The organism is Tsukamurella conjunctivitidis, from assembly GCF_007858475.1.
GTDB classification, from domain to species: Bacteria; Actinomycetota; Actinomycetes; order Mycobacteriales; family Mycobacteriaceae; genus Tsukamurella; species Tsukamurella conjunctivitidis.
In genome coordinates this window covers 1-115,343 of the sequence record NZ_VIGX01000009.1, presented here as the reverse complement: position 1 = coordinate 115,343, position 115,343 = coordinate 1, and the positions used below count along the sequence as shown (strand labels likewise).

Annotated in this window: 99 protein-coding genes, 1 tRNA gene and 2 pseudogenes (1 of these 102 running past the window's edge); 60 read left to right on the top strand and 42 right to left on the bottom strand. The window is 70.3% G+C overall.

The features are described from left to right. The 3 genes from FK530_RS16175 to FK530_RS16165 form a co-directional block, all read left to right on the top strand. Positions 1-232, top strand: the 3' portion of a protein-coding gene (locus FK530_RS16175) for an Rv2640c family ArsR-like transcriptional regulator (protein WP_068526167.1). The gene continues 122 nt to the left of window position 1, outside the view; the window shows 232 of its 354 coding nt (coding positions 123-354); the start codon falls outside the window, past its left edge; its stop codon occupies positions 230-232. A gap of 364 nt (positions 233-596) precedes the next feature. After that, entirely contained in the window at positions 597-908 is a 312-nt protein-coding gene (locus tag FK530_RS16170) for an AbrB/MazE/SpoVT family DNA-binding domain-containing protein (RefSeq protein ID WP_126195753.1), read from the top strand. Next, entirely contained in the window at positions 905-1,528 is a 624-nt protein-coding gene (locus FK530_RS16165; RefSeq protein ID WP_068526169.1) for a hypothetical protein, read from the top strand. Before FK530_RS16170 ends, FK530_RS16165 begins: the two co-directional genes overlap by 4 nt. On the opposite strand, the gene FK530_RS16160 is transcribed toward FK530_RS16165, so the two are convergent. From FK530_RS16160 to dnaB, 6 genes are all read right to left on the bottom strand, one after another. Further along, positions 1,503-2,756: a hypothetical protein gene (locus FK530_RS16160; protein ID WP_146488059.1), complete on the bottom strand. Its 1,254-nt coding sequence runs from the start codon at positions 2,754-2,756 to the stop codon at positions 1,503-1,505. The genes FK530_RS16165 and FK530_RS16160 overlap by 26 nt on opposite strands. 283 nt (positions 2,757-3,039) lie before the next feature. Further along, the gene (locus tag FK530_RS16155; protein WP_040765942.1) at positions 3,040-5,634 is read right to left on the bottom strand and encodes a TniQ family protein; all 2,595 of its coding nucleotides are present in this window, start codon (positions 5,632-5,634) and stop codon (positions 3,040-3,042) included. Next, complete coding sequence (locus tag FK530_RS16150; protein ID WP_019201592.1) at positions 5,631-6,734, bottom strand: AAA family ATPase; 1,104 nt, start codon at positions 6,732-6,734, stop codon at positions 5,631-5,633. The genes FK530_RS16155 and FK530_RS16150 overlap by 4 nt, the downstream gene beginning before the upstream one ends. Continuing rightward, positions 6,731-8,839, bottom strand: coding sequence for a TnsB C-terminal domain-containing protein (locus FK530_RS16145; protein ID WP_068526171.1), 2,109 nt, complete (start codon positions 8,837-8,839; stop codon positions 6,731-6,733). Before FK530_RS16145 ends, FK530_RS16150 begins: the two co-directional genes overlap by 4 nt. 35 nt (positions 8,840-8,874) lie before the next feature. After that, positions 8,875-9,609, bottom strand: coding sequence for a TnsA-like heteromeric transposase endonuclease subunit (locus FK530_RS16140; protein ID WP_225536084.1), 735 nt, complete (start codon positions 9,607-9,609; stop codon positions 8,875-8,877). Positions 9,610-9,744: 135 nt separating this feature from the next. Beyond that, on the bottom strand, positions 9,745-11,151 hold the full coding sequence (gene dnaB / locus FK530_RS16135; RefSeq protein WP_146488058.1) for a replicative DNA helicase: 1,407 nt from the start codon (positions 11,149-11,151) through the stop codon (positions 9,745-9,747). A 542-nt stretch (positions 11,152-11,693) separates the two neighbouring features. Between dnaB and FK530_RS16130 the strand changes: the two genes are divergently transcribed. After that, positions 11,694-12,188 carry a hypothetical protein gene (locus tag FK530_RS16130; protein WP_146488057.1) on the top strand — a complete coding sequence of 165 codons (495 nt, stop codon included), beginning with the start codon at positions 11,694-11,696 and terminating at the stop codon, positions 12,186-12,188. 66 nt (positions 12,189-12,254) lie between these two features. Here FK530_RS16130 and rplI read toward each other — a convergent pair whose 3' ends face one another. The 4 genes from rplI to rpsF form a co-directional block, all read right to left on the bottom strand. Further along, positions 12,255-12,707, bottom strand: a complete 453-nt coding sequence (gene rplI / locus FK530_RS16125) for a 50S ribosomal protein L9 (RefSeq protein WP_068526175.1) — start codon at positions 12,705-12,707, stop codon at positions 12,255-12,257. A gap of 14 nt (positions 12,708-12,721) precedes the next feature. Next, a complete protein-coding gene (gene rpsR, locus FK530_RS16120; RefSeq protein WP_068526176.1) occupies positions 12,722-12,979 on the bottom strand; it encodes a 30S ribosomal protein S18 in 258 nt (85 codons plus the stop codon). Positions 12,980-13,057: 78 nt separating this feature from the next. Further along, entirely contained in the window at positions 13,058-13,588 is a 531-nt protein-coding gene (locus FK530_RS16115) for a single-stranded DNA-binding protein (RefSeq protein ID WP_146488056.1), read from the bottom strand. Between the two features lie 28 nt (positions 13,589-13,616). Then, on the bottom strand, positions 13,617-13,901 hold the full coding sequence (rpsF, locus tag FK530_RS16110; RefSeq protein ID WP_068526178.1) for a 30S ribosomal protein S6: 285 nt from the start codon (positions 13,899-13,901) through the stop codon (positions 13,617-13,619). A 202-nt stretch (positions 13,902-14,103) separates the two neighbouring features. On the opposite strand from rpsF, the gene FK530_RS16105 reads away from it, so the two are divergent. From FK530_RS16105 to FK530_RS16050, 12 genes are read left to right on the top strand one after another with little or no spacing between them, the layout of a single operon-like run. Then, a complete protein-coding gene (locus tag FK530_RS16105) occupies positions 14,104-14,958 on the top strand; it encodes an MlaE family ABC transporter permease (protein WP_146488055.1) in 855 nt (284 codons plus the stop codon). Between the two features lie 5 nt (positions 14,959-14,963). Beyond that, positions 14,964-15,821, top strand: a complete 858-nt coding sequence (locus FK530_RS16100; protein ID WP_146488054.1) for an ABC transporter permease — start codon at positions 14,964-14,966, stop codon at positions 15,819-15,821. Positions 15,822-15,825: 4 nt separating this feature from the next. Continuing rightward, positions 15,826-16,992, top strand: coding sequence for an MlaD family protein (locus tag FK530_RS16095; protein ID WP_146488053.1), 1,167 nt, complete (start codon positions 15,826-15,828; stop codon positions 16,990-16,992). A gap of 1 nt (position 16,993) precedes the next feature. Next, on the top strand, positions 16,994-18,013 hold the full coding sequence (locus tag FK530_RS16090; protein WP_146488052.1) for an MlaD family protein: 1,020 nt from the start codon (positions 16,994-16,996) through the stop codon (positions 18,011-18,013). After that, entirely contained in the window at positions 18,001-19,065 is a 1,065-nt protein-coding gene (locus FK530_RS16085) for an MlaD family protein (protein ID WP_146488051.1), read from the top strand. The genes FK530_RS16090 and FK530_RS16085 overlap by 13 nt, the downstream gene beginning before the upstream one ends. Beyond that, entirely contained in the window at positions 19,065-20,177 is a 1,113-nt protein-coding gene (locus tag FK530_RS16080) for an MlaD family protein (protein ID WP_231706667.1), read from the top strand. The genes FK530_RS16085 and FK530_RS16080 overlap by 1 nt, the downstream gene beginning before the upstream one ends. Beyond that, on the top strand, positions 20,174-21,217 hold the full coding sequence (locus FK530_RS16075) for an MlaD family protein (protein ID WP_146488049.1): 1,044 nt from the start codon (positions 20,174-20,176) through the stop codon (positions 21,215-21,217). Before FK530_RS16080 ends, FK530_RS16075 begins: the two co-directional genes overlap by 4 nt. Beyond that, positions 21,214-22,173: an MlaD family protein gene (locus FK530_RS16070; RefSeq protein ID WP_146488048.1), complete on the top strand. Its 960-nt coding sequence runs from the start codon at positions 21,214-21,216 to the stop codon at positions 22,171-22,173. Before FK530_RS16075 ends, FK530_RS16070 begins: the two co-directional genes overlap by 4 nt. A 17-nt stretch (positions 22,174-22,190) precedes the next feature. Then, positions 22,191-22,952 carry a hypothetical protein gene (locus FK530_RS16065; protein WP_146488047.1) on the top strand — a complete coding sequence of 254 codons (762 nt, stop codon included), beginning with the start codon at positions 22,191-22,193 and terminating at the stop codon, positions 22,950-22,952. Between the two features lie 22 nt (positions 22,953-22,974). Next, positions 22,975-23,190 (top strand): hypothetical protein, encoded by a 216-nt coding sequence (locus FK530_RS16060; RefSeq protein WP_146488046.1) that lies wholly within the window; start codon positions 22,975-22,977, stop codon positions 23,188-23,190. Then, complete coding sequence (locus tag FK530_RS16055) at positions 23,190-23,384, top strand: hypothetical protein (RefSeq protein ID WP_223120331.1); 195 nt, start codon at positions 23,190-23,192, stop codon at positions 23,382-23,384. Before FK530_RS16060 ends, FK530_RS16055 begins: the two co-directional genes overlap by 1 nt. A gap of 8 nt (positions 23,385-23,392) precedes the next feature. Continuing rightward, positions 23,393-24,310, top strand: a complete 918-nt coding sequence (locus tag FK530_RS16050; protein WP_146488044.1) for an oxygenase MpaB family protein — start codon at positions 23,393-23,395, stop codon at positions 24,308-24,310. Between the two features lie 17 nt (positions 24,311-24,327). Here FK530_RS16050 and FK530_RS16045 read toward each other — a convergent pair whose 3' ends face one another. Then, positions 24,328-25,512 (bottom strand): TetR/AcrR family transcriptional regulator, encoded by a 1,185-nt coding sequence (locus FK530_RS16045; protein WP_146488043.1) that lies wholly within the window; start codon positions 25,510-25,512, stop codon positions 24,328-24,330. A gap of 131 nt (positions 25,513-25,643) precedes the next feature. Between FK530_RS16045 and FK530_RS16040 the strand changes: the two genes are divergently transcribed. Beyond that, a complete protein-coding gene (locus FK530_RS16040) occupies positions 25,644-26,588 on the top strand; it encodes an oxygenase MpaB family protein (protein WP_146488042.1) in 945 nt (314 codons plus the stop codon). Between the two features lie 160 nt (positions 26,589-26,748). Here FK530_RS16040 and FK530_RS16035 read toward each other — a convergent pair whose 3' ends face one another. Then, a complete protein-coding gene (locus FK530_RS16035) occupies positions 26,749-28,332 on the bottom strand; it encodes an AMP-binding protein (protein WP_146488041.1) in 1,584 nt (527 codons plus the stop codon). Positions 28,333-28,442: 110 nt separating this feature from the next. On the opposite strand from FK530_RS16035, the gene FK530_RS16030 reads away from it, so the two are divergent. Then, a complete protein-coding gene (locus FK530_RS16030) occupies positions 28,443-29,654 on the top strand; it encodes an acetyl-CoA C-acetyltransferase (RefSeq protein ID WP_146488040.1) in 1,212 nt (403 codons plus the stop codon). 33 nt (positions 29,655-29,687) lie between these two features. After that, positions 29,688-31,859 (top strand): 3-hydroxyacyl-CoA dehydrogenase NAD-binding domain-containing protein, encoded by a 2,172-nt coding sequence (locus FK530_RS16025; protein WP_146488039.1) that lies wholly within the window; start codon positions 29,688-29,690, stop codon positions 31,857-31,859. A 98-nt stretch (positions 31,860-31,957) separates the two neighbouring features. Here FK530_RS16025 and FK530_RS16020 read toward each other — a convergent pair whose 3' ends face one another. From FK530_RS16020 to FK530_RS16010, 3 genes are all read right to left on the bottom strand, one after another. After that, positions 31,958-32,434, bottom strand: a complete 477-nt coding sequence (locus tag FK530_RS16020) for a DUF805 domain-containing protein (protein WP_158645116.1) — start codon at positions 32,432-32,434, stop codon at positions 31,958-31,960. 246 nt (positions 32,435-32,680) lie between these two features. Beyond that, entirely contained in the window at positions 32,681-33,448 is a 768-nt protein-coding gene (locus tag FK530_RS16015; protein ID WP_231706666.1) for an enoyl-CoA hydratase-related protein, read from the bottom strand. Then, positions 33,445-34,455: an NAD(P)H-dependent flavin oxidoreductase gene (locus tag FK530_RS16010; RefSeq protein ID WP_146488037.1), complete on the bottom strand. Its 1,011-nt coding sequence runs from the start codon at positions 34,453-34,455 to the stop codon at positions 33,445-33,447. The genes FK530_RS16015 and FK530_RS16010 overlap by 4 nt, the downstream gene beginning before the upstream one ends. A 77-nt stretch (positions 34,456-34,532) precedes the next feature. Here FK530_RS16010 and FK530_RS16005 point away from each other — a divergent pair. Then, a pseudogene (locus tag FK530_RS16005) lies at positions 34,533-36,022 on the top strand (aldehyde dehydrogenase family protein). A 9-nt stretch (positions 36,023-36,031) separates the two neighbouring features. Here FK530_RS16005 and FK530_RS16000 read toward each other — a convergent pair. Further along, the gene (locus FK530_RS16000; RefSeq protein ID WP_146488036.1) at positions 36,032-36,598 is read right to left on the bottom strand and encodes a hypothetical protein; all 567 of its coding nucleotides are present in this window, start codon (positions 36,596-36,598) and stop codon (positions 36,032-36,034) included. A gap of 113 nt (positions 36,599-36,711) precedes the next feature. On the opposite strand from FK530_RS16000, the gene FK530_RS15995 reads away from it, so the two are divergent. Both FK530_RS15995 and FK530_RS26965 read left to right on the top strand, forming a co-directional pair. After that, positions 36,712-37,539, top strand: coding sequence for a CPBP family intramembrane glutamic endopeptidase (locus tag FK530_RS15995; protein ID WP_146488035.1), 828 nt, complete (start codon positions 36,712-36,714; stop codon positions 37,537-37,539). A gap of 47 nt (positions 37,540-37,586) precedes the next feature. Beyond that, positions 37,587-38,720, top strand: a pseudogene (locus FK530_RS26965) (glycosyltransferase family protein); the annotation flags it as partial. Positions 38,721-38,821: 101 nt separating this feature from the next. On the opposite strand, the gene FK530_RS15985 reads toward FK530_RS26965, so the two are convergent. From FK530_RS15985 to FK530_RS15970, 3 genes are all read right to left on the bottom strand, one after another. Next, positions 38,822-40,432, bottom strand: a complete 1,611-nt coding sequence (locus tag FK530_RS15985) for a glycosyltransferase family 87 protein (protein WP_166443302.1) — start codon at positions 40,430-40,432, stop codon at positions 38,822-38,824. 92 nt (positions 40,433-40,524) lie between these two features. Beyond that, the gene (locus FK530_RS15980; RefSeq protein ID WP_231706665.1) at positions 40,525-43,260 is read right to left on the bottom strand and encodes a transglycosylase domain-containing protein; all 2,736 of its coding nucleotides are present in this window, start codon (positions 43,258-43,260) and stop codon (positions 40,525-40,527) included. Between the two features lie 73 nt (positions 43,261-43,333). Then, a complete protein-coding gene (locus FK530_RS15970; protein WP_191834212.1) occupies positions 43,334-43,732 on the bottom strand; it encodes a DUF5318 family protein in 399 nt (132 codons plus the stop codon). 235 nt (positions 43,733-43,967) lie between these two features. Here FK530_RS15970 and FK530_RS15965 point away from each other — a divergent pair, with 235 nt between their 5' ends. From FK530_RS15965 to FK530_RS15950, 4 genes are all read left to right on the top strand, one after another. After that, positions 43,968-44,516, top strand: coding sequence for a PadR family transcriptional regulator (locus tag FK530_RS15965; RefSeq protein WP_146488030.1), 549 nt, complete (start codon positions 43,968-43,970; stop codon positions 44,514-44,516). A gap of 11 nt (positions 44,517-44,527) precedes the next feature. Then, positions 44,528-45,625: an inositol-3-phosphate synthase gene (locus tag FK530_RS15960; protein WP_146488029.1), complete on the top strand. Its 1,098-nt coding sequence runs from the start codon at positions 44,528-44,530 to the stop codon at positions 45,623-45,625. Between the two features lie 179 nt (positions 45,626-45,804). Then, positions 45,805-46,551: a DUF1542 domain-containing protein gene (locus FK530_RS15955; protein WP_146488028.1), complete on the top strand. Its 747-nt coding sequence runs from the start codon at positions 45,805-45,807 to the stop codon at positions 46,549-46,551. A 39-nt stretch (positions 46,552-46,590) separates the two neighbouring features. Then, positions 46,591-47,724, top strand: a complete 1,134-nt coding sequence (locus tag FK530_RS15950) for a DUF475 domain-containing protein (RefSeq protein WP_146488027.1) — start codon at positions 46,591-46,593, stop codon at positions 47,722-47,724. Between the two features lie 102 nt (positions 47,725-47,826). Here FK530_RS15950 and FK530_RS15945 read toward each other — a convergent pair whose 3' ends face one another. Beyond that, positions 47,827-49,836: an OPT family oligopeptide transporter gene (locus FK530_RS15945; RefSeq protein ID WP_146488026.1), complete on the bottom strand. Its 2,010-nt coding sequence runs from the start codon at positions 49,834-49,836 to the stop codon at positions 47,827-47,829. A gap of 127 nt (positions 49,837-49,963) precedes the next feature. On the opposite strand from FK530_RS15945, the gene FK530_RS15940 reads away from it, so the two are divergent. The 6 genes from FK530_RS15940 (at position 49,964) to FK530_RS15915 (ending at position 56,441) form a co-directional block, all read left to right on the top strand. After that, positions 49,964-50,845, top strand: coding sequence for an LLM class flavin-dependent oxidoreductase (locus FK530_RS15940; RefSeq protein ID WP_146488025.1), 882 nt, complete (start codon positions 49,964-49,966; stop codon positions 50,843-50,845). A 175-nt stretch (positions 50,846-51,020) separates the two neighbouring features. Further along, entirely contained in the window at positions 51,021-53,084 is a 2,064-nt protein-coding gene (locus tag FK530_RS15935; RefSeq protein ID WP_146488024.1) for a PhoX family protein, read from the top strand. Between the two features lie 80 nt (positions 53,085-53,164). Next, positions 53,165-53,650, top strand: coding sequence for a MarR family winged helix-turn-helix transcriptional regulator (locus FK530_RS15930; RefSeq protein ID WP_146488023.1), 486 nt, complete (start codon positions 53,165-53,167; stop codon positions 53,648-53,650). Positions 53,651-53,727: 77 nt separating this feature from the next. Further along, the gene (locus FK530_RS15925) at positions 53,728-54,999 is read left to right on the top strand and encodes an MFS transporter (RefSeq protein ID WP_146488022.1); all 1,272 of its coding nucleotides are present in this window, start codon (positions 53,728-53,730) and stop codon (positions 54,997-54,999) included. Positions 55,000-55,079: 80 nt separating this feature from the next. Then, positions 55,080-55,760 (top strand): SDR family oxidoreductase, encoded by a 681-nt coding sequence (locus FK530_RS15920; RefSeq protein ID WP_146488021.1) that lies wholly within the window; start codon positions 55,080-55,082, stop codon positions 55,758-55,760. Between the two features lie 42 nt (positions 55,761-55,802). Further along, positions 55,803-56,441, top strand: a complete 639-nt coding sequence (locus FK530_RS15915; RefSeq protein WP_146488020.1) for an O-methyltransferase — start codon at positions 55,803-55,805, stop codon at positions 56,439-56,441. Here the strand turns inward: FK530_RS15915 and FK530_RS15910 are convergent, their stop codons facing one another. After that, positions 56,442-57,623, bottom strand: coding sequence for a winged helix DNA-binding domain-containing protein (locus tag FK530_RS15910; protein WP_146488019.1), 1,182 nt, complete (start codon positions 57,621-57,623; stop codon positions 56,442-56,444). It lies immediately after the preceding gene. A 120-nt stretch (positions 57,624-57,743) separates the two neighbouring features. Here FK530_RS15910 and FK530_RS15905 point away from each other — a divergent pair, with 120 nt between their 5' ends. Next, complete coding sequence (locus tag FK530_RS15905) at positions 57,744-59,360, top strand: HNH endonuclease signature motif containing protein (RefSeq protein WP_146488018.1); 1,617 nt, start codon at positions 57,744-57,746, stop codon at positions 59,358-59,360. Between the two features lie 62 nt (positions 59,361-59,422). Here FK530_RS15905 and FK530_RS15900 read toward each other — a convergent pair whose 3' ends face one another. Further along, positions 59,423-60,058, bottom strand: coding sequence for a maleylpyruvate isomerase family mycothiol-dependent enzyme (locus FK530_RS15900; RefSeq protein WP_146488017.1), 636 nt, complete (start codon positions 60,056-60,058; stop codon positions 59,423-59,425). A 90-nt stretch (positions 60,059-60,148) separates the two neighbouring features. After that, on the bottom strand, positions 60,149-63,001 hold the full coding sequence (leuS, locus tag FK530_RS15895) for a leucine--tRNA ligase (protein ID WP_146488016.1): 2,853 nt from the start codon (positions 62,999-63,001) through the stop codon (positions 60,149-60,151). 61 nt (positions 63,002-63,062) lie between these two features. Between leuS and FK530_RS15890 the strand changes: the two genes are divergently transcribed. Together FK530_RS15890 and FK530_RS15885 are read left to right on the top strand one after the other, a co-directional pair. Beyond that, entirely contained in the window at positions 63,063-63,557 is a 495-nt protein-coding gene (locus tag FK530_RS15890) for an SdpI family protein (protein WP_158645115.1), read from the top strand. A 3-nt stretch (positions 63,558-63,560) separates the two neighbouring features. Then, positions 63,561-64,550: a bile acid:sodium symporter family protein gene (locus FK530_RS15885; RefSeq protein ID WP_146488014.1), complete on the top strand. Its 990-nt coding sequence runs from the start codon at positions 63,561-63,563 to the stop codon at positions 64,548-64,550. 47 nt (positions 64,551-64,597) lie between these two features. On the opposite strand, the gene FK530_RS15880 is transcribed toward FK530_RS15885, so the two are convergent. Together FK530_RS15880 and FK530_RS15875 are read right to left on the bottom strand one after the other, a co-directional pair. Beyond that, a complete protein-coding gene (locus FK530_RS15880; RefSeq protein WP_146488013.1) occupies positions 64,598-65,599 on the bottom strand; it encodes an ABC transporter substrate-binding protein in 1,002 nt (333 codons plus the stop codon). 34 nt (positions 65,600-65,633) lie between these two features. Continuing rightward, positions 65,634-66,020, bottom strand: coding sequence for a hypothetical protein (locus FK530_RS15875; RefSeq protein ID WP_146488012.1), 387 nt, complete (start codon positions 66,018-66,020; stop codon positions 65,634-65,636). A gap of 151 nt (positions 66,021-66,171) precedes the next feature. Between FK530_RS15875 and FK530_RS15870 the strand changes: the two genes are divergently transcribed. Then, the gene (locus tag FK530_RS15870; protein ID WP_146488011.1) at positions 66,172-66,654 is read left to right on the top strand and encodes a MarR family winged helix-turn-helix transcriptional regulator; all 483 of its coding nucleotides are present in this window, start codon (positions 66,172-66,174) and stop codon (positions 66,652-66,654) included. A 3-nt stretch (positions 66,655-66,657) separates the two neighbouring features. On the opposite strand, the gene FK530_RS15865 is transcribed toward FK530_RS15870, so the two are convergent. Continuing rightward, positions 66,658-67,287: a YqgE/AlgH family protein gene (locus FK530_RS15865; protein WP_146488010.1), complete on the bottom strand. Its 630-nt coding sequence runs from the start codon at positions 67,285-67,287 to the stop codon at positions 66,658-66,660. A gap of 74 nt (positions 67,288-67,361) precedes the next feature. Here FK530_RS15865 and FK530_RS15860 point away from each other — a divergent pair, with 74 nt between their 5' ends. The 3 genes from FK530_RS15860 to FK530_RS15850 are packed head-to-tail and all read left to right on the top strand — an operon-like array spanning position 67,362 to position 69,758. Then, complete coding sequence (locus FK530_RS15860) at positions 67,362-68,690, top strand: MFS transporter (RefSeq protein WP_146488009.1); 1,329 nt, start codon at positions 67,362-67,364, stop codon at positions 68,688-68,690. Position 68,691: 1 nt separating this feature from the next. After that, positions 68,692-69,225, top strand: coding sequence for a hypothetical protein (locus FK530_RS15855; protein WP_146488008.1), 534 nt, complete (start codon positions 68,692-68,694; stop codon positions 69,223-69,225). A 44-nt stretch (positions 69,226-69,269) separates the two neighbouring features. Next, a complete protein-coding gene (locus FK530_RS15850; RefSeq protein WP_146488007.1) occupies positions 69,270-69,758 on the top strand; it encodes a hypothetical protein in 489 nt (162 codons plus the stop codon). On the opposite strand, the gene FK530_RS15845 is transcribed toward FK530_RS15850, so the two are convergent. Continuing rightward, a complete protein-coding gene (locus FK530_RS15845; protein ID WP_146488006.1) occupies positions 69,759-71,228 on the bottom strand; it encodes a CCA tRNA nucleotidyltransferase in 1,470 nt (489 codons plus the stop codon). Between the two features lie 75 nt (positions 71,229-71,303). Between FK530_RS15845 and FK530_RS15840 the strand changes: the two genes are divergently transcribed. The 3 genes from FK530_RS15840 to murJ are packed head-to-tail and all read left to right on the top strand — an operon-like array spanning position 71,304 to position 78,384. Continuing rightward, a complete protein-coding gene (locus tag FK530_RS15840) occupies positions 71,304-72,236 on the top strand; it encodes an NUDIX hydrolase (protein ID WP_191834213.1) in 933 nt (310 codons plus the stop codon). Beyond that, a complete protein-coding gene (locus FK530_RS15835; RefSeq protein WP_146488005.1) occupies positions 72,233-74,704 on the top strand; it encodes a glycoprotein in 2,472 nt (823 codons plus the stop codon). Before FK530_RS15840 ends, FK530_RS15835 begins: the two co-directional genes overlap by 4 nt. Further along, positions 74,701-78,384, top strand: a complete 3,684-nt coding sequence (gene murJ / locus FK530_RS15830; RefSeq protein WP_146488004.1) for a murein biosynthesis integral membrane protein MurJ — start codon at positions 74,701-74,703, stop codon at positions 78,382-78,384. The genes FK530_RS15835 and murJ overlap by 4 nt, the downstream gene beginning before the upstream one ends. Here murJ and FK530_RS15825 read toward each other — a convergent pair. Beyond that, the gene (locus FK530_RS15825) at positions 78,356-79,240 is read right to left on the bottom strand and encodes a hypothetical protein (protein WP_146488003.1); all 885 of its coding nucleotides are present in this window, start codon (positions 79,238-79,240) and stop codon (positions 78,356-78,358) included. The two genes, murJ and FK530_RS15825, sit on opposite strands and share 29 nt — an antisense overlap. A 113-nt stretch (positions 79,241-79,353) precedes the next feature. Here FK530_RS15825 and FK530_RS15820 point away from each other — a divergent pair, with 113 nt between their 5' ends. Next, positions 79,354-79,965, top strand: coding sequence for a DNA-3-methyladenine glycosylase I (locus FK530_RS15820; RefSeq protein ID WP_146488002.1), 612 nt, complete (start codon positions 79,354-79,356; stop codon positions 79,963-79,965). A 66-nt stretch (positions 79,966-80,031) separates the two neighbouring features. Here FK530_RS15820 and FK530_RS15815 read toward each other — a convergent pair whose 3' ends face one another. Continuing rightward, positions 80,032-83,484, bottom strand: a complete 3,453-nt coding sequence (locus FK530_RS15815; RefSeq protein WP_146488001.1) for a bifunctional proline dehydrogenase/L-glutamate gamma-semialdehyde dehydrogenase — start codon at positions 83,482-83,484, stop codon at positions 80,032-80,034. 204 nt (positions 83,485-83,688) lie between these two features. Here FK530_RS15815 and sigM point away from each other — a divergent pair, with 204 nt between their 5' ends. The 5 genes from sigM (at position 83,689) to FK530_RS15790 (ending at position 87,764) form a co-directional block, all read left to right on the top strand. After that, complete coding sequence (sigM, locus tag FK530_RS15810; protein ID WP_146488000.1) at positions 83,689-84,327, top strand: RNA polymerase sigma factor SigM; 639 nt, start codon at positions 83,689-83,691, stop codon at positions 84,325-84,327. A 110-nt stretch (positions 84,328-84,437) separates the two neighbouring features. Continuing rightward, positions 84,438-85,052: an RsmA family anti-sigma factor gene (locus FK530_RS15805; protein WP_146487999.1), complete on the top strand. Its 615-nt coding sequence runs from the start codon at positions 84,438-84,440 to the stop codon at positions 85,050-85,052. A 100-nt stretch (positions 85,053-85,152) separates the two neighbouring features. Beyond that, positions 85,153-86,109, top strand: coding sequence for a thioredoxin-disulfide reductase (trxB, locus tag FK530_RS15800; protein WP_146487998.1), 957 nt, complete (start codon positions 85,153-85,155; stop codon positions 86,107-86,109). A 37-nt stretch (positions 86,110-86,146) separates the two neighbouring features. Next, positions 86,147-86,470, top strand: a complete 324-nt coding sequence (gene trxA / locus FK530_RS15795; protein WP_146487997.1) for a thioredoxin — start codon at positions 86,147-86,149, stop codon at positions 86,468-86,470. 100 nt (positions 86,471-86,570) lie between these two features. Continuing rightward, on the top strand, positions 86,571-87,764 hold the full coding sequence (locus FK530_RS15790; RefSeq protein WP_146487996.1) for an N-acetylmuramoyl-L-alanine amidase: 1,194 nt from the start codon (positions 86,571-86,573) through the stop codon (positions 87,762-87,764). Positions 87,765-87,946: 182 nt separating this feature from the next. Here FK530_RS15790 and FK530_RS15785 read toward each other — a convergent pair whose 3' ends face one another. From FK530_RS15785 to rpmH, 9 genes are all read right to left on the bottom strand, one after another. After that, positions 87,947-88,669 (bottom strand): acetyltransferase, encoded by a 723-nt coding sequence (locus FK530_RS15785; protein WP_231706664.1) that lies wholly within the window; start codon positions 88,667-88,669, stop codon positions 87,947-87,949. 6 nt (positions 88,670-88,675) lie between these two features. Further along, a complete protein-coding gene (locus FK530_RS15780; protein ID WP_146487995.1) occupies positions 88,676-89,713 on the bottom strand; it encodes a ParB/RepB/Spo0J family partition protein in 1,038 nt (345 codons plus the stop codon). 2 nt (positions 89,714-89,715) lie between these two features. Next, positions 89,716-90,630 carry a ParA family protein gene (locus FK530_RS15775; protein WP_146487994.1) on the bottom strand — a complete coding sequence of 305 codons (915 nt, stop codon included), beginning with the start codon at positions 90,628-90,630 and terminating at the stop codon, positions 89,716-89,718. A 2,820-nt stretch (positions 90,631-93,450) separates the two neighbouring features. Next, positions 93,451-94,113, bottom strand: coding sequence for a 16S rRNA (guanine(527)-N(7))-methyltransferase RsmG (gene rsmG, locus FK530_RS15770; RefSeq protein ID WP_146488063.1), 663 nt, complete (start codon positions 94,111-94,113; stop codon positions 93,451-93,453). Between the two features lie 165 nt (positions 94,114-94,278). Further along, entirely contained in the window at positions 94,279-94,827 is a 549-nt protein-coding gene (locus FK530_RS15765; protein ID WP_146487993.1) for a Jag family protein, read from the bottom strand. 47 nt (positions 94,828-94,874) lie between these two features. Further along, positions 94,875-96,014 (bottom strand): membrane protein insertase YidC, encoded by a 1,140-nt coding sequence (gene yidC / locus FK530_RS15760; protein ID WP_146487992.1) that lies wholly within the window; start codon positions 96,012-96,014, stop codon positions 94,875-94,877. A gap of 107 nt (positions 96,015-96,121) precedes the next feature. Further along, a complete protein-coding gene (gene yidD, locus FK530_RS15755; protein ID WP_146487991.1) occupies positions 96,122-96,382 on the bottom strand; it encodes a membrane protein insertion efficiency factor YidD in 261 nt (86 codons plus the stop codon). Next, positions 96,379-96,759 carry a ribonuclease P protein component gene (rnpA, locus tag FK530_RS15750; protein WP_223120671.1) on the bottom strand — a complete coding sequence of 127 codons (381 nt, stop codon included), beginning with the start codon at positions 96,757-96,759 and terminating at the stop codon, positions 96,379-96,381. Before rnpA ends, yidD begins: the two co-directional genes overlap by 4 nt. Positions 96,760-96,869: 110 nt before the next feature. Then, positions 96,870-97,013, bottom strand: coding sequence for a 50S ribosomal protein L34 (gene rpmH, locus FK530_RS15745; RefSeq protein WP_068526256.1), 144 nt, complete (start codon positions 97,011-97,013; stop codon positions 96,870-96,872). Between the two features lie 637 nt (positions 97,014-97,650). Here rpmH and dnaA point away from each other — a divergent pair. Beyond that, the gene (gene dnaA / locus FK530_RS15740; protein WP_146487989.1) at positions 97,651-99,144 is read left to right on the top strand and encodes a chromosomal replication initiator protein DnaA; all 1,494 of its coding nucleotides are present in this window, start codon (positions 97,651-97,653) and stop codon (positions 99,142-99,144) included. Between the two features lie 18 nt (positions 99,145-99,162). On the opposite strand, the gene FK530_RS15735 is transcribed toward dnaA, so the two are convergent. Further along, positions 99,163-100,032: a hypothetical protein gene (locus FK530_RS15735; protein ID WP_146487988.1), complete on the bottom strand. Its 870-nt coding sequence runs from the start codon at positions 100,030-100,032 to the stop codon at positions 99,163-99,165. A 456-nt stretch (positions 100,033-100,488) separates the two neighbouring features. Here FK530_RS15735 and dnaN point away from each other — a divergent pair, with 456 nt between their 5' ends. The 5 genes from dnaN (at position 100,489) to FK530_RS15710 (ending at position 106,830) form a co-directional block, all read left to right on the top strand. Further along, positions 100,489-101,652 (top strand): DNA polymerase III subunit beta, encoded by a 1,164-nt coding sequence (gene dnaN, locus FK530_RS15730; RefSeq protein ID WP_146487987.1) that lies wholly within the window; start codon positions 100,489-100,491, stop codon positions 101,650-101,652. Beyond that, complete coding sequence (gene gnd / locus FK530_RS15725; RefSeq protein ID WP_262407018.1) at positions 101,564-102,574, top strand: phosphogluconate dehydrogenase (NAD(+)-dependent, decarboxylating); 1,011 nt, start codon at positions 101,564-101,566, stop codon at positions 102,572-102,574. The genes dnaN and gnd overlap by 89 nt, the downstream gene beginning before the upstream one ends. An 18-nt stretch (positions 102,575-102,592) precedes the next feature. Next, positions 102,593-103,795, top strand: a complete 1,203-nt coding sequence (gene recF / locus FK530_RS15720) for a DNA replication/repair protein RecF (protein WP_146487985.1) — start codon at positions 102,593-102,595, stop codon at positions 103,793-103,795. Between the two features lie 85 nt (positions 103,796-103,880). After that, on the top strand, positions 103,881-105,200 hold the full coding sequence (locus FK530_RS15715) for a nucleotide disphospho-sugar-binding domain-containing protein (protein WP_146487984.1): 1,320 nt from the start codon (positions 103,881-103,883) through the stop codon (positions 105,198-105,200). Between the two features lies 1 nt (position 105,201). Continuing rightward, positions 105,202-106,830: an MFS transporter gene (locus FK530_RS15710; RefSeq protein ID WP_146487983.1), complete on the top strand. Its 1,629-nt coding sequence runs from the start codon at positions 105,202-105,204 to the stop codon at positions 106,828-106,830. Between the two features lie 118 nt (positions 106,831-106,948). Here FK530_RS15710 and FK530_RS15705 read toward each other — a convergent pair whose 3' ends face one another. Next, positions 106,949-107,425 carry a hypothetical protein gene (locus tag FK530_RS15705; RefSeq protein ID WP_146487982.1) on the bottom strand — a complete coding sequence of 159 codons (477 nt, stop codon included), beginning with the start codon at positions 107,423-107,425 and terminating at the stop codon, positions 106,949-106,951. Positions 107,426-107,482: 57 nt separating this feature from the next. On the opposite strand from FK530_RS15705, the gene FK530_RS15700 reads away from it, so the two are divergent. Then, on the top strand, positions 107,483-108,328 hold the full coding sequence (locus tag FK530_RS15700; protein ID WP_146487981.1) for a hypothetical protein: 846 nt from the start codon (positions 107,483-107,485) through the stop codon (positions 108,326-108,328). 36 nt (positions 108,329-108,364) lie between these two features. Further along, complete coding sequence (locus tag FK530_RS15695) at positions 108,365-108,907, top strand: DUF721 family protein (RefSeq protein WP_146487980.1); 543 nt, start codon at positions 108,365-108,367, stop codon at positions 108,905-108,907. Here the strand turns inward: FK530_RS15695 and FK530_RS15690 are convergent. Further along, positions 108,898-109,359, bottom strand: coding sequence for a DUF6841 family protein (locus tag FK530_RS15690; RefSeq protein ID WP_146487979.1), 462 nt, complete (start codon positions 109,357-109,359; stop codon positions 108,898-108,900). The two genes, FK530_RS15695 and FK530_RS15690, sit on opposite strands and share 10 nt — an antisense overlap. Before the next feature lie 277 nt (positions 109,360-109,636). On the opposite strand from FK530_RS15690, the gene gyrB reads away from it, so the two are divergent. From gyrB to FK530_RS15665, 4 genes are all read left to right on the top strand, one after another. After that, a complete protein-coding gene (gyrB, locus tag FK530_RS15685; RefSeq protein WP_146487978.1) occupies positions 109,637-111,700 on the top strand; it encodes a DNA topoisomerase (ATP-hydrolyzing) subunit B in 2,064 nt (687 codons plus the stop codon). Positions 111,701-111,765: 65 nt separating this feature from the next. Further along, complete coding sequence (gene gyrA / locus FK530_RS15680) at positions 111,766-114,267, top strand: DNA gyrase subunit A (RefSeq protein WP_146487977.1); 2,502 nt, start codon at positions 111,766-111,768, stop codon at positions 114,265-114,267. Between the two features lie 27 nt (positions 114,268-114,294). Further along, on the top strand, positions 114,295-115,014 hold the full coding sequence (locus FK530_RS26690) for a DUF3566 domain-containing protein (RefSeq protein WP_231706663.1): 720 nt from the start codon (positions 114,295-114,297) through the stop codon (positions 115,012-115,014). A gap of 53 nt (positions 115,015-115,067) precedes the next feature. Continuing rightward, positions 115,068-115,144 (top strand) — tRNA-Ile (locus tag FK530_RS15665). Between the two features lie 17 nt (positions 115,145-115,161). On the opposite strand, the gene FK530_RS26420 is transcribed toward FK530_RS15665, so the two are convergent. After that, positions 115,162-115,343 (bottom strand): hypothetical protein (locus FK530_RS26420; protein WP_205124213.1); only part of this gene is annotated, 182 nt, incomplete at its 5' end.

Below are 115,343 nucleotides of genomic sequence, written 5' to 3'. Positions count from 1 at the left end.
CCCGGCCCGGATCCAGCTGATCTCGATCCTCATGGCCGCACGTCCAGGCGAAATCAGCACCGGCGACCTCGCCGACACGGTGGGCCTGTCGTCGGCGACCGTCAGTCACCACCTGAGCCAGCTCAAGAAGGCCGGCCTCGTCAGCTCCGAGCGGCGCGGGATCAACGTCTTCTACCGGGCCGAACCTGACTCCCTTGAAGCGCTCCGGGCCGTCCTGGCCACGTGCTGCTAGCGCGAACGCGCCTCTCGCGCGCAGGTAGTGGCTGCACGACACCGTCGCGAGGCTCCCCGGCACAGCACCAGCACGATCGCCTGCGGCAGGATCGACACGCGTGGACCACATCGAGCAGCAGCTAGAGCAACAGCTCCGCGAACGCGGCATCCCCCTCACTGCGGCTGAGTTCCTCCGCGCCGTCCTCGAAGCCCTCGACGACGGCGCTTCCGTGCCTTAGCGGGACAGCGGTCGGCACGAGGAACATGCGCTGTAATCCGCAGTACCAGTGACTGTTCGGTCCTTGACTGCTAAAATCAGCAGTATGCTTCCCACGGGTCCCCGGACGATCGACAGCTTCCGCCGGATCACCATCCCAGCGAAGGTGGCGAAGGCATCCGGAGTGCGGCAGCCTTCGTGGGTCCGGATCGGTGTCGTCGCCGACCAGAGGATCGTCGAGATCATTCCCACTCGCGGCCCGCGCGGGACGAAGCCGTCCGTACGAGGTAACCCGGATCGTCCGCGGCGGCTGCGGACGTCGCGACAGATCGCGCTGCCGGCGGCGGTCCTCGACTCGGTCGGTCTGGACATTGGGAGCGTCGTGGCGTTCCTGGCCCTGGAGGACCGCATTCATCTGTTCGCCGCGTCGCGGGTCATCGCGCCGGAGCCCGCGCCCGTGGGAGAGGAAGACCAGTGACGGCGCGGCGACGTACCCGGTCAATCCACGCAGAGGCGGGTCAGCTCCCCCTGTTCGACGTCCCTGCCGTCGCGCCGGCGGATCTGGTCGACGCGGCCGTGGTCGCGGCTGCGGAGCTCGTCCTCGATAGCTCGGTGTCGGTGTTGCCGCGGACCGAACTGTCGGGGCTTCGCGGGTATCCGGTGGTCCGATGGTCGTCGACCGTCGCCGAACGGATGTCGTCCGGGGCGGGACCGATGCTCGACGCGCAGGTCCTCGAGCTGTGGGAGATGTGCCCGGCGGAGGGCGCGGGGGCGCCGCCGGCGGCGCCGTTGAGCATCGTCGGGTTCGTCGCCACCGGGCAGTGGAAGAGGGCCCTGTATGTCGCCAGTGAGCTTCGCGGGTTCGGCGAGACCGTGGTGCTGACCGAGCGGCGGCCCACGGCGCTGAGCTTGACGGCGGCGGACCTCGCCGACGTGAGCGTGGTGCATACCTCTCACGCCGGCGAGGAACTACTGGTGCGGGGATCGAAGGTTGCCGATCCTCCGCGGATCGTCGCGGTGCGGTACTGGGAGGAGCGGCTATTCGCTCACGCCCTCGCGACAGGGGTGCCGATCACGCCGCAGCCGGCTCCGGCGTAGCGCCGATCCAGGCGGACAGGGCGCGTTTGCGCTTCCAGTCCCCGCCGGTGAGCTTCTCGATCTCGATGTTGCTCTCGTGGGCGGCCTCGCACATCGCCGTCCACGCCTGCGGGCCGTTGTGGGCGGCGATAGCGGTGGCCAAACCGCGACCGAGCATCGCGACCGCGGAGACCGAATGCGAGAACGCTGCTGCCTTCGGGATGTCAGCCGTGCGGATCCAGGTCAGGTCCCGTCCACCGCAGAGTGCGCAGTCGCAGCACCACGCGGCGTGGGACTTGTCCTTGAGGTAATGCCGCTCGAACGCGGTCAGCGACGTGTACGCGAGAAGCTCCGGGAGGATGAACGACACCGACCCGCTGGTGCCGCCCCCGCCGATGTCGGGGTAGATGTGCCGGTAGGTGGTCGATGACCCCATCGCCGCGCCTGCGGCGCCGTACGCCAGCGCCCCCAACCCCGCCGTGTCACTGCGCAGGAGCAGCACCGGGACATCTGCGGTGAGGACGTGCACCAGCCCGGTCACGACGTTGGTCCGGTCGAACGGGTCGTCGGTGTCTTCGACCATCAACGCCACGGGGATGCCGTGCGCGTTGATCTCAGACCGGAGCGAATCGGCGGCGTGCGAAAGCCACCAGCTCGCGATCGGCAGCGCCGCAATCACCTGTCCACCGAAGCGGGCCGCCGTCTTCAGGGTGGTCCGCAGCCCAGCGGTGTCGCCCTTGGCCACATAGCCGGAATCGGTCAATGCCCACGTCAGGCCCGCGCTACGTTGCACGGTGATCCAGTCGCGGGTCGGCTCCGCCGTCGCCACCTTCCGCTGCCGGCCGCTGTAGAGGTTCGCGTCGAGCAGCAACGCTGCTTCGGGGCACTTCTTGCGGGTCTGATCCGCCGCGGTCCTCGCCACCGCGGAGCGGTGGGTCCGGGACTGCCACGGCACGGAGTAGACCGCGCCGACACCTTCCGACGCGATCAGCGCGCGAGTCGGGTCGATCAAGGTCGTCGGGACCTGAACGAACAGGTCCGTCGACATGCCCTCGAGCCGGTGCTGCCCGACCTGGATGGGCCGGGCACCTCCAGCCCGTTCAGTGCTGGTGGTATCGGTTGTGCGATCAGAGTCGCGACTGTCGTTGGTCAACGGTGCCTCCTCAAGGCAGTGTGGATGAGCCACCACGCCAAGGTCCGCATCGCTCGCCCACACCAGCGTTCCGGTGTTTGGCGAACCCGCGCACACCGTCTACCATCGGAGGCGTCATCCAAAGACATTCGCAACGGTCACGGTATCGAGGGGCGAACCCTCGGAGTGGTGATTCGGTTGTTCAGCTGAGCCCGGTTCGTCGGCAAACGAGCCGGGCTTAGCTGTCTCTATTCTAGAGCCTCACCATGACAGGTTCCGGGACGTGGAATCGCGGTTCGCTCCTGACCCTACCGACGCGACGACGTGCGTGGAGGCTAGGGCATTCCGAACCACGTCTTCACCACCTGAGAGGCCAGGTTCAGGAACTTGGTGCACCGTTTTACCCACCGGGAGACTCGCTAGCAGTTCCGTCCAGCTTTCGAATGGCGTCGATCACCCTCCGTCCGTGGGCGGTCAGGGTCATAGGGCGATTGCGCTCGGCACGGTCGAACAGAGCTCCGCCGGTCTCGCGTTCGAGCCGGAGAAACTGGTTCGTGAGGGTTGCCTGGCTGGTTCCTAACGCGTGTGCAGCCTCGGTCAGCGTGGGGAATCGCGATGCTGCTTTCGCCCGTTCCAGTCGGTCGCGCCCGCCCTGGGCCGCAACAGCTGTGCGCAAGATCGGCGGCACCGTTTTCGCGGCGGCCGCGGCGTCGAGGGCCGCGGTGTGACTGGGTCCGCCGCGGGGTCTCATCGGAATCTCGTGTTTGTTCGCCCACCGAGCCAGGTTCGCCGTGCTCATGCCCAGTTCTCGGGCTATGTCAGGGAGGGCCCTGCTGTTGGTGACATATTGCTGGTAGAGCCAGTCGCGGTCGATGATGATCTTCGCGCGCTCGGTAGCGGGGATCGTCGGGATCTCGTATTCGGTGAGGAGTCGACGGATCACCTGACGACTGACTCCAATACGGTTAGCGATCTGTCGCAAGGTGAGGCGATCGTGATGATAGAGCTGGGTCAAAGCCTCCGGGGGGAGCTGCGTTCGAGCGCTGGCGTACTTCCGGCGGCCGGTATCGACTGGGAGGGGATTGACGATCAGCTCAAGGCGAACCGCCTCGCCAGTGGTGCCGAGGTCGCGGGCGGCGGCGCCGATGGGAAGGTCGCGTTCTCGGATGAGCTTTCGAAGGCGATCACGGTCGATCAGTCCTGGTCGCGGGCCAGGGAGGTCGAGACCAGCGAGGAGCTCAATTGGCGGCTCCCAGGCAATTGGTTCCTCATCGATGCCCGCGGCGTCCAAGAACACCCGTGCGTGGTTGATCAGCTCGTCCCGAAGGCCGGGTGTCAGATCGCGGGGAAACGCGGCGATCTTAGCGAGCAAGTCTGCGGACCCGTCAACCGTGGGGACGCCTGTGAGCTCCTCGCGAAGAAACGCCCGAACAACAGCCGCCCGGGCGGAGCCGCCCTGTGACGGCGTTCCGGTGCGGTGGCAGATCTGCCTCCACTCATCGTCCGGAAGCAAACCGGTGCAATCGAGTGCCCGTCGGCGCTGATAGTCGATCGGTACGCCGCGCTCGACAACGTAATCGGCAACGCGTGTCAGACCCGCGCACACATCGCTCCAGTGTTGATCGGACTCCAGAATCTGTAGGAATCGGGATAGGGCATGGCCAGCCAGGTGACCTCCGACCTGCTGACCAGCGGCCGTCAGATTCAACCGAGTGCCCACCAACTGTAAGGCCGCAGACAATGCCAGGCGCATCATTGTGCGCCTCGCCGCCGGGACCGTGAAGGGCAAACTGATTCCGGCCCAAAATTGCGTCGGCGTGTGACGCGCTAGTAGCTCTGCGCGCCCACTGGTCACCAAGGTGGGAAGGTCGGAGTGAGTGCGGTAGCGAAGTTGGTCGGACGGGTCGAGCATCGGGGATAGCGCGGCGAGCTGGACACCGGTCAGGATTGGTGAGATTCGCGTCCCCCAGCCGATGTTCGTCGGTTGAACACTGAGGCCTGTCTCCCGGGCCGAGGTCACTAACCATCGCAGGCGATCAGCTGCGGCTGCGAGGTCCGAGCAGTGCAGAACGTCGATCGCGGCACTGACGCCAATCGCAGCTGTGACGGCTCTCGCTGGCGCTTCGAGGGCCGGCTTCGTGCGGCTCTGTCGGACTTGTCCGGATCGTGCACCACCTTGTTCATCGACTGCCCGGTACTCAACCGCCAGTTCGGGTCCCACTCGCGCTAAGAGCTCTTCGTCGGTGGCGTAGGACAGTACTCGGCCGCCGATGGCGCGAATGTCGGCAAGCACAGAAGCCGCAGGCTGTGGAAGGCGCGCGTAGACCCCGAACCGCACGACTCCGTCGTCGATGATTCGATCGATGAGGGCCTGTGCCCGAAGAGCGGGGTGCGCACCAGGAAGGTCGAGGACCTCGGCAGCCGTGAGATCGGCGCCGCACCGTCGGGCCTCCCGTCCAATGCCTCCTTCCTGCGCCGGCGATGCACATCGGCCGGGGATCGGGGTGCAGTGGCCCGGGAGCGGGCGGCGGCGTGGAATTCTATGGCAGCGAGGGCATTCGTCGGACAGCAAACAACGATGGTCGGTGCAGGCAAACGCCCAGCCGAGTCGCCATTCGAGCTTCCATCGGCCGCCGTTGCTTCGGAGGCAGTGCGGGCAGAAGCGGGATCCGGTGCGGCGGGTCCATGCCACTTCGCGGCGCAAACTCCGCGACTGCGAGTCGATGCGCACCGCGGTCCCGTCGAACCGGGTGAGGGTCATCATCGAAAATTCGACGTCGCTGCCCGTGGCGGCACACAGGCTGGCTACTTCGGCCTCGCTGAGTGCGATCGTCCAGGGCGGGTACCCAAGACCTGCAGGCGCAGGTATGTCGACTGCGTCGAGAAGGTCTCCCCACGCTGAGTCGGCGCGGAAGGCGATCGCTTCGAGCCAGGAATCGATCGCTTCGCCCGGCACCGGGTCCACCCTGAAGGGAAGCGAACGTGGCACTGTCATCCGGCCCTGCCGATGCGAGTTCTCAGGCAGCCGTTGTCGAATGCCAGGCGCAGTTCTTCGCGAGCCTTCTCCGATGCCTCGTCGATCTTGACCCGATCGAGCAGTTCCTCGTCGAGGCGCTCATACCCAGTCCGGACCGCGCGCTGACATCCCCGGTTGATCAGGGTCATCAGTGAGCCGATCTGGCCGGTACACCGGGCATACAGGTAGTCAGAGAGATCGTCGGCGATCATGCCCGGATACTTTTCGGCCAGAACCACCCGCTGCTCGATCGCCTTGAGCGTCTGACGCCATGCCCGGCGCCCAGCATCATTGGTGACACCGAAAGGATCCATTGTCAGCCGCGTTGTACGCCGGCCGGTCTGCGCGAGAAGAGCATCTCGGTCACTACTGCCCTCGGAGAACAGTCCCCGCGCCTCCAAACCGACGCCAGCGAAGATCACCGTCAACGGGAACTCGTTGGCGATGTACTTGAAGTGGTTGCTGACCTCGACACCGGAGGTGGACTGCAGCCGCAGGAAGTGCAGATCATCGACGATGAGGATCTTCGTTTCGCATGCCAGCACGCAGTCCAGGGCTCGGTGGGCGAAGTCGGCGGCGTTGCCGCGGCGGCCGCCTGGGTGGGCGTAGAACGCGAGCATCGCCCGGTTGAACTCGCGTAGGCCAGTGTTGCCGGTCAGTCCCACCCGGCACACCGGCCACCGTTCATGACCTTCCTCGGTCGTAGTGCCGTTCTCGGCTACTTCGCGGCGGTGGAACGCGCGGGCGAAGCTCAATACCGCGGTGGTCTTCCCTAGTCCGGGTACTGCGTCGATCGCAACGGCGCCTTTCGGTTTGTCTCCGTCCTGGGCGTTGGAGTCGATGACATCCCAGAGGTTTTCGTGCACCTCGACCAGCTGTCTGGTCTTGAGGGGCCCGAGGTTCGCGTGCCACTCGCGGCGCTCACGGTCGTAGTCGGTGCGCTCCTTGTCGGTCAGTCTGTCGAGTTCATCGCGGTTCAACGCCTCCGGTGGAACACGTGCGGGGGTGTTGACGAACTTCTGCCACCCTTCCTTTCGGGCGAGGGTCAGATTGTCGAGTGTCGCGGCGGTTTCGGTCATACGTCCTCCAGCGCGTCGGAGTAGAAGTCATCGATGTTTTCCTGGTCGAATCGATCGTCGTCACCTTCCTCGCCGGCGTAGTCGAGACCGCGATCAATCGCGGTGTCCTCTGCTTGCACATCGCTTTCGTCCTGGTCGGGAGCGAGCACGCGGGCGACCGACGGCAGTCGATCCACACGCGCTTCGCCCTGCGGTCGCTGCGACAGTTCGGTCTCGCGTGACATTCTCAATGCAATGCGCCGTTCCACTCGGGTCGAGCCCAGGCCGATGTTCCACCGCTCCAACAAGTCAGCTACCGCAAGGCGGTCGTTGGGGAATCGGTACTTCGATGCTGCTAGCTTCCTTGCGTAGAGCAGTGCATCCTCGCTGAACGGCATATCGATCGACGGTGCGTGCTCCCACACCAATGTGTGCCAGGTCCGCTCATCTGGGCGCCGGAAGTACACCTTGGTGATGTCGTCGGGATCGCAGTGGATCGGCCATCGTCCCTTGGCCTCGCCGGTGAACCGGCTCGCGAGGTTACGGTAGCCGTTGAGCCCGTCTCCGTTGTAGCGGCGGCCTCCGATCTCGACACCGTAGTGAAGAATTTTCCGCCATACCGGCTTGAGGAACTCGAATGCCAGGTCCGGATCGCGAGGCGCCTCAATGTATCCGGCGCGAGAAACACCGTGCTCGAACATCGCGGCGGGCGACATACGTAAGCCCGGAACTCGCGGGTCGAGCAGGCTCGAATGCTGGCGGTGGTGGTAGACCTGCGCAACCCACTCGCGGATGATGCTTTCGAGCTCGTCGATGTAGAAGAACGCTCCGCCCTCAGGATCCTCGCCGCGCGAGTGGACATCAGGTCCCTTGTACCCCGGCAAGGCCTGGAGGAGATCTTCACGAATAGTACGAAAGAACCGCTCAACTGGCCCTTTGTCGCGGCCGGTTCGGAGCCGAGCTGGCTGCACCGAAATCCCGAAGCGCTGGCACACACTCATCACGTGGTTCGAGAGGTAGACCTTGCCATGGTCCACGACCAGTGTCTCAGGGACAATAGCTGGTCCAGCGGCCGCATCCGCTGGCCGCTCCGCGGTGACATCTACAAGTACCGACCGCGGTACTCCGTGAGCTGGCCACACCGCGTATTCCGGCCAGTCCGCGCCGGCCGGACGTGGGCTGAAAACCTCGTACATCACGGTCGCTACATCAACCGATTTCGTGGAAACCGGGGTCAATCGCAACCCGGTGATGCAGCGGGTGTACCAGTCCATCGCGACGGTCAGTTCGACCTGCACCCATCGCAGCGTCAGAGGATCGAGCCCGAAGACATCGAGCCTGGTTGTGTCCATCAGCATGTACTCGCCAGGCCGAGTTGGACGGAGCTTGCCGTACACGCCTTCTGGCCGCTCAGCGATGTCGCGATTTCGCTTGGCAGACAGTCGAAATGTGGGATAGCGCTGTTCCAGATACTCGAGAACGCGGAAAGCATTTGTCCGAGACGGGATGGCGACGACCCCTTCTCCGAATCGCGCCAAGACCCGTGCCTCCGCGCGTGCCATCACCATCGTGCGGGACGGTTTCGACTCGGTGGCGTGCTCAACCATGACTTCGACAGCTGTGTCTAACCACCGCCGATCGACAGACGGGAAGGGCTCCGCCTCTCTCGTACGTCGCGCGTCTACCAGGCCTGCGGGCCCTTCAGTGCGGAACTTGGACACCCACCGCTCCACAGATCGCAAGCCGACGCCCAGTTCGCGCGCCTTCGCTGCGTAGCGGTCAGTGAGCGGGCGGTCGCCGGAAAACTCCGGCCTGGGCTCCCCCTTGCTCGCAGTCTCCGCGCTGCCAGATCTGTACCCGGTAAGAATCTCGCGTACGTGCCCCGCGCGTTCCGTCACCTTCTGAAGCTCTGCCGCGGACAACTCACCGAAGATGACGCCTGCAGGCTCGGTTGCATCAGTGCTCGAAACGCCAGGGCCGGTCGGGAGGACCCGACCCCGGACCGAAGACAGCAACTCCGCGAGGCCAACTCGCATGTACTGCCCTGCAGCGCTTTTCCCCAGCACATCGACGACGCCCTTAGCCGTGGCGAGCTCCACGATCTCGAACGCCTCGCCGTCGTACATGTACCGTCCGCCAACCTCAACCCGCTCAACGCCACTCACAAGACCCTCGAAATCTGAGTGCGACTAGTGATTGCGGCGTCAATGTCGACGTGCAGCCGACGCCGCCATATCAAGTGCAGCACCGCCGCTCGCACGCTCGCGTCAGGACGATCTGGCATCCGATCGATGAGAGCACCAATCGTCAATCCCACCTGAGCGACCGCCTGAACCGCCTCGCAATGGTCAGGCACGATTGCACTCTCGCGCCGATAGCCAGCGAGGAATCTGACATTCGCGGCCCTCCGCGGCGGCGGCTCGGTGGCGACCTCGTATCGCCACCCCTTGGCCTCGACGACATCCCGAGTCAAGTTCAAAACCCTTGCAACATCATCATTATCAAGCCTTCGAGCAGGCTTTACGTCAACGACGACCGGGCCGGAATCAGTATCGAGTAGGAAGTCCGGAACGTGCCTCCGCAGGACACCATCGACCTCAGTCGCGAGAAGGAAAGGCTGGGCCACGATGCCCCGAACCCGATCGTCGAAGTCTGCGAGCATCAGGTTAGCGAGCTCCAGGCGGGACTCATAGATCACCAGATCGCGGGTAGTGCTCGACCAGTACCACCCCGAGTAGTGTTTCTGCCCTCGATACCAGCGAAATGTGCGCCACGGCGCTGCCTCGCGAAGGTCCTCCATTGCGGCCGACTTCCACTCCACGGTCCGCTCACAGAGGTCCTCACCGCGGCGGAACGATACTTCCACCGCGGTCCCCGCGGAGCTGCCGGGCGACATGGTCTTGACGGTGCCACTTCCGCCCTCAGATGCGGGGACGTGCCCCGGCGTGTCCCAAACAGTTGGCGGATCCGCCAACTGTCCGCCACGTAGCTTGGGATTCCGCCACGGAATCTGGGACCCTACAAGCGGGGTTCAGCCCTTGGCCATGTCCACGAAGCGGGAGTAGTGCAGCTGGTGGGCGACTGTGACGGTGGCGGTGGGGCCGGCGCGGTGCTTGCCGAGGATGAAGTCGGCCTCGCCGGCGCGCGGATCGTCGCGCTCGTAGGCGTCGGGACGGTGCACCAGCACGACCATGTCGGCGTCCTGCTCGAGCGAGCCGGACTCGCGGAGATCGGCGACCTGGGGCTTCTTATCGGTCCGCTGCTCGGGACCACGGTTGAGCTGTGCGACGGCGATGAGCGGGACCTCGAGCTCCTTCGCGAGCAGCTTGAGCTGCCGCGAGAACTCCGAGACCTCCTGCTGGCGCGATTCGACCTTCTTGCCGGAGGTCATCAGCTGCAGGTAGTCGATGACGATGAGCTTGAGGTCGTGCCGCTGCTTGAGGCGGCGGGCCTTCGCACGGATCTCCATCATCGTGAGGTTCGGCGAATCGTCGACGAACAGCGGCGCCTCGGAGATCTCCGACATGCGGCGGGCCAGGCGGGTCCAGTCGTCGTCGGACATCTTGCCCGAACGCATATCGGCCAGCTTGATCCGCGCCTCCGCGGAGAGCAGGCGCATCACGACCTCGGTCTTGCTCATCTCGAGGCTGAACAGGACCCCCGGCATCTGGTGCTCGATGGCACAGGATCGCAGCACGTCGAGCGCCATCGTCGACTTACCGGCGCCGGGACGGCCGGCGACGATGATCATCTGGCCGGCGTGCAGGCCGTTGGTGAGGGCGTCGAAGTCCGTGAAGCCGGTGGGGACACCCATACTGACGCCACCGCGCGAGGCGATCGCGTCGATCTCGTCCATCGTGGGCTGCAGCAGCTCCTCGAGGATCACGTAGTCCTCGGAGGCCTTGCGCTCGGTCACGTCGTAGACCGCGGCCTGCGCGCGGTCCACGACCTCGGCGACATCGGCACCGTCGGAGCCCGAGTAGCCGTACTGGACGATCCGCGTCCCCGCCTCGACGAGCCGCCGCAGGATCGCCTTCTCCGCGACGATCTCCGCGTAGTAGCCGGCGTTGGCCGCGGTGGGCACGGTGGAGATCAGGGTGTGGAGGTACGGCGCGCCGCCGACGCGCTTCAGCTCGCCCTTGCGGTCGAGCGTCGCCGACACCGTCACGGCGTCCGCGGGCTCGCCGGCGCCGTAGAGGTCGAGGATCGCGTCGTACACGGACTGGTGCGCGGGCCGGTAGAAGTCGCCGGGGGTGATCACCTCGAGGACGTCCGCGATGGCGTCCTTGGAGAGCATCATGGCGCCCAGCACGGACTGCTCGGCCGCGATGTCCTGTGGGGGCTGGCGGCCGAAGTCCTCGGCGGGCGGGGCACCGGGGGCGGGCTCCGGACGTCCGACAGGGCCCGGAGTGAACTCCTGCTCGTCCGTGACCGACACCGCGCACCCACCTCTCACGCCCCGGGCCGCCGTGCGGCGGCGAGGCTCACCAGTTCTTCTCTCGGTCTACCGCGACACCCTGACAAGTTCGTTGCTCACGAAGCTCGCTCCCGGGCGCGCGCTGGACGCACGTGAACGCTAGGCGCTCGGGTCGGGACCGCAAAGCGGAGCTGTGGATGGATCTGTGAGCGGATTGTGGAGGGCCCGCGGTCAGGGTGGGGAGGACTGTGTGGACCGATGGGGAAAACTTGTGGATACGCACCGGGCTTCCCCGCATCGCTGCAGGTCCTACCGGGTACTTCGCCTGTGTATCGTTGTGGATCGAGATTCCCCCGCGTGTCGCACCGACCTGACATTCGGGCGTGTCGTGAGTGAATCCGCCACCGTCGCGCAGAGAAAACCACCCCCAGTTGTTACCCGTCGGTCACCTGCTGGGGCTCCTACCAGCGCGAACGCGTCACCGGACGACGGTGCAGCTTCTTCCGGCCCCTGTCGCCGCGTATTCTGATCGGTGCATCACCCACTGCGGAAGGACCCACCCGATGAACACCTCCACGATCGCGGCGCGCACAGCCGGAGTCGCGGTCTCGCTCGCGGCCGTCGCCACGTGCGCCATCGGGCCCGCGGGTGCGGCCCCGACCCCCGCACCGAAGCCGAAGCCGGCTCCGGTGTCCGCCACCTGCACGAGCGCCAACCCGATGTTCGTGGTCGGCGGCCAGATGCTGACGTGGAAGGTGACCGCCACCGTCGGCGGCAACGGCCAGATCCTCGTCGGCGCGACCGGCAACGCCGGCGCCCGCGACCTCGTGCTGAGCCAGTTCGCCTCGACCGCGACCCTGTCGTGGAACAACACGACCACCGGCAAGTTCGGCAGCGCGAAACTGAGCGGCGTCGGCCCCCTGCCCGTCCTCAACAAGACGCCCGTCACCACCGGCAAGGGCGCCGTGACCTTCAACCTGGTCATCAAGGCGGGCGCGGGCAGCGAGTGGATCGGCACCCAGACCAGCACCCCCTGCGTGGGCACGATCACCGTCTGATCGTTCCCCGGAGACGACGGAACCCCCACCGCCCGAGGGCGATGGGGGTTCTTGCGTCCGTGCCTGTTACTGCGCGGCGACGGTGAGCGCGAACTTCGCGCGCACGTCGGGGTGCAGCACCACGACCACGGGGAACGAGCCCGTGGACTTGATGTGCCCCTGCGGCAGCTCGATGCTGCGCTTGTCGACGGCGGGGCCGCCGGCGGTCTTGAGCGCGGCGGCGACATCGGCAGCGGTGACCGAGCCGAAGAGCTTGCCCGACTCGGCGGTCTTCACGGTCAGCGAGACGGACTCGAGGCCCTCGATGGCCTGCTTCAGCTCGTTGGCGTGATCGAGGCCGCGCACGCGCTTGGCCTCCTGGCTGCGGCGGATGCCCTCGACCTGCTTCTCGGCACCACGAGTGGCGACGATGGCCAGGCCGCGGGGCAGCAGGTAGTTGCGGCCGTAGCCGTCCTTGACCTCGACGGTGTCGCCGGGGGCGCCCAGGTTGTCGACGTCGGCGGTGAGGATGAGCTTCATTTCTTCACCCCTCCTTAGCGGGTCGTCGACGTGAACGGCAGCAGGGCCACCTCACGCGCGTTCTTGACGGCGATCGCGATGTCGCGCTGGTGCTGGACGCAGTTGCCCGTCACACGACGGCTGCGGATCTTGCCCCGCTCCGACAGGAACCGACGCAGCAGCGTGGTGTCCTTGTAGTCGATCTTGGTGTTCTTCTCCTTGCAGAACGTGCACGCCTTGGCCTTGACGGCCTTCTCGACGCGCACCTTCCGGCCATTGCCCTTACCGGCCATGGTGTTGGTACTCCTTGATGAGGTCTACTGGGCCTCCGGCGAACCGGACGGGCCCTTCACAGTGTTCGATCCCGGGGATCAGAACGGCGGATCGTCGTTGCTTCCGCCGAAGCTGCTCCCGGCCGCGGGGGCGCTGCCCCACGGATCGTCTGCGGGCTGGTTCTGGCGCGGAGCCTGCTGGGCGGGCTGGCTGTAACCGCCACCGCCGCCCTGGCCGCCACCGAAACCGCCGCCGCCACCGCCGCGCTGCGTGCGCGTCGGCTTCGCCGTCGCGTATCGAAGGGAGGGGCCGATCTCGTCGACCTCGAGTTCCACCACTGTGCGCCGCTGGCCCTCGCGATCGTCGTACGACCGCTGCTTGAGCCGGCCGGAGACGATGACGCGCGTGCCCTTCGTGAGCGATTCGGCGACGTTCTCCGCCGCCTCACGCCAGATGTTGCAGCGCAGGAACAGCGCCTCGCCGTCCTTCCACTCGTTGGTGTTCCGGTCGAAGGTCCGGGGCGTGGAGGCGACGGTGAAGTTGGCCACCGCCGCACCCGACGGGGTGAAGCGCAGCTCCGGATCCGCCGTCAGATTGCCGATGACCGTGATGATCGTGTCGCCTGCCATGGTGTCTCTCCCTGTCGTTAGTGCGCGACTAGTTCTGCCGCAGCACCTTAGTGCGCAGCACCGACTCGTTCAGCTTGAGCTGACGATCCAGCTCGTTGACCGTGGCCGGCTCGGCGGTCAGATCGATCACCGCGTAGATGCCCTCGGCGTTCTTGGAGATCTCGTAAGCAAGACGGCGCTTGCCCCAGATGTCGACGTTCCCGACCGATCCGCCGTCCTTGCGGACCACGTTCAGGAAGGTCTCCAGCGAGGGCGCGACGGTGCGCTCATCCAGGCTCGGATCCAGGATCACCATCAGTTCGTAATTACGCATGGGCTTTTCGCCTCCTCCTATGGACTATGCGGCCGTGGACTCTCCACGGCAGGAGCGTTGCCCGAAAGGCAACCGGACCAGGGTACCCCAACCCCTCGCCACCAGCGAAATCAGCCGACTGACGCCCGGGCCCGGAAATTCGCCGGAAAACCCCGCCGAGATAGAGAACATTCCCTAACATGTGGCAGGAAGGAGGTGAGCTATGCCATCGCAATCGTCTCAGGAAGCCCCCGCCGCCCGGCCCGGGCCCGTCGACGCGCTCCGCAGGAACCTCGACGAGAACGCACTCGGTCCCGTCCGCACCCTCGGGCGCACGGTCGAGCTGGTGCTCCACTCGTCGGTATCGATGGTGACGGACCTCCTGCGCGGTCGGATCCAGTTCCGCGAGATCGTCGTCCAGGCCTGGTTCCTGGTCAGCGTCACCGCGGTCCCCGCCTTCCTCATGGCCATCCCCTTCGGCGTGATCGTGACGATCCAGATCGGCAGCATCGTCAACCAGATCGGCGCCGGCTCCCTCATGGGCGCCGCGAGCGGCCTGACCGTCATCCAGCAGGCCGCGCCGATGGCCGCAGGCCTGCTCCTCGGAGGCGCCGGCGCCTCCGCCATCGCCGCCGACCTCGGCTCGCGCACCATCCGCGAGGAGGTCGACGCCATGCGGGTCATGGGCATCGACCCCGTGCGCCGGCTCGTCGTCCCGCGGATCCTCGCGGCCGCCTTCGTCGCGCCGCTGCTCTGCATCTTCATCACCGTCGTCGGCATCGGCGCCGCCTACTACCTGGCCGTCGCCGGGCAGAGCGTGACACCGGGCTCCTACTGGCTCAGCTTCGGCGCCTACGCCACCACGCGGGACTTCGGCTTCTCCCTGATCAAGGCCGCGATCTTCGGCATCATGATCGCCGTCCTCGGCTGCCAGCACGGCCTCGAGGCGAAGGGCGGCGCGCGCGGCGTCGCCGACGCGGTGAACACCACCGTGGTGGTCTCCACCGTGGGCATCATCGTGCTCAACTTCGCACTCACCCAGATCTACACGACCTATTTCCCGATGAGGGTGGGCTGATCCGCATGACCATCGCCCCGTACCGCCCGAGAGGGTTCCGCTTCCTCGGCCGCCTGTCGGACGGCGTCCGCAGTACGCTCGCCCGGCTCGGCCAGATGGTGTCCTTCGTCGTCGCCTCGGTCGCCCTCATCCCGCACGCCCTGCGCAACTACCCGAAGCAGACGATCCGCACCATCACCGACCTCACCTGGGGGCGGGGCGCGGTGATCGTCGGCGGCGGCACCTCGCTGATGATGGTCGTGCTCGGGCTCGCGGTGGGCGGCACCGTCGCCATCCAGGCCTTCGCCTCCCTCGACCTGCTCGGTATGGGCCCGCTCACGGGCGTCATCGCCGCGCTCGCCAACACCCGCGAATTCGCGCCGATCCTCGCCGCCGCGGGCTTCGCGGTGCAGGCCGGATGCCGCATGACGGCCGAGATCGGCGCCATGCGCATCACCGAGGAGATCGACGCACTCGAGGCCCTCGGCCTGCGGTCCATCTCCTTCGTGGTGAGCACCCGCATGATCGCCGGCGTCGTCGCGATCGTCCCGATCTTCCTCATCGCGATCATCGTCAGCTTCTTCGCCTCCAGCACCATCGTGACGCTGGCGCAGGGTGACGCGGCGGGCACCTACGAGCACTACTTCGAGCAGTTCCTCTCCCCCGCCGACCTCGTCGCCTCCATCGCCAAGGTGGTCGTCTTCATCTGCGCCGTCATCCTCATCCACTGCTACCAGGGCTTCTTCGCCGCAGGCGGCCCCGAGGGCGTGGGCGTGGCGTCGGGCCGTGCGGTCCGCGCCTCGATGGTGGCGATCGTGGTGCTCGACATGCTGATGACGATCGGCATCTGGGGCACCAACAGCGAACTGGTCTTCCGGGGGTGAGCGCATGACGACGACATGGCCCTCCCCCGTCACGGGCATGATGACGCCCGGCCCCGTCCTGCTGCGCCGCGGTGTCGCCGTGATCCTCGCGGCGGTGCTCACGGCCCTCGCGTTCTGGGCCGTCCGCGCGATCGTCACGACGCCGCCGAAGGCGCTCACCCTCGTCGTGCGCGACGTCGCGCCCGGCGTCGCGCCGGGCACCGCCGTGGAGATGGACGGCCTGCGCATCGGCGAGGTCACCGACGTCGTCGACCGGGGCGCGGGAAAGCTCGGCGTGGCGATGCGCCTGAACGGCGCCGCCGACGATCTCGTGACCGACGCGGTGAAGGTCTCCTACGCCGCCGGCAACACCTTCGGCATCACCGTCGTCGCGCTGACTCCGGGCCGCGGCGGACGGGCCCTCGCCGCGGGCGCGTCCTGGGAGCCGCTCTCCGCACCCGACGACAGCACAATGGCCTCCCTCCTGCGGTCGCTCAGCACGATGGAGCGGGAGAGCTTCCGCCCGCACATGGCGCAGCTGATCGGGCAGATGGACACCACCACCCGGCAGTTCCTCCCGTTCCTCGGCGCCATCGGGGCCATCGCCGAGGCGAACGCCGACACGCAGCGGATCCCCACCGCGCAGACGCTGCCGACGATCGCCTCGACGCTCAAGGCGCTCGACGCCTCGACCCGGCGGATGCTGCCCGGCCTCCGGGAGCTGTGGTCCTGGAGCGGACCGGACACACCGGGCTACCCGGCGCGGCAGAAGGCCACGATCGACATGCTCGCCCACGACTTCTCCCCGACGCTCGCCGCGCTGTTCAGCAAGCCCAACGTCGCCGCTCTCGCCGAGGTGCTGGTGCCCGTCCGCGAGCTGTCGACCCGCTCGGTCGCCAGCTTCCCCGACGCCGCCCGCAACGGCCGCCAACTCGAGGAGCTCATCGAACGGATCCGTCGGTCCATGCCGGACAACGGTTCCGGGCCGGTGCTCAACCTCGACGTCACGTTCCAGCAGTTCCCCGCCATCGCGTCACTGCTGCCGCCCGTCCCCGAGTTCTCGGTGACACCGCCCGGCAAGCCGGCCCCGCCGAAGCCCGCGACGAAGCCCTCCGGCGCCGCGGCCGCACCGTCCGCAGGCACCTCCGCCACACCGACCACCGCCGCGCCGACCACGACGAGGGGCCGCTGACGTGCGCACCGCCCGCAATCCCGGAACACTGCTCCTGATCTTCGTCGTCCTCATCGCGGTGGGGGCCGCGTTCACCGTGCGCGCCCTCACCCGGCCCGCACAGGCGGCGCAGTCGTCGTACAGCGCGATGTTCACCAACGCCTCCGGGCTCCGGTCGGGCGACGACGTGCGGCTCCTCGGGGTGCAGGTGGGCAAGGTCCGCGACGTCACGCTCGACCAGGGCGACGCCGCGCGCGGCTCACTCGCCCGGGTCGACTTCACGGTCGATCGCGCCCAGCGCCTCACCTCGGCGACCACCTTGTCCATCCGGTTCCAGAACCTCACGGGCCTCCGCTACCTGGACCTCTCGCCGAGCGAGGCGCAGGCGTCCGAGATCGCACCGAAGTCCACCATCGGCACGGACCGGACGGTGCCGTCCTTCGACGTCACGACGATCTTCAACGGCCTCCAGCCCGTGCTCGCGGCGATGCAGCCGGAGCAGATCAACCACCTCGCCCAGTCGATCGCCGCCGTCGTCGAGGGCGACGGTTCCGGACTCGGCCCTCTGCTCGACGCGCTGCAGACGCTGAGCCGCTTCACCAACGACCGGTCGGCGCTGCTGCAGACCCTGGTGCGCAACCTCAAGACGATCAACGAGAGCCTCGGCGGCAAGTCCACGGCCCTGCCCACCGTCATCGGCTACCTCCAGGGCATCGGGGAGGTCATGCGGAACGCGGCACCGTCGACGAAGGTCCTGTCGGACCAGGGCGCCGAGCTGATGACCGCGGCCGACGCCCTCCTGCGCGGTGCGGGCCTCCAGCCCGCCGGCTCCTCCCTGCTCGAGCTGGCCCGCCCCGAGCTGCCCCGCCTGCAGAGCCTCGTCGACCTGGCCGCGCTCCTGCCCGGCCTGTTCGCGAACCTGACCCAGCAGCCCGTCCCCTCCGCCGGTGGCGAGACGGGGTGCAGCCGCGGCGAGGCGCAGCTGCCCGCCGGCCTGCTGGTCTTCCTCCGAGGATCGAAGGTGACGCTGTGCAAGCGCTGACCCTCCCTACGACTCTGCTCCGCGACGGCTACCGGCTCGCGCTGAAGCTCGCCTCCGGCGCCGAGGAGGCCTGGGCCCGTCCGAGTTCGAAACAACGGCAGCTGATCTTCGGCGTCCTCGGCGTGGCCGTCGCAGTGATCGTGATGATCGCGAGCTCCGTGCTCGCCGTCCGCCCCCTCGGCACCACCACCTACACCGTGCACTTCCCCGAGGCCGGGATGGTCCGCGCCGGGGACGACGTGCGCGTCGCGGGGGTGTCCGTCGGCTCCGTGCAGCGCGTCGCGCTCGAGGGCGACCACGTGAACGTGGGGCTGCGCATCAAGAAGAAGGTGCACATCGGCGATCAGTCGCGCGTCGCGGTCAAGATGCTCACCGCGGTCGGCGGCTACTTCGTGGACATCGACTCCCTCGGCACCGCCCCGCTCGGCGCGACCGCGATCCCGCCGTCGCGCGTGCGGATCCCGTACAGCCTGGTCGAGACGTTCCAGCAGGCCGATCCGAAGATCCGCGCGATCGACCCGACGCCCCTGCGCGAGTCGCTCGCCCAGATCCAGCGGGCCACGAGCGGCAAGCCCGGGCAGATGAAGGAACTGCTGTCCACGTTGCAGGGCGTGGTGCAGAGCATCTCGACGCAGAAGGACGAGGTCGGCGGCTTCGTCCAGACACTGTCGGACTACTCGGCCGCCATCGACCGCAACGGCGACGTGCTCACCCAGGTGATGCGCGACATGAACATCTACTTCTCCACCGCGCGACTCAACGTGGCGGGGTACAAGCGATTCATGAGCGCCTTCGACATGGTCCTCAAGCGGATCATCCCGGCGGCGAACTTCTACCAGGAGAACCTCGCCTCGATGGAGGCGCAGTTCAACCTCATGTCCGGCCAGATCGGCACGCTGCTCACCAAGTACCAGAAGATGATCGACGACGCGATGGCCCTGCTCCGGCGGATCCAGTCCTCGGTGAAGCCCGACGGCACCGTCGTCTTCGACGGCTCGGTGCCGACCCTCTCGTCCCAGTACTGCATTCCGCTGGAAGGGGCTCCGTGCTGATGTTGTCCAAGGCCCTCAGCTCGAAATGGCTCGTCACCGCCGTCGCGGTCACGGTGGTCGGATCCATCATCGCCGCGGCGCTGTACATCTCGCGCACGCCCGACAAGGCGCAGGCCCGCTTCTGCGCCCTCATGCCCGACGCGATCGGGCTGTACGTGGGGAACCCGGTCACACGGCTCGGGGTGCCGATCGGGAAGGTCACGGAGATCCGGCCCGAGAACACGGCCGCCCGGGTCGAGTTCTCCGTCGACGCCGACCAACCGGTGACCGCGGGGACCGGCGCCGTCACGGTCGCGGCCTCGCTCATCGCCTCGCGGCAGCTCGCGCTCGTCGACGACGCCCGCAAGGGCGGCCCCGCACTGCGCGCCGGGTCGTGCCTGACGAGCACCAAGACCCCGCAGTCCCTGAGCCGCAGCCTCAGCTCCATCGGTGATGCGGCCGCCAAGCTCACCACGGGTGGCGGCCCCGAACAGGCCAAGCAGGTGCAGGATTCGATCACCTCGCTCGCCGCGGCGGTGGACGGCACCGGACCGGACGTCAACGGCGTCATCGGGAGCCTCGCCGCGCTGCTCGACGATCCCGGCCCCGGCATCGGCGACGTGGGCCGCACCCTCGACTCGTTCTCCTCCCTGACCGGCGGCATGACCTCGAACTGGGCGCCGCTCAAGCAGCTCCTGGTGACCGCGCCCGACGGCCTCGCGGACATCATCGTGCCGACCGCCAGGACCACCGAGACCCTCGGCGAGGCCCTGATCCCGCTCGGCAAGCTGCTGCGCGACCTCATCTCCCACTACGGACACAACCTGTGGCCGATCCTCGACACCGTGATCCCGGCGTCGCGCCTGGTCAGCGCCGGTGTCCGCAACTGGGGCGACCTGCTGGGCTTCCTCCCCCCGCTGATCGACGCCTTCAACGTCTCCTTCGACCAGCGCACCCTCGGTCTGAAGATCGTCTTCACGCCGCCGCCGACGAAGATGGTGGCCCGCAACCCGGAACTGACGTGCGCGAACGTCAACCGGATCGCGCCGGGCCAGTGCAAGGTCGTCGACCCCGGCCACATCGACGTCGACCTGATCTCCGCCATCCTCCGTGGGACGGGAGCCGCCCGATGAGACGTACTCCGCTGCGCAGCAGGATCATCCGCGGCTTCCTGCTGCTCGTCGTGCTCGCTCTCGGTGTCGTCGGGGTGCTCCGGGCGGGCCCGTCGACGCTGCCGAACCCGACCGGCTGGGCCTCGTCGGGATGGCCCTTGCGGGTGGAGTTCTCGAACGCCCTGAACCTGCCCGACCAGGCCCAGGTCCGGTTCAACGGCCGCGCCGTCGGCACGATGGACTCCGTGCGGCTCGACGGCGATCGCGCCGTCGCCACCCTGACCATCACCGAGCCCGCGAGCATCCCCTCCGACACCACCGCGGAGCTGCGCCAGGACACCATTCTCGGCGACGTCTACATCGCCCTGGTCTCGGCGCCGACGTCCACCGCGCAGCCGATCCGCGCAGGCGGGGTCATCCCCTTGGCGCAGAGCCGACCACCGGACCACGTCGAGGACTTGATGACCAGCCTGTCCGGCTTCCTCGGCAGCGGCGGCGTGGCCCAGCTCGGGAACACGGTCCAGCGGATCGACGGGGCCTTCCCCGACGACCCCGCGCGGACCCGCACGATCACCGACAACCTCGCCTCGACGGTGATGGCATGGGCCAACGACACCAAGTCCCTCGACGACGCGCTCCGCTCCGTCGTCGGGGTCACCGGTGCGATCGCCGGCGAGCACCGCATGCTCAGTGAGTACCTCACTCCCGACGGGCTGCGGCGCTGGGGCGTCATCGCCGAGACCGCCCGCGTGACGGAGGTCTTCGCCTCGCTCGCACCGGGATTGGCGAATCTCGCTCCCCTCACCCCCGGCGTCCGTGATCTCGCCGCACTGTTCACCCAGGTGGTCAGCCCGATCCTGCTCCTGGACCGGCCGGTGGGCGCGATCCGCCCGGACAATCTCATCAACCTGCGGAACCTGTTCCGGGACACGATCATCCCGTGGGTGGAGCACGGCCCGAAGGTGAACGTGGTGAAGGTCTCGGACGGCCCCGCCGTGCCGACCGCGGAGAAGGCGGAGCAGGCGCTGCGCGCGCTGCGCATGATCGGGGCGGTCCGATGAAGAAGGAGTTCATCGCGAACGCGATCACGTTCACCGTGGTCCTCGTCGTCGGCCTGTTCATCCTCTTGTACGGCTACATGGGGATGCGGCCCGGAGTCCAGTACACGACGCTCTCCCTCAAGCTCGCGCACACCGGCCAGCTGTCCCCCGGCTCCCCGATCCTCCTGCGCGGAGTCCGCATCGGCGACGTCACGGGTGTCGAACCGTCGACGGAGGGCGTGCGGATCGCCCTGCGCTACCCGTCCGAGTACCGGATCCCCGTCGACTCGGATCTGTCGGTCGAACAGCTCAGCGCCCTCAGCGAGCCCTACGTCGAGTTCGCCCCCCGCTCCTCCGGCGGCGCCGTGTTCGCCTCCGGCGCCGTGATCCCCGCGACCGCGGTCACGCAGTCCCGTTCCGTCACTGATGTCTTCCAGGCGCTCTCGGCGCTCAACCGCACCGCCGACACCGGCGCCCTCGGCGGCATCGTCAAGACCGCGTGGCAGGCCACCTCCGGGCGCGACGACGACCTGGCCACCCTCAGCCGCGCCGGCCAGCTGCTGAGCGCGACGGTGCTCAGCCGGATGCCCGCGATCCGCTCCATGTTCGCCAACACCCAGATCTACTCCGCGGATCTCGGGTGGACCGCGGACGCCGTCCGCCGCCTCGGCGCCGAGTTCGAGAACACCGCCACGGTGGTCCTCAGCGCGGTGAAAGTCGTGCAGCGAATGGTGCTCACCCTCAACGCGCCGGACCCGTTCGTCGACACCATCAACCCGTTCCTCAAGCGACTCAAGCCCTACCTCGACGAGTTGCTCCCCGCGCTCGCCACCACCGGCGGCCCGTTCATCTCCATCTTCTCGGCGCTCAACCGCACCGTGCCGCAGATCGACCTCAGCACCCTGTTGTCGAACGCGCTGCAGGTCGCCGGGACCGACGGTGCCGCCCGCGTCACCCTGACCCTTCCCCGCCCCTGACCCACAGAGAGGAACCCATGGCGCAGGAGCACGACGACCCCGACGAAGTCGCCGCCGAGCAACCCGATCCCACGGAGGAGACGGCCGACCCGCCCACCCCGGCCGCCCGTCGGAAGCCCCGCACGCCGGCCCCCGAGGCGGAGCCGGCGCGGCGGACACCGTCGGGCACGATGCGCACGGTCCTCGCGACGGTGGTGGTGGTCGCGCTGGTCGCCGTGTCGGTGCTGCTGTACCTGCAGACCCGCACGCTCGACACCGAGCGGCAGGAAGCCGCCGACCGCGCCCGCGCCGAGCAGATCGCCTCCGACTACGCGGTCAAGGCCGCCACCATGGACTACCGCGATCTCACGCCGTGGATCAACGGGGTGAAAGCCGGGACCACCCCCGAACTGGCGAAGAAGTACGACTCCATCCTCGACCTCATGCGCGAGGTGGTCACGCCGCTGCGGCTGACCTCCACGGGCCGGGCCTCCTTCGCCAAGACCACCTCCGAGGTGAACGGCATCTACCAGGTGAAGGTGGCCGTCGACGTCTCGACGCAGAACGTCCAGGCTCCGCAGGGCACCGTCAGCACGAGCACCTACTCGGTGAGCCTCGACAAGAACCGCTCCTGGGTCATCACCGAGGCCGGCGACCCCGCGAATCCGAACGCGGTGCTCAGCGGAATCGGTGGCGCGGGAACCACGCCGTCGGCGACCCCCTCCGCCCCGGCGAACCCGCAGCAGGGCACGACCCCGACCATGCCGGAGATCCCCGTACCGTCCGGCACCCCCAACTGACCGCACCGCAGAAGGACGAACGATGCTGCAGCGCTTCCTCGACTACGAGATGAAGGTCTCGGAGTTCATCGGATTCCTCATCCTGATCGGCATCCCGTACGGGGTCATCGGCCTCGTCTGGTCGTTGACCCACATGGACCACCTCGGGGACCTCAGCGGGATCGACCGGATCGTCTCCTTCCTCGGCGCCATCGTCTGCTGGCCGGTGCTGCTCTTCGCGAACGTGACGATGCAGTGATGGCCCTGGTGTGGATCATCGACGTGGTGGTCCAGTACGTGAAGATCCTCGGCGGCCGCCAGCGAGTGCCGGTGGTGGTGCGGCTCGCGGCCTGGCTCCTGCTGCTCGCGGCCGTCGTCGCGGGTGCCGCCCTCGTCGCCTTCGGGCTCGTCCGCCTCAACGACTACCTCGCCTCCCTCCCACCGACCCGCTAGGAGCACCCATGTCGTCCTCGCAGCATCCGTCCGGGAGCGTCGGCCCGTCCGACGGTGCGCCGCTCACCCTCGAGCGCACGCGCATCCCGATCCCGGGGGTCCATCGCCGCTACACCTCGCGCGACCTCGCCGTCACCGACGCGCTCGACTTCTGGGGCTTCGCCGGCGCCGCCGCCAACGTCGCGATGCAGATGATGAATCCCGGTGTGGGACACGGCGTCGTCGAGTCGACCGTGGAGAGCGGAGCGCTGATGAAGCGGCCGTGGAAGCGCGCCCGCACCACCACGCAGTACCTCGCGGTCGCGATTCTCGGCACCGAGAAGGAGAAGGAGGCCTACCGCGACGCGGTCAACGTGGCGCACCGGCAGGTGAAGTCGAAGCCGGGAGCCGCGGTGAAGTACAACGCCTTCGACCGGGACCTGCAGCTCTGGGTCGCCGCGTGCCTCTTCGTCGGCTTCGAGGACGCCTATCAGCTGCTCAACGGGAAGCTACCGGCGAACCAGGCGGAGAGCTTCTACCAGTCCTGTGCGACGCTCGGCACGACCCTGCAGGTGCCGCGCGACATGTGGCCGGCGACGCGCGCCGATTTCGACGACTACTGGGTCCGCGCCTGCGGTGAGATCGCGCTCGACGAGCCCGTCGCGGCGTATCTCGACGACCTGCTGAACCTGCGGATGATCAACTGGCCCCTGCGCTTCGCCTTCGGTGGACTCCTGAAGTTCCTCACCGCCGGCTCCCTCGCGCCGTACTTCCGCGAACAGATGGGCGTGCGCTGGAGCGCCGCGGATCAGCGACGGTTCGACAACCTCTTCGTCTTCGTGGGCTTCGTCAACCGCTTCATCCCGCGGTTCCTGCGGTTCGGGCCGACCCGGTCGCTGATGGTCGACCTGCGGCTGCGGATCGGGGCGGGCAAGCCCCTCGTCTGAGCGGCGGGATCGCCGGGTCAGGCCGGGAACAGCACCGCACAGACGAGGGCGTAGACCTCGGCCTGGAACGACGGGTCCGGGTCGAACCGGCGCGTGCGGCCCACGTCGAAGACGACCGCGAACGCGGCGTGCACGAGGAAGACGGCCTCGGCGGCGCTGAGCTCCGGTCGCACCGCGACCACGGCATCGGCGAACGCGGCGATGTTGGCGCGCTGGATCCCGGCGAGGCGGCTGCGGTCCGCGTCCGGGACGTTGCCGATCTCCCGGAAGTACACCGTCATCAGCTTGGCCCGGAGGAAGGACAACTGCACGTAGGCCTGCGCGAGCGCCGCGAGCCGGGCCGCGGGGTCCGGCACCGTCGAATGGACCTCGTCGATCGCGTCGGCCACCCCCTTGGCCGCCTGGTCCAGGGCGCTGACCAGGATGCCCGCCTTGCTGGGGAAATAGCGGTACATGCCCGACGGGACGATCCCGGCCGCGCGTCCGATCTGGCCCATGCTCACGTTGTGGAAGCCGTGCCGGAAGATCTGCTCGATCGCCTCGACCAGTACCTGCTCCTGGCGTCCCGCGTCGGGGGTGGGCTCCGGCGGGGGCGCGACGGTGTACGGCACCGGCGGAGCGGGCAGCGCCAGTTCCTGCCGCGCCGCCGCGCCGAGCACGGCCTCCGCGCGCTTCTGGGCCAGGACGGTGCGGTGCGCGGTGACGCTGCCCGTCACGCTGATCAGCGCCACGCTGCGCAGCTCGATCTCGGCCCGGTCCACGCCCGGCAGCGCCGGCGCGGCGGCATCGGCGACGGTGCCGATCATCGCGGTGAGCTGCTCGCGGATCCGCGCCCGGTCGGCGCCCTCGAGGAGTCGCTGCTCCCAGCGGAACAGGCCGCCCGTGTTGCGGCGCTCGAACGAGACCCCCAGGGCCGCCTCGATGATCGCGTCGATCCGCGCGCCCGGCGCCCGCCCCGCGGTCGCCTCGGCGGCGGCGTCGACCGCGTTGCACAGCGCGTCGGAGGCGGAGGTGATGGCGTGCTCCAGCAGCGCGTACTTGTTCGGGAAGTGCCGGTAGACGGCGGGACCGCTGATGTCGAGCGACGCCGCGATCTCCTCGATCCCGACGCCGTGATAGCCGCGCCGGGAGAAGTCCTCAGCGGCGACCCGCGCGATCTGCTCGCGCCGGTCCTTGGGCCGCTTCCGCCGCGCCTGGGTCACGTCTACTCCTCTTCACACAAGTCCGCATCGAGAGTACTCACTGTCGGGAGCCCGTCCGCGGTGTACCGTCAACTCTATAAGTAAGTGAACGTTCACACACCGGATCGGTGGAACGACCGAGAGGAACCCGCATGACCACGAGCGCCGAGCCGAAAGCCACGAGCCCCGCGGCGGTCGGCACCGCACCGTCGTCGCCGCCGGAGCACGTCGTGGACCCGGTGGCCGGCGGCTACCGGATCGCGATCACCGCACCGCAACGCCCCGCGCACCTCCTCACCACGATGGCGGAGTCCATGGACATCGCCTCCCTCGCGGAGGGCGCCGCCAACGTGGTCATGCAACTCCTGAACCGGCCCGTGGCGTACGGCGTGATGGAGTCGCCCGTCGAATCCGGCGCGCTGTACAAGCATCCGGTCAAGCGCACCCGCACCACGATCTCCTACCTCGCGGTCGCGATCCTCGGCACGCCCACCGACAAGGAGCGGTACCGCGAGGCGGTGAACACCGCGCACCGCCAGGTCCGCAGCACCGCGGCGAGTCCGGTGAAGTACAACGCGATGGACCGGGGCCTGCAGTTGTGGGTCGCGATGTGCCTGTACGTGGGCTTCGAGGACACGCACCAGCTGCTGCGCGGGCGGATGGACCGCGCGCAGCGTGCCCTGTTCTATCGCGATTCCGCGCCGCTCGGCACGACGCTGCAGGTGCCCGCGGCGCTGTGGCCGGCCACACCCGACGAGTTCGACGCGACCTGGGTCGAGCTGTGCGAGCAGAAGATCACGCCCGACGAGACCACCCGGGCGTACCTGCGACAGCTGGTCGACTTCACTTTCGTCGGCAACCTGCCGATGCCGCTGAAGGCGTTCAACCGGTTCCTGACCGCCGGCTTCCTCGCCCCGCGCTTCCGGGAGGCGATGGAGATCGAGTGGACCGACCGCGACCAGCGCCGGTTCGACCGGTTCTGGCGCGCCGTCGCGTTCGCGAACGGATTCGTGCCGCTCGCGCTGCGCCGCCTGCCCTACCGGCTGCTGCTCGCCGACCTGCGCCTGCGCACGAGGCTCGGCCGCCCGCTCGTCTGACGGGCTTCATCGCCGGTCGACACGCGGGGGCCCGCGGGGAGGGCGCCCGCAGCGGCGCGCTCCCGGCGTGCTGCACGGGTGCCGCCCGCCGTGACCGGCGTGCGGTGGACCGTGCCCACTGAGCGGGAGCGATCCACCGCAGGGCGCAGGCCGCCCGGAATCACCCGAACTGCTGGCGCAGGACGGGCTTGGTGACCTTGCCGGTGGGGTTGCGCGGCAGCGCGTCGATCACGAACAGGTGGCGCGGATGCTTGTAGCGCGCGATGTGGTCGTTGAGGAACTCCGACAGCGATTCGACGGTGAGCTCGGCGCCCTCACGCAATTGCACCACCGCCACCACGGCCTCGCCGAACCGCTCATCGGGCTTGCCGATCACCGCGACCTCGGTGACGTCGGGATGCGCCGCGACAGCGTTCTCGACCTCCACCGAGTAGATGTTCTCGCCGCCGGAGATCACCATGTCCTTCGCGCGGTCGATGACGTAGACGAAGCCCTCCTCGTCCATGCGCACGAGGTCTCCGGAGTGGAACCAGCCGCCGTGGAAGGCCTCCTCGGTGGCCTCGAGGTTGTTCCAGTAGCCCGACATCATGTTGGGGCCGCGGTAGACGATCTCGCCCACCTCACCGCGCGGCACGTCGTTGCCCTCGGAGTCGATGACCCGCGCGGCGACGGTGCGGACGACCTTGCCGACGGAGCCGAACTTGCGGAGCGTGTCGGCGCCGGAGAGCGCGCAGGTGACCGGCGACATCTCGGTCTGGCCGAAGACCGCGCAGATCTCGGCGTCGGGGAAGGTCGCGGCGAGCTCGCGCAGGAGCGTCTCGCTCGCCGGTGCGGCTCCCCACCACACGAACTTGAGCTTGAGGTTGCGCGGGCGCGCCTTCTGCTCGTTCACCGCGAGCTGCCACTGCATGGGCACCATGAACATGCTGGTGATGCCCTCGCGCTCCAGGGCGTCGAGCGTCTGCGCCGGATCGAAGGCGCCGAGCGGGAAGATCACGGAGGTCAGGCCCTGCAGGAAGGCGGTGGCGAGCACCCCGAAGCCCGCGATGTGGAACAGCGGGACGGCGACGGCGCCCACGGCGTCGGGATCGACGACGCCGGGCGCGACCAGGTTGTTCCAGCCCTGCGCCGCCATGTTGACGTGGGTGAGCACCGCGCCCTTGGGGCGGCCCGTGGTGCCCGAGGTGTACATGATCAGCGCCGGGAAGTCCTCCGGCACGTCGGCGTGCGGGTCGGGCCGGCCCTCCGCGACCAGGTCCTCGAAGCCGAGGGCCCCGGCGGACTCGTCGGCACCGTCGAACCGGATGCGCAGGCCGAAATCGGCGCCCGTCGCGGCGACGCCCGCGACCAGCGGGTCGAAGGGCGCCTCGTAGATCACGGCGCTGCACAGGGTGTCCTGCACCAGGTAGGCGACCTCGGGCGGTGCCATGCGGAAGTTGACCGGGACCGCGATCGCGCCGAGCGCGGTGACGCCGAGCGCGGCCTCGACGTACTCGATGCGATTGAGCCCCAGGATGAGCACCCGGTCGCCGGCTCCGATGCCGCGCTCCGCGAGGGCGCCGGCGAAGGCCCCGACGCGCTCGGCCAGCCCCGCCCACGTGACCTCCTTGTCGAGGTACCGCAGGGCCACCTGGTCTCCGCGCATGACGGCGTGATTGCGGACGCTGTTGTTCCAGGTGTTGCGCTGCGAGCTGCGGGGTTCCTCGCCGCGGGGGAACCAGGCGATGTTCTCAAGTGACGTCATGTATGCGATTGTGTTCTAGAACATGTTCGACGGGAGCCGAATCGCGCAAAGTTAAAGAATAGTGATTCACTTGTGACATTCCCCGAGACAGCACCCATGGAAGGAACACCGTGCCCGAAGCATTCATCTACGAGGCGATCCGCACGCCGCGCGGCAAGCAGCGCGGTGGCGCCCTGCACGCCACCAAGCCCCTGGACCTGGTGGTCGGCCTGATCGACGAGCTCAAGAACCGCTACCCCACCATGGACCCGGCCGCGATCGACGACATCGTGCTCGGCGTCGTCTCGCCGGTCGGCGAGCAGGGCGGCGACATCGCCCGGACCGCCGCCACCGTCGCGGGCCTGCCCGAGACCGTCGCCGGCGTGCAGATCAACCGGTTCTGCGCGTCCGGTCTGGAGGCCACCAACATGGCCGCCCAGAAGGTCGCCGCCGGTCTCGGCGACGACCTCGTCCTCGCGGGCGGCGTCGAGTCGATGTCGCGCGTGCCGCTCGGCTCCGACGGCGGTGCCATGCACCAGGACGTCACCACCAATTACGACACCTACTTCGTGCCGCAGGGCATCGGCGCCGACCTCATCGCGTCGATCGACGGCTACACCCGCGAGGACGTCGACCAGTACGCCGTGCAGTCGCAGGCCAACGCCGCGGCCGCGTGGGAGAACGGCTGGTTCGCCAAGTCCGTCGTGCCCGTCAAGGACATCAACGGCCTGACCGTGCTCGACAACGACGAGCACCGCCGCCCCGGCACCACGCTCGAGGGCCTGGGCAAGCTCCGTCCGGCCTTCGACGGCATCGGCGAGATGGGCGGCTTCGACGCCGTCGCGCTGCAGAAGTACTACACCGTCCCGAAGATCAACCACGTCCACACGGGCGGCAACAGTTCGGGCATCGTCGACGGTGCCGCCCTGCTGCTGATCGGCAACGAGAAGGGCGGCCAGAAGGCCGGCCTGACCCCGCGCGGCCGCATCGTCGCCACCGCGGTCACGGGCTCGGAGCCCACCATCATGCTCACCGGCCCCACGCCGGCCACCGAGAAGGTCCTCGCCGCCGCCGGGCTGAGCAAGGAGCAGATCGACCACTGGGAGCTCAACGAGGCCTTCGCGTCCGTCGTGCTCCGCTGGATGAAGGACATGAAGCTCGAGCGCGAGCAGGTCAACCCCCTGGGCGGCGCCATCGCGCTCGGCCACCCACTCGGCGCGACCGGCGCGATGCTGGTCTCGACGGTGCTCGACAACCTCGAGCGCACCGGCGGCCGCTACGGCCTGATGACCCTGTGCGTCGGCGGCGGCATGGGCATCGCCACCATCATCGAGCGCCTCTGACCGGCCGGAAAGACTACGGAGACAACAACTGACATGGCTGAGAACATGATCCGCTGGGAGCAGGACGCCGACGGCATCGTCACCCTGACGATGGACGACCCCACCAGCTCCGCGAACACCATGAACGACCTGTACCGCGAGTCGATGGCCGCGACCATCGACCGCCTGGAGGCCGAGAAGGACTCCATCACGGGCGTCGTGCTCACCTCGGCGAAGAAGACCTTCTTCGCCGGCGGCAACCTGACCCTGATCCGCCAGGCCACCAAGGCGGACGCGCAGCAGGTCTTCGACAACGTCGAGTCGATGAAGGCGCAACTGCGTCGCCTCGAGACCCTCGGCAAGCCCGTGGTCGCCGCGATCAACGGCGCCGCCCTGGGCGGCGGCCTCGAGATCGCCCTCGCCACGCACCACCGCATCGCGGCGGACGCGCGCGGCTCGCAGATCGGTCTCCCCGAGGTCACCCTGGGCCTGCTCCCCGGCGGCGGCGGCGTGACCCGCACCGTGCGCCTGCTGGGCCTGCAGGGCGCACTCATGGGCGTCCTGCTGCAGGGCCCGCGCATGAAGCCCGCCAAGGCCAAGGACGTGGGCCTGATCCACGAGGTCGTGGGCACCGTCGAGGAGCTCGTGCCCGCCGCGAAGGCGTGGATCAAGGAGAACCCCGAGGGCGGCGTGCAGCCGTGGGACGTCAAGGGGTACAAGATCCCCGGCGGCTCGCCGAGCTCGCCGGCGATCGCCGCGAACCTGCCGGCGTTCCCCGCGAACCTGCGCAAGCAGCTCAAGGGCGCCCCGATGCCCGCGCCGCGCGCCATCATGGCCGCCGCGGTCGAGGGCGCGATGGTGGACTTCGACACCGCCAGCGTGATCGAGGGCCGCTACTTCGTCTCGCTGGCCACCGGCCAGGTGTCGAAGAACATGATCAAGGCGTTCTTCTTCGACCTGCAGACGATCAACGGCGGCGGCAGCCGACCCGACGGCTACGACAAGTACACCGCCAAGAAGGTCGGCGTCATCGGCGCAGGCATGATGGGCGCGGCCATCGCGTACGTCTCCGCGAAGGCCGGCATCGAGGTCGTCCTCAAGGACATCGACATCGACGCCGCCAAGCGCGGCAAGGCCTACTCCGAGAAGCTGGAGGAGAAGGCGCTCGCCAAGGGCCGCACCACCGCCGAGAAGTCGGCGGAACTGCTCGCGCGTATCACGCCCACCGTCGACGCCGCCGATTTCGCCGGCGTGGACCTGGTGATCGAGGCCGCCTTCGAGTCGGTCGAGGTCAAGCACAAGGTCTTCCAGGAGATCGAGGACATCGTCGAGCCCGACGCCATCCTCGGCTCCAACACCTCCACGCTGCCCATCACCATCCTCGCCGAGGGCGTCAAGCGCTCCGAGGACTTCATCGGCATCCACTTCTTCTCGCCCGTGGACAAGATGCCGCTGGTGGAGATCATCCGCGGCGCGAAGACCTCGGATGCGGTGCTGGCCAAGGTCATCGACTACACGCTGCAGATCAAGAAGACCCCGATCGTGGTCAACGACTCGCGCGGCTTCTTCACCTCCCGCGTGATCGGCACCTTCGTCAACGAGGCCATCGCGGCCGTCGGCGAGGGTGTCAACCCGGTGCTCATCGAGCAGGCGGGCCAGCAGGCCGGCTACCCGGCCGCGCCGCTGCAGCTGATGGACGAGCTGACCCTGACGCTGCCGCAGAAGATCCGCAAGGAGACCCGCGCCGCCGCCGAGGCCGCCGGCAACCCGCTGCCCGCGCACGGCAGTGACGCCGTGGTCGACGCGATGGTCGACGCCGGCCGCACCGGCCGCAAGGACGGCGCCGGCTTCTACGACTACGTGGACGGCAAGCGCACCGGTCTGTGGCCGGGCCTGACGGATCTGTTCCCCGGCGGCAACGACATCCCGCTGCAGGACATGATCGACCGGATGCTGTTCGCCGAGTCGCTGGAGACGATCCGCTGCTTCGACGAGGGCGTCATGGACTCCGTCGCCGACGCCAACATCGGCTCGATCTTCGGCATCGGCTTCCCCGCCTGGACCGGCGGCGTGCTGCAGTTCATCAACGGCTACACCGCGCCCGACGGCACCGTCGGCCCCAAGGCCTTCGTCGCCCGCGCGCAGGAGCTGACCAAGTACGGCGAGCAGTTCACCCCGCCCGCCTCGCTGGTCGCCAAGGCCGAGGCCGGCGAGACCTACGAGTAGGACCCGCCGCTAGCCCGTAGTACGCCGAAGGGCCCGGCACCGTCATCTCGACGGTGCCGGGCCCTTCGCGTGGGAGCGGTAGTGCCGCCAGCCGTCGGCTACGGCTGCGCGTCGAAGCGGGCGCCCGCGGGATCACTCTTCAGCACGCCGATCACGATGGCGCCGACGATGCTGAGGAGGCCGAGCACGGGGATCAGATTCACGATGAACAGTGCGAGGTACCACCACCCTGACTGGTTGGCATCGTGCAGGCGCCGAATCGTCAAACCGATCGTCCCGAAAGCGACGGCGAGCAGGCCGAGCATGAGGATGACCGCCAGCACCAGGAACACCCCCGCTCCGGCGCCGTCACCGAATGCCGAGCTCATCCCCGCGAGCGCACCCGCGGCGAGCGCGACCAGCATGACCAGGAGCAACGCCCACCAGTACTCGCTCTGCGACGCGCGACCTGCGGCGACGAAGTAGTTCTGGAAGAAGCGCTTCACCGCTTCGCCGAAGGTCGCACCGCGCAGCGGGACGGTCAGCTCCTGTGGGTCCCGGTCCACTGTCGGCGGTGCGGCGTAGTCGTACGTCATGAAGTCCCCCATGCATCCATCGGCCGCCGGCGCGGCCATTAACGGAGGGAATTCTATGATTCAATATGTCCAACTGCCAACGTGCTGTCCGTCACGGAGTCGGCCGGCACCGGGTGGCTGCGCTCACCGTGGTGGCTGCGGCCGAACATCTTTCGAAGCGTTCTGCGACGGATCGCCCTGTATTCGTGGCAGAAAGCTTCGAAAGATGTGCCCGGCCTTCGGACTGCGCCCGCGCCGCCCCGCGCCTCAGTCGGTGAAACGCGCGGGGCGCTTGTTCAGCATCGCGTCGACACCCTCGCGGTGGTCGTCGGTCTTGAGCAGGATGACCTGCGACTCCGTCTCGCGGCGCAGGGCGTCGTCGAGGCCGGCGAGCGTGGAGGCGTTGAGCGCACGCTTCGTGGCGGCGATCGCCTCCCGCGGACCGGCGGCGAGCTTCGCGGCGGCCGCGGCGACGGCACCGTCGAGCTCTTCGGCGGGGTGCACCGCGGTGACCATCCCGGCGGCGAGGGCCTGCGGCCCATACAGGCGCTCGCCGAGCAGCGCCATCCCCATCGCGCGGGTCCGGCCGATGGCGGCGGGGACGAGCGCGGTGGTGCCCGCGTCGGGCAACAGCCCGATGCCCACGAAGGGCAGCAGGAAGTAGGCCGACTCGGCGACGAAGGTCAGGTCGGCGGAGAGGGCGAGGCCGACGGCCATACCCGCGCAGGGGCCGTTCACCTTCGCGATCACGGGGATCGACGCCCCGACGATCGCGCGGATGTAGGCGTTCACGGCCTCGAGCGCCTCCTGCGGCTCGGCGGCCTCGCCGGCGAGATCGGCGCCGGTCGAGAACGCCCGGCCCTCGCCGGTGACCACCACGACGCGGACCGCCGGGTCGGCGTCCGCCTCCTCGATGATGCGCGCGAGCTCCCACGCTGCACGGATGCCGAAGGCGTTCATGCGCTGCGGGCGGTCGATCGTCACCGTCAGGACGCCGCCCGAGAGGTCGCGCCGGAAGTCCTCGCTCGTGCTCACGCCACGACCTCCGGCCCGCTCCCGGCGCCGACCGCGACCCGGGCCAGCGGCGCGAGTCGGCGCTCGATGATCGCGCCGCCCTCCGCGATCATGCGCTCGATGAGCGCGGCGCACGTGGGGACGTCGCGGATCAGGCCCTGGCACAGCCCGACGCTCCAGATCCCGGCCTCGACGTCGCCGTCCTCGAAGACCTTCCGGCCCCGGGCGCCGGCGACCAGGTGCCGGATGTCCTCGAACTCGCAGCCTGCGGCCTCGGTCTCGACGACCTCGACGGACACCGAGTTCTTCGCGACGCGGGCGGTGTTGCCCAACGTGCGGAAGATCAGCTTCGTGTCCAGCTCCGAGTTCGCGACGATCTGGGCCTTCACCTCGGGTGCGATCGGCGACTCGACGGTGCACAGGAAGCGGCTGCCCATGTTGATGCCGTCGGCGCCCAGGGCGATCGCGGCCACGAGCCCGCGCGCATCGGCGATGCCGCCCGAGGCGAGGATCGGGATGTCCAGCGCATCGGCAGCGGCGGGGATCAGCACGAGGCCGGGGATGTCGTCCTCACCGGGGTGACCGGCGCACTCGAAGCCGTCGATCGACACCGCGTCGACGCCGATGGCCTGCGCCTTGAGCGCGTGCCGGACGCTGGTGCACTTGTGAATCACCTTGACGCCGTTGTCCTTGAGGTAGGGCAGGAACTTGGCGGGGTTCGATCCGGCGGTCTCGATGATCTTCACACCCGACTCGACCGCGGCCCGCAGGTACTCGTCGTAGGGCGGCGGATCGATGGTCGGCAGCACCGTGAGGTTCACGCCGAAAGGGCTCGCCGTGAGCTCGCGGGTGCGCGCTATCTCCTCGCGCAGGTCCTGCGGCGAAGGCTGGGTGAGCGCCGTGAGGATGCCCAGCCCCCCGGCCTCGGAGACCGCTGCCGCGAGCCGGGCTCGGCCGACCCACATCATGCCGCCCTGGACGATCGGGTACCGGACGCCGAACTGCTCGGTGAAGCGCGTAGAGAACATGCTGCGAAAGCTAGCACAGATGAGAGAACAGTCTCTAACATATGGGCAGAAATCCATTCCGATCCTGGAGGACCGTCATGACCGCACCGTCGAACACCGCGACCGGTGACCTGATCTCGACCGATCCGCGCACCGGCGCGGAGGTCGCCCGCTTCCCCGTCGCCGACGCAGTCGCCGTCATCGAGGCCGTCGACACCGCCCGCGAGGCCGCCCGCTGGTGGGGAGAGCTGGCGCCGAAGACGCGCCGCAGCTGGCTCCTGCGCTTCCGCGCCGAGCTCTCCCGCCGCGCCGAGGACCTGGCCGCCGTGGTCTCCGCCGAGACCGGCAAGCCGCTCGACGACGCCGTGCTGGAGGTCATGCTGGCCGTGGTGCACGTCGACTGGGCCGCGAAGCACGCGGAGAAGGTCCTCGGCCGGCGCAAGGTCCCGTCCGGCCTGCTCGGCGCCAACCTCGCGGCCACCGTCGAGTACCGGCCCTTCGGCGTGGTCGGCGTCATCGGCCCGTGGAACTACCCCGTCTACACGCCGATGGGTTCGGTCACCTACGCACTGGCCGCGGGCAACGCCGTGGTCTTCAAGCCCAGCGAGCTCACACCGGCCGTCGGGCAGTTCCTCGCCGATACCTGGAACGCCGCCTGCCCGGGACAGCCCGTGCTCCAGGTGGTGCACGGCGCCGGGGAGACCGGCGCCGCCCTGTGCCGCTCCGGCGTCGACAAGCTGGCCTTCACCGGCTCCGCGCGGACCGCCCGCACCGTCATGGCCACGTGCGCCGAGAACCTCACGCCGGTCACCATCGAGGGCGGCGGCAAGGACGCCTTCATCGTGGACCGCGACGCCGACATCGACGCCGCCGTGGACGCGGCCGCCTTCGGGGCCTTCGGCAACGCGGGCCAGACCTGCGCGGGCGTCGAGCGGGTGTACGTGGTCGACGAGCGGTTCGACGAGTTCGTCGACAAGCTCGCCACCGCGTCCCGCGCGATCCGCGGCGGCGACGACGACGGCGCCGATTACGGCCCCGCGACCATGGCCAAGCAGCTGCCGATCATCGCGAGCCACATCGACGACGCGCTGGGCCGCGGCGGCCGCGCCGTGGTCGGCGGCCGGGAATCGGTCGGCGCGACCACCGTGCAGCCCGTCGTGCTCGTCGACGTCCCGAGGACTCCACCGCCGTCACCGACGAGACCTTCGGCCCCACGGTCGTGGTGAACCGGGTGGCGGACGTCCAGGAGGCCATCGATCGCGCGAACAACACCACGTACGGGCTGTCCGCGGCCATCATGACCCGCAACGTCTCCCGCGGCCGCGAACTCGCCCGGCGCCTGCGCACCGGCTCGGTGGCCGTGAACTCCTTCCTCTCCTTCGCCTCCGTGCCCGCGCTGCCCTTCGGCGGGCTCGGCGACTCGGGCTTCGGGCGGATCCACGGCGAGGACGGGCTCCGCGAGTTCAGCCGGCCGCAGGCCGTCGCTGCGCAGAAGTTCGCCGCCCCGATGAACCTGCTGTCCTTCGACCGCAAGGCGCGCGACATGAAGACCGTGCGGATGATGCTCAAGCACGTCTACGGGCGGTGACCGCCTCCGCTAGAAGGTCGTGGTGTTCGCGACGTCCACGCTCACGCCGCGGGTGCCGCGGGTGAAGACGGTCTTCCCCTCCGACGCCGCGATCGTCCACCCCGACGCGGTGTAGGTGTGCCCGTACCGCAGCGTCGTCGCCGGGGTGGCGACCGACATGTTGCCGTAGTGCCACTCCAGTCCGCTGACGGAGTACCGGAACCCGGTGGCGGGCTGCCCGTCCGGGGTCCTGTACGTGCGGCCGAAATCGGGCGACTGGCAGTCGAGGTACTCCGCGTAGACGTTGCAGGTGGTCTTTCCGGACTCGGTGATCACCCGCGTCACGCCGGCGCCCGCGACGGGCAGGGGCGTCGGCGCGGCGGCCGTCGCGGTCACCGTCGTCCCGCCCGACGGTGCGCCCGTTCCCGGCTCCCGCGCGCCGGGCGGCTGCGTGCCCGCCGCCTGCGCGCCCACGGTCGCGCTCGCCCCCGCGGTGACGGTCACCGTCGGGGCGACCGACGACGTCCGGTCCCCGCACCCGGCGAGCAGCGCCGCGGCGCAGAGCACGGTGCCCACGACACCGATCGATCGATTCATGACGGATCCTCCCCCGCCGTCCCCCGTGGTCCGGCTACACCCTGATCGACCGGCGGTCCGAGATCGTTAACAAAGGTGTGGACATTTCGGGCCGGCGCCCGCACAGTGGGGGCGTGAAGGCGTGGGCGGGTCCGACGGTGGCGGTGCTCGGCATCGGTGCGATCGGCGCGTCCTCGCTCGTCGCGGCCGTCTCCGGCCGCGGCCTGCGCTACACCGCGGACTCGATGGACACGGTGCCGTGGTGGCAGCCGTGGGCGCCGGTGGCCGCGGGGCTGCTCGTCGCGCTCGCCACCCCCTCCCACCGGGCGGAGCCCGGCGCACCGTCGAACCCGAGGCCGCAGGCGTGGGCGCTCCTGGCGTGCGGCGTCGCGTTCGCGGCCGCGCTCATCCTCCTCGGCCCCGTGGAGCCGAAGTACACCGTGCTCAAGCTGGGGCTGCTGCTCGCGGTGCCCGCGGCCGTCTTCGCGCTCGACCGGCGCTGGGGCCGGCGCTGGCCCGACCCGACGGCGCGCGCGGGCTGGGCGCCGGCGCCCGCCGTCATCGCCTACCTGGCCGTGTACCTGGCCCTGGGCGACCGGGGCGAGAACTTCCTCGCCGGGGTGCCACTGCTCGACGCGGTCCTGTTGCTGCTCGTCGGCTTCGCCATGAACGCGCTGCTCGAGGAGGTCTTCTACCGGCGCTGGCTGCTCACCCGCTGGCACGCGGTGCTCGGGCCGTGGGCCGCCGTCGCGCTCTCGGCGGTGGTGTGGGCGTCGTGGCACGTCGCGATCCAGGGCACCGGCGACCTGCCGCTGGACGCGATGAACGTACTCGCCAACCAGGGCGTGAGCGGGCTGTTCCTCGGCTTCCTGTGGCTGCGCTACCGCGTGATGTGGCCGCTGCTGGTGATCCACGGCGTGTGGAACGCCAACCCGCTGCAGCTGCTCGCCGCCGCATCGTGACGCACCGTCGACCGGCCCGCCCGACCGGGGCCGATAGGGTGGGGCGCATGTCCCGGCCCAGCTTCCGCCCAGATCGGGTGGCGTGGACCGTGCTCGGTCTCACCGTTCTCGCGCTCGTCATCGGCTACCAGATCAAGGCGCAGTGCACCGGCGCGCCCTTCGACGAGTTCGGCCGCTCCGAGGGCTTCGCGTCGACGCCCGGGCGGATCTGCTACTCCGACATCCAGTTCCTGTGGACCGGCCGCGAGGTCAACAACCACGTCTTCCCCTACCTGACCGGCTGGATCGACGGCGACGGGAAGCTGCAGGGCGGCGCCATCGAGTACCCCGTGCTCAGTGGCCTGTTGTTCTGGGTCGGCGCCATCGGCGCCCACAACGACGCCGAGTTCCTGCTGCACATGGCTCTGCTGCTCGCCCCCTTCGGGATGCTCACCGGCTGGGTGCTCGCGAAGATCTCGGGCCGCACCGCCGCGCTGTGGGCCGTCGCTCCGCCGCTCGCGCTGTACGCCTTCCACAACATGGAGCTCCCGGTCGTGGCCGCCGCGACCGTGGGCTTCGGCATCATGGCCTGGGCCGACCGGACGGGCGGCTCCATCCGGATACCGGCGATCGCGACGGCGGCGGTGTTCGCCGTCGGCTTCGACCTGAAGATCTATCCGGGCCTGTTCGTCGCGCCGCTGGTGCTCTACGTGCTCACCCACGGCAGGTCCGGGACCGTCGCCCTGCCCGACGGTCCCGGGCGGCGCGCCCGCGTCGACTGGCGCCTGCTCGACTGGACGGGCGCCGCGGCCACGGCGGCGACGGCCGTGGTGGTGGCCGTCGCGATCAACGTGCCCTTCATGATCTTCGGTTTCGAGGGTTGGCGTGCCTCGCTGAAGTTCCAGGAGCTGCGCACGGCAGACCTGTCGACCAACTCGATCTGGTACTGGGGCGTCCTCAAGGCCTTCGACGATCCGAAGGACTACGACGCCTTCGTCGCCTCGGTGTCACCCCTGCTCATCGTGGTCTCGATCGCGGCGCTGCTGGTGTACGGCTGGCTGCGCTACCGCCGCACGGGCGTCTACCCGTGGCTCGGCGTGAGCGGCGCGATCCTCGCGGCCTTCATGCTCTTCCACAAGGTGCACTCGCCCCAGTACGTCCTGTGGCTACTGCCCTTCTTCGTGCTGCTCAAGGTCGACTGGCGGCTCGTCGCGGCGTACCTGGTGTTCGACCTGAGCCTCGAGCTCACGGTGTGGAACTACTTCTCCGAGCACGCGGCGAACCTGCCGATCACGTGGTGGGTTCAGTGGGGCGTCTGGATCGGCGTCTGGGGCCGGGCCGCGCTGCTGGTGGTCTTCATCTGGTACCTGCCCCGCTGCGCGCTGCGGCTGCGCAGCGCGGAGGGCAGCGACGGGGAGTCCGGCGCACCGTCGAGCACACCGCCCGCGGGATCGTCGAGCGGCGGCGAGTACGGCCCCGGGAAGGTCGACCGCACCAGGTCCTCGTCGGGCCGGTAGATCTGCCGGATCACCAGCGCGCACAGGCCGATCACGGCCAGGTCGCGCAGGAGGACGGTGGCCGTGAAGGCCTGCTCCGGCAGCCCCTTGTTCTGCATGCCGAGGAAGTACATCATCCGCGGCACCCAGACCAGCGCGTCGATCGTCATCCACGCCAGCAGGATCCGGGTGTGCGGGATCGCGAGCACCGCCAGCGGCACCAGCCACAGCGAGTACTGCGGGCTCCACACCTTGTTCACCAGCAGGAAGCCCGCCACCAGGAGGAAGGCGAGCTGCGCGACCCGCGGCCGCCGGGGGGCCTTGAGCGCGAGGTAGCCGACCCCGGCGATCACGGCGAGGAAGAGCACCAGCGTGATGGCGTTCGCCAACGACGAGGCGCCGCCGCGCGGACCCTCGCCGCCGAACACCCAGCCCCCGGTGAAGGAGCTGATCACCGCGTAGATCGAATCCATGTCGACGGCGCGGATCGAGTTGCGGTGGAAGAACTCCCACCAGCCGCGCGGCGCGGCGACGAGGATCGGCAGGTTCACCGCGATCCAGGTCGCGAGAGCCACGGCGGATGCGAGGAACCAGGGGCGCAGGCGGCCCGAGCGCAGGCAGAGGAAGAACAACACGATCAGCAGGAACGCCGGGTAGAGCTTGGCCGCGGTGCCCAGCCCCAGAGCGACGCCGGCCCACGCGTGCTTCTCGCGCGACCAGAGCAGCATCCCCACGGCCATCGCCGCCACGGCGATCGCGTCGAAGTTGGTGAAGGCGTGCACGAGGACCAGCGGTGAGGCGGCCATGAGCATCGCGTCCCAGGGCCGCCGCGCGGCGGGTCGGGTCGAGGAGGCGGCGCCGCCCGCCAATCGCGTGGTGGCCCACACGGCGAGCAGCCAGAACAGCGCCAGCCCGACGGCCGCGACGGTGAAGAACAGCACCACCTCGATCGCCGCGGGCACGCCCCACTTCTCGTGCAGCGCGGTCCAGACCTTGGCCACCTTCATGGCGGCGTACTGGTACATCCCGGTGAGCACCGGGTACTCCATGTAGCGCTCCTGCCGGGCGCCCGTGGGGTCGGTGTCGAAGAACTGCGTTACGTAGGGCATCAGGCCCTCGTTGAGCCGCTCGGCGCCGTACAGCGGCACCGTGTCCGAGTAGCACAGCGCGGCGTACGGCCGGTTGCCCGACCAGTCGAGCACCAGCTGCCCGCCGTCGGACTTCTGCTGCAGGCAGCCGGCCTTCGTGGTCCAGCCCAGCGCGAGGAAGAGCACCGCGACGAGCAGGATCAGGCGCACCGGGGTGAAGAAGCGCTGGAAGCCCACCAGCGCGTGCGCGCCCACGGGGCCGCCGAGCACCGTCGAGAAGTCCCGCGCCACCGCGTCGGTGTGACTCGGCACGTCCCGGTCCGGCTCGATGACCGTCGCCGGATCGAATCGGCCGGGGCTGACGTGGAGACGGTCGTCGTCCCCGTCGCCCTCCGCCTCCGCAGCGGCGGCGCGGGGACCCGTCACGGCACCGGGTTCGTCGCCCGCGGCGGTGTCGTGCGGCCGCCGTTACCGGGGACCGTCCCGTTGCCGCCCGGCCGGGGCCGCGCGGTCGGGCCGCCCGGGTTGGTCGGATTGCCACCGGGCTGCGTGGTGGTCGGGTCCCACGGGAAGGTCGGCATCGGCACGCCGGGCAGTCCCGGCACCGTGCGGGTGGCCGAACCGCTCTCGCCCGCCGACGCCGATGCGGACGCCGAACCCGTCGACGAGGGCCGGGTCCGGGTCTCCACCGGGACGCCCGCCTGGCCGCCGATCATGCCGGGGGTCGGGAAGGACTCGTAGTCGCTGTCCGCGAGGGCTCCGTCCATCGTCTGCTTCCAGATGGTCGACGGGACGCCGGAGCCGTAGATGGGGCCGCCCCAGCCGTTGGTGATCGGGCCGCCCTTGTCGTTGCCGACCCACACCGCGGTGGAGATCGACGGGGTGTAGCCCACCATCCAGGCGTCCTTGTTCTGGCCGGTGTCCTGGTACTGCGCGGTGCCGGTCTTGGCGGCCGAGGCGCGCCCGCCCGCCAGCCCGTTGCCGTTGGAGTACGAGGCGATGGGCTGCAGCGCCGCGGAGACGTTGTTGGCGACGTCCTTGCTGAAACGACGCTCGCCCGGATCGTTCTGCCGGTCCAGCAGCGTGCGGCCGTCGGCCGTGGTGACCTTGCTGATCAGGTGCGGCGCGCGGTAGATGCCCTCGGCGGCGAAGGTGGCGTACGCAGAGGCCATGTCGATCGGGCGGCTCTGGTACTGGCCGAGGACGACGCCGCCCTCGACGCCGCTGCCGTCGGCCTGCTCCAGGGTCTTCTTGATGCCGCCGAAGCTCTCGGCGACGCCCGCCTTGTGCGCGGCGTCCGCGACCGCCTGGGCCTGCCCGTTGAGGTCCATCATGAGCCGGTAGTAGACCGTGTTCAGGGACATCTTCATGGCGGTCGCCAGGTTGCAGCTGCCGCAGGACTCCCCGTCGGAGTTGTTCACGGTCACGCCCTGCGCCTTGAACGGCGAGGAGGAGTAGACGCGGGAGAGTCCGATGCCCTGCTCGAGGCCCGCGACCAGCGCGAAGACCTTGAACGACGAGCCGGTCTGAAGGCCGGCCTGCACGCGGTCGTAGCCGTTGCCGTCGTCGCCGCCGTAGTACGCGAGCACGCCGCCCGTCTTGGGATCGACGGAGACGATGGCCGTGCGCAGGTCCTTCGGCTGGTTCTCGGCCATGTTCTTGGCGGCCTTCACCGCCGCGGACTGCGCCTGCTGGTCGATCGTCGTGGTGATCTTCAGGCCCTGCGTGCTCAGCGTGGACTCGTCGATGCCGGCGTCCTTGAGCTCGCGCAGCACCTGCGTCTTGATCAGGCCGTTGGGCCCGGCCGACAGGTCGTCGCCGCCCGTGCGGCCCGGTGCGATGGTCCGCGGGAACTGGAGCTTGGCACGCTGCGCGGGGTCGAGGGTCTTCATGTCGACCATGCCGTCGAGCACGTAGTTCCACCGGCCGGTGGCGTCGGGCAGGTGGGTCGTCGGCTCGTACAGCGACGGGCCGCGGACGAGGCCCGCGAGGAGCGCGGCCTGCTCGACCTTGAGGTCCTTGGCGTTGACGTTGAAGTAGGCCTTCGCCGCCGCCTGGATGCCGTACGCCCCGCGGCCGAAGTAGATGGTGTTCAGGTACGCCGCCATGATGTCGTCCTTGGACCAGGAGTTGGACATCTTGGTGGAGATGATGAGCTCTTTCCACTTACGCGTCAGCGAGGACTCGTCGCCGACCAGCGCGTTCTTCACGTACTGCTGCGTGATGGTCGAGCCGCCGCCCGCGTCCTCGCCGTCGCCGGCGATGCCCGGGATGCGCTTCCACACGGCGCGCGCGAAGCCCTTGACCGAGAAGCCGGGGTTGGTGGCGAACTCCCGGTCCTCCGCGGCCATGATCGCGTTCTTCATGACGTCGGGGATGTCCTGCGCGGGCAGGATCTCGCGGTTGCCCTCGGGCGGCACGACGCGCGCGATGGGCGTGGTGCCGTCCTTCATGACGATGGTCGCGACCTGGTTCGTCTGGATCTCGCCGGGCTGCGGCACATCGGTGCGCCAATAGCCCACGAGGAAGGCGAGCAGGGCGATCACCATGATCAGCGCGACCGCGGCCACGCCGCCGGTCACGACACGTCGAAACAGTGAACCGCTCACGAGCGCTCGCAGGCCCTTCTGGTCGGAGTCGTCATGGTCGCCGTCGTCCGGCTCGTCGGGGCCGTCACCGTCGCCGCCGCCGGGCCCGTCGCCGCCCGGTCCGTCGCCGCCGGGGCCGTCGCCACCGGGTCCCTTGCCGCCGGGTCCGTCGCCGCCACCACCGGGAGCGGCGGCGGGGGCCGCGGGCGCGGTCTTGCGGATCACGACCGGCTGCTCGGGCGCCTGCGGGCGCGACGGGGCGCCGCGATCGGCCTCGGCCGCCAGCTCGGAATCGTCGACGGGACGGCCCGAGAGCGGCTGGTAGGCGGTGCGCGGTTCGCCGGAGTCCGACGGTGCGCGGCCCGCGCCGGGAGCGGCCGGAGCCGCGGGCGGCGTACCCGGCGCGGGCGCCGAGGGCTCCGTGCCGCTCGGCGGGACCACCGGGAACTGCGTCGTGGGGGCGGCCTGCGGCGTCGCCGGTCGCGGCGGAACCGGCGGTGTGGGGCCTGAAGGCCGCGGCGGCCCTCCGGCCGCCCCGTTCCGCTCGTCCTTGCCACCCGGGTTCGTCACCGCTGGTTCTCCGCTCGTCTCTTCGTCGTCTCGTACGTTCCGTGCCGGTCCCGGCTCCCGCCGGCCGCGCCGCTCAGCCCGGGGCCGCGCGGCGCTTGCGCCGTGGTCGCGGGGGCAGCCCCGCGACGTAGGACTGCACCAGATGATTCCAGTTGCACGACCTGCAGACTTCCACGACATGCACGGAGAACTCCACCCGTGTGGATTCCAGGTCGCTGAGCTCGGCGTCCGTGCGGGCCGAGCCCGACGCCGGACCGAGGGAGTCGCCGAAGACCCAGGACACCAGGGTCAACTGCTCCTTCCGGCAGATCGGGCAGAGCACCTCGGACGGCCGGCCGTGGAACTTGGCCGCACGCAGTAGATACGGGTCGGCGTCGCACACCGCCTTCACGGCGGTGCGCCCGGCGTTGACCGACGCGAGCAGCGATCGCCGCTGCAGCGCGTAATCCACCGTTTGCCTCTGCGTCCGCACGGATCCAATGTACGTGGCCGGGCCCGGCAACGCCGCGACAAGGGCATACCGCCCGGGACGATCCTCCCCGGTCGCGCGGCCCGGAGGCCGGCGGGCGGCGCCTGTCGTTCATCGCGGGTTCACCCCTGGGGTATCGTCGTATATATCGGCTCGATACAACTGCCGATCGATTTATGAGATAGATCCACTCGCGTCGGCCGCCCGGCTCGGCGCCGTGTCACGAAGGGAGGCGGCAGTGCTCGAACTCGCGGTTCTGGGACTCCTGCACGACTCCCCCATGCACGGCTACGAGATCCGCAAGCGGCTGACGGAACTGCTGGGCCCGTTCCGCGCGTTCTCCTACGGATCGCTGTACCCCGCCCTGCGCCGCGCGCAGGACGCCGGTTACATCGCCGAAGAAGAGGCGCCCGGTCCCAGTGCAACCAATCGGAAGCGCCGCGCGCGCCGTGTCTACGGTCTGACCCCGGCCGGCAAGGAGCGGTTCTCCGCCCTGGTCGCCGACACCGGACCGCAGAACTACACGGACGACGGGTTCGGCGTGCATCTCGCCTTCTTCACCGCCACTCCCGCCCAGGCCCGGCTGCGCATCCTCGAGGGTCGCCGCCGGCAGGTCGAGGAGCGGCGCGAGGAACTCCGCAGGGCCCTCGCGGCCGGCGGGACCAGCGAGACGTACACGCGGCAGTTGCACGAGCTGGGACTGGAAACGACGGAGCGCGAGGTGCGGTGGCTCAACGAGCTGATCGCCGCCGAGTCCCGCTCCGACGCGAAGACCGACACCGACTGAAGGGAACAACGGTGACTGACAACTCCACCAAGGTGCGCGTCGCGATCGTCGGCGTGGGCAACTGCGCCTCGTCGCTCGTGCAGGGCGTGCACTACTACAAGGACGTGGCCGACGACGCCACCGTGCCGGGCCTCATGCACGTGAAGTTCGGCCCGTACCACGTGCGCGACGTCGAGTTCGTCGCCGCGTTCGACGTGGACGGCAAGAAGGTCGGCTTCGACCTCTCCGACGCGATCAACGCCTCCGAGAACAACACCATCAAGATCGCCGACGTGCCGCCCACCGGCGTCACCGTGCAGCGCGGCCACACCCTCGACGGCCTGGGCAAGTACTACCGCCTGACCATCGAGGAGGCGCCGGGCGAGGGTGTCGACGTCGTGCAGGCGCTCAAGGACAACGAGGTCGACGTCCTCGTGTCCTACCTGCCCGTGGGCTCCGAGGAGGCCGACAAGTTCTACGCGCAGTGCGCCATCGACGCGGGCGTGGCCTTCGTCAACGCGCTGCCCGTCTTCATCGCCTCCGATCCCGAGTGGGCCGCGAAGTTCCGCGACGCGGGCGTCCCGATCGTCGGCGACGACATCAAGAGCCAGGTCGGCGCGACCATCACCCACCGCGTGATGGCGAAGCTGTTCGAGGACCGCGGCGTCACGCTGGACCGCACCTACCAGCTCAACGTCGGCGGCAACATGGACTTCAAGAACATGCTCGAGCGCGACCGCCTCGAGTCGAAGAAGGTCTCCAAGACGCAGGCCGTCACGTCGAACCTCAACGGCCCGCTGTCGGGCAAGGTGCACGACAAGAACGTGCACATCGGCCCGTCGGACTACGTCGAGTGGCTCGACGACCGCAAGTGGGCGTACGTCCGCCTCGAGGGCCGGGCCTTCGGTGACGTGCCGCTGAACCTGGAGTACAAGCTCGAGGTCTGGGACTCCCCCAACTCGGCCGGCATCATCATCGACGCCGTGCGCGCCGCGAAGATCGCCAAGGACCGCGGCATCGGCGGCCCCGTGATCCCCGCCTCGGCGTACCTGATGAAGTCCCCGCCCGAGCAGATCGCCGACGACGTCGCGCGCGCTCAGCTCGAGGAGTTCATCATCGGCGCGGACTAGTCCCCGCCCGGCCGGACATCCGGCCGCATCGCAGAGCCGGCTCGCCGGCACGTCGTAGGGCCCGTCACCGTGGGGTGGCGGGCCCTCGGCGTTCCCGGACCGCTTCGCCCTGGGCGAAAAGTCCGGATCACTCAGGTTCTCGTCAGCCGCGCGCGGCGCTCCGTGGGTACCGTCGGGTCATGGACCCCGTGCTGCTCCTCGTCGCCGTCGTCGTCATCGCGCTCGTCGTGCTGCTCGTGGTCCGGGGCAACCGGAACCGGTCGACCGCACTGGCCGACGCGCAGGCGGATGCGCGCGCCGCCATCGACCGTCTCGCCGGCCAGGTGAACAACCTCGTCGGCTCGAACGACGCCGCCCGGCAGGCCCTCGCCGACGCGGGCGAGCGGTACACCGCCGCGGGCGCGCAGGTCGGCGGGGCGAACACGCCCGCGCAGGCCCGGCTCGCCAAGCAGACCGCGCTCGAGGGGCTCTACTACGCGCGCGCCGCCCGGGTTGCGATGGATCTCGATCCCGGCCCGCCCATCCCGGAGCTCGACGGCCAGCGCACTGCGGGCTCGGTCACCGAGGACCGCACCGTCGACGTCGACGGCCGCGCGCTCACGGCCTCGCCGGCACCGTCGGACCGCACCCCGAACTACTACCCCGGCGGCGTCGTGGCGGGCCGCCCGGTGCCCGCGGGTTGGTACAGCGAGCCCTGGTGGAAGCCGGCGCTCGTCGCCGGCGCCTGGGGCGTGGGCAGCTACCTGCTGTTCAGCACCATGTTCGCCGGGATGGCCGGGGTCGGCCCGGCGGTCCTCGCGGATCCGGGGGTCGACGGTGCCGTCGACACCGGCGGGGACTGGGGCTCGGGCTCCGACGCGGGCGGCTCCGACGGCGGCGGCTTCGGTGACTTCGGCGGCGGGGACTTCGGCGGCTTCGACTTCTAACACCGGGCCCGGGCGGACTCGCCGGTATAGTCGGCCCACGTGTTCCGCATCTTCGGGCTGTCCTTCGCGATCACGGTCGCCGCTCTCGTGGCGGCGTTCCTCTACGGCGGTCCGGAGGCGCTGCTCCTGACGCTGATCCTCGGCGTCCTCGAGATCAGCCTGTCGTTCGACAACGCCGTCATCAACGCGACCGTGCTACAGCGCATGAGCCAGTTCTGGGTGCGCATGTTCCTCACGGTGGGGATCCTGATCGCGGTCGTGGGGATGCGGCTCGTCTTCCCGCTCGCGATCGTGTGGATCACCGCAGGCCTGAATCCGGTGCAGGCGATGGACCTCGCCCTCAACCCACCGGCCGACGGGGCCGCCTACTTCCCGGACGGCAGCCCCAGCTACGAGACGCTGATCACCGCGGCGCACCCGCAGATCGCCGCGTTCGGCGGCATGTTCCTGCTCATGCTCTTCCTCGACTTCGTCCTCGACCCGGAGCGCGAGGTCACGTGGCTCAGCTGGATCGAGAAGCCGCTGCAGCGCATCGGCCAGCTCGACCGCTTCCCGATCATCGTCGCGCTGGCCGCCCTGCTCGCCACGGGCGTCTGGGCCGCGCACACCGTCGACGAGTCGAGGACGGTGTTCATCGCGGGCCTGCTCGGCACCGTCACCTACATGGTGGTCAACGGCCTCGGAGAGTTCTTCCACGTCGAGGAGCTCGAGGAGGAGGCGGAACTCTCGCGCTCGGGCCCGTCGGAGTTGGCGAAGGCGACGGGGAAGGCCGGATTCTTCCTCTTCGTCTACCTTGAGGTGCTCGACGCCTCGTTCTCCTTCGACGGCGTGATCGGCGCCTTCGCGATCACCGCGGATCCCGTGATCATCGCGCTGGGTCTCGGCTTCATCGGCGCGATGTTCGTTCGCTCGCTGACGGTGTACCTGGTCGAGAAGGGCACGCTGTCCGAGTTCGTGTACCTCGAACACGGCGCCCACTGGGCGATCGGCGCGCTCGCGGGCATCCTGCTGTTCTCCATCTACACGCCGGTGCCCGAGCTGGTCACGGGCTTGATCGGCGTCGTGTTGATCCTCGCGGCGCTGGCGTCCAGCATCATCCGGAACCGGCGTGCGGCGGGCCCGTCGGCCGGATCGGGCGAGCAGCCGCCGGCCCGGGCGACGACCCACGGCTGACGGGGCCGCGCCGCACGGCGCCCTCGTCCCCCGGACCGCGCCGGACGGCTGGTGGACGGTGCCCGGTGAGCGGGCACCGTCCACCACCGCGTCACCCCGCGATCAGGCGGCCGCGGCGATCTTCTTGGTGCGCAGGTACAGCGCCGCGCAGGTCGCGGCGAAGACGACCACGCCCAGTGCCTCGCCCCAGTGCAGCCAGCCCTCACCGATGAAGGGCAGGGCCAGCGGCTCCTCCTTGCCGCCGATGCCCGGCAGGCCGGGCGCGCGGTCGGCGAGCACCACGATGCCCGCGTAGATCACGCCGAACAGCGACTCACCCACGATGAGACCGGTCGCGAGCAGCGTTCCGAGCCGCTTACGGCCCTCCGCGACCTCTCCCGAGGCGGAACGGTCGGCCCACTTGTTGTAGACGAGGCCCAGTACCGCGCCGACGGGGATCATCAGCGTCACGCTCATCGGCAGGTACATGCCCATGCCGACAGCCAGCGGCGGAAGCCGGAACTTCGAGGTCCGCGAGAGCACCTCGTCGATCGCGATGACGACCGCGCCGATGAGCGCGCCGAGCCCGATGAGGCCCCAGTCGAGGTCGCCGCCGAAGACGCCCTTCGACAGGCTCGACAGCAGCGAGGCCTGCGGCGCCGCGAGCGCGTTGTCGCCCGCGCCCGGCGCGCCGACGAAACCGAAGCCGCTCTGCAGCAGGTCGAGGACGGGCGGGATGATCGCGGACCCGAAGGCCACGCCGATCACGAGCGCCACCTGCTGCTTCCACGGCGTCGCGCCGACCAACTGACCGGTCTTGAGGTCCTGCAGGTTGTCGTTGGAGATGGTCGCGATGGAGAAGATGATCGCCGCGGTGAACAGCGTGTACGCCACCAGCGCGGTGGCGATATCGCCCTCCGAGGGACCCCAGACCGCGCGGATGAGCAGCGCGGCGGACAGCACGACGAGGATGCCGACACCGGAGACGGGGCTGTTGGACGCACCGATCAGGCCCGCCATGTAGCCGCAGACCGAGGCCACGACGAGGCCGAGCACCAGGATGTAGACGATGCTGAGGGTGATGATGCCGCCGGCCTGGCCGTCGAGCGCGGTACCGCTCGTGAACATCCACAGCAGCACGCCGATCGGCACCAGCGAGGCGATCACGATGGTGGCCACGTACGGGAAGGGCATGTCGCGCTCGGTGATGTCCACGAGCTCTCCGCCGCGGCGCTTGCGCGACGAGGCGATCGAGTCGGCGATGCCGCGCAGCACCGGGCCGAGGATCTTGATGAGCGTCCAGACGGCGGCGATGGCGATCGCGCCGGCGCCGATCAGGCGGACCTCAGTGCTGAACGCGGTCGAGATGACCTTGGTGATGCTGCCGGTCGCGGGCAGATCGCCGGAGGTCCACATCGGCAGCAGCACGAAGTAGGAGATGACGAGGCCCACGATCATCGCGAAGCCCACGGTGACGCCCACGAGGTGGCCGACGCCGATGAGCGCGAAGGACAGGCCCGGTACGAACAGCGTGCCGCCGTTGCCGATCCGCAGCGTGGTGGACAGGCCCTCGGCGACGATCTTCATCTTGGCCAGCAGGGCGTAGCCGGCGGACGCGAGCGAGCCCAGGACGATGAGACGCAGGCCGCGCTTGTTCTCCTGCGCGCCTTCGACGGTGTCGCCGACCTTGAGCACCTCGGCGGCGGCGACGCCCTCGGGGAACGGGAGGTCGGATCCGGTGACCAGCGCCCGTCGCAGCGGGATGGAGTACATGACGCCGAGCACGCCGCCCACGAGGCACACCAGCATGGTGGTCCAGTAGGGGAAGTCCGCCCACCAGCCGACCATGACGAGTCCGGGGAGGATGAAGACGATGGCCGAGAGGGTGCCCGCCGCCGACGCGATCGTCTGGACGATGTTGTTCTCAATGATGGAGTGGTTCGCGAAGTAGCGCAGCAGCGCCATCGAGATCACGGCCGCGGGGATCGAGGTCGCGAAGGTCAGGCCGACCTTGAGGCCCAGATAGGCGTTGGCCGCGGTGAAGACGAGTGTGATGATGCCGCCCAGGACGACGGCACGGGTCGTGAACTCGCGGACGCCGGATTTCGGCGCGGCGGGTACCGGTGTGGACATTGGTGTATCCCCTTCTCAAGGATGTGGCCGGTTCGGCCGAACGTGAAAACCCTAGGTCCAAGCAGGCGATCGTACGACGCGAACGCGCCAGGTCGTGCGACGAGGTCACGAGTCGTAAGCTCGATGCGTGCGATTCGGCGTGTGCATCCTGCCCCAGTACCCGTGGCCCGAGGCGCGCCGGCGCTGGCGCAAGGCGGAGGAACTGGGCTTCGATCACGCCTGGACCTACGACCACCTGTCGTGGCGCACGCTCGCCGATCAGCCTTGGGGTGCGACGGTGCCGCTGCTCACCGCCGCGGCCACGGCGACGGAGCGGATCCGGCTGGGCACGTTCGTCACGTCGCCGAACTTCCGCCATCCGGTCCCGTTCGCCAAAGACCTGGCGGGCGTGGACGAGATCTCCGGCGGCCGCCTCCTCCTGGGAATCGGATCCGGCGGAACGGGTTTCGACGCCTTCGTACTCGGGCAGCCCGAGCTCACCCCACGGCAGCGCCACGACCGCTTCGTGGAGTTCACCCGCGACCTCGACGTGCTCCTGCGCTTCGAGCAGGGCGGCCCCATCTCCTTCGACGGTCCGCTGTACCGCGCCGTCGACGCGCGCATGGTGGGCGCGCCCGCGCAGTCGCCGCGGATGCCCTTCGTGCTCGCGGCGAACGGGCCGAAGGGACTCCGCCTCGTGGCGGAGCTGGGGCAGGGCTGGGTCACCACCGGGCCCGACGGTGACGGCGGCGACGCCTGGTGGTCCCGCGTCGCCGAGCTCTCCACGCGCCTCGACGACGCCCTGGACGCGGCCGGGCGCGAGCGCGGCGCCATCGACCGCTACCTGTCCATCGACTCGGGCGGCACCTACTCCCTCAGCTCGCCGGACGCCGCCGACGACGCGGTGGGCCGCGCCGCGGAGCTGGGCTTCACCGACGTGATCCTGCACTGGCCCCGTCCGGACGAGCCCTATCTCGGCACCGAGGACGCGCTCGACGCGTTCGCGGCCCGGCACCTGACCGCGGGCTGACGCCGGTCGCGAACGCGGCGCGGCCCGGCTCGACCCTGTTGTTTCCTGTGCGTAGCTAAATGTGCTTTGGGCTTCCGTTACCGCGACTTTCCCTGACGCTCACGTCGCCCTGACACATTGACCGGGATTCAGCCACAGCCAGATCCCGCTCAGCCCTCAGTCTCAGGGAGACCCCATGCGCCTGCCCAACCTGCGCCTGCTCACCGATCACGACGGTAAGTCGGCCCGCTCGCACACGACCTGCAAGTACAAGTGCGGCAACCAGTGCTTCCGCGAGCACGACAACCAGTCGGACAACGAGTACTTCGGCGACATCACCCGCCGCACCGTGCTCCGCGGCGCGGGCGTTGCGGCGCTGGGCGCCGGCGCGGTCACCGTCCTCGCGGCCTGTGGCGACAACGGTTCCAGCGGCGCCGGTGCCTCGTCGAGCGCGGCGGCGGGCAACGGCGCACCGTCGGCCAACGTCAACGCCCCCGGCCTGAACTTCACCGCGATCGCCCCGAACAAGGCCGACGCCGTGACCGTGCCCGAGGGCTACGAGCAGGCCGTCGTGATCCGCTGGGGCGATCCGGTGGTGCCCGGCGCGCCGCAGTTCGATTTCGACAACCAGACGCCCGAGGCCCAGGCGCAGCAGTTCGGCTTCAACAACGACTTCACCGATCTCATTGCGGTGGAGGGCAAGCCGGACACCTTCCTCATGGTGTGCAACCAGGAGTACACCACCGGCACCGCGATGTTCAAGGGCTACAAGGAGGGCGACCCCACCGAGAACCAGGTGCGCGTGGAGATGGCCGCGCACGGCATCACGGTCGTGGAGGTCAAGGGCGAGCCCGGCTCGGGCAAGCTGACTCCCGTTCTCGGCGAGTACAACCGGCGCATCACCGCGTCGACGCCCTTCGAGCTGCGCGGCCCCGCAGCGGGCTTCTTCACCCGCACCGCCGCCGACCCGAGCGGCACCCGCGTGCTCGGCACGATCGCCAACTGCTCCGGCGGGATCACGCCGTGGGGCACCATGATCTCCGGCGAGGAGAACTACACCAACTACTTCTCCGGCACCGACACGCCGCCGCTGGACGGCCTCAAGGAGGGCTGGAAGCGCTACGGCGTGGGCAAGGACGAGGACGCCCACCACTGGATGAAGTACGAGGACCGGTTCGATCTGTCCAAGGAGCCCAACGAGATCAACCGCTTCGGTTACCTCGTCGAGGTGAACCCGCACGACCCGAAGTCGACCCCGATCAAGCACTCCGCGCTGGGCCGCATGAAGCGCGAGGGGGGCAACATCTACGTCACCCCCACGGGCGACGTGGTCACCTACTGCGGCGACGACTCGAAGTTCGAGTACATCTACAAGTTCGTCAGCTCGCGGAAGATCCAGCCCGGCAAGGGCGCCGCCGCGATGGAGGCGAACATGCGCATCCTCGACGAGGGCACGCTGTACGTGGCGAAGTTCGAGGGCCAGAAGGTGGAGAACGGCAAGGTCCCCGAGGGCGGCTACAAGGGCACCAGCACGTGGATCCCGCTGCTCACCACCAAGGCCGACGGCAGCGCCGAGTCGCACGTCGAGGGCATGCCGGCGGAGAACGTGGCGCTGTGGACCCGCGTCGCGGGCGACAAGGTGGGCGCCACCAAGATGGACCGCCCCGAGGACATCGAGCCGAATCCCAAGACCGGCAAGATCTATTGCGCGCTGACCAACAACAGCGACCGCGGCACCGAGGGCAAGGCGGGCATCGACACGCCGAACCCGCGCGTGAAGAACAAGAGCGGCCAGCTGCTGGAGATCACCGACAACCACACGGGCACCGACTTCTCCTGGGACCTGCTGCTGGTGTGCGGCGACCCCGCCGCCGCCGACACCTACTACGGCGGCTTCGACAAGACCAAGGTCTCGCGGATCAGCTGCCCCGACAACGTCACCTTCGACTCGCACGGCAACCTGTGGATCTCGACGGACGGCACCAACGCCACCTTCGACAGCAACGACGGCCTCTTCGGCGTCGTCCTCGAGGGCAAGGACCGCGGCCTCACCAAGCAGTTCCTCACCGTGCCCTTCGGCGCCGAGACCTGCGGCCCCGTCGTGCGTGACAACCGCGTGCTCGTCGCCGTACAGCACCCGGGCGAGACCGACGACGCCACCGCCGACAAGCCCACCTCGCACTGGCCCGACGGCGGCTCCTCGCAGCCCCGCCCGTCGGTGGTCGCGGTGTGGAAGAAGTCGGGGAACATCGGGACGTAGCCACCGCCCTCCGGTCGACGGTGCCGGGCGCGCCTGCGGGTGCGCCCGGCATTGTTGTCGGAACCTTTACTATCGAGATCATGACCTCCGCGTCCGAAGTACCCGGCGCACCGTCGGCCCCGGTGGCCGACGCCGCGATCGACGATCTCGCGGCGCGCCTGCGCTCCCCGCTCCTGCAGCTGCACTTCCTGGTGCGGCGCAACACCCCGGGGCCCGACCTCACCCCAGCGCAGCAGGCCGCCCTCCAGAGCCTGCTGCTCCTCGGACCCGTGCGGATGGGCGAGCTCGCCCGCTACCTGCGCATCCGCCTGCCTTCGGCCACGAGCGCCGTCGACGGGCTCGAGCGCCTGGGGCTCGCCGAGCGCAGCCCCGACCCCGACGACGGCCGGGCGGTGGTCGTGCAGCTCTCCGAGCACGGCGCGCAGCTCACCTCCGAGCTGGTCGAGGCCCGCAACGCCGTGCTCGCGGGGCATCTCGGCGAGCTCTCCGACGAGGACCGGCGCAACCTGGACCGCGCGCTCCCCGCGCTCCACAAGCTGATGGATCGGTACCGCGAGGACCTCTGATCCGACGAGTCGGTCACACGGCTTGCCTTTCGCACGACGAATTAGTTAGGATTTCGTAGTAACCGAAAGGAGCTGCGATGACGACCACCGCCGAACGTAACCAGACAGAGCACGCGCACCCCGGCCTGCGCGAGACTCTCTCCCATCAGCCCAAGGCGGTGTGGGTCACGGCGTTCGCCGCGGTCATCGCGTTCATGGGGATCGGCCTCGTCGACCCCATCCTGGTGTCGATCGCGGAGTCGCTGCACGCCACGCCGAGCCAGACCACGCTGCTCTTCTCCTCGTACCTGGGCGTGCAGGTCGTGGCGATGCTCTTCATCGGCTGGTTCACCTCGATGTTCGGCGCCAAGCGCACCGTCATCGCCGGTCTGCTGCTCATCGTGATCGCCGCCGGGGCCTGTGCCCTCGCGAACTCGATCGGCATGCTCGTCGCGTGGCGCGCCGTGTGGGGCCTCGGCAACGCCCTCTTCATCGCCACCGCGCTCGCCGTGATCGTGGCGGCCGCGACCGGCGGCCAGCAGGGCGCGATCCTGCTCTACGAGGCCGCGCTGGGCGTGGGCCTGGCCGTCGGCCCGCTGCTGGGGGCCGTGCTCGGCGGTGTGTCCTGGCGCGGGCCGTTCGCCGGTACCGCGATCCTCATGCTGATCGGCGCCGTGCTGTGCGCGACGATGCTGAAGTCCGATGCCGCAGAGGCGAAGGAGAAGCGGCAGCGCGAGGGCACCGTCTCGCCCCTGGCACCGCTGCGGGCCCTGCGTCAACGCGGCCTGTTCCTCACCGGCCTGGGCTCCGCCTTCTACACGGCCGCCTTCTTCACGATCCTCGCCTGGTCGCCGTTCGTGCTGCACCGCAGCGCCTACTTCGTCGGCGCCGTCTTCGTCGGCTGGGGCCTGCTCGTCGCCGTCAGCGGTGTCTGGCTCGCCCCGAAGGTCGCCGCCGCCCTCGGCGAGCGCACCGGTTCGATCGCGGCCGTCCTGGTCTACGGCGTCCTCCTGGTGATCGCCGCCGCCGGACACGAATCCGTCGGCGTGGTGGTCACCGTCGTGATCCTCTCCGGCATCCCGTCGGGCGTGCTGAACACCCTGTTCACCGGCACCGCGATGTCGATCGCCGACGCGCCGCGACCCGTCGCCAGCGCCGGCTACAACTTCCTCCGCTGGGCCGGCGGCGCTCTCGCCGCCACCCTCGTGGCGCACTTCGCGAACTGGTTCGGCAGCCCCGCCGCTCCGTTCTACATCGGCGCGATCGCCTGCGTCGTCGCCGCGCTCATCCTGACCCAGGTGCGCGGCAAGGGCGCCGACTCCCACGACGTGCCCGCCGAGGCGGCCCTGGTCGGCGACGCCGAGTTCTGAGCAGCACGGCGAAAACCCCGGCGGATCCCCAGGATTCGACCGGGGTTCTCCCGTTGCCTCAGGTTCGGTACCGTGGTCGCATGACGGACGCCCGCCCCCTCGCCCTGGTGACCGGCGCGTCCCGCGGGCTCGGCGCACACATCGCGCGCCGGCTCGGGGACTCGCACCGCCTCCTCCTGGGCGGTCGCCCCTCCCCCGCCCTGGACACCCTCGTCGCCGAATTCGACGATGCCGCAGCCTTTCCGGCGGACCTGACCGACCACGACGCCGTGCGGGCGCTCGCCGCGCCGATCGACCGCCTGGACGTGCTCGTCCACAACGCCGGTCTCGGGCGGATCGGGCGCATCGAGGACACCCCCGCTTCGGACTGGCGCGACATGTTCGAGATCAACCTGCTGTCGGTCGTGGAGCTGACGCGGGCCCTGCTGCCCGCGCTGCGGGCCGCGGGCGGCCACGTGGTGCTGCTCAACTCCGGTGCGGGCAAACGCGCGAACCCCGGCTGGTCGGCGTACGCCGCGAGCAAGTTCGGGCTCACCGCCTTCGCCGAGGCGCTGCGGGCCGAGGAGCCCGCGCTGCGCGTGACGAGCATCTTCCCCGGCCGCATCGACACCGAGATGCAGCAGGGGATCTTCGCCGCCGAGGGACGCGAGTACTCCACCGAGGGCCTCCTGCGCCCCGAGACCGTGGCGGGCGCCGTCGCCTCGGCGATCGCGACGCCGGGCGATGCCCACCCCACCGAGATCGTCCTCCGTCCGCGCTGAGCCCCGTGGCCCGCGCGCGCGGATCGGCGTAGGGTCGGGCTCGTGAGCAGCGAGTTGTGGGCCGATGTCGACGACTACCTCGAGCGGACGGTGGCCGTCGACGCCGCCGGGTTCGAGCCGATCCGTACGGCGCAGGCCGAGGGCGGCCTACCGGACATCGCGGTCTCGGCCACCCAGGGCAAATTCCTCTACCTGCTCGCGAGCATCGCCCGCGCCGACCGGATCCTGGAGATCGGCACACTGGGCGGGTACAGCACCGCATGGCTCGCGCGGGCCGTCGGGCCCGGGGGCTCCGTCGTCACGCTGGAGTTCTCCCCCGAGCACGCAGCCGTGGCCCGCGCCAGCCTCGACGCCGCCGGGCTCGGCGACCGCGTCTCGATCGAGGTCGGCGCCGCGCTCGACACGCTCCCCTTCGTCGACGGCCCGTTCGGACTCGTCTTCATCGACGCCGACAAGGCCAACAACCGCGCCTACCTCGATTGGGCTCTGCGCCTGAGCGTTCCGGGCACCGTCATCGTGCTCGACAACGTGGTGCGCCGCATCCACGAGGAGGGCCCGGACGCCGACGGCACCCGCGGCGCCCTCGAGCGCCTCGGCTCCGATCCGAGGCTCGACGCGACCGCGCTGCAGACCGTCGGGATCAAGGGCTGGGACGGCCTGGCGATCGCCGTCGTCCGCTGATCAGCCGTCGTACGCCGGCAACGTGATCGGGGACTTGTACAGCGAGTTCACCCGCTCGCCGGCCAGCCATTCCTGCAGCCGGGCAGCCTCCGCGTCGAGCGCAGTGCGCGCGGCCCGGGGCGTCCCCGGCGCCAGGACCAGCCCGACGGTGCCGTCCTCCCCCTGGGTGTAGGCCCCCACGATGCGGCCGTCCCACCACGCGGTGGTGCCCACGTTGCCCGCCGTGTCGTAGACGGCGCGCGCGAAGTCGGGGCCGAGGTAGAAGTCGCGCTCCTTCCACCCCATCGGCGTGGGGTCGAGCGCGGGGAGCAGCGCCGCCCAGGGCTCCACCGGGTCGACCGGCTCCTCGTCCTCCGGCAGCACCCATCCGATCCCGTCGCGGTCCAACCGGACCTGCACGGCACCGATCTCGGCGAGAGCCGCGCGGATCGCCGCCTTGGTGGCGCCGAACCACCACACGACGTCGGTCTCCGTGACCGGCCCGAAGGCGCGCAGGTACTCGCGCACCAGAATCGCGTAGCCCTCCGCCGCCCCGGTGCGCTCCGGCGGTGCACCCAGCCAATCGTCCGCCCGGGCCCACAGATTCCGGTTCACCCGCCAGTGGCTCTCGTTGCGGGCGCGCACGAGTGCCCCCTCAGCACCGAGCCAGGTCAGAACCCTGGGCGCCAGGTGCATCTCCCCGCCGTAGGCCTTGCCCTCGGCCATCATCACGCGCCCGCTCAACGCCGGCAGCTGCTCGCGGAGCTGCACCGCGCTGCGCTCGCACCCGGCGAGTGCGCCGAGTACCGCGTCCCGCGCCTCGGCCAACCAGGCCTCGCCGTCCTGCGCGACGCCGCCCCGCTGCGCGTCCTTGGCGATCTTCGCGTGCTCCTGCGCCGCGACCCGCTTCGCCGGGGCACCGAGAGCCGCAGGATGCAGCCCACGCGGGAAGACGAACATCGTGCGCCGCATGGCGAGCTGTTTGACGAGGGAGCGCTCCTCCCACAGTTCCCGTTCGTAGGCCTCGCGCGTGAAGTCGTGCATCCGCGCGTGCAGGGAGAGGTAGGGGGTGGCGGCCTCCGTCGCATGCAGGACCCCGACGGCTCGGACGGCGTCGAGGACCGTGCCGACCCGGTGCTGCGGCGCGAGTGCGTGGCGACGCCCCATGCGGGCGCGGCGTTCGGCATCGTCGATCAGGCGCATGCGGTTCCCCCTCGTCGTTCACCAGGCTAGAGCATTCCGATCGATATCGGTAGTACGTTCGATCCACTGGCACAGTGACGAACATCGGAGTAGACTTGCAGTAGTGAAGGGAGGTCGGCGATGGTCGAGAACAACAGCGCTGCCGAGTATCTCGATGCACTCGCCGCCTTCGAACAGGCAGCGGATGTGCTGGCTGCGGCGAACCCGGTGATGCTGTCCTCCGCCGAGGTGCTCGATGCACTGCGCCGGCTCGAGTGCGCATCCCGGAAGGTGCCCAGCAGCCAGCACTGGCTCACCGAAGTGGGTATCGAGCAGGGCCTGTCCGCGCAGCTCGGTTACACGAGCGCGAGGGAGATGCTGGTCGACCAGCTGCACCTGGCAGGATCCGAAGCGCAGGAACGCATCCGGGGCGCCCGCTCGCGCGCACCGCGGCAGGAGCACGGCCACGCGCCCGGGCCCGTCCGCGCGGTTCTCGCCGCCGCCCAACGGGAGGGACCGATCTCCGAGCGGCATGCGGTCTCCATCGAGAAGGCGCTCGACAAGTGCTCGCGCAAGCTCTCCCTGCCCGAACTTCACGACCTGGAGGACATGCTGGTCACCACCGCGGTCGGCGGGTGCACCCCGGACGACATCGCCGTGCTCGGGCGCCGCGCCTACGAGCACATCGATCCCGACGGTGCCGAGCCGTCCGCCGAGAACATCGCCCGTGCCCGCGAGCTGAGCATCGGGAAGCAGGGTGACGATCTCATGTCCGGCCTCGAGGGTGTGCTGTCACCGGAGGCGCGAGCACTGGTGGACGTAGTCATGGAGAAGCTGGCGCGTCCGGGCGTGAACAACCCGGATGACGCGGACGACCCCGTCGATATGGACGATGCCGATGCTGTTGCCGCGGCGGCGAAGCGGGACAAGCGGACCGCGGCGCAGCGCAACCACGACGCGTTCGTCGCGGCCCTGCGCGCGGCGATCGGCTCCGGCCTGCTGGGCCGGCACCGCGGTCTCCCCTGCGTCCCGATCATCACGCTCGGCATCGACCAGCTCGAGTCCGAGACCGGCATCGCGACCACCGCCACCGGCGGGCGACTCCCCGTCGAGGACGCGCTGCGGATGATGGGCGCCAACCCCCGCTACGTCCTCCTGCTCGATGTGGCCGGGCGCCCGCTGTACCTCGGGCGGGAGAAGCGGCTCGCCTCCGCGGACCAGCGCATCGCGCTGTACGGGTCGGAGAAGGGCTGCAGTGCACCGCGTTGCGACGCTCCGGCCACGCGGTGCCAGGTCCATCACGTCACCGAATGGGCGGACGGCGGATGCACCGACATCGACGTCCTGACGCTCGCCTGCGACGCGCACCACGGCAAGGTCGTGCCCAGCCGCGACGACGTTCGGCGTGGCTTCGAGACCGTCGTGTTCGAGGACGGCGACTACTCGGGCCGGGTCGGTTGGCGGCGCACAGCGGATCCCACCGGGGAGTTCCGGGTGAATCACCATCACCATCCGGCCGAGCTCTACCGCGTTGCACTCGACCATCATCGGCAACGCCACCAGCAGTACGCCGATGCCTGGCGTACGGAGGACGAACGCGCCCTGTACCGGGACTTCGTCGGCGCCATCCACGACGATGTCGCCACGATCCTCGACGGCCCGCACGGCCCGCCGATGCTCGAGAGCCTGCTCGCCGAAAACGACGCCGACAACCACTGGCGCGTCGATCCGCCGTGGCCCCTCGCCACTGCGGCGTGACGAGGGTAGGTCGGGCACGGCTGCGGCGCGAGGCGGGCACGGCGACCACCCTGGCCGACGGGTCAGAGACGCACGTCGAGATTGCGCGCCAGACGGTCGCGTCCCGGCCCGGTCAGGTCGCGGAGCGCGTCGCCACGGCCACCGAGTGCCATGAGCACCGCTTCGCTTGTTCCGCGGACCTCGGGCCCGCGGCCGAAGGCCCAGTCGAGATCGTCGGCGATCAGCCGCACGCCCCTGCCGTGCACCACGCCGCGGATCGGCGGTGCCCAGAGGGAGAAGTTCAGTGCGGGCACGATCCGCTCAGCGGGAATGGTCCGCGGCAGCCCGAGGGGGCGGCGGATGTCCTGCTGGTGGTGCATGCTGTCGGTCAGTGCGACACGGCATCCGAAGGCCGTCACGAGCCCGCGCGGGTCGAGGTGCCGGCGGACCGTCTCGATCAGCTCGTCAGTGCTCTGCTCCGCGAGGTACTCGATGCCCAGCGCGTTCGGGCCGCCCGGGTAGCGGAGTCCCGCGATCACCCGTCGGGCCGTCTGTGCGGGCGTGAGCATGTCGTAGCTGAAGTGGTGCGCCACCACGTCGCGCACCGTCCAGCCCGCGCACAGGCTGGCTGCGGCCCACTGCTCGGGGGTCAGCGTTTCGAGGAGCTCGAGCAGGCTCGCACGCTCCGCGGTCGCCAGCTCTCGGACCGAACCGATCACGTCTCCTCCGTCGGGTGCCACAGGTCGTCGTCCTGATCCTCTACGAAGACCCGGCCCACGGAGGCGACTTCGACCAAGTCCCGGCCCCTGCTACGGAACGATGTTGACCAGCTTGCCGGAGACGACGATCACCTTGCGCGGGGCACCGTCCAGCAGCTCGGCGACCTTGGGCTCGGCGAGCGCCGCGGCCTCGAGGGCCTCGTCGGAGGCGTCGGCGCCCACGGTGATGCGGGCGCGGACCTTGCCCTTCACCTGCACGGGGATCTCGATCGTGTCCTGCACCAGCCACTGCCCCTCGGCCACGGGGAAGGGCCCGTGCGCGAGTGACTCGGTGTGGCCCAGCCGGTTCCACAGCTCCTCGGCGATGTGCGGAGCGACGGGTGCCAGCATCAGGGCCAGCGGCTCCGCGAGCGCCCGCGGCGCGCCGCCGGGGTACTCCTTGGTGAGGTGGTTCGTCAGCTCGATCAGCTTCGCGATGGCGGTGTTGTCGCGCATCTCCGCGTAGTCCTCGCGCACACCCGCGATCGTCTTGTGCAGCACGCGCATCGAGTCGTCCGACGGGGTCTCGTCGGTGACGCGGACGGCGCCGGTCTCCTCGTCGACCACGGCGCGCCATGCGCGCTGCAGGAAGCGCTGCGCACCCACCACGTCCTTGGTGGCCCACGCGCGATCCTGATCCAGTGGGCCCATGGACATCTCGTAGACGCGCAGGGTGTCCGCGCCGTAGTCGCGGGCGATGTCGTCGGGTGCGACCGAGTTCTTCAGGGACTTGCCCATCTTGCCGTACTCGCGGTTCACCTCCTGTTCGCCGAGGAAGTACTTCCCGTCGCGCTCCACCACGTCCTCCGCGGGCACGTACACGCCGCGGGAGTCGGTGTAGGCGTACGCCTGGATCATGCCCTGGTTGAACAGCTTCCGGTAGGGCTCACGCGAGGTGACGTAGCCCAGGTCGAAGAGCACCTTGTGCCAGAAGCGCGCGTACAGCAGGTGCAGCACCGCGTGCTCCACGCCGCCCACGTACAGGTCCACGCCACCGGGATCGCCCGCGCCGTTGACCTCGGGCCGCGGGCCCATCCAGTAGGCCTCGTTCTCCTTGGCGCAGAAGGTCTCCGCGTTCGTCGGATCCACGTAGCGCAACTGGTACCAGGAGCTGCCCGCCCACTGCGGCATCACGTTCGCGTCGCGCGTGTAGTCCTTGAGCCCGTCGCCCAGGTCCAGTTCCACGTGCAGCCAGTCGGTGGCCTTCGCCAGCGGGGGAGAGGGCTGCGAATCCGAGTCCTCGGGATCGAAGGCCACGGGCGCGTAGTCCTTGACCTCCGGAAGCAGCACGGCCAGTTCGGATTCCGGCAGGGCGTGCGGCGCACCGTCGGCGTCGAAGACGATGGGGAAGGGCTCGCCCCAGTACCGCTGGCGCGCGAACAGCCAGTCGCGCAGCTTGTACTGGACGGTGCCGCGTCCGGCACCGGTCTTCTCCAGGTAGGCGATCACGGCGGCCTTGGCCTCCGCGACGCCCATGCCGTTGATGTCCAGGTCGGCGTTCGCGGAGTTCACCGCGGGCCCCTCGCCGGTGTACGCCTCGTCGGCGACGCCGGCCTCACTGCCCACCACCTCGACGATCGGCAGGCCGAACTTCGTGGCGAACTCGTGGTCGCGGACGTCGTGCCCCGGGACCGCCATGATCGCGCCGGTGCCGTAACCCATGAGCACGTAATCGCCGATGAAGACGGGGATCTCGGTGCCGCTGAGCGGGTTCACCGCGACGGTGCCGAGGAAGACGCCCGTCTTCTCCTTGCCCTCCTGGCGCTCCAGATCCGACTTGGCGGCGATCGACGCGCGGTACGCGGCGACGGCCTCGGCGGGGGAGGCCGCGCCACCGGTCCAGCGCTCGTCGACGCCCGCGGGCCACGCGGCGGCGGTCAGCTCGTCGACCAGCGGATGCTCGGGGGAGAGGACCATGTACGTGGCACCGAACAGGGTGTCCGGACGGGTCGTGAAGACCTCGATCCGCTCGCCCGCGGCGGTGAAGGCGACCCGGGCGCCTCGGCTACGGCCGATCCAGTTGCGCTGCATGGACTTGACCTTCTCGGGCCAGTCCAGGACGTCGAGGTCGTCGATCAGTCGGTCCGAGTACGCGGTGATCCGCATCATCCACTGCCGCAGCTGCTTGCGGTAGACGGGGAAGTTGCCGCGCTCGCTGCGGCCGTCCGCGGTGACCTCCTCGTTGGCGAGGACGGTGCCCAGGCCCGGGCACCAGTTCACGAGCGAATTGCTCTCGTAGACCAGGCGGTACTCGTCGAGCACGGCGGCGCGCTCGGCCACCGTCATGCCCGCCCAGTCGCGGCCGTCGTCGGTGGCACGCGCACCGGAGGCGAACTCGGCCTCCAGCTCGGCGATGGGACGCGCACGGTCCTGGGCCGCGTCGTACCAGGAGTTGTAGATCTGCAGGAAGATCCACTGCGTCCAGTGGTAGAACTCCGGATCCGTGGTGGAGACGCGGCGCCGCTCGTCGTGCGCCAGGCCCAGCGAGCCGATCTGCTCCAGGTACCGCTGGATGTTCTTCTCCGTGGTCACGCGCGGGTGCGTGCCCGTCTGCACCGCGTACTGCTCGGCGGGCAGGCCGAAGGCGTCGAAGCCCATCGTGTGCAGGACGTTGGCGCCGTTCATCCGGTGATAGCGGCCGAAGACGTCCGTCGCGATGAAGCCCAGCGGGTGGCCGACGTGCAGACCCGCGCCCGACGGGTACGGGAACATGTCGAGGATGAACAGCTTCTCCGCCGGGAGCTCGCCCTCGGTCGCGGCGAGCGGCCCGACGGGGTTCGGGGCGTTGAAGACGCCCCCGTCGCGCCACTGATCGCGCCACCGCTGCTCGATGGCGCCCGCGAGCTCGGCCGTGTACCGGTGGGCGGGGCCGGTCGAGGGGGTCTGTTCAACGTTCTGCGTCACCCCACCAGCCTAAATCGTGCCCCTGATCGGACGAAATTCGCGCCGAACCTACACTGGAGGGGTGTTCGTGCTGGTTGTGATCCTCGCCCTCGCCGCGGTGGCGGCCGTCATCGTGGGCGCCGCCGGGCTCGCCGGCCGCCTCCCGGAGAACGGGTTCGTGGGCGTCCGCACCGAACAGACCCTCTCCGACCCGCTGCTCTGGCGCACCGCGAACCGCGTGGCCGGGCCGAGCCTGGTGGCCGCGGGCGTGATCTTCGGCGCCGGCGCGCTGGTCGGTCTCGCGATGGACGCACCCTGGTCCTTCGTGGCCGCCGGCGTCGCCGTGATCGCGGGCGTCCTGCTCGCCGGCTTCGGCGCGTTGCAGGGTGCCCGGGCGGCGTCGATCCAGGCGCGGCTGCAGATGCCCGACGCCACCTGCTGCAGCGCGGACGAGCCGGGCGCGCAGTGCGGGGACGGCGCACCGTCGGACGACCCGGCGGCGGATTGTGGCGTGACCGGCGGCTGTGGAGCGTGCGCCCTCAAGGGCATGTGCGACCACGAAGCGCGCACCGCGTAGCCGATGAGGAAACTTCTCAGCAAGCTCTCCATCGACGGCTTCATCCTGGCGATCTTCGCGGCCGTGGGCGTTGCGGCGCTCTTCCCCGCGGAGGGCCGCGCGGTCCCGGTGGTCGACGGTGCCGTCACCGTCGCGATCGCGATCCTGTTCTTCCTCTACGGGGCGCGGATCCACCCGATGGAGGCGCTCGCCGGACTCAAGCACTGGCGCCTGCACGTGGTGATCCTGGGCTTCACCTTCGTGGTCTTCCCGATCATCGGAGTGCTGCTGCGCTTCGCACCCGACGTGCTCCTGCGGCCCGAGCTGTACGCCGGCGTGCTGTTCCTGACGCTGCTGCCGTCGACGGTGCAGTCGTCGATCGCGTTCACCTCGATCGCGGGCGGCAACGTGCCCGGCGCGATCGTGAGCGCTTCGGTGTCCAACCTGCTCGGCGTCTTCGTCACGCCGCTGCTGGTCCTGGCCCTGATGGCGACCACCGGCGAGGTGACGTTCCACAGCAGCTCGATCATCGACCTGTGCCTGCAGCTGCTCCTGCCCTTCCTGCTCGGCCAGCTCCTGCGGCCGTGGGTGGGCGGATTCGTGGCGAAGCACGCCGCGGCCCTGAAGTACGTGGACCGCGGCTCGATCGTCCTCGTGGTCTACGCCGCCTTCTCGGCCGGGATGCGCGAGCACATCTGGAGCATGGTGTCCTGGGTGGGCGTCGTGCAGCTCATCGTGCTGTCCGTCGTGCTCGTGCTGGTCATGCTGTGGCTCACCCGCGCCACCGCGGAGAAGCTCGGCTTCGACCGGGCCGACATGATCGCCATCCAGTTCTGCGGAACGAAGAAGTCCATGGCGACGGGGCTGCCCATGGCCGCCGTGCTGTTCGCCGGGCAGCCCGTCGGCCTGCTGGTGCTGCCGCTGATGATCTTCCACCAGATCCAGCTCATGATGTGCGCGTGGCTGGCCGCGCGGTACGGGCGTGCACTCGAGCCCGAGACCGCGCCGGTCTGATCCGCGGGCTCACCCCCGACGAGCCCGCCACGGACCGTCCGCGTGCATCAGGCGACCGCCGGCTGCGCAGCGGCCGCGGCGAACAGCGGCTCGAGCCGAGGCAGGATCCATTCCCGGCTCAGCGAGGTGGGCTGGTTCAGCGCGATCACTGTCTGCAGGTCGACCACGTCGGTGCTGCCCGACGTGACCTGAGGCAGGCCGGCGTACCCGGGAAGTCGGTCGAGGTCGGCAGCGGTCGCGCCGTTCGGGTAGATCACCATCAGGTTCGCGGCGATCTGCGGAAGCAACTCGAGCGAGACCGGGGTGCGACCGCCCTGCTGTCCTGCTCCGGTGGCGAACCGCGGGTTGTCCTTGATCGCCTTCGGGAGGGTCATGCCCAGCTCGGCGAACAGGGTGTTCGTCGGGTCGGCGGCGGAGGAGACGAAGTTGAACGTGCTGGACGCGGCGATGTACTGCGCCAGTACCGCCGATTTGCCCTGCAGGCCCGGGTGCCGTCCGCGGACCGTCGCGAACCTCGCCTTGTCGTCCGCCAGTACCTTCGCGGCGGCATCCTGCTTCCCGAGGATCTGCCCGAGCGCGGTGAGCTGGACGTCCCACGCGGCGCTGGAACCGTTCGCGGCGATGCCCCCGAGCACCGGGGTGATGGCGGACAGCGTCCGGAAGGTCGGCTGATCCACGACGTAGTCGTCGCCGGCGAAGAGCTCCGGCCGGTACTTCGCGATCTCCTCGACCGGCATCGACTTCTTGTCCGGCGACGTGATGATCGGGATCCCGTCGAGCTGCGTTCCGTGCCACGGCGCCGGGAGGGGCAGTCCGCCCTCGACCACCGCGACGGGCTTGATGCCCAGCGCGAGGAGGTTGTCGATGGAGTAGCCGGTCGCGACGATGCGCGTCGGCCCGACGGGGAACTCCGTGACGCCGTTGACCTGCGTGATCGTGACCGTGCTCGCTGCAGGGGCGGCACCGTCGACGCCCGACCCTCCGCACGCCGTCGTGACCAGCCCGACCACCGATACCGCCGCGACGAGCAGCGCGTTGATCCGCCTCATGAACCCTCCCGATCGCTAGGAAGGTAAGACTAGCCTAATTCTCGCGAGATCCGCCTCGTGCGGTCGACCGCAGGACGTAGGCGGCGACCGGCACGACGAGGAGGTCGACGAACGGGTCGACGGCGTCCATCGGAGTGCCATAGTGCGCGAAGGAGCGGATGTCGCCCAACGCCAGGGCGATGAACGGGAACACCAGCGCGGCGGAGTAGGCCCACCGTTCTCCGAGGGCCACCATCACCGTGAGGATGCCGTAGACCACGCCCAACCCGGCGTATGCGGCCGCGTCGGCATCCACCGACAGCGTGGTACTCCGGTAGGCGTGCACGGACGACACCATCGCCAGGAGGAGGCCGAGAATCACCCTGCACCACGGGCACCTTCCGAACACGCTCTTCCCGAGCACGCTCTTGATCGCGGTCATACGGCACTCCTATTTAGTCAGGTCTCCCTGACTAAATCTACGTGGGGGCACGCCGCCGCGCATCGAATTCTGAACAGTCATCGGGACGGGCGCGCTCGCCGGGCTCGGTGGCCCCCCTCGGGCAGGTGACGGTACGAGTAGCCTGACCATCATGTCCCGAGGTAGGTCGTCCGCCATCGACTCCCTGGCGCTCGTCGAACTCACCCCGGACTCCAGGATCGGGGCCCTCGCCCGACGGCTGGCCGCCATCGTCACCGAAGGAGTCCTCGCCGCCGTTCAGACCAGGGACCCGCGGATCAAGCGCGCGCACCTACGCGTCTGCACGACCATCCTCGACGGACCAGCACGGACGGTCGACATCGCAGCACGTCTCGGAACGACCAAGCAGACGGTGTCGCCGACGGTGGAGGAGCTCGTGGGTTGGGGCTACCTCACCCGAACGAGCGATCCGAAGGACGGTCGCGCCAAGCTCGTCGGCCTCACCGCTGACGGACGGTCGCTGAGCAGAACGGCAGTCGAGGCCGCCAATGACTTCGAAGCGGCGTGGCGTGCGACTCTCGGGCCCGAACGGGCGGAGGAGTGCAGGTCGGCGCTGTGGCAGATGATCGAGTCGCAGCGGGCCCCGCGCGACTGACGGTCAGTTGACGGAGACGTCCACCGGGTGCGTCGCGAGCAGCGCAGTGGGCAATCCCTGACGGCGCAGCACCTTGCCCCACAGGTCCACCCGCGCGGGCACCAGGACGTCGGTGTGCAGCGAACCGCAGGGGATCCAGTCGTCGCGCTCGAGCTCGTCGTCGAGCTGGCCCATGCCCCAGCCGCTGTACCCGGCGAAGACGCGCACGCCGTCGAGCAGCTCGTCCATCATCTCGACGTCCGAGTCGAGGTCCACCAGCACCACGCGGCCGGCGACGGGCTGCAGGCCACGGATGCCGCTGACGTCCACCCCCGCCTTGGCCACACCCAGGCACAGCGCCGCCGACTGGTTCACCGGCCCGCCCACGAAGACCGCCTTCGGCTTGGCCGCGAGGTCGTGCCACCGGGGGAGCACCCCGTGCACCGCGGACTCGCTGGGCCGGTTGAGCACCACGCCGAGGCTGCCCGACTCGTTGTGCTCGATGAGATAGACGACGGTGCGCGAGAAGGTCGGCTCGATCAACTCCGGCGAGGCGACCAGCAACGTGCCCGAGGACACCTCGATGCCCGCACCCGCGGACTCGCCGGAGGATGCGCCGCCCGGTGCCGGCTCATTCGAACGATCGGGACCCACACCCCCATCATCGCACGCGTACCACCCTCGGGGTCCGCCGACGCGGAAGGCGTCGCGCCGATACGCTGTAGCGCGTGACGACCAGCGGAGCGGATGCCCCAGCGGCCGCCGCGAAACCCGCGTGGCGGACCTTCCGCGACCTGCCCGACCTGCTACGTCTGCTCGGCGTCCGACTCCTGAGCCAGTACGCGGAAGGCCTGTTCCAGGCCGGGCTCGGCACTGCCATCGTGTTCAACCCCGAACGCAACGCCACGCCGGCCGCCATCGCCACAGGGCTCGCGGTGCTACTGCTGCCGTACTCGGTGATCGGGCCCTTCGCCGGCGCCCTGCTGGACCGCTGGGACCGCCGCCGCGTCTTCATCGTCGCGAACCTCGTCCGGGCGCTGCTCATCGCGGCGTGCGCCGGGGTGCTCGCGTCGGGCGCGGGGGAGACGGCGATCTTCATCGTGGCGCTGGCCGTCGGCGGCGCCGGGCGCTTCGTGGCCTCCGGGCTCTCCGCCGCGCTGCCGCACGTCGTGGACCGGCCGCAACTCGTCGCGATCAACTCCCTGACCACCACGATGGGCGCGGGTGCGACCGCCGTCGGCGCCAGCACGGCCGTGGGGCTCCGGGCCGTCTTCGGCTCCGACGACGCGGGCGGCGCGGGCGTGCTCGCCGTGGCGGTGCTGGTCGCGGTGCTCGGGGCGCTCCTCTCCACCCGCTTCCCCGCGGGCGTGCTCGGCCCGGACCACGACGTCTCCGGCAGGCACGAGAAGCCCGCGACCGCGCTCAGCGACGTCGCCGCGGGCCTGGCGCACGGGGCGCTCGCGGCCTGGCGCGCACCGTCGGTGACCGCCGCCCTGACCGGCATGGGGGCGCACCGCACCGTCTTCGGGTTCAACACGCTGATGCTGCTCCTCCTGACCCGGCACCACTTCACCGACGGGACGCTGGGGCTCGCCGGCTTCGGGTCGGTGGCCGGTGCGACCGCGGTGGGCATGTTCGTCGCCGCCGTGCTCACGCCCATCGCCGTCGCGCGGTGGGGGCGCCGGAACACCGTGGTCGGCGCGCTCGTCGCGGCGTGCCTGACGCAACTGTCCGTGCTCACCCTGAATTTCGCGGTGCTCGTGATCGCCGCCGCGGTGCTCGGCCTCGCCGGCCAGGTGGTGAAGCTCTCGGGCGACGCGGCCATGCAGTTGGACGTCCCCGACGAGCGGCGCGGCCAGGTCTTCGCCTTCCAGGACGCGCTGTTCAACGTCACGTTCGTGGGCGCCGTGGCGTTCGCCGCCGCGGTGGTGCCGTTCGACGGTGTCTGCCGCCCCCTCGCCGCCTTCGGCGCGCTCCTGTACGCCGTGGCCGTCGGGCTCGTCGTCGTGCTGTACCGCCGCACGGGAACCCCCGAGGCCGCTGGCGCGTCCAATTGATATGGGGGACGAGCTGATCGAGTACTGGTTCGGCGACGGGCAGGGCCACGTCGACCGCTGGACCTCACCCGCGGTGCGCGGCGCCGTCCTGCTCGACTTCGACGGCGACGGCCGCGTCGACGACGCGATGGTCGACCTCGACGGCGACGGCCGGGCCGACGTCGCCGCGCTCGACCTCGACGACGACGGGATCCGCGAGGCCGCCTTCCGGGACGACGGCACGGGATGCTGGGCCGAGCCCACACCGGCACCCGGATCCCCTCCCGCGGCCGGACCGGGTTCGACGACCGGGCGCGCGGCCGGCGAGAACGTCGCCGGACCGGCGGGGACGGCACCGTCGGCCTGCCCGATCCCCGGCGTCGCGCGGGTGCCCGAAGCGGCTGCCTCGCCCGCGATCACCGGTGTGCCGGCGGAACCCGGGCAGCCCGCCCGGCAGGCCGTCGCCGACACGGACGCCGACGGTGCGCCGGACGTGCTGGTCTTCGACACGGACGGCGACGGGACGGCGGACGGCGCGGTTCCCCTGCATCAATGACGATTCGGTGTTTCGGTTCGCGCACGACGGACTAGGCTCGCGACATGCGGAAGACCCTCGGCATCACCACGGCAGTCGTCGCCCTCCTGATCGGGACGGCCCCCGCCGCCACCGCGACGCCGACACCGGCGCCGTCGACCACCCCGGTGGTCGACGTCCGCACCACGGTCTTCCTGACGCGCGAGACTCCGCCCCGGACCACCGTCTACCCCGACGGGCGGATCATCACCAAGGCCGTCGGCTCCCGGGGCGGCCCCGTCGAGCTGAAGGGCCGACCGGCGGACGTCGCGGACCTGCGGGCGATCACCGAGAAGGTGCTGCGTAACGTCCCGCGGTACGACCGGAAAGCGCAGATCTTCGACGGCTGGATCGTCTCCGCCACGGTGCGCACCACCGATGGCAACGTGCTCAAGGCCACCGTCGACAATCCCGAGCCGCGCGGCTGGGCGGCGCTGTCGAAACTCCCGAGCGAACTCGACAAGCGGATCGCCGCGATCCCGGGGCCGCGGACGCCGTACACCGAGCCGCGCTGATCAGCCCTGCCGCTCGGCCCACCAGCGCTTCAGCTCGGCCTCGGCCTCGTCGCGGTCGAGGGGGCCGCGGTCGAGCCGCAGCTCCTTGAGGAACTTCCACGCCGCGCCGACCTCGGGGCCCGGCTGCAGCCCGAGCAGTTCCATGATCGCGTTGCCGTCGAGGTCGGGCCGCACGCGCGCGAGGTCCTCCTTGGCGGCGATGTCCTCGATGCGCTTCTCGAGCCCGTCGTAGGTGGCCTGCAGCTTCGCGGCACGCCGCTTGTTGCGGGTCGTGCAGTCGGCGCGGACCAACTTGTGCAGCCGGGGGAGCAGGGGCCCGGCGTCGGTGACGTAGCGGCGGACCGCGGAATCGGTCCACTGCCCGTCGCCGTAGCCGTGGAAGCGCAGGTGCAGGAAGACGAGCTGGGCCACGTCCTCGGTCACGGCCTTCGGCTGGGCCAGCGCCCGCATCCGCTTGCGCACCATCTTGGCGCCGACCACCTCGTGGTGGTGGAACGAGACGCCGCCGTTCGGCTCGTGCCGGCGGGTGGCCGGCTTGCCGATGTCGTGCAGCAGCGCGGCCCAACGCAGCACGAGGTCCGGATCGGACTCCTCGAGGTCGATGGCCTGCTGCAGCACCGTCATCGAGTGCCAGAAGACGTCCTTGTGCTGATGGTGCTCGTCGATCGCCAGCTTCATGCCGGGGATCTCGGGGATCACCCGGTCCGCCAGCCCGGTGTCGACGAGCAGCACGATCCCGTCGACGGGATGCTCGCCGAGGATGAGCTTGTCCAGCTCCGCCCGGACCCGCTCGGCGGTGATCCGGTCGATCTCGGCCGCCATGTCGGTCATCGCCGCCGACACGCGCGGCGCCACCGAGAAGCCCAGCTGGGACACGAACCGGGCGGCGCGGAGCATCCGCAGCGGATCGTCGGAGAAGGACTCCTCCGGCGTGGCCGGCGTGTCGATCTCACCGGCGAGCAGCGCGTCGAGGCCGCCCAGCGGGTCCTCGAAGTCCTCGGCGCCGTCGCGGCCGATCCGCACCGCCATCGCGTTGATCGTGAAGTCGCGGCGCACCAGGTCGTCGTGCAGGCTCTCGCCGAACCGCACGACGGGGTTGCGGGTCACCCGGTCGTAGGCCTCGGCGCGGTAGGTAGTGATCTCGATCTGCTGGTCCGCGAAGGACGCGCTGACGGTGCCGAACTCGATGCCGGTGTCCCACATCGCGTCGGCCCAGCCCCGCAGCAGCGCCTGCACCTGCTCCGGCCGGGCGTCGGTGGTGAAGTCCAGATCGCTCGTCAGGCGGCCGAGCAGCGCGTCGCGTACGGAGCCGCCGACGAGGAACAGCTCATGCCCCGCATCGGCGAACCGGGCGCCCAGCGGTGCCAGCACGTCGGACAATCCGCGCAGCGAGATGTGCGCCGCCGCCAGCAGGCGGGTCCGGCGTTCGGCGCGCGCATCCGCCGGGCCGGCGGGAGAGCTTTCGGTCACGACCGACCAGTCTACTGCCGGGGGGAAAACACGACGGTGGCGTATGGGAGCGCAACCGGCCAGTAGCATCGGGGGGTGACCTCCGCCGAATCCGCCGACTCCCCGGGACGCCCGCAGCGCCCGGGTTCCGTCGGCGACTCCGCGGGCGGGACGCCCTCCCGGCCCCGGCGCAGGCGGCGCCGCGGGGGCCGTGGACGCGGTCGGGGCCAGCTCTCCGCCGTCACCGAACAGCAGGCGAAACCCGAGGTCGACAGCGCACCGTCGGAGCCCGCCCCTGCGGCGAAGCCCACGCGGAAGCAGGGGACCCCCACCTCCAAGGCGAAGCGGCCCGTACCCGGACGCGCGCGGCCCGACCCGCGCATCCGGACGGTCCGCGAGACCTCCGCCGGCGGCCTCGTGGTGGCGGGGCTCGACGGGGACGAGGAGCTGCGGGCCGCGCTCATCGGGCGCGTCGACCGCCGCGGTCGCACCCTGTGGTCGCTGCCCAAGGGCCACATCGAGACCGGGGAGACGGCCGAGCTGACCGCGATCCGGGAGGTCGCCGAGGAGACGGGCCTCACCGGCTCGGTCCTCGCGCCGATCGGCAAGATCGACTACTGGTTCGCGGTGGAGGGCCGCCGCGTGCACAAGACCGTGCACCACTTCCTCCTGTCCTGGCAGAGCGGTGACCTCTCGACCGAGGACTACGAGGTGTCCGAGGTGGCCTGGGTGCCGCTGGGCGAGCTCGCGACCCGCCTCACCTACTCCGACGAGCGCAAACTCGTCGCCACCGCGCGCACCGTGATCGAGGACCTGGCGGCCGATCCGGACGAGCTCGCGGCCCGGGTGGCGGCGGCACCGCGCAGCGAGCCCTCCGCCTACGAGCGCGCCGCGGCCGAGCGCAACGCCGTCCGCAACGACCCGCCGAAGCCCCGCCGGCGGCGCGGCGGGCGCCGCACGCGCGGTCGGCGCGGCGGCGGGGGCGGCGGCAGCGGGAGCGGCGGGAGCGGCGGGAGCGGTCAGACGTGACCCGGTCGGCCCGCCTGCTGTGCGTGCTGACGCTCCTGATCGCGATCACCGGCCTGCCCGCGCCGAGCGGGGCCGGTCTTCCGGACGCGCAGTTCGTGCGGATCAACGTCGACGAGGTCACCTCGCGGATCACCGAGACCTCCCCGAACGAAGTGGTGGTGCGCGGCACCGTCGAGAACTTCGGCGACCGCGACGTCAGCGACCTGGACCTGCGTATCCAGCGCGCGCCGGCGGTCTCGACGTCCGCGCAGTTGCGCTCCGATCTCGTCGCCGACAACAACGTCTACGACACCCTGGGCCGGTTCGAGCCCGTCTCCAAGGTCCTCAAGCCGGGGCAACGGACCTCCTTCAGCGTCTCCATCCCCGTGCGGCCCTCGCCCGCGACGCGCGGCGCCACCCTCGGGATCGACCGGCCCGGCGTCTACCCGCTCCTGCTCAACCTGAACGGCAAGCCCGCGTACGGCGGCGCGGCCCGGCTCGACGACTCCCGGACACTGCTGCCGGTCCTCGGCCTGCCCGACGGGACCGCCGACGCGCCGGACGCGGTCGACAGGGCGGTGACCTCGTCGCCCGCGCAGGTCACGCTGCTGTGGCCGCTGGCGGACCATCCGAAGCTCGCGGGCGGCGTGCCCGGCGGCGGCGACACCCCCGTCCGCCTCGTCGACGACGCGCTCGCCGGGTCGCTGGCCGAGGGCGGCCGGCTCGACGGACTGCTCACGGCCTACGAGGAGGCCACCCGCGGCCCGGACCCGCGGCGCACCGCGCTGCGCACCGCCGCATGCCTCGCCGTCGATCCCGACCTGCTGGTCACGGTCCAGGCCATGACCTCCCCGTACCGGGTCGCCCGTAATCCCGCCGACCCACGCGGCCCCAGCACCGCCGGCACCGGCAGCGACGAGGCGAGCGCCTGGCTGGACAAGCTCAAGCGCGTCGCCGCCGAGTCGTGCGTGGTCGCGCTGCCCTTCGGCCAGGTCGACCTCGAGGCCCTCGGCCGCTCCGCGGAGCCCTCGCTGCAGCGCGCCGCGCTGGACACGCCGTCCGACGTCATCGACTCCATCCTCGGCGTGCAGTCGGTGCGCGGCGTCGCGATCCCCGCGTCGGGCGTGCTCCTGTCCGACGGTGCGCGGCAGCTCCGCGCCTCCGACGTCTCGGCGACGGTCGTGGCCGCCACCGCGGTGAAGCCGCCGGAGCGCGGCCCCGGCACCCCGTCGGGCATCGTGCCGGTGGGCCAGGGGATCGGCGCGGCAGTCTTCGACCCCAGCGTCTCCGCGGCGCTCGCGGCGATGGGCGGGGTCTCCGACGCGGCCGAGCGCGGCGTGACGCCCGGTGCGACCGGCACCGTCCCCTCCTCGTCGACCTTCACGATGTCCGAGGAGTCGGCGGCCATGCGGCGGCAGGCGGCCGTCGGTGCGGTCACCGCGGCCGCGCTCGACCCGACCCAGCGCTACGCGCCGCCCGGCGGGTGGGCGGCGAGCACCGCGACCGATCCCGTCGCGCGGGTCACCGGCCGATCCACGCTGATCGTGCCGCCGCAGGTGTGGGCGGCGGGCCCGGAGGACGCCCGCGCGGTGCTCGACGCCGTGTCCGCCCAGTTCGGGGCGGGCATCTCCGGCCCGCGCACGTTCCGCGACGTCGTGGCATCGGCGCAGTCGACGGGTCGCGATCCCGCGCGGAACGCCGCGCCCTGGACACTCCGCCAGCCCGAGGAGACCACGGCCTCGCGGGTCCCGGACCGGATCGTCACCACGGCGGCCGCGCACGTGCGGCAGGTCGACCAGCTCGGTGCCTCCTTGCTCCCGCTGCCGAAGACCCCGCTCACGCCCCGCGTCTACACCTCGCCGCTGCGCGAGGACGCGGTGCGCGCGCTCCGCTGGGCGCCGGCGCGGTCCGCGGTCGACGGTGACGCCTCGATCCGCCTGACGGCCGCGCGGGCATCGATGTCGGCGCAGTTGTCCTCCGTACGCTTCGTCAGCCCCGGCGGCGCGTACACGCTCGCCTCGGACAAGTCGCCGCTGCTCATCGTGGCGCGTAACGACTTGCCGCTGCCGATCCGCACCGTCATCGACTGGACGGCCCCCGAGGGGGTCACGATCGACGCCTCGGAGGTGCAGGAGCTGCCCGCGCGCGGCACCCGGCAGATCGAGCTGCCCACCACGGTCGATTACTCGCGGCAGATCTCCGTGCAGCTGACGCTGCGCTCGAGCAGCAACATGCCGCTGGGCGATCCGATCTCCGTCTCCGTGCATTCCAATGCGTACGGCAAATCGCTGTTCTGGATCACCTGCGGCGCCGGGATCCTGCTGGTCCTGCTCGCGGGCCGACGCCTGTGGCGCCGGTTCCGCGGCCGTCCCGACCCCGCCGACGCGGACCGTCCCCCCGCGGACGAGCACGAGAAGCGGATCGCGAACAGTTACGCTGCACATCGACCGCCCGCCCCGCACGAGAACCCGGAACCGAAGGACACATGAGCCGCGCCGAGCCCCGGCACATCCCGCCGAGCAGCACTCCCGCCGCCGGTGGGAAGGACAGCGGCGGCACCGCCTCCCTCCTGCGCTCCACCGGCTCCGTCGCGGTCGCCACGCTCACCTCCCGCGTCACCGGCTTCCTGCGCACCGTGCTCCTCGCGGCCATCCTCGGCCCCGCCATCGCCTCGGCGTTCAGCATCGCCAACCAGATGCCGCAGCAGGTGTCCGAGCTCGTGCTCGGCCAGGTCCTCACCGCTCTGGTCATCCCCGTGCTCGTCCGCGCGGAGATGGAGGACAAGGACCGCGGCCAGGCCTTCTTCGAGCGCCTCTTCACGCTCTCCTTGACCATCCTGGGCGTCGCCCTGGTCGTCTCGCTGGCGCTGTCCCCGGTGCTGGTGGGACTGCTCGTGGGGGGCTCCAAGGTCGACGAGGGCCTGACGCAGGCGCTCGTGATCATGTTCCTGCCGCAGCTGATGTTCTACGGGCTCTCGGCGCTGTTCACGGCGATGCTCAACACCCGCGACGAGTTCAAACCCGGCGCGTGGGCGCCGGTCGCGTGCAACACCGTGCAGATCGCCACCCTGGTGACCTTCTACCTCATGCCCGGCGAGCTGACCCTGAACCCGACCGCAATGGGCCAGCCGAAGCTGCTCGTGCTCGGCATCGGCAGCACGCTGGGCGTCGTGCTGCAGGCGCTGATCCAGATCCCCGCGATGCGCCGCTCCGGGATCAAGCTGCGCCTTCGGTGGGGTGTCGACGACCGGCTCAAGCACTTCGGCAGCATGGGCATCGCGATCGTCACGTACGTCTTCATCTCGCAGGCGGGCTGGTACGCGGTCACGCCGATCCTGTCCCACGCCTCCGACGGCGGTCCCGCGATCCACCAGTACGCGTGGATGGTCCTCCAGCTGCCCTACGGCGTCATCGGCGTCGCGCTGTTGACCGCCGTGATGCCCCGCCTGTCGCGCAACGCCGCCGAAGGCAACCGGAACGCGGTGCTCGACGACCTGTCGGTCGCCACCCGACTCACCATGGTGGCCCTGGTGCCGATCGTGGCCTTCATGACGGTCTTCGGACCGTCCATCGGCCGCGCGTTGTTCAACTTCGGCCAATTCTCCCAGGACGACGCCAACTTCCTCGGCACCGCGATCTCGTTCTCGGCGTTCGTCCTGATCCCGTACGCCATGGTGCTCATCCATCTGCGGGTCTTCTACGCCCAGGAACGGGCCTGGATCCCGACCGGCATCGTCATCGCGATCGTCGCCGTGCAGATCGCGCTGTCCTACCTGGTGCCGGTCTTCGTGGACGACGACCACCGGATCGTCGAGTTCGTCGGCACCGCGCGCGGCCTGGCCTACACGGCGGGCGCGATCATGGGGTGGTACCTCCTGCGCCGGACCCTCGGGCCACTGCACCTGACCAACGTCACCGGCACGCTGATCCGCACCACGACCGTCTCGGTACTGGTGACGGTGACCGTCTACCTGATCATGCAGATCGACGGGCTGCAGCGGATGGACAAGAGCGGTTCCCTGGGCGCGCTGGTGTTCCTTGCAATCGCAGGCGTACTGTGCATGACGTTGATCTACGCGCTGCTCGCCCTCTGGCGGGTACCGGACGTGCTGGCGATCCTGGCACCCCTACGGCGCATCGCGGCCCGGTTCGTCCCGGCCCTGCGGCCGAGCGCACCGTCGGAACCGGCGCGCGAGGCCTCCCGCGCCCCGGACACCCGGGAGCTGCGACTCGACGAGCTGGAGGCCTACGCGAGCCTCCGCCGCGAGGAGATCACCGCCCAGCTGCCGCGGATCGCCGACGACATCGGCCTCCCGTATGCTGGTCAAAGCCATGTTCCCCGGCGTCCGCGGGCGAGCGCAGAACAACCGACCACGGGCCTTCGATACCGCAGAAGAGGAGCATTCGCAGTGACCGAGGACGACTCCGCACGCATGTCCGGCCACGAGGCACCCAGCACCGGTCAGATGCGACTGCCGTCCCAGCCGCCGGCGCAGGCGGGTCTCCCGGCCGGGTCCGACCAGGGCGACGCCGCCTGGGACGACGACGCCCCGCGCGGGCCCGAGCTCATCCCCGGCGCGGTCGTCGCGGGCGGCCGGTACCGGCTCATCGAGCACTACGGCGGTATCCGCGGGCTCCAGTTCTGGCAGGCCCGCGACATCAACCTCGACCGCGACGTCGCGCTCACCTTCGTCGACTCCGAGCAGACGGCGCCCGTCCCGGAACGCGGCGCGCAGATCAGCCTGCGCGGCGAGGGCCCCCAGTCGATCCTCTCCCGCACCCTGCGCCTGGGCCGCGTGCACTCGAACGGCCTGGCCCGCGTCCTCGACGTGGTGCGCGGCAGCTCGGGCGGCATCGTGGTCGCGGAGTGGATCCCCAGCAGCTCGCTGGCCGACGTGGCGGGCACGCATCCGTCCGCGATCGGCGCGGCGAAGGCCGTGCGCGCGCTGGCGAGCGCCGCGGAGGGCGCGCACCGCGCCGGCGCCGCTCTCTCGATCGACCACCCCGACCGGGTGCGCATCTCGCAGGACGGCCACGCCTTCCTCGCCTTCCCGGGCACGCTGGCCGACGCCTCCAAGGAGTCGGATGTCCGCGGGCTCGGCGCCGTGCTCTACGCACTCCTGCTCGAGCGGTGGCCGCTCGACGACGCGACGGGGCGCACCGTGACCACGGGGACGGGCACCGTCGCCGGGATCCGGCAGGCGGACGCCGATGCGAACGGCAACCCCGTCGAGCCGCGGGACGCCAAGCGCGACATCCCGTTCGAGATCTCCGCCGTCGCCACCCGCACGCTCGAGGGCGGCCAGGGCATCCGCACCGCGGCCACGGTGCAGCAGTTGCTGGACCAGGCCTCGGTGGTGGACGTGAAGACGGACCTGCTCGCCGTGGTCCGCGAGGAGGCTCCCCGGGAGGCCCCGCGTCAGTCGCCGGCCGCGGCCGCGCGCCCCGCGCAGAACCCGGTGCCGCTGGACCAGCAGCCCACACCGGCCAAGCGGATCCAGTCGAAGCAGACGCTGCTGCAGCGCGTCTCGGGCGGCAAGAAGAACGTGCCGCTGCTCGTGATCGCGGCGTGCGCGGTGGCGCTGCTCGTCATCATCGGGCTGACGCTGCTGATCAGCAGCCTCACCGGCGGTAAGGACACCCAGTCGGGTGTCGGCTCGCTGTACACCTCCAGCTCCACGGCGGACCAGAGCGCGGCGCCCGCACCGGCCCCTGGGGTCGGTGCGCCGGTCACGGCGACCGATGTCGCACTCGTCGACTTCGCCTCCTCCAAGGACTCCGCCACCAACCTGGCGAACGTCCTCACCGGCAAGACCCCGTCGTGGAAGACCGACACCTACAAGGCCGGCCCCGCCTTCGGCAATCTCAAGAAGGGCGTCGGCTTCCTCGTGACGCTGGAGAAGGCCGTCTCGCTGACCCGCGGCACCATCACCTCACCGAGCGCGGGTAGCACCGTCGAGGTGCGCACCGCGACCAAGGACACGGTCAAGTCGCTGGACGAGACCTCGCTGGTCTGGTCCGGCTCGCTGCGCCAGGGCGCCAACGACTTCCACGTGAGCACGGTGGCGCCGCGCGCCCGTTACGTGCTGGTCTGGATCACGGGCCTGACCAAGCAGTCGGGCAACGACTGGTACACCACGATCAACCAGGTGTCGTTCCAGGGCTCCTGAGCCACTCCGCTTCCGCTGCCCCCTCGATCCGCACCGCACCCTCGTCCGGAACCGAGATCAGCAGCGGGCGAGAGGTTCCCGCGTCCCGGTAGTCGAGGAACCGCACCTGCCACCCGTCCCGGGTCCGGAGGGCCGACTCGACCCGCACGTCCTCGGGGATCTGCAGTCCGCGCGAGCGCGCGTATTCCGCCGCGACGGCTCGGGCCTCCTCGGGCGTGCGACCGGGCACCCCGTTGTACTCGGGTCCTCCGCCCGACCACTGCGTCAGGCCGTGATCCTGTAGCCGGAGCCAGGATCGCTCCAGTGTCCGTTCGGGCGCGAGGTGGCCGAAAGCCGCCCACCAGGTGGCCGCGTCGAGCCACTCGTACTCGCACATCCGTACCAGATGATGCAGACCGTCTCCGTGCTCGAGACGGCCACCGAGGGCGGCCGCGACCTCCGCGGAGCCACCGACCGGCGGGAGCGGCGCACCGGGCAGCAGTTCCTCGTCGGCGGCGAAGGCACCGTCGTCCCAGAATCCCGTCCACGCGTAGCGGCCGGCGCTGACCCGGTGATCGAGCGCGGTGACGTGCTCGAGCCACGACGGGCCCCGCTCGACGCGCTCGGCCGGTCCCGGCGCGCCCGGGACGCGCCACCCGAGGTCGCCGCAGGAGAGCACCGCGCGCTCGGGCCCGAACCAGGCCAGGGTGGCGCCCGCCGTCGACGAGGCGTCGTACCGCGCCACCCCCTGCTCGCGCCCGTCCACGGTGACGCGGAAGGGCAGCGGCGCGCCCGCCGCGGCGAGCACGGGTTGCGCCGCCGCGAGCAGGCACCAGCGGGCGCGGATCACCCGGAGCGGATCGGCACGGTCGGACATGACCGCATCCTCCGCGCACCCGCTGAAGGTCCGCTTGCCCCCGACTTGTCGGTGCCGTGCTCTACGGTGCGGGAAAGGCGCCCGCCGGGCGCGCTCGATCGAGGGGGAACGAGATGACCGAACCGGACGACGGCGTCGTGATCGGCGAGGACGGGCTCGCCCGTCCGGCCTGGGCGGCCGAGGGGCTGCTGCGCGAGTACTACGACACCGAGTGGGGCATGCCGATCCGCGACGAGCGGGGCCTATTCGAGCGGATCGCCTTGGAGGGCTTCCAGGCGGGCCTCTCCTGGGCGACGGTGCTGCGCAAGCGCCCGGCCTTCCGGGCCGGCTTCGCGGACTTCGATCCCGATACGGTGGCCGCGTTCGGCGAGGCGGACGTCGAACGCCTGATGGACGACGCGGGGATCATCCGGAACCGGCAGAAGATCGAGGCCACGATCGGGAACGCCGGTGCCGTCGTGGCCCTGCGGGAGGACGGCGGCCTGGTCGATCTGGTGTGGTCCTTCCGGCCCGAGCGCACACCGGCGCCGCGCACGATGGCGGAGGTGGCCGCCACGTCGCCGGAGTCGGTGGCGCTGTCGAAGGAACTGCGCCGCCGGGGCTTCCGATTCGTGGGACCCACCACCATGTACGCGTTGATGCAGGCGGTCGGCATCGTCGACGATCACCTCGTGGGCAGCCACCGGCGCGGCAGCTCGGGCGTGTGGGCGCCGGACGCCGACTGAGCGCGCCCGGTCCCGCCCCGAGACCGCCGGTCATCCGGGGCGCCGACCACCGGCGCCGCTCGGCACCTACGCGGTGTGCGTGCCCGCCGTGGTGCCGGTTCCGCCGGCGAGGTGGCCGTACCGGTGCCGGGTGGTGCTCACCGCCTGTTCGCGCAGCACACTGAGCAACTCCCGGCGGCCGGAGAGCAGCACCGGGCCACGGAGCGCGCTGTGGCCGTGGCGGGCGGCGGCGGCCGCCACCTCGGGCTCCGGATCGCCCAGCAGCCGGATGCGCACGGGCTCGGCGCGGCCGGCGAGGCCGTCGGCGTAGTCCCGCGCGGTGTGCACCGGGGCCTCGAAGGGCATCGGCGGCGCCGCGGGGCTCAGCGTGACGTCGAGCCGGGTGCCGGTCCGCGCCGCGGCCAGCTGAAGCCGCACGAGGTCGCGCGGCCGGGCCCCCGCACCGACGCGCACCTCGAGGTGGGGGAGCGGACGGTAGCGGAAGACGTTGGTCTCGCTCGCCAGTCCCGTCGGATCGTGCTCGACGCCGAACTCCGTCGCCCAGGCGCGCTCGTCGGAGGCGGCCGCGGCGTGCAGCCAGCGCACGTCGTCCTCGCTCACATTCCGTGCGGCGCTGATGATCCGCTCGCTGAAGACGGTCGGCGCGACCTCGGGTGCGGTGGGCACCGTGCCGTCGGCCCAGCGGCCGAACTGCGCGACGTAGTTCGGGCCGCCGGCCTTGGCGCCGGGCCCGATCGACGAGCGCTTCCACCCGCCGAAGGACTGTCGCTGCACGATGGCGCCGGTCATGTGCCGGTTGATGTAGAGGTTGCCCGCCTCCACCTTCTCCCGCCAGTGGGCGATCTCGTCGGGGTCCAGGCTGTGCAGGCCCGCCGTGAGGCCGTAGCCGGTGGAGTTCTGCAGTCGCAGCGCCTCGTCGAGCGAGGCGGCGCGCATGATGCCGAGCACGGGGCCGAAGAGCTCGGTCGTGTGGAACCAGCTGCCCTCGGCGACCCCGTCGAGCACGCCGGGGGACCAGAAGCGGCCGGCCTCGTCCAGCCGTCGGGGCTCGACCAGCCAGCGCTCGCCTGGCCCGGGCTCGGTCAGGCCCCGCAGCAGTTTGCCGGACGCGGGTTCGATGAGCGGTCCGACGGTGGTGCCGAGATCGTGTCCCTCGCCCACGACGAGCGTGCGCACCGCGTCCTGCAACTGGCCGAGGAACCGCTGCGACGAGCCGACGCTGCCCACGAGGATCGCCAGCGAGGCCGCGGAGCACTTCTGGCCGGCGTGGCCGAAGGCGCTGCGCACCAGGTCGTTCACCGCGAGATCGGGGTCGGCGGCGGGGGTCACGACCATCGCGTTCTTGCCGGAGGTCTCGGCGAGCAGGTCGAGCTCGGGCCGCCAGCCGCGGAACAGCGCGGCGGTCTCGCTGGCACCGGTGAGGACCACCGCGTCGGCGTCCGGATGCGTCACCAGCCGGCGCCCGGCGTCCGCCTCGTCGGCGTTGACGAGCTGGACCAGCCCCGCGGGGACGCCGGCGGCGTGCAGCGCGTCGATCGCCGCGGTGCCGCAGCGCAGCACCTGCGGTGCGGGCTTGATGATCACGGCGGCACCGGCGGCGAGGGCGGCGAGCACCCCGCCGAGCGGGATGGCGACGGGGAAGTTCCACGGCGGGGTGACGACGACGAGACGATGCGGGGTGAAGACGGCCTCGTCGTCGTGCAGGGCGAGGGCGCTCTGCGCGTAGTAGCGGGCGAAGTCGACGGCCTCGGAGATCTCGGGATCCGCCTCGGCGACGGTCTTTCCGGCCTCGTACGACATGACGGTGAGCAGGGCGCCGCGCCGGCGCGCCAGCTCGTCGGCCACGCGGTGCAACACCGCGGCGCGCTCGGCGGCGGGCGAGGAGCCCCATTCCCGCTGGGCCGCGAGCGCGGTGGCGACGGCGGCATCGACCTTCTCCGGATCACTCACCCGCACAGGCGGTTCGACGGTGTCGGGGGCCGCGAGGGCGGCGCGGGCCCATGCGCGGTTCGCGGGCGTCGAAGGGTCGGTGTCCGGCTCGCCGGTGAAGGGGCCGTCGTGCGGTGCGGCGTCCGACGCGGTGCGGTCCTGCACCCGGTTCGGGCCGTCCTGCACAGCGGTGCGGCGGGCGAAGGCGGTGCGGAAGCGCTCCTCCTCCACCGCGATCGCGTCGGGGTCGGGACTGAACATCGAATACAGGAAGTTGTCGCTCGACGCGTTCTCCTCGAGGCGGCGCACCAGGTAACTCACGGCGACGTCGAAGTCGCCGGAGTGCACGACCGGGGTGTAGAGGATCAGGGATCCCACGTCGGCGCGGACGGCCGCGGCCTCCATCGGCGCCATGCCCTGCAGCATCTCGATGTCCAGCTGGCGCTGCACGTCCCGCTGCGCCGCGAGTTCCACCGCGTAGGCCACGGAGAAGAGATTCTGGGAGGCCACGCCGATGCGCAGGGCGTCGGCGTTCTCCGGCTGCAGCGCGGTGTCCACCATGCGCAGGTAGTTCGCGTCCACATCGGCCTTGCTGCCGTAGGTGGCGAGCGGCCAGTCGTGGACCTCGGCGTCCACCCGCTCCATCGCGAGGTTGGCGCCCTTGACGAGGCGCACCTTGACCGGCGCTCCGCCGGCGGCGACGCGGCGACGCGCGAAACCGGTGAGCCGGGCGAGAGCACCCATCGCATCGGGAAGGTAGGCCTGTAGCACGATTCCCGCTGTGAGCGAACGGAACTCGGGCTCGTCGAGGAGCGCGGTGAAGACCTCGATGGTCAGGTGGAGATCCTTGTACTCCTCCATGTCGAGGTTGACGAACTTCCCGCCGTCACGCGCCGTCCGGTAGAGGGGGCGCAGCCGCTCGACGATGCGGTCGCGGTTGCCCTCGAGGTCCCAGGGGACGAGCTGGGCCACCACGGAGGAGACCTTGATCGAGACGTAGTCCACCGAGGGGTTCGCCAGCAGCTCGTGGGTCCGGGCCAGCCGGTTGTCGGCCTCGCCCTGTCCGAGTACGGCCTCGCCGAGCAGATTGAGGTTGAGCCGCACGCCCACCTCGCGGGCTCGCCGCAGGCGGCGCTGCAGATGATCCCCGTCGGCGTCGAAGACCAAGTGTCCCACCAGCTGCCGCAGTCGCAGCCGCGCGACGGGCATGGCGATCGACGGTGCGATCCCGGCGGCGACCGTGCCCGCGCGGAGCAGGGCGGCGTCGACGGGGCTCATGAACGCCCGGCCCGGCGCGCCGCCGGCGGCGGGGGAGACGAGCCGGCGCAGCGCCTTCGCGGCGACCCGGTCGTCCTCGGGACGCGCGACCTCGTCGACGAAGCCCATGGTGAAGGCGACACCGCTCGGATCGTGCAGGAGCGCCGCGAGACTGGAGGTGGCGGCCGCTTCCCGGCGGCCGACCTCGGCGGGGCGTGCGCCACGGCTGGTGCGCAGCCAGCGCTGCGCGCGGGCAACGGCCGCATCGACGACATCGGCGTCGCCGGGGGCGGCGGACGGCAGGGGAGCGGACGGACGGGACGGTTCGACCATGAAAGGCCTCCTGATAGCTCGCGCAGTGAAATGGAGAATCCACAGCGACGGGTGCGCCACCTGGCCTGTACTCAGTGTAGTGCCCATCACACCGGCTCGGCGAGTCCATGCGTGATCGCAAATCCGGAGGGTGATTACGTTTCGTAGATTGAATAGCAAAGAACTGGTCTCGAAACGGTATCGGGCGGCTCTACGATCCCGTGCATGACCGAGTGGGGGAACACCATCTCGCGGGCGGCCGAATCGGGGGATCCGGTGACGGATGCGCAGGGCCCGGCCGCCGCACCGTCGGGCCGCGGGCACGACGGGACCCGCGACGGGGCCTCCGACGAGCGGCTCCTCGCGGATGCCGCGGCCGGCGACGGCGACGCCTTCGCCGAGCTCTTCCACCGGCACGCACGGCAGCTGCGCGCGACGGCACTGCGCACGATCCGCGACTACACCGACGCCGAGGACTGCCTGCAGGACGCGATGCTGCGGGCCTTCCAGCTGTCGCCGACCTTCCGCGGGGACTGCAAGGTGGGGAGCTGGCTGCACCGGATCGTGGTCAACGCCTGCCTGGACCGGGCGCGCCGCAATCAGGTGCGCACGTCGTTGCCGATGCCCGACGACCTGAGCGGCATCGCCTCGGACGAGGGCCGCACCGCGGAGGAGCTGGACCGGCGCCTGTCCGTGGAGGCCGCGCTGCGGATGCTGCCCGAGGATCAGCGGGCGGCGGTGGTCGCCGTCGACATGTACGGGATGTCGGTGACGCAGGCGGCCGAACACCTCGGCGTCGCGCCGGGCACCGTCAAGAGCCGCCGGGCGCGCGCCCGCGTCCGGCTCGAGCGCCTACTGCGCTGACCCGCACGCCGGCGCCCGTCCGGGTCATTCGCGACCCGCACAACGAATATTGAAATCGAGGGGAACCGATCGGCGGGCTGGTGCGTCCAATTCAAGAGAGGAGGATTCCGATGGGGAAGGCAGCACCGCCGGCGGGCGGCGAGGACGACGATCGGCCGCTGAGCCGCGAACAGGACGCCCGACTCGACGCGGCGCTGGCGCAGTACCGCGATCGCACCTTCGAGACCTGGTCCGCACCGGAGGGCTTCACGGCCGAGTCCCCGCTCGGCGATCGCCGCATCGCGGCGGCGATCCGCGCCGCACCGCCTCCCGTCCTGCCGCGACGCCGGCTGCGGTACCGGCTCGGGGCCGCCGCGGCCGCCGTCGGAGTCCTGGCGGTCACCGTCGCGCTCAGCACCCTGCGGGAGGCACCGCCCGAGCCGGAGACCGGAGTCATGCTCGCGGCGGCGACGCCCGGCGGCGACCGAGGGCCCTTCACCGACGTCACGGCGCTCGCCCGCTGCCTCGACACGGCCTCGGTGCCCGCACAGCAGCGCACGCTGCTCGGCGCGGGGCCGATGCAGGTGCGCGGCGACCACGCGACCGTGCTCCTCCTGCCGGGCGGTCGGCTCGGGGACGTCCGACTGCTCGCCGTGACCCCGTCGTGCGCACGCGGGGAGACCTCGTCGGTCCTGGTGAACCGTCTGCTGCCCGGTAGCGCGGGCGCACGCGCGGCCACGCCGTAACCTGGGAGCAGGCGGCGCGGGAACATTGTCGGGCTCGGCGCCGTTGGCACACATGTCGGCCCGGGAGCACCGGGCGGTTCTTCAACAGGTTGGGTGGGTAATGACTGCAGCGGGCACCGATATCGCGGACGTGATCATCATCGGATCGGGTCCGGCCGGATACACGGCGGGCGTCTACGCCGGCCGTGCCGAGCTGACGACCATCCTGTTCGAGGGCACCAACTTCGGCGGCGCCCTGATGACCACCACCGAGGTCGAGAACTACCCCGGCTTCCGCGAGGGCATCATGGGCCCGCAGCTCATGGACGAGATGCGCGAGCAGGCCATCCGTTTCGGCGCCGACCTGCGCATGGAGGACGTCGAATCGGTGCAGCTCGACGGCGAGATCAAGGAGGTCGTCACCTCCGAGGGCACCTACCGCGCTCGCGCGGTGATCCTGGCGATGGGCGCCGCTGCGCGCTACCTGGGCATCCCCGGCGAGGAGGCCCTGCTGGGCCGCGGCGTCAGCGCCTGCGCCACGTGTGACGGCTTCTTCTTCCGGGACCAGGACATCGCCGTGGTCGGCGGCGGCGATTCGGCGATGGAGGAGGCGATCTTCCTCACCAAGTTCGCCAAGTCCGTGACCCTGATCCACCGCAGCGAGAACTTCCGCGCCTCCAAGATCATGCTCGACCGCGCCCGCGCCAACGAGAAGATCCGCTTCCTCACCGACGCCAAGGTCACCGCGGTGCAGGGCGAGAAGTCGGTCGAGTCGCTGCTCGTCGAGAACACCGTGACCGGCGCCGTGGAGACCCTCGAGGTGACCGGCCTGTTCGTGGCGATCGGCCACGATCCCCGGTCCGGCCTGGTCGCGGGACAGATCACCGTCGACGACGACGGTTACGTGCAGGTCGAGGGCCGCAGCACGGCCACCGGCGTGCCCGGCGTCTTCGCCGCGGGCGACCTCGTCGACCACACCTACCGCCAGGCGATCACGGCGGCCGGCAGCGGCTGTTCCGCGGCGATCGACGCCGAGCGCTGGCTCGCGCACCACCGTGAAGCCGCCGTCGCCCAGTAGTCCCATTCCCGAGAACCCCGCACCGAGGAGCACCGCCATGGCCGAGATCGTCACCCTCACCGACGACACCTTCGTCGAGCAGGTCCTGCAGTCCGACAAGCCCGTGCTCGTCGACTTCTGGGCCACCTGGTGCGGGCCCTGCAAGGTGGTCGCGCCCGTCCTGGAACAGCTGGCCGCCGAGCACGGCGACAAGGTGACCTTCGCGAAGATCGAGGTCGACCAGAACCCGGGCGCGCCCCGCGACTACCAGGTGCTCAGCATCCCGACGCTGATCCTGTTCCAGAACGGTAAGCCGACCACCAAGTTGATCGGAGCGAAGAGCAAGTCCGCTATCCTTAAGGAGCTCGACGGCCTGGTGTGATTCGCCGTCGCGTTGGCCGGGGGGCCCCGAGGCCGTATCGTGTACTCGATTTCCCGTCCTCGGGGCGGCCCGCCCATAGGAAGCTAGCGAAGGGTGCTCCATGCCACGCATCAGCCTCGGTGATCACGGTGGCGCCGTGGCGGAGATTCGCGGCATTCTCGCCGACCAGGGTTTCCTCCGCGATTACGTGCCGCCCACCGATCTGGTCGTCGGCGGGTGGACCGTCCCCGAGGCCGTCTTCGACCGGCGGCTGGACCGCGCCACGCGCGCCTTCCAGCAGCAGCGCGGGCTCCTCGTCGACGGTGTCGTCGGCCCCGCCACCTACCGGGCGCTGCGCGAGTCCACCTATCAGCTGGGCGCACGCACGCTGAGCTACATCGCCTCCGCGCCCCCGTCGGGCGACGACGTGGCGGCCCTGCAGGCGCGCCTGCAGAACCTGGGCTTCTACGCCGGCATGATCGACGGCCTCTTCGGCCCGCAGACCCACCTCGGCCTCTCCGCCTACCAGCGCGAGTTCGGCCTCGTCGCGGACGGCATCTGCGGTCCCGCGACGCTCCGCTCGCTCACCTTCCTCGGCTCCCGCGTCACGGGCGGCTCGCCCCATGCCATCCGCGAGGAGGAGCACGTCCGCAGCTCCGGCCCGCGGCTCTCGGGAAAGCGCATCGTCATCGACCCGGGCCTGGGCGGGCCGGACCGGGGCCTCGCCGTGCGCGGGCCCGACGGGCGGCCCATCACCGAGGAGGAGATCCTCTGGGACCTGGGCTCGCGACTCGAGGGCCGAATGGCAGCCGCCGGCATGGAGACGTACCTGTCGCGCCCGCGCGGCATGGACGCCGACGACAGCACCCGCGCGTACACCGCGAACACCTTCGACGCCGACATGATGATCGCGCTGCGCACCGCGCACTACCGCAACGACCGCGCCCACGGCGTGGCCTCGTTCCACTTCGGGAACACGCACGGCGCGAGCTCGAACATCGGCCGCAATCTCGCGGGCTTCATCCAGCGCGAGATCGTCGCGCGGACGCCGCTCACGGACTGCCACTACCACGGCCGCACCTGGGACATCGTGCGTCTCACCCGGATGCCCACGGTGCAGATCGACATCGGCTACATCAGCAACCCGCACGACGCGGCGGTGCTCGCCTCTCCGCAGATGCGCGACACCATCGCCGAGGCGATCCTGGTCGCGGTCAAGCGTCTCTACCTGCTGGGAGAGAACGACCGCCCCACCGGCACATACACTTTCGCCGAGCTGCTCGAACTCGAGGAGAACGCCGAGAACCGGGCCTGACGGTCCGCGGACCCCACGCTCCCGGCTCGCGGCCGGGGGAGCGCACCGTCGGGGCGGAGCGCACCGTATCGAGCGGAAGGCCGCGAAGAGGTCATTGGCGGGCGCCGCCGGGCCATCGGCGGCCCACGGCCCGGCCGAGCTGAGCACCCCCGTTGCGAGGCCCTGAGCGGCCTCGTGCGGCGTCAGTGCTCGCCGGCCCTCCCCACGGGTGCGGCCGCGTCCCCCGTGTCCTCCAGCGCGTTCCTGAGCGCCGCTTCGGCGGCACCGGCCGCGAGCAACTGCTCCAGGGCGTGCTCGACCCCCGCCTTCCAGCCCAGTCCCTCGGAGAGCTCGAGGCGCAACCGCGGGAACCGGTGGTGCGGCGCGACGGTCTCGAAGCCCATCTGCTCCAAGAAGTCCGCATCGGTGAGCGGCGGGGTCTTGCAACCGCACGGACCGCAATCAAGTTGTGCCACAACATCTTCCGTTACCATACCGACGGGGGTGAGCAACGCGAAGGCTTCCACGGCACGGACGCCGCGGCGCACCAGGTCCGTGCACACGGCGCTCACCAGCTCCTCCTTGACCCGCGGGTCCATGCCCGGCTCGGAGCCGACCCAGGTGAGCAGCACGGCGTCGGGACTGATGGGCGCGGTGGGGAAGTGGCCGGCCCGCGGGACGCTGCGGGGCGGCGCGTAGAAGGCCACGCCGACGACCCGGGCGGTGCCGTCGACGGCGTGGTCGATCGCGACCTGCCCGCAGGAGCCCCACTCCAGCATGAGCATCGACAGCCAGGCCTCCTTGTCGAACTCGGTGTCCGTCAGGGTCTCACCGTCGGGCGCGACCTCCCAGTAGACGCAGCGGCGGATGTGCCGCGGGAGGTCGTCGAAGCCACCCAGGGTGAGCGGGACGATCGTCAGCGCCATGGCGGATCACTTCTCGGCGAGGAGCGCGACGATGCGTTCGAGATCGTCGGCGGACCCGACCTCCACGACGATCTTTCCCTTGCGCTTGCCCATCGAGACGGTGACCTTGGTGTCGAGGCGGTCGGCGATCCGGTCGGCCACCTCGCGCAGGCCCGGGTCCGCCGGCTGGCGGCGCTTGGGCGCCGCGGGCACGACGGTGCCGTCGCCGCGGTTCGCCAGCGTCACGGCCTCCTCGGTGGCGCGCACCGAGAGTCCCTCCGCGACGATCCGGGCGGCGAGCGCGTCCTGCGCCTCCGCGCCGGCCTCCAGCGCGAGGAGCGCGCGAGCGTGCCCGGCGGAGAGGACTCCCGCCGCGACCCGGCGCTGCACGGCGACGGGCAGCCGCAGCAGGCGGATCGTGTTGGTGACGACGGGCCGGGAGCGACCGAGCCGGGCGGCGAGCTCGTCGTGCGTGACGCCGAACTCCTCGAGCAGCTGGGCGTAGGCGGCCGCCTCCTCCAGCGGGTTCAGCTGCACCCGGTGGATGTTCTCGAGGAGCGCGTCCCGCAACATGTCGCCGTCGGCGGTCTCCCGCACGATCGCGGGGATCGCGGCGAGGCCGGCCTCCTGGCTGGCGCGCCAGCGCCGCTCGCCCATGACGAGCTGGTACCGGAGCTCGCCCTGCGGCTGGGGGAGCGGCCGCACCACGATCGGCTGCATGAGCCCGAACTCACGGATCGAGTGGACCAGTTCGGCGAGACCCTCCTCGTCGAAGACGGTGCGGGGCTGCTGCGGGTTCGGCTGGATCGCAGCCGGGGCGATCTCCCGGTACACCGCGCCGGACTCCGCGAGGTCCGACGGTGCCGTCCGGTCCGTCGCCGAGGCGGAGGGCTTCCGGGCCGGGCGCTCCCGCGGACCGTCGGAGGCCGGCTTCGGCGGCGTCCCGGGGCGCGCGCCGATGATGAGGTCCGCGGCGTCGCTGCCGAGCCGCGGACCCTCGTCGGGTCCGGTGGGGATGAGTGCGGCGAGACCGCGGCCGAGACCGCCCTTCTTCTGACCGGCCATCCCTACACCGCCTGCCCGGCGCCGCGGAAGGCGAGCTCGCGGCCCGCGTCGAGATAACTCATCGCGCCGCGCGAACCCGGGTCGTAGTCGAGGACCGTCGTGCCGTAGCCGGGCGCCTCCGAGACCTTGACGCTACGGGGGATGGTCGCGCCGAGGACGCGATCGCCGAAGTGGTTGCGCACCTCGGCGGCCACCTGATCGGCGAGCTTGGTCCGCGCGTCGTACATCGTGAGGAGCACGGTCGAGACGTGGAGATCCTTGTTGAGGTGTGACTGCACGAGCTCGATGTTGCGGAGCAGCTGGCCGACGCCCTCGAGTGCGTAGTACTCGCACTGGATCGGGATGAGGACTTCCTTCGCGGCGACGAGCGCGTTCACCGTGAGCAGTCCCAGCGACGGCGGGCAGTCGATGAAGATGTAGTCGAGATCCTCCGCCGCGGCGCTGCCGAGCGCGTTCTTCAGACGCGTCTCGCGCGCCACCATGCTCACGAGCTCGATCTCCGCGCCGGCGAGGTCGATCGTCGCGGGTACGCAGAAGAGGTTGGGGGAGTGCGGGCTCTGCGCCATCGCGTCCTCCAGCGTCGCCTCGCCGAGGAGGAGTTCGTACGTCGACGGAACGCCCGAGCGGTGGTCGACGCCGAGCGCGGTGCTCGCGTTGCCCTGCGGGTCGAGGTCGACGACGAGCACCCGCAGGCCCTGGAGCGCGAGGGCCGCCGCCAGGTTCACGGCGGTGGTGGTCTTGCCGACGCCGCCCTTCTGGTTGGCGATCGTCAGCACCCGGCGCTCCAGGGGCTTGGGCAGGGTGCCCGCCGCCCCGGGGGTCAGGACCTGGCTGGCACGGCGGGCGGCCGCGGCGATGGGGGTGTCGTCTTCAGTGGTTCCACGTGAAACGTCGAAGCCGGATTCGTGATCAGTCACGCGCTCTCCTCAGCTGTTGCCCCTCATCCTAGTTTCTCCGCAGGAGTGCGTCAGCCCCGCCTCGGCGGCGGACGATCCGATCGGCACGCTCCTCCCTCGCCACGCCGGTTCCACGTGAAACGCGGTCGTTCCGTCCGCGCACGTCCCACCGCCGACGCGGCCGCCCCCTCCCCGGCGGGTCGGCCGCGGGCGGATGCCGCCGGCTCCGCGACCGCACGAGGTCGGTCGCGGCCGTTCCGGCACGGCCGCTCGCCGTGGCGGCGCGACGGCGCGCGGCACGGATGCGTCCCTGCCGCGGGCCGCGGCGTCCGGCCCGTCGCCACGCCACCGGCCGACCCGGAATCCCACGCACGCGACGCGGGCACCGCAGACACGGACCGCAAACTCCGTCGCGCATTCTCGGAACAGGCGGTCGCCTGCCGGCTGACGGTTCCATGCCTGCGGCCCGGTCGCGATCTCGGCGATGCTCGGCCGCGCTCCGCCTCCTCCTACCGGCCACCGCCCACTAGCGACCGCGCCGACGATGCTTCCGGTGCCTGGAGCGCCCATCGTCGTGCCCGACCGTCGCGATCGTTCGGCGCTCCGTCACCGTCGGTGCCGTCGGCCGGGAACCGTCGGGGTTCCCGGCGCGGTTTCACGTGGAACCGTTCGCATCGGTCGGCAGAGCCGACATCCGTGAGCGCCGACACCGCATGCGTGGCGGCGAGCACCACCCACGCCTCAGCGCGATGCACCACGGGCGAGCTCGCGGATCACGCAGTGAGGCGCTTCCGCAGATCCGTCGGCGGCGCAGACGCGACGGGGCTCTGCGGCCGTCGCGCACCGTGCGGAATCCGGTCGGCGCGGCCGCCGGGCTCGAGCGCCCCCTCGATCACGCGATGAGGAGCGACGTCGGAGTGCGCTCATAGGCCGCAGTCGGTACGACGGCGGTGCCACCCGGCCCCGGGAGCACCCGCACGCTGTCGCCCGCGAACCGTGGCGAATCGTCTCACAGATCCCGTCACGACGCCGTCGGCCGACCTCCCGCGCGGGGACCGCGGCCGTCGAGTCACGCCGAAGCCTCCGCGCTTCCGAAGACCGGCGACTCGGCCCGCCCTGAGGGCCGGACGAACGCGGGCCCCGCGGCGTCGCGGACGGGTGCCACGCGCACCGCGCCGGCTGACGCACCACCGGTTGTCCGGAGCACGGATGACATCGGCCCGACCCCTCCGATCGTGTTTCCCGTGAAACGGCCGCGGATCCGCGAGCGTCGTCGTCGCACCCTCCTCGGTCGCTGCGTCGGCGGCCCCGACACTGCGGCGACGCCGGCGAGCATGTCCACGTCCGCTGCGGTGCGTGCGCGGTCGGCCCGGCGTGGCCGCGAGCGGCCCGCTGGTTCCACGTGAAACCGTCCCGCCGTCGCCCGGTCCCCGGGTGACACCACCAGACCGTCCGCGGCAAAGAGGGGAGTGGACGCACACGCCCCTTGCACCGGTGCCGGACCGTCGCGAAGCGCGGATCATCACAACACCGCGGTACCGACGCAGCGACGCGCTCCGGCCACGTACGTCCGCGCCGGCAGATGCCCTCGGCATCAGATGACCCGACGGACACCTCGCGCCGCCCGACGGACGGCTCCGTGCGGTCCTCGGTACCCGCCTCCCGCAGCGGGCGACCGCGCGGAACCCCACCACCGGTGGCACGGGGATGCTCCTGCGCGGCCGACCACCGATGCCAGTGGCGGCGCGCTCGCCGTCCCTCCCGCCAGGCGCGCCCGTCCGAGCAGCGGCCCGCCCCGCCACAGGACCGCGGCGCACTGTGTCTGGGACCGTCCGCGCCGTGGGCCCGCCTCCGGGATCGCCGTACGGCCGTCGCACCGGCTTTCCTCACCGTCTCCCGCCGCCGATTCGCGGTGAGCCCACGTGGCGCCCCGGTCCCGCGCACCGGTCGCGCGGGAGCATCTCGACGCCTCGCCGAACGGGGAGCGGGGGAGCGCCGTCGTCTCGTTCCACGTGAAACAGCTCCCTCGCCGGCACCGTCCGGCGCGAACCCCGCCCGTCCGACCGACTGGGTCCGCAACCGCCCGATCGCCCGACAGCGACACACCTCGACGCGCCACCCGTTCACAGCCGCCCGGCTTGCTCGTCACCTCGCCCGCGATCCCGCTCGTCCCCGCAGGCGACCACCCGACGGCGCGCGTCCCCCACGAAGAGTGCGAGGGGCACTCGCGCGTGACCGCAGGAGACCGAGTCCGATCGCCCGATCGCCACGGCAAGCGCACGGGGAGGCGACCCACCCGCAGGGACGGTCCGGCGACACCGGGCCGGCGCAGAGCAAGCCGCGGCGGTCATGGCCGCCCTCTCGCCGAACCGCAATGCCGGACCCAGACGGCCGAGCGGGATGATCGGCTCCCTGCGCGGGGGCACCCCTCCGGCCCCCGAACCTCGGCGGCGCCGCACACCGACCGGGTCCGGTGACCGGGTCCGCGGACAGCGAGAACAAGAGACGAGACGAACTCAGCCCTCATCCCGCGCCGCCAGACCGAGCGCCGCTTGATTGCGGGCCGGCCTGAGGAGGTGCTGCCGGAATCGGCATACTTCCCCACCGGTTCGCGGAGACGGTCGGCCCGCTCCGGAGCTTGTGGCCGACTGGTGCTCCGGACATCGCTGCCACCCGCAGCGCCACCTCATCGGAGCAGCATCGATTTTTCGTACGGACGTACCATTCGTCAGCCGGAAGATGCCATTCCCCGGCTATCGAAATCTCACACTATGTCACGTGTCGAAACTACCCATGGGTAGTCGCGAGGGCGGAATCGGCGCCGGAAATGCCCGTTTCCGGTCAGCGCCGGCCCTTGGATCGCTTCTTCGTCGCCGGGGCGCGGCGCACCGCACGTACCACGGTCGTGGCCGGATCGACGATGCCGACACCGCAGAGGACGACCTCCGGATCACGGAGTCCGGCCTTCGTGAGGATCGCTCCGTGCTCCTCGATCTCCTCGGCCGCCCGCGAGCCCTTGAGCGCAAGCAGCCGACCGCCGTCCCGCAGTAGGGGAGCGGACCACGGGGCGAGCTTGGGGAACCCGGACACCGCCCGCGACGTCACAGCGTCGGCACCACCGACCGCGTCGACGACGGATCGCTCCTCGGCCCGGCCGCGGACCACACGAACGTTGGGAAGACGCGGACCGCAGAACTCCTCGAGGAAGACGGCACGGCGCAGCAGCGGTTCGACGAGGACGACCTCGACGTCCGGCCGCGCGATCGCGACGGGCACCCCGGGCAGGCCCGCACCGCTGCCGATGTCGACGAGCGTCTCGCCGGTCTCCAGCAATTCGCCGAGAACAGCGCAGTTCAAGACGTGGCGCTCCCAGAGCCGCGGCACTTCACGCGGTCCGATCAGACCCCGAACCACGCCATCGGTCGCCAGCACCCGCGCATACTCCTCGGCGAGATCGAGTCGGTCGGCGAAGACCTCCCGCGCGATCGGGGGAGTGGGGGGCAGCGCGTCCGCAGTCGTCTCGCCGTCGGCGGGGTTCTCCGCCACCTCGTCGCGCCGTTCCACGTGAAACCTCTCCTGTCACAAACACACTTCTCGGGCACATCCGCCCGGAAACGACGACGGGCCCCAGGCGCACGGCCCGGGACCCATCGTTCACCTACGTCCAGTCTAGGCGTTGGGGAGTACCACGACGCGACGGTTCGGCTCCGCGCCCTCACTCTCCGAACGCACGCCATCGACCTTGGCGACGGCGTCGTGGACGATCTTGCGCTCGAACGGCGTCATCGGCTTGAGCGACTCCTTCTCACCGGACTCCGCCACCCGCTGCGCGATCTCGGTGCCGAGGCCGGAGAGGCGGGTACGCCGGCTCGCGCGCCAGCCCGCGACGTCGAGCATCAGGCGGCTGCGGTCGCCGGTGGACTGCTGCACCGCGAGCCGGGTCAGCTCCTGCAGGGCGTCCAGCACCTCGCCGCGCTGGCCCACCAGTTTCGCCAGATCCTCGCCACCGTCGATCGCGACGATGGCGCGGCCACCCTCCACGTCGAGGTCGATATCGCCGTCGAAGTCGAGGATGTCGAGCAGCTGCTCGAGGTAGTCGGCGGCGATCTCGCCCTCCTCGACCAGCTCGTCGTCCTCGCTCTCGGGGCTCTCCGCCGAAGCCTCGGCAGGCGCCTCGGTCACGGTCTGCTCCTCCTCGACGGTCACGTCGTCAGGCATGGGTACTCCTTGGGAATTCGATCATCAGGGGTTCGTGGGCGCCGCGCTCAGCGCTTGCGCTTCTTGTTCCGGTTGCGCTGCTGCTGATTGCGCTGCTGCTGCCGGGCATTCGCGGAGGGGTGCTGGGGCTTCGGCTTGGCGCCGGGCGTCGGCTTCGACGGTGCCGACTCCTCCGCGGGCTCGTCGGTCGCATCGGTCGCGGTCTCGGCGGCCTTGGTGACGGAGACGGCCGCGCCGCCCTTCTTGGGCTTCACGCCCGGCTTCGGCGCGTTCTCCGCACGCTTCTCCTGCGCCAGGCGCTTCTTCTCCTCGTCCTCCTTGTCGAGCTTGCCGAAGACGATGTGCTGCTGGCAGTACGTCCAGATGTTCTGGGTGACCCAGTAGATCAGGATGGCGACGGGCAGGAAGAAGCCACCGACCAGGACGCCGATGGGGAAGACCCACAGCATCAGGCGGTTCATGATGGCCGTCTGCGGGTTGTCCAGCGAGGCGACGGGCTGGCGCGCGATGGATGCGCGCGAGTTGAAGTGCGTGGCCAGCGCTGCGATGATCATCAGCGGTAGCGACAGCGCGAGAATCTGCCACTGCTCGAAGTTCGGCTGGATGAAATCGTTATTGATGTTGACCGGCATGAACGCCTGGTAGTTCTTCTCCGGCATCTGCACCATCGACGACAGCGGCACGTCGAAGAGGCGCGCATCGAGGAAGCTCCCGACATCCGTCGCAGAGAAGAAGTAGTTAGGTGTGTGCCGCGTCTCGTAGGCCGTCATATCGGGCGAGCCGAACATGCTCGTCGCGCCGCCGTTCATCCGGTTGAACGAGCGGAGCACGTGGAACAGGCCGATGAACACCGGCACCTGCAGCAGCGCGGGCAGGCAGCCGAGGAGCGGGTTGAAGCCGTGCTCCTTCTGCAGCTTCTGCATCTCGAGCGCCAGCTTCTGGCGGTCCTTGCCGTACTTCTTCCGCAGGGCCTGCATCTGCGGCTGGAACTCCTGCATCTGCCTGGTCGTCCTGATCTGGCGGACGAAGGGCTTGTACAGGATGGCGCGCAGCGTGAGCACCAGGAAGATCACCGAGAGGGCCCAGGTGATGCCGCTGTCGGGGCCGAGGCCGGGCACGAAGGAGAAGACCTTGTGCCAGACCCACATGATGCCCGACACCGGGTAGTACACGTAGTCCAAGGACATCGGATTGAAACTTGACACGGGGCGGTGCTCCTTGCCGATCTATTTCGAAGAGGTTCTGGGGCGCGGTCATTCGCGCATCGGAAAGTGGAAGCCGCTGGCGGCGGCGGCTATTCGGGGACGGGGTCCCAACCGCCGCGGTGCCACGGCCCGCACTTGAGCAGGCGAATGGTACTGAGGTACACGCCCTTGACCGCGCCGTGCGCCGAAAGCGCCTCCACCGCATACTCGCTGCAGGTGGGGGTGAATCGGCAGGTGGGCGGGCGCACCGGGGAGATCCACGTCCGGTACAGCTGCACCAGAGAGATCAATGCCCGCCGGGGAACCGCGCGCAGCGTCCTCCCGGCCGTCACCGTCGTCTCCTCGCTCACAGCGCACCCAGTTTCGTCAGACCCGAACGCAGTTGTGCTGCCAGCTCGTTCGCGTCCTCGTCCGCCGCAGTACGGAGCGCGCGGACCACGACGAGGGCGCCATCGTCCAGCTCGCCGGCCACGGAAGCGACGGCGGCGCGCAACCGGCGCGCAACGGTATGCCGAATCACCGCGTTACCCACGGCTTTCGAGACGACCAGGCCCACGCGGGGCGCCGGGGTCACGGGATCGATCGCGGACACGACGAGGCCCGGTCCCCCCTCGGGAGCGGGGACCGGGCTCGTATTCGTCGCTGTCGCCACGTGCACCACGATGGAGCGGCGGCCCACGCGTCTACCGCCTTTGACCGCCGCGGCGAAATCGCGCGACGAGCTCATGCGGTAGCGGGCGGGTAGCACGTCAGTGTTCTGCCTTCTCCATCGCCTTTTGCAACAGCGCCACCGCGACCGGGGGTCCGGTACGCGGTGGCGCTACGCGAGAGGGGAAATCAGGCCGTCAGCTTCGCGCGGCCCTTGGTCCGACGCGCAGAGACGATGGCGCGCCCGGCACGGGTACGCATACGGAGACGGAAGCCGTGCACCCGCGCGCGGCGACGGTTGTTCGGCTGGAACGTCCGCTTGCCCTTGGCCACGGTGACACTCCTTGTTCAGTGGACGACGCTCGTGCGCCGCCGTTCGATGGACGGAAACTCTTCGGCGGCACATGAAGCTCGACTTGAGGTCGAACTCGCCCGACGGATCGGTGTGCGCACAGACCGGTCAAGACTACTTATCCCCACTGACAAGGTCAAACCGGCGCCCGCGGGGCCACGTGACGAGCCTCACAATCGGTGGTTCGCGACACGCCGAACGACGGCGACATCCCACCGCTTCCTGCGGGAATGTGCGTTGTGTTGAGGACCGCGCTCCACTCTGTTAACTTTGCCGAATGCGATTGCTGAGCACGGCCGCGGCACCCCGTGGACCCCGAGCACGGCAGCTTCGGGCCGACCGGCGCCGGGCGTGTAGCGGGCTGGGCGCCGCGCCGTAGCCCGGCTCCTCCGACACGCTGCTTCCGCAGTCCTGCGACCTCGTCGTTCCCAGCCGAAGACACCGGCTGACAACACCTGTACTCCTGGTCTTCCACACCTGTGGATGAACCTGTGGAGTACAGTTCATGCGCAGGTCGGGTGGGGTGCAGTCATGCACAGCCCGACGTTGGACGTGTGAACGAGTACGCCGGTCGGAAGCCGGAGACCGAAGGCTTTCAAACCCGGTGTGGAGGACCTGATGACCGTTGATCCGCTGATCGAGACGTGGACCGCCGTGGTCGACGAACTCTGCGGAGACAACACCGATCGCACCCTCACCAAGCAGGAGAAGGCCTGGCTCAAGCTGGTCCAGCCGCTGACCCTGACCGAGGGCTTCGCGCTCGTGGCCGTGCCCTCGCAGCTCATGAAGGACGCCATCGAGCGGAGCCTCCGCGAGCCGCTCGTCGCCGCGCTCACCACCCGCCTGGGGCAGGACGTGGAGCTCGGCGTGCGCATCTCCCCCGACGCCACACCGCCGGCCGCGCCCGTCGCGGCCGCCGCCCCCGCGCCCGCGGAGAGCCCCTCCGGACCGAGCACCGCGGATCTCACCGTGCCCGTGAGCGAGATCGCTGCGGGGATGCCCGGCGCACCGTCACCGTCCGTCCAACTGCCTCCGCCCATGACGGGCCCGGCGACCAACGGCACGGCGATGACCGGATCGTCCGGCTCGAGCCTGAACCAGAAGTACACCTTCGAGACCTTCGTCATCGGCGCTTCGAACCGGTTCGCGCACGCTGCGGCCTTCGCCGTGGCGGAGGCGCCGGCCCGGGCGTACAACCCGCTGTTCATCTGGGGAGAATCCGGCCTGGGCAAGACCCACCTGCTGCACGCGGCGGGCCACTACGCACGCCGTCTGTTCCCCGGGATGCGGGTGAAGTACGTGTCCACGGAGGAGTTCACGAACGACTTCATCAACTCCCTGAAGGACGACCGCCAGGTCCAGTTCAAGCAGCGCTACCGCGACGTGGACATCCTGCTGGTGGACGACATCCAGTTCCTCGAGGGGAAGCTGGGCATCCAGGAGGAGTTCTTCCACACGTTCAACACGCTGCACAATGCGAACAAGCAGATCGTCGTCTCCTCCGACCGCCCGCCGAAACAGCTGGCGACGCTGGAGGATCGGCTGCGGACCCGGTTCGAGTGGGGCCTGATCACCGACGTGCAGCCGCCCGAGCTGGAGATCCGCATGGCGATCCTGCTCAAGAAGGCGCAGATGGAACGGATCCACGTGCCGCCGGACGTGCTGGAGCTCATCGCGACCCGCATCGACCGGAACATCCGTGAGCTCGAGGGCGCGCTGATCCGGGTCACCGCCTTCGCCTCGCTCACGCAGACCGATGTGACCTACGAGCTCGCGGAGATGGTGCTGCGCGACCTGGTGCCGGACACCACGACGATCGAGATCTCCTCCAGCACCATCCTTTCCGTGGTGGCGGAGTACTTCGAGATCTCGGTCGCCGACCTCAAGGGCACCGAGCGTGCCCGCGCGGTGACGCACGCGCGGCAGATCGCCATGTACCTGTGCCGCGAGCTGACGGAGCTGTCACTACCGAAGATCGGGCAGATCTTCGACCGCGACCACACCACGGTGATGTACGCCGAGCGGAAGATCCGCAAGGAGATGCCCGAGCGGCGCCGGGTCTACGACCAGGTGCAGGAGCTCACCACTCGCATCAAGCGCCGCAGCCAGTAGCGCGCCGGGCCGCGCCCGTCAGCGGCCGGCCGAACAGATCAACGGTCCGCCGCCGCCCCGGCTACTGCTCTCCTCGGAGACGACCTTCCCGTTGCGCGTGATCGAGCACCCCACATCACCCGTGTACCCGAGCACCGTCACGGTGACCAACGGCGCGTCCGAGGTGAACTCCTTCGACCACGGGAGCGGTTGGGTGCCGAAGAGGCCCGTGTCGGGAACGCCGACCGTCACCAGCTGCGCGGAACCACCGCCCGTGACCTCCACGCGCCACTTCCGTGCGTCCGGTCCGGTGCTCGAGCCCCCGCCGAAGATGGGCGGGATCGAGATGCCCGACGGGACGCCGCTCGGCAGCGTGATCCCGCCCGGCCTGCTGCTCGTGGTCGTGGTCGACGGCGGGGCCGTCGTGGTCGGCTGCGACGAGGCGGTGTTCTCCGGGGAGCCGCTGGTCGCCACGAGCGCCACGATGACCGCGAGGACGAGTGCGAAGACCACCGCCGCCGCAGCGATCCACAGCAGCTTCCGATTCCCTCCCGAGCCGCCACCGTCGCCGCCCGCGCCGCCTCCCGGGCCTCCGGGACCGGGGGGCGGCCCCTGCGGCGGCTGTGCGCCGTACTGGGCGTACTGATCGCCGTACGCGCCCGGCGCGTACCCGAGCTGATAGCCGCCGTCGTACCGCTGCGTGGGCGGGCCCTGCGGGGCCGGACCGACGGGTCCTGGAGCGCCCTCCGCGGGCGCCGGCGGGCCCTGCGGTGCGCCCGGATCGCCCGTTCCGTCCACGGGACGCTCGTATTCGCGGGTCGGTTTCGGCGCGTTCGGCGTCCCGGGGCCGACGGGGTAGTTCTGTCCGCCGGGGTGCTCTCCCGGGTGCTGCGGATCCGGATATCCCATGGTCACACCGTACGCGCCGAGCGCTCGCCCGAGAACTGTGAGTTACTCACCAGTACTGCACACAGCCTGTGGATAGACGGCCGAAAACCCAGGAGTGACCTGGGGAGAGTTCATCCACAGGTTTCCACAGGCGGGGTTCATCACCAATCACACCGATGTAGTTCCACAATCGCTGCGGCGCGTCGTCAACACCCCGACACGCCACCCGCGCTGCGGGGATGACGAGTTTCCACATCCTCCACAGGCCTTATGACGATGACATATTTCTTCACTAGATACTTCTTCTGAAAAGAGGCGACGTGAAGGTCCGGCGTGCTCCGCCGGCCCGGACCCGTGGTTCCCCTCGGCGGCGACCTGAACGCCACCGGATCGGTCGGGCTCCTATAGCATCGAAGACCTCACGGTCGTGCCCGCCACGCCGTCCCCGAACGACCCCCACCGAAAGGCCCCGTCGGCATGAAGTTTCGCGTCCCGCACGAGGAGTTCGCCGAATCCGTCGCGTGGGTGGCGCGCAGCCTGCCGTCGCGCCCCCCGGTGCCGGTACTCGGCGGCGTCCTCCTCACCGCGGGCGATGACGGCCTGACCGTCTCGGGATTCGACTACGAGGTCTCGGCGCGGGTGCGCGTCGGAGCCGAGGTCGCCGACGAGGGGCAGGCGCTGGTCTCGGGCCGGCTGCTCGCCGACATCACGAAGGCGCTCCCGAACAAGCCCGTCGACGTGCAGCTCGACACCACTCGCGTCGCGATCACCTGCGGTAGTGCGAAGTTCTCGCTGCCGACGATGCCCGTCGAGGACTACCCGCAGCTGCCCGAGCTGCCGCAGCAGACCGGCGCCATCGAGCGCGGCACCTTCGCCGAGGCCATCGCCCAGGTCGCAATCGCCGCGGGCAAGGACGACACGCTGCCGATGCTCACCGGCATCCGCGTGGAGATCGAGGGCGAGAAGGTCGTGCTCGCCGCGACCGACCGGTTCCGGTTGGCCGTCCGCGAGTTCGACTGGCAGCCCGCGTCCGCCGACGTCAAGGCCGCGGTCCTGGTGCCGGCGAAGACCCTCTCCGAGGCGGCGAAGACCTTCGCCGTGGACCCCGAGGTGGGCATCGCGCTCGGTGCCGGGTCCGCCGTGGGCGCCGACGGCCTGCTCGGCGTGGTCGGCGCGGACCGTCGCACCACCACTCGCCTGCTCGACGCGGACTTCCCGAAGTTCCGGCAGCTGCTGCCCGCCTCGCACACCGCGATCGCCACGATGGAGATCGCGCCGCTGCTCGAGGCGATCAAGCGCGTGGCCCTCGTCGCCGACCGCGGCGCCCAGGTCCGGATGGAGTTCGCCGACGGCTCGCTGCGGCTCTCCGCCGGCGGCGACGACGCCGGCCGGGCCGAGGAGGAGCTGCCCGCCGACTTCCAGGGCGAGGCCCTCACCATCGCCTTCAACCCGGGCTACCTGCAGGACGGCCTGGCCGCGATCCACACCGAGTCGGTGACCTTCGGCTTCACCACCCCGAGTCGCCCTGCGGTGCTGCGCCCCGCGGAGGAGAATGGCTACCAGCCCGACGACTCCGGGGCGTTCCCCGCGCCGCAGAGCCCGTACACGTACCTGCTCATGCCGGTGCGGCTGCCGGGCTGATCGAACCGTCGTCTCCGCACGGAAGGATTCCGCGAACATGCAGTTGGGTCTGATCGGTCTGGGCAAGATGGGCGCGAACATGCGCCAGCGCATCCGGAACGCCGGCCACGAGGTGATCGGCTACGACCCCCGCCCCGAGGTCACCGACGTGCCCTCGCTCGAGGCGCTCGCGCAGGCGCTCACCGCGCCGCGCACGGTCTGGGTGATGGTGCCCGCCGGCGACATCACTCGTGAGACGGTGCGCAAGCTGGCCGAGATCCTCGAGCCCGGCGACCTGGTGATCGACGGCGGAAACTCGCGCTACACCGACGACCAGGTCAACGCGGAACTGCTCTCCGCCAAGGAGATCGGCTACCTCGATTGCGGCGTCTCCGGCGGAGTCTGGGGCCTGGAGAACGGCTACGGCCTCATGGTCGGCGGTTCGGACACCGACGTGGAGCGCGCCATGCCGATCTTCGACGCGCTGCGCCCCGAGGGCGAGCGCGAGGACGGCTTCGCACACAGCGGCCCCGTCGGCGCCGGCCACTACGCCAAGATGATCCACAACGGCATCGAGTACGGCCTGATGCAGGCCTACGGCGAGGGGTACGACCTGCTGGAGGCCGAGCCCCTCATCGAGAACGTCGCCGGCACGCTGCGGGCCTGGAGCAAGGGCACCGTCGTGCGGTCGTGGCTGCTGGACCTGCTGGTCAAGGCGCTCGAGGAGGATCCGGGGCTGCAGGAGATCACCGGGTACACCGAGGATTCCGGCGAGGGCCGGTGGACCGTCGAGGAGGCGATTCGACACTCCGTGCCGGCGCCCGTGATCGCCGCCGCGCTGTTCGCACGGTTCCAGTCCCGCCAGGACGACTCGGACACGATGAAGGCGGTGTCGGCGCTGCGCAACCAGTTCGGCGGGCACGCCGTGCGCCGCGCCGACTAGCAGGGCCGAGACGCACCTTTGTACGTCCGCCGGCTCACCCTGCACGACTTCCGGTCCTGGGACGACGTCACCGTCGACCTGGAGCCGGGGGTCAGCGTCTTCGTGGGCCGCAACGGATTCGGTAAGACCAATCTCGTCGAGGCGCTGAACTACCTCGCCACTCTGGGCTCGCACCGCGTAGCCACGGACCAGCCGCTGATCCGCGTGGGCGCCGAGAGCGCCTCGGTCGCGGCCACCGTGCACAACGGGGGCCGTGAGCTCACCGCGGAGGTCGACATCATCGCGGGACGGGCGAACAAGGCGCGGATCAACACCGCGCCCTGCCGACGGCCGCGCGAGCTGCTGGGCATTCTGCAATCCGTCCTGTTCGCGCCCGAGGACCTCGCGCTGGTGCGCGGCGAGCCGGGCGGCCGTCGCCGCTTCCTCGACGACCTCGCGATCCTGCGCACGCCGCGCATCGCCGCGGAGAAGGCTGATTACGAGCGCGTGCTCAAACAGCGCACCGCCCTGCTCAAGACCGCGTACGCGGCCGCGCGGCGCGGCGGTGCCGACGCGGAGTCGATGCTCTCGACGCTGGACGTCTGGGACGCGCAGCTGGCACGGTTCGGCGCCGAGGTGCTCGCGGCGCGGCTCGAGGTGGTGGCCTCGCTCGCGCCGCACCTCACCGTCGCGTACGCCGCGCTGGCTCCGCACTCGCGCGCCGCGACCGTGGCGTACACGAGCTCGCTGTTCGAGGGTTTCGACGGTGACCCCGCCGCCGCGTCCGTCGCCGAACTGGAGCATGCGATGCTCGACGGCCTCGCCGCAGCGCGGCAGCGGGAGATCGAGCGCGGTGTGTGCCTGGTGGGCCCGCACCGCGACGACCTCGACCTGCGGCTCGGGAACGAGCCGGCCAAGGGCTTCGCCTCCCATGGTGAATCCTGGTCGTACGCACTGGCATTGCGCCTCGCCTCGCTGGAACTGCTGCGCGCCGGCGGCTCCGAGCCCGTGCTGCTGCTCGACGACGTCTTCGCCGAGCTCGACGCCAAGCGCCGCACCGCTCTCGCCGACGTGGCGGCGGGGACGGAGCAGGTCATCGTGACGGCCGCCGTGCCGGAGGACCTGCCGTCCGCGTTGCGCGCCGCGACCTTCCAGGTCACCGTCGAGGGACCCGCGGATGCGCGCGTCTCCCGGCTCACCGATACCGAACCGGGCGGGCCGGGGGCGACTGCCGCTCCGTAACCCGCCGCCGCGTAGAGTGCCAGTGTTGCGCCGAAAATATAAGGCGCCAACAACATTCGGTACATGGTAAAGAAAGGCGGATCGGGTGCGCATCGCGATCGCATGCATGGGCTCGCGCGGCGACATCAGCCCGCTCCTGGCGGTGGCTCGGGTCTTCGCGGACCGCGGCGACGACGTGGCGGTCGGCTGCACGGTCGAATCGCAGGGCTACGTGGCCTCGTACGGCTTCGAGCCGCACATCCTGACGACCTTAAACCTCAAGGAGTTCCTGCAGTCGCCGGTCGGCCAGGAGAAGTTCTTCGGCGCCGGCACCACGACGCAGCTGCGCGAGGTGGGCAAGTTGGCGGACTCGCATGCCGACGAATTCGACACCCGCCTGGCCGCGCTGTGCCGGGACGTCGACTGCGTGATCAGCACCCGCATCATCGAGGAGCGGGCGGCCCTGGTCACCCATCGCGAGGGCGTCCCTCTCGTCATGGTCGAGTACTTCCCGGGCGATGTGCACAGCACGGTTCCGAACCCGCTGCTCGGACCGCGGCTGCAGGACGTCGCGGCGCGGATCCCGGTACTCCTCCCGTGGACCTACCGGATCTTCGACATCGGGTGGGCGCTCAGCATCCTCGGCAAGACCGTCGAGCTGGCGAAGCGGGTCGACTATCCGCGGCGGGTCGTCAATCCCCGGTCGGTGCTCGCGGGCCGCGACGTCCTGCGCGTGGAGGCCTTCGGCCGGGCGCTGGTGCCGCCGCGTTCGCGCGAGGATGCACGGCATCCGCGGATCGGTTTCATCCGCATCGAGGGCCGGCCCGCGGACCGCGCCGAGCGGGACGCCATGGTCGAGGAGTGGATCGCGCAGGACGACCGGCCCATCGTCTACGTGGGATTCGGGAGCATGCCGGTCGTCGACTTCGACGGTGTCGTCGCCGGTCTCGCCGAGCTGCTCGCGGCGGAGGGGATGCGGGTGCTCGCTGTGCCGGGCTGGTCGGCGCGCACGCGCGACGAGGACGTGCACACGCCCGACCTGCTCATCGTCCCCGATGTCGACCACGACTCGGTGTTTCCCCGCTGCGCCGCGCTCGTGCACCACGGCGGAGCGGGCACGACGGCCATCGCCGCGGCCTCCGGCCGCCCGTCGCTGGTGTGCAGTCAGGCGTTCGATCAGCACTTCTGGGGCCGCCGCATCGAGGCGGTGGAGGCCGGCGCGATCCTGCCGCGCCGCCGGATGACCGCGCGGACGATCGCCGACGGCGTCCTGCGGCTGGTGCGGGACGAGCGCGTGGTCGACGGTGCGCGCCGCACCGGTGCCGTTGCCGCCGCGGACCTGGGCGGCCGGGACGAGTTCCTGGCGGCCTTCGACGCCTTCCTCGCCGAGGTCGACGGTGCCCGCACCGCGGCCGCCGGCCGTTGACATGATCGCCACCGCCGGCGGGCGGTCCGGCCCGGCGCGCTGGATCTCGCTCGGGACGCTGTGCATCGCCGTGCTGATGACCGGCATGGACAACAGCATCGTCACCATCGCGCTCCCCACGTTGAGCGAGGAGTTCGGCGGCGGCATGAGCGCGCTGCAGTGGATCGTCGATTCGTACACACTGGTCTTCGCCGGGCTGTTGCTCGCGACGGGCTATCTCGGCGACCGCCTCGGCAGGAGGAAGGTGCTCGTCGCCGGCCTGCTGTGTTTCGTCGCGATCTCCGTCCTCGCGACCCGGTCGACCTCGCTGGCCCAGCTCATCACGGCGCGGGCCGCGCTCGGCGCCGCGGCGGCGCTCATCTTCCCCGCCACGCTCGCGATCATCTCGGACCTGTTCCCGGAGAAGGAGGATCGGACCAAGGCCATCGCCGTGTGGTCCGCGGCCGCCGGTGCGTCGATCGCGATCGGCCCCGTCGTCGGCGGCTACCTCGTGGAGCACTTCGCGTGGTCGTCGGTGTTCTGGATCAACGTGCCCATCTCGGTCGTCGCGATCGTCGGCTGCCTCGCGCTGGTCCCCGAGTCCTACGGCTCCGAGCGACCCTCCTTCGACCTGCTCGGCGTGCTCCTGTCGATCTCCGGGATCACGCTGCTGGTGTGGGCACTGATCGAGGCACCGAACTTCGGGTGGGGCAGTGGCCCGGTGGTGGGTGCCCTGGCCGGCGCCGCGGTCCTCGTCGTCGGCTTCGTGATGTACGAACGGCGGCACCGCAATCCCGTGCTCGACGTGACACTGTTCCGCACCCGCGGCTTCGCGATGGGTTCCTTCGCGATCTGTGCCGGCTTCTTCTGCCTGCTCGGCTTCGTCTTCATCACGATCATGTACTTCCAGGCGGTGCTCGGTTACGGCCCGCTGGAGACGGCGGTGCGAGTGATCCCGTTCGCGCTCGCGGCCGTGGCGGTCACGCCGCTGGCGGCGCTCGCGAACACGGAGCGGCGAATGCGGTTCACGATCGCCCTCGGGCTCGCGATCATGGCGGCCGGCTTCGTGCTGACGGCGCGCCTGACCGAATCCGCCGACTACCTGACCCAGGTCCTGCCGGCGATGTCGGTGATCGCGGTCGGCCTCGGCCTGCTGCAGGGTCCCGCCACGACGTCGGTGATGACGTCCGTGCCGTCGGGTGAGGCCGGCGCGGGCTCCGCGGTCAACGACACCACTCGCGAGGTGGGCGGAGCGCTGGGTGTCGCCATTCTCGGTTCGGTCGTGGCGCACCTGTACTCCGCGAAGGTCGCCGAGGACGTCGCGCGGCTGCCCCTGGCGCCGGGTGCCCGGGCCGAGGCCGAGTCGTCGGTCATCGGCGGCATCCGCGCGGTCGCGGCGGCGCCGCCCGAGCTGCAGGCCGCCCTCGGGCACACCGTGCAACAGGGCTTCGTCTCCGCGATGCAGTCGGCGAACCTCGTCGCCGCGGGGGTGGGCGCGGTCGCGTGCCTCGTCGTCGCCACCTTCCTGCGGACCCGGCCGCCGGCGCGCCACCGCCGAACGTCATCGAGCGGGCACGTCAGCGTGAGCGAGCTCCTGGCCCGGGAGTCGGAGGCCGTGACCGAGCCGATCAGGGTGCCCTCGCTGCGCTGACCGGCGTTGTCAGCGCGCGAGTTCCGGCAGGCCGGGAATCTCGAAGACGCCCTCGAGGACGTGGTCGTGGTCCTCGGCCGAGAGCGTGGCTCGGTCGGCCTTGCCGGCCGGGGCGAGTCTATCCGGCGCTCGACCCGGCTCCCGTCCTGCGCAGGAGGACGATTCCCGCCAGGCCGCAGGCCCACGCGACGAGGTAGCCCGCCGCGAGCGCGAGCGGAACGACGGGCCGCCCGTACTCCTGCATCACCAGCGGTGCGAGCACCGGCAGCGCCGCCGCACCGAACGCGATCCATCCCCAGCGCCGGGCCGACGTCGCGCCGCTGCGGACCAGTCGCGCTGCGCCCCACCAGCAGAGCAGCCCGAGCAGGCCGACGGCGTAGAGGTAGGCGTACAGCGGGCCGGGTTCGCCGTACTTGCCGACCGGGTCGTACAGCGCGTGCAGGTGCCGGTCGAGCCCGCCCAGCGCGAACTGATCGGCGAGCGCGTAGCCGAGGCCGGCGGCGGTGGCGAGGGCGCCGAGCCCGTAGGCGAGGAGGGTGCGCCGCGCTCCGTCCGACGGTGCAGTCGTAGGAGGGGTGATCGTCCGTGTCGACATGATGTGTCTCCTTTGGAACTCCGAGTACCAACTTGGTACACGGAGTACCATAGGCCCGTGAGCGAGACTTTGGAACCCCGAGTACCAAATTCGGGGACAACCCCGAGGCGTCGGCGCCTGGCACTCGACGAGACCCGGCGACGGGTCCTGGACGCCGCGGCGGACCGTGTGCTCGCGGAGGGGCTGGGAACCGGACTGGAACACGTCCGGCTCGAGGACGCCGTCCGCGACGCGGACGTCTCCCGGACCGCGGCGTACCGCTGTTGGCCGCAGCGCGACGACTTCCTCGCCGACGTCCTCGCCGCGCTCGCCGATCGGGCGCTGCCGATCGCCTCCACGCGCGGGGCTCGGGCGACGGATGTGCTGCGCCGCGCCGTCGGCGACGATCCGTCGAGCCTGCGCACGGTGGCCGGCCGGCGTTCCGCCCTGCTGCGGGCGGTGGCCGCCTCGGCCGACGACGACCTGCTCGCCGACCGCGAGGAGGATCGGCGGTGGAGGCTGTACCTGACCCTCGCGATGGCGGTGCCCTCGCTGCCCGCAGGGGCCCCGCGCGAGCGCGTCGTGGCCGCCGTCGGCCGCGCGGAGGACGCCGTACTGACCCGGCTGGAGGCGAACTACCGCCGCCTCTTCGAGCTCTTCGGGTTCACCAGCACCATCGGCTATCGGGAGCTCGCGGGCGTGGGCCTCGCCCTGATGCGGGGGTACGTCGTGGGCGGCCACACGGGTGCGGGGGCGGCGCGTCCCGGGCCGGGATACGCCCTCCTCGCCGACGGGGCCGCGGCACCGGCGGAGTCGGGGGAGTGGGACGAGGCGCGCGCGCAGCGCCTGCTCGCCGAGCTTGCCGCGCCGGACGTCTTCGCCCCCGCGCCCGCCGGCACGGCCGATGTCGGTGTCGGCGAGTAGCCTCGCAGGCGAGGTTTCCGGGCGCAGGGAGGTGTCATGACCGGGCAGAACGACGAGGGGCAGCTGCACGGCTCCGACATCGCGCGGCGCGCGCTCGAGGAGGCCCGCGCGGCGGCGAAGGCGGCGGGCAAATCGGTCGGGCAGGGCCGCTCCGAGCCCATGACGGGCGGGGTGCGCCGGCTGCGCCGCGGCTCGAAGCGGTGGAGCGGGCCGTCGCCCGACAACCGCGATCCCCAGCCCTTCGGCTCCCTCATCGGCGGCATCGCCAAAGCCCGCGGCTGGGACACGAAGGTCAACGAGGGCACGGTCCTCGGCTGCTGGGACACCGTCGTCGGCGCGGACGTCGCTGCGCACGCCCGCGCCGTCAACCTGCGCGACAAGGTCCTCTACGTCAGCGCGGAGTCGACCGCGTGGGCCACGCAGCTGCGCCTGATGCAGTCCCAGTTGTTGGCGAAGATCAACGCCGCGGTCGGGCAGGGCGTGGTCACCTCGCTGCACATCACCGGGCCCAGCGCGCCCAGCTGGCGCAAGGGCCCGCTGCACGTGCCCGGCCGGGGCCCGCGCGATACCTACGGCTGAGCCGGCGGCGCGGCCGGGAGGAAGTCGGCGAGGTCGATGCCGCGCTCGGTGGCCAGGGACTGCAGCTTCGCGGCGTCGTCGACCTGGATGCAGACGCAGGCGTGCAGTCCGTCGTGGTCGCGGCGCACGACGTAGTACCCGGTGCTGTCGGTGAGCAGCAGGCCCTCGTCGTCGCGGAACAGCCAGCGGACGTGGAGCAGCGTGATCGCGCCGGTGAGCGGCACGGCGTCGAGGAGCTCGTGGCCGACCGAGCACAGCCCGAGTGCGCGGTACAGCGGATAGGACTGCCGCAGGCCGCGGGCCATCGTCGCGCGGTCGTCGAGCACGCCGGAGAAGCGGTCGTCGACGATCATGCCCGGCTCGGCCCAGAGGTCGGCGCCGGCGGTCGCGTCGAACCGCGCGAGGCTCTCCGCGTACCGGGTGAGGTAGTCGTCGATCTCGGCGTGATCCATGCCTCCGACTCTACGATCGATTGCCGGTTCATGCCCCAGCATCGCCGTGTGCGCGTCGGCTTGCGATTCGGACTGAGCCGACCGAAACGAGGTTGATCGCGTCTGGGACGCGATGAGGGCGTGGCAAACGCATTCATCGTCGTGAAGAGGAGTAGACTGGAAGGGCAAGAGTGCCCCGTCTCCGCGGGTCACTGTCCGATCGCCATCGCGGCGGCCCGGCCCGTGGAAGTTCACGGCCGTTCGCCCGGTGGTTTCGACGAAGGAGCGCCAACACATCGTGGCGGCTGACAACAACGCGGACAAGCCCAAGGGCTCGTACGGCGCGGATTCCATCAAGCAGCTCGAGGGCCTGGAGGCGGTGCGCAAGCGCCCCGGCATGTACATCGGCACCACCGGACCCCGCGGCCTGCACCACATGATCTGGGAGGTCGTCGACAACTCCGTCGACGAAGCGATGGCGGGCCACGCGACCAGGGTCGACGTGAAACTGCGCGAAGACGGCGCCGTCGAGGTCATCGACGACGGCCGCGGTATCCCCGTCGCGATGCACTCCAAGGGCATCCCCACCGTGCAGTTGGTGCTCACCTCGCTGCACGCCGGCGGCAAGTTCGACTCCGACGCCTACGCCGTCTCGGGCGGCCTGCACGGCGTCGGCATCTCCGTGGTCAACGCGCTCTCCAGCAAGGTCGAGGTCGAGATCGACGTCGACGGCTACCACTGGCAGCAGAACTTCCACTGGGACGAGAAGAAGCGCGATTCCGTCGCGGAGGACCTGATCAAGGGCGAGCCCACCACCCGCACCGGTACGACGGTGCGCTTCTGGGCCGATCCGAAGGTCTTCACCGAGACCACGCACTACGACTTCGAGACGGTCTCGCGCCGCCTGCAGGAGATGGCCTTCCTGAACAAGGGCCTGACCATCACGCTGACCGACGAGCGGCCCGTCGCCGTCGAGATCCCGGACGAGGCCATCACCGAGGAGGCTCCGTCGGCGCACGAGGACGACATCGCCGCGGCGCTGGCCGACGTCGCCCCGAAGAAGCGCGAGCGCATCTTCCACTACCCCGACGGCCTCGTCGACTACGTCAAGCACATCAACGCGCGCACGTCGAAGACGCCGATCCACAACTCGATCATCTCCTTCGAGGGCAAGGAGAAGGGCCACGAGGTGGAGATCGCGATGCAGTGGAACTCGGGCTACTCCGAGTCCGTGCACACCTTCGCGAACACCATCAACACGCATGAGGGCGGCACCCACGAGGAGGGCTTCCGCACCGCGCTGACCGGCGTCGTCAAGGCGTACGCCAAGGACAAGAAGCTGGTCAAGGAGAAGGACGGCGATCTCTCGGGCGACGACATCCGCGAGGGTCTCGCCGCGGTCATCTCGGTCAAGGTCGCGGAGCCGCAGTTCGAGGGGCAGACCAAGACCAAGCTCGGCAACTCCGAGATCAAGGGCTTCGTGCAGAAGGTCTGCCGCGAGCAGCTCCAGTTCTGGTTCGACTCGAACCCGGCCGACGCCAAGACCATCGTGCAGAAGGCCGCCGCGTCCGCGCAGGCCCGCCTCGCCGCGCGCAAGGCGCGAGAGCTGGTGCGCCGCAAGAGCGCCACCGACATCGGCGGCCTGCCCGGCAAGCTCGCCGACTGCCGCAGCAACGACCCCGACAAGTGCGAGGTCTACATCGTGGAGGGCGACTCCGCCGGCGGCTCCGCCAAGAGCGGCCGCGACTCGATGTACCAGGCGATCCTGCCCATCCGCGGCAAGATCATCAACGTCGAGAAGGCCCGGATCGACAAGGTGCTCAAGAACACCGAGGTCCAGTCGATCATCACGGCCTTCGGCACCGGCATCCACGACGAGTTCGACATCGCCAAGCTGCGCTACAAGAAGATCGTGCTCATGGCCGACGCCGACGTCGACGGCCAGCACATCTCGACGCTGCTGCTGACGCTGCTGTTCCGCTTCATGCGCCCGCTCGTCGAGCACGGCCACGTGTACCTCGCGCAGCCGCCGCTCTACAAGCTCAAGTGGCAGAAGGGCGCCGACCCGGAGTTCGCCTACAGCGACGCCGAGCGCGACGTGCTGCTCGCCGACGGCCTGCAGAACGGCAAGAAGATCAACAAGGACGACGGCATCCAGCGCTACAAGGGCCTCGGCGAGATGAACGCCAAGGAGCTGTGGGAGACCACGATGGACCCGACGGTCCGCGTGCTCAAGCAGGTCACCCTGGACGATGCCGCCGCCGCCGACGAGCTGTTCTCCATCCTCATGGGTGAGGACGTGGTGGCGCGCCGCTCGTTCATCGCGCGCAACGCCAAGGACGTGCGGTTCCTCGACGTGTAGCCGGGACACCCCGCCCCTCGGGGCGGGGCCGCGCACCGTCGAACCGATGAACTGAAGGACTCGAAATGACTGACACCACCCCGCCCACCGAGACCGGTGGCCACGACCGGATCGAACCGGTCGACATCCAGCAGGAGATGCAGCGCAGCTACATCGACTACGCCATGAGCGTGATCGTGGGCCGCGCGCTGCCCGAGGTGCGCGACGGCATGAAGCCGGTGCAGCGCCGCATCCTGTACGCCTCCTACGACGCCGGTTACCGGCCCGACCGCAGCTATGTGAAGTCGGCCAAGCCCGTCGCCGAGACCATGGGCAACTACCACCCGCACGGCGACAGCGCGATCTACGACGCCCTCGTGCGCCTCGCTCAGCCGTGGTCGCTGCGGTACCCGCTGATCGACGGTCAGGGCAACTTCGGCTCGCCGGGTAACGATCCCGCGGCCGCCATGCGTTACACCGAGGCCCGCCTGACGCCGCTGGCGATGGAGATGCTGCGCGACATCGACGAGGAGACCGTCGATTTCACGCCGAACTACGACGGCAAGACCCAGGAGCCGACGGTGCTCCCGGCGCGCGTGCCGAACCTGCTCATGAACGGCTCCGGCGGCATCGCCGTGGGCATGGCGACCAACATCCCGCCGCACAACCTGCGCGAGCTCGCGGACGCCATCTTCTGGTGCCTGGACAACTTCGACGCCGACTCCGAGGCCACGCTCGAGGCGTGCATGGAGCGGATCAAGGGCCCCGACTTCCCGACCAGCGGCCTCATCGTGGGCAGCCAGGGCATCAAGGACGCCTACTCCACCGGCCGCGGCTCGATCCGCATGCGCGGCGTGGTCGAGGTGGAGGAGGACTCCAAGGGCGCAACGGAACTCGTCATCACCGAGCTGCCCTACCAGGTGAACCCCGACAACCTCGTGCTCTCGATCGCCGAGCAGGTGCGCGACGGCAAGATCGCCGGCATCAGCAAGATCGAGGACCAGTCCTCGGATCGCGTGGGCATGCGGATCGTGGTGCGGCTCAAGCGCGATGCCGTCGCCAAGGTCGTGCTCAACAACCTCTACAAGCACAGCCAGCTGCAGACCAGCTTCGGCGCGAACATGCTGTCCATCGTCGACGGGGTGCCGCGCACGCTGCGCCTGGACCAGATGATCCGCTACTACGTGACGCACCAGTTGGACGTCATCGTGCGGCGCACCCGGTTCCGGCTGCGCAAGGCCGAGGAGCGGGCCCACATCCTGCGCGGCCTGGTCAAGGCGCTCGACGCCCTCGACGAGGTCATCGCCCTCATCCGGCGGTCCGAGACCACCGAGATCGCGCGCGCCGGCCTGATCGAGCTCCTCGACGTCGACGAGCTGCAGGCCAACGCGATCCTCGACATGCAGCTGCGCCGCCTCGCGGCCCTCGAGCGGCAGAAGATCATCGACCAGTTGGCCGAGATCGAGCTCGAGATCGCCGACCTCAAGGACATCCTCGAGCGGCCGGAGCGCCAGCGCGCCATCGTCCGCGACGAGCTCGGCGAGATTGTCGAGAAGTTCGGCGACGACCGCCGCACGCGGATCATCGCGGCCGACGGCGACGTGACCGACGAGGACCTCATCGCGCGTGAGGACGTGGTCGTCACCATCACGGAGACCGGCTACGCCAAGCGCACCAAGACGGACCTGTACCGCAGCCAGAAGCGCGGCGGCAAGGGCGTCAAGGGCGCCGATCTCAAGCAGGACGACATCGTGGCGCACTTCTTCGTGTGCTCCACGCACGACTGGATCCTGTTCTTCACCACCAAGGGCCGCGTCTACCGGGCCAAGGCGTACGAGCTGCCCGAGCAGAGCCGCACCGCCCGCGGGCAGCACGTGGCGAACCTCCTGGCCTTCCAGCCGGAGGAGCGGATCGCGCAGGTCATCCAGATCAAGAACTACGATGACGCGCCCTACCTGATCCTGGCCACCAAGAACGGCCTGGTGAAGAAGTCCAAGCTCGAGGACTTCGACTCGAACCGCAGTGGCGGCATCGTCGCCATCAACCTGCGCGACGAGGACGAGCTGGTGGGCGCGGTGCTCGCCTCGTCCGAGGACGACCTGCTGCTGGTGAGCAAGAACGCCCAGTCGATCCGCTTCCACGCGACCGACGACGCCCTGCGTCCCATGGGCCGCGCAACCTCCGGTGTGCAGGGCATGCGGTTCAACGGTGACGATCAGCTGTTGGCGCTCAACGTGGTCCAGGCCGACACCTACCTGCTCGTCGCGACCTCGGGCGGTTACGCCAAGCGGACGGCGATGGACGACTACCCTGTCCAGGGGCGTGGCGGCAAGGGCGTGCTCACGATCCAGTTCGACCCGAAGCGCGGCGACCTGGTGGGCGCGCTCATCGTCGACGACGAGACCGAGCTGTACGCCATCACGTCGGGCGGCGGCGTGATTCGCACCGCGGCGCGGCAGGTCCGTAAGGCGGGCCGCCAGACCAAGGGCGTCCGGCTGATGAACCTGGCCGAAGGCACTAGTCTTTTGGCCATCGCCCGCAACGCCGACGAGAGCGACGAACCCGAGCAGGCGGACGGCGAGGCATAAGCCGCCGCGGAGCACGAAGGAGCGCATGTGAGTACCCCTGGAACCGGATCCGGCCAGCCGCCGGAGTCCGGACCGGAGGCGGGCCGGCAGCCCGTCCGGATCCCGCGACGCGATACCGATGTCGGCCGCGTGATCGACGCGCCCACCGAGGGTGTGGAACGCGACGAGCTGCCGAAGAACCTGCCCGACCTGGACAAGATCCATCAGGTCGCGCCCGCGGCCCCCGCCGCTCCGGCTGCGCCTGCGCAGCCGGCGGCGGACACCGCGGCGACCGAGCCGGTCGCGGCGGCTCCCGCGGCCGCTGCTGCGGGCGAGGCGGCACCGTCGAACCTGCACACCGTGGGCGGCGCTCCCGCCCGCGCGGCGGGCGTGAAGACGCAGGCCGCGAGCGGCCCGGTGCGGGCGGGCATGCAGCTGCGCAGCATCGACCCGTGGACCACGTTCAAGCTCACCGGTGTGGTCTCGGTGGTGCTCTTCTTCGTGTGGATGATCGCCGTCGGCGTGCTGTACATCGTGCTCAGCGGCATGGGCGTGTGGAGCAAGATCAACGACAGCTTCCAGACGCTCACCAACGAGCAGGCGGGCGTCAGCCTCCTGACGGCCGGCAACGTCTTCACCTACGCGGGCCTCGCCGGTCTCGCGAACGTGATCCTGCTGACCGCGCTCGCGACCGTCGGCGCGTTCATCTACAACCTCTGCGCCGACCTCGTGGGCGGCATCGAGGTGACCCTCTCCGATAGGGATTGACCAGCGATTTTGTAGAACCCGAGGTGCGCTGGTAATGTTCCACCTCGGTTCACGGGCCTATAGCTCAGGCGGTTAGAGCGCTTCGCTGATAACGAAGAGGTCGGAGGTTCAAGTCCTCCTAGGCCCACCACACCCCGTCCCGGGGCCTTAGCTCAGTTGGTAGAGCGCCGCCTTTGCAAGGCGGATGTCAGGAGTTCGAGGTTTATCTCCAGCTGACAGGCTTGGTAAGGGGTTGACCAGCAGGGATGCTGTGGTGGACATGTCCGTCACGAGGTCGTAGTTTGGCGGTGGGACGGTGCCCAGCAGCGGGTGCACAACCACACACGGGG

Coding starts and splice junctions, on each gene's coding strand:
- FK530_RS16155 (WP_040765942.1), bottom strand. CDS start 5,634: ATGACAGTGCCACGTTCGCTTCCCTTCAGGGTGGACCCGGTGCCGGGC.
- FK530_RS15735 (WP_146487988.1), bottom strand. CDS start 100,032: ATGGGATATCCGGATCCGCAGCACCCGGGAGAGCACCCCGGCGGACAG.
- FK530_RS16145 (WP_068526171.1), bottom strand. CDS start 8,839: ATGTACGACGGCGAGGCGTTCGAGATCGTGGAGCTCGCCACGGCTAAG.
- rpsR (WP_068526176.1), bottom strand. CDS start 12,979: ATGGCCGGTAAGGGCAATGGCCGGAAGGTGCGCGTCGAGAAGGCCGTC.
- FK530_RS15945 (WP_146488026.1), bottom strand. CDS start 49,836: ATGTCCACACCGGTACCCGCCGCGCCGAAATCCGGCGTCCGCGAGTTC.
- rnpA (WP_223120671.1), bottom strand. CDS start 96,759: ATGAGCTCGTCGCGCGATTTCGCCGCGGCGGTCAAAGGCGGTAGACGC.
- trxA (WP_146487997.1), top strand. CDS start 86,147: ATGGCCGAGATCGTCACCCTCACCGACGACACCTTCGTCGAGCAGGTC.
- FK530_RS15785 (WP_231706664.1), bottom strand. CDS start 88,669: ATGGCGCTGACGATCGTCCCGCTCACCCTGGGTGGCTTCGACGACCTC.
- murJ (WP_146488004.1), top strand. CDS start 74,701: ATGAGCCGCGCCGAGCCCCGGCACATCCCGCCGAGCAGCACTCCCGCC.
- FK530_RS15855 (WP_146488008.1), top strand. CDS start 68,692: ATGGGGGACGAGCTGATCGAGTACTGGTTCGGCGACGGGCAGGGCCAC.
- FK530_RS16050 (WP_146488044.1), top strand. CDS start 23,393: ATGTCGTCCTCGCAGCATCCGTCCGGGAGCGTCGGCCCGTCCGACGGT.
- FK530_RS16060 (WP_146488046.1), top strand. CDS start 22,975: ATGCTGCAGCGCTTCCTCGACTACGAGATGAAGGTCTCGGAGTTCATC.
- FK530_RS15705 (WP_146487982.1), bottom strand. CDS start 107,425: ATGTCGACACGGACGATCACCCCTCCTACGACTGCACCGTCGGACGGA.
- trxB (WP_146487998.1), top strand. CDS start 85,153: ATGACTGCAGCGGGCACCGATATCGCGGACGTGATCATCATCGGATCG.
- FK530_RS15935 (WP_146488024.1), top strand. CDS start 51,021: ATGCGCCTGCCCAACCTGCGCCTGCTCACCGATCACGACGGTAAGTCG.
- FK530_RS15790 (WP_146487996.1), top strand. CDS start 86,571: ATGCCACGCATCAGCCTCGGTGATCACGGTGGCGCCGTGGCGGAGATT.
- FK530_RS16095 (WP_146488053.1), top strand. CDS start 15,826: ATGACGACGACATGGCCCTCCCCCGTCACGGGCATGATGACGCCCGGC.
- dnaA (WP_146487989.1), top strand. CDS start 97,651: ATGACCGTTGATCCGCTGATCGAGACGTGGACCGCCGTGGTCGACGAA.
- FK530_RS16130 (WP_146488057.1), top strand. CDS start 11,694: ATGAACACCTCCACGATCGCGGCGCGCACAGCCGGAGTCGCGGTCTCG.
- FK530_RS15780 (WP_146487995.1), bottom strand. CDS start 89,713: ATGGCCGGTCAGAAGAAGGGCGGTCTCGGCCGCGGTCTCGCCGCACTC.
- FK530_RS15710 (WP_146487983.1), top strand. CDS start 105,202: ATGATCGCCACCGCCGGCGGGCGGTCCGGCCCGGCGCGCTGGATCTCG.
- FK530_RS16150 (WP_019201592.1), bottom strand. CDS start 6,734: ATGACCGAAACCGCCGCGACACTCGACAATCTGACCCTCGCCCGAAAG.
- FK530_RS15695 (WP_146487980.1), top strand. CDS start 108,365: ATGACCGGGCAGAACGACGAGGGGCAGCTGCACGGCTCCGACATCGCG.
- FK530_RS15820 (WP_146488002.1), top strand. CDS start 79,354: ATGACCGAACCGGACGACGGCGTCGTGATCGGCGAGGACGGGCTCGCC.
- FK530_RS16075 (WP_146488049.1), top strand. CDS start 20,174: ATGAGACGTACTCCGCTGCGCAGCAGGATCATCCGCGGCTTCCTGCTG.
- yidC (WP_146487992.1), bottom strand. CDS start 96,014: ATGTCCTTGGACTACGTGTACTACCCGGTGTCGGGCATCATGTGGGTC.
- FK530_RS16040 (WP_146488042.1), top strand. CDS start 25,644: ATGACCACGAGCGCCGAGCCGAAAGCCACGAGCCCCGCGGCGGTCGGC.
- FK530_RS16080 (WP_231706667.1), top strand. CDS start 19,065: ATGTTGTCCAAGGCCCTCAGCTCGAAATGGCTCGTCACCGCCGTCGCG.
- FK530_RS15805 (WP_146487999.1), top strand. CDS start 84,438: ATGGGGAAGGCAGCACCGCCGGCGGGCGGCGAGGACGACGATCGGCCG.
- FK530_RS15850 (WP_146488007.1), top strand. CDS start 69,270: ATGCGGAAGACCCTCGGCATCACCACGGCAGTCGTCGCCCTCCTGATC.
- FK530_RS15690 (WP_146487979.1), bottom strand. CDS start 109,359: ATGGATCACGCCGAGATCGACGACTACCTCACCCGGTACGCGGAGAGC.
- FK530_RS15925 (WP_146488022.1), top strand. CDS start 53,728: ATGACGACCACCGCCGAACGTAACCAGACAGAGCACGCGCACCCCGGC.
- FK530_RS15875 (WP_146488012.1), bottom strand. CDS start 66,020: ATGACCGCGATCAAGAGCGTGCTCGGGAAGAGCGTGTTCGGAAGGTGC.
- FK530_RS16140 (WP_225536084.1), bottom strand. CDS start 9,609: ATGTCGCCCGGCAGCTCCGCGGGGACCGCGGTGGAAGTATCGTTCCGC.
- FK530_RS15905 (WP_146488018.1), top strand. CDS start 57,744: ATGGTCGAGAACAACAGCGCTGCCGAGTATCTCGATGCACTCGCCGCC.
- FK530_RS15930 (WP_146488023.1), top strand. CDS start 53,165: ATGACCTCCGCGTCCGAAGTACCCGGCGCACCGTCGGCCCCGGTGGCC.
- FK530_RS15920 (WP_146488021.1), top strand. CDS start 55,080: ATGACGGACGCCCGCCCCCTCGCCCTGGTGACCGGCGCGTCCCGCGGG.
- FK530_RS15910 (WP_146488019.1), bottom strand. CDS start 57,623: ATGCGCCTGATCGACGATGCCGAACGCCGCGCCCGCATGGGGCGTCGC.
- FK530_RS15880 (WP_146488013.1), bottom strand. CDS start 65,599: ATGAGGCGGATCAACGCGCTGCTCGTCGCGGCGGTATCGGTGGTCGGG.
- FK530_RS16070 (WP_146488048.1), top strand. CDS start 21,214: ATGAAGAAGGAGTTCATCGCGAACGCGATCACGTTCACCGTGGTCCTC.
- FK530_RS16035 (WP_146488041.1), bottom strand. CDS start 28,332: ATGACGTCACTTGAGAACATCGCCTGGTTCCCCCGCGGCGAGGAACCC.
- FK530_RS15815 (WP_146488001.1), bottom strand. CDS start 83,484: ATGGTCGAACCGTCCCGTCCGTCCGCTCCCCTGCCGTCCGCCGCCCCC.
- FK530_RS15765 (WP_146487993.1), bottom strand. CDS start 94,827: ATGCCTGACGACGTGACCGTCGAGGAGGAGCAGACCGTGACCGAGGCG.
- rplI (WP_068526175.1), bottom strand. CDS start 12,707: ATGAAGCTCATCCTCACCGCCGACGTCGACAACCTGGGCGCCCCCGGC.
- FK530_RS15955 (WP_146488028.1), top strand. CDS start 45,805: ATGGACCCCGTGCTGCTCCTCGTCGCCGTCGTCGTCATCGCGCTCGTC.
- FK530_RS16100 (WP_146488054.1), top strand. CDS start 14,964: ATGACCATCGCCCCGTACCGCCCGAGAGGGTTCCGCTTCCTCGGCCGC.
- gyrA (WP_146487977.1), top strand. CDS start 111,766: ATGACTGACACCACCCCGCCCACCGAGACCGGTGGCCACGACCGGATC.
- FK530_RS16065 (WP_146488047.1), top strand. CDS start 22,191: ATGGCGCAGGAGCACGACGACCCCGACGAAGTCGCCGCCGAGCAACCC.
- FK530_RS16055 (WP_223120331.1), top strand. CDS start 23,190: ATGGCCCTGGTGTGGATCATCGACGTGGTGGTCCAGTACGTGAAGATC.
- FK530_RS15870 (WP_146488011.1), top strand. CDS start 66,172: ATGTCCCGAGGTAGGTCGTCCGCCATCGACTCCCTGGCGCTCGTCGAA.
- FK530_RS16115 (WP_146488056.1), bottom strand. CDS start 13,588: ATGGCAGGCGACACGATCATCACGGTCATCGGCAATCTGACGGCGGAT.
- dnaN (WP_146487987.1), top strand. CDS start 100,489: ATGAAGTTTCGCGTCCCGCACGAGGAGTTCGCCGAATCCGTCGCGTGG.
- FK530_RS16020 (WP_158645116.1), bottom strand. CDS start 32,434: ATGACGTACGACTACGCCGCACCGCCGACAGTGGACCGGGACCCACAG.
- gnd (WP_262407018.1), top strand. CDS start 101,564: ATGGCTACCAGCCCGACGACTCCGGGGCGTTCCCCGCGCCGCAGAGCC.
- rpsF (WP_068526178.1), bottom strand. CDS start 13,901: ATGCGTAATTACGAACTGATGGTGATCCTGGATCCGAGCCTGGATGAG.
- FK530_RS15885 (WP_146488014.1), top strand. CDS start 63,561: ATGAGGAAACTTCTCAGCAAGCTCTCCATCGACGGCTTCATCCTGGCG.
- FK530_RS16010 (WP_146488037.1), bottom strand. CDS start 34,455: ATGTTCTCTACGCGCTTCACCGAGCAGTTCGGCGTCCGGTACCCGATC.
- FK530_RS15825 (WP_146488003.1), bottom strand. CDS start 79,240: ATGTCCGACCGTGCCGATCCGCTCCGGGTGATCCGCGCCCGCTGGTGC.
- sigM (WP_146488000.1), top strand. CDS start 83,689: ATGACCGAGTGGGGGAACACCATCTCGCGGGCGGCCGAATCGGGGGAT.
- FK530_RS16025 (WP_146488039.1), top strand. CDS start 29,688: ATGGCTGAGAACATGATCCGCTGGGAGCAGGACGCCGACGGCATCGTC.
- FK530_RS16000 (WP_146488036.1), bottom strand. CDS start 36,598: ATGAATCGATCGATCGGTGTCGTGGGCACCGTGCTCTGCGCCGCGGCG.
- FK530_RS16105 (WP_146488055.1), top strand. CDS start 14,104: ATGCCATCGCAATCGTCTCAGGAAGCCCCCGCCGCCCGGCCCGGGCCC.